The 115,343-nt window shown below is 64.2% G+C and carries 102 protein-coding genes, 1 tRNA gene and 5 pseudogenes (2 of these 108 running past the window's edge); 40 read left to right on the top strand and 68 right to left on the bottom strand.

What is annotated here, in order from left to right; all coding sequences use genetic code 11:
• On the bottom strand, positions 1-1,132 hold the 5' portion of the coding sequence (locus tag ACVIN2_RS01085; protein WP_456764153.1) for a glutamine--tRNA ligase/YqeY domain fusion protein. Its footprint begins 545 nt before the window's first position; the window shows 1,132 of its 1,677 coding nt (coding positions 1-1,132); it begins with the start codon at positions 1,130-1,132; its stop codon lies off the left edge, out of view.
• Positions 1,133-1,298: 166 nt separating this feature from the next.
• On the opposite strand from ACVIN2_RS01085, the gene gltX reads away from it, so the two are divergent.
• From gltX to ACVIN2_RS01045, 8 genes are all read left to right on the top strand, one after another.
• Positions 1,299-2,726 (top strand): glutamate--tRNA ligase, encoded by a 1,428-nt coding sequence (gene gltX, locus ACVIN2_RS01080; RefSeq protein ID WP_456764152.1) that lies wholly within the window; start codon positions 1,299-1,301, stop codon positions 2,724-2,726.
• Between the two features lie 194 nt (positions 2,727-2,920).
• Complete coding sequence (gene gltA, locus ACVIN2_RS01075) at positions 2,921-4,213, top strand: citrate synthase (RefSeq protein WP_456764151.1); 1,293 nt, start codon at positions 2,921-2,923, stop codon at positions 4,211-4,213.
• Between the two features lie 178 nt (positions 4,214-4,391).
• The gene (locus ACVIN2_RS01070; protein ID WP_456764150.1) at positions 4,392-5,570 is read left to right on the top strand and encodes an ROK family transcriptional regulator; all 1,179 of its coding nucleotides are present in this window, start codon (positions 4,392-4,394) and stop codon (positions 5,568-5,570) included.
• 57 nt (positions 5,571-5,627) lie between these two features.
• Entirely contained in the window at positions 5,628-6,914 is a 1,287-nt protein-coding gene (locus tag ACVIN2_RS01065; RefSeq protein WP_456764149.1) for an ABC transporter substrate-binding protein, read from the top strand.
• Positions 6,911-7,834, top strand: a complete 924-nt coding sequence (locus tag ACVIN2_RS01060; RefSeq protein WP_456764148.1) for a carbohydrate ABC transporter permease — start codon at positions 6,911-6,913, stop codon at positions 7,832-7,834. The genes ACVIN2_RS01065 and ACVIN2_RS01060 overlap by 4 nt, the downstream gene beginning before the upstream one ends.
• Positions 7,827-8,684 carry a carbohydrate ABC transporter permease gene (locus ACVIN2_RS01055; RefSeq protein ID WP_456764147.1) on the top strand — a complete coding sequence of 286 codons (858 nt, stop codon included), beginning with the start codon at positions 7,827-7,829 and terminating at the stop codon, positions 8,682-8,684. The genes ACVIN2_RS01060 and ACVIN2_RS01055 overlap by 8 nt, the downstream gene beginning before the upstream one ends.
• A gap of 10 nt (positions 8,685-8,694) precedes the next feature.
• Positions 8,695-9,804 (top strand): ABC transporter ATP-binding protein, encoded by a 1,110-nt coding sequence (locus ACVIN2_RS01050; RefSeq protein ID WP_456764146.1) that lies wholly within the window; start codon positions 8,695-8,697, stop codon positions 9,802-9,804.
• Positions 9,801-10,568 (top strand): SDR family NAD(P)-dependent oxidoreductase, encoded by a 768-nt coding sequence (locus ACVIN2_RS01045; protein ID WP_456764145.1) that lies wholly within the window; start codon positions 9,801-9,803, stop codon positions 10,566-10,568. The genes ACVIN2_RS01050 and ACVIN2_RS01045 overlap by 4 nt, the downstream gene beginning before the upstream one ends.
• 96 nt (positions 10,569-10,664) lie before the next feature.
• Here the strand turns inward: ACVIN2_RS01045 and ACVIN2_RS01040 are convergent, their stop codons facing one another.
• From ACVIN2_RS01040 to lpxA, 4 genes are all read right to left on the bottom strand, one after another.
• A complete protein-coding gene (locus ACVIN2_RS01040; protein ID WP_456764144.1) occupies positions 10,665-11,057 on the bottom strand; it encodes a hypothetical protein in 393 nt (130 codons plus the stop codon).
• A gap of 114 nt (positions 11,058-11,171) precedes the next feature.
• Complete coding sequence (gene lpxB, locus ACVIN2_RS01035) at positions 11,172-12,356, bottom strand: lipid-A-disaccharide synthase (protein ID WP_456764143.1); 1,185 nt, start codon at positions 12,354-12,356, stop codon at positions 11,172-11,174.
• The gene (locus tag ACVIN2_RS01030) at positions 12,353-13,210 is read right to left on the bottom strand and encodes an LpxI family protein (protein ID WP_456769622.1); all 858 of its coding nucleotides are present in this window, start codon (positions 13,208-13,210) and stop codon (positions 12,353-12,355) included. The genes lpxB and ACVIN2_RS01030 overlap by 4 nt, the downstream gene beginning before the upstream one ends.
• Before the next feature lie 19 nt (positions 13,211-13,229).
• Positions 13,230-14,021, bottom strand: a complete 792-nt coding sequence (lpxA, locus tag ACVIN2_RS01025) for an acyl-ACP--UDP-N-acetylglucosamine O-acyltransferase (protein ID WP_456764142.1) — start codon at positions 14,019-14,021, stop codon at positions 13,230-13,232.
• A gap of 175 nt (positions 14,022-14,196) precedes the next feature.
• Between lpxA and ACVIN2_RS01020 the strand changes: the two genes are divergently transcribed.
• Positions 14,197-14,541: a KTSC domain-containing protein gene (locus tag ACVIN2_RS01020; RefSeq protein ID WP_456764141.1), complete on the top strand. Its 345-nt coding sequence runs from the start codon at positions 14,197-14,199 to the stop codon at positions 14,539-14,541.
• Positions 14,542-14,547: 6 nt separating this feature from the next.
• Here the strand turns inward: ACVIN2_RS01020 and fabZ are convergent, their stop codons facing one another.
• From fabZ to ACVIN2_RS00940, 16 genes and pseudogenes are all read right to left on the bottom strand, one after another.
• A complete protein-coding gene (gene fabZ, locus ACVIN2_RS01015) occupies positions 14,548-14,964 on the bottom strand; it encodes a 3-hydroxyacyl-ACP dehydratase FabZ (protein WP_456769621.1) in 417 nt (138 codons plus the stop codon).
• A gap of 41 nt (positions 14,965-15,005) precedes the next feature.
• Complete coding sequence (lpxD, locus tag ACVIN2_RS01010) at positions 15,006-16,073, bottom strand: UDP-3-O-(3-hydroxymyristoyl)glucosamine N-acyltransferase (RefSeq protein WP_456764140.1); 1,068 nt, start codon at positions 16,071-16,073, stop codon at positions 15,006-15,008.
• Between the two features lie 124 nt (positions 16,074-16,197).
• Positions 16,198-18,732 (bottom strand): outer membrane protein assembly factor BamA, encoded by a 2,535-nt coding sequence (gene bamA / locus ACVIN2_RS01005; RefSeq protein WP_456764139.1) that lies wholly within the window; start codon positions 18,730-18,732, stop codon positions 16,198-16,200.
• Between the two features lie 187 nt (positions 18,733-18,919).
• Entirely contained in the window at positions 18,920-20,071 is a 1,152-nt protein-coding gene (rseP, locus tag ACVIN2_RS01000; RefSeq protein WP_456764138.1) for an RIP metalloprotease RseP, read from the bottom strand.
• 44 nt (positions 20,072-20,115) lie between these two features.
• The gene (dxr, locus tag ACVIN2_RS00995; RefSeq protein ID WP_456764137.1) at positions 20,116-21,339 is read right to left on the bottom strand and encodes a 1-deoxy-D-xylulose-5-phosphate reductoisomerase; all 1,224 of its coding nucleotides are present in this window, start codon (positions 21,337-21,339) and stop codon (positions 20,116-20,118) included.
• A 4-nt stretch (positions 21,340-21,343) separates the two neighbouring features.
• Positions 21,344-22,129, bottom strand: coding sequence for a phosphatidate cytidylyltransferase (locus ACVIN2_RS00990; protein WP_456764136.1), 786 nt, complete (start codon positions 22,127-22,129; stop codon positions 21,344-21,346).
• 53 nt (positions 22,130-22,182) lie between these two features.
• Positions 22,183-22,941, bottom strand: coding sequence for an isoprenyl transferase (locus tag ACVIN2_RS00985; RefSeq protein ID WP_027518195.1), 759 nt, complete (start codon positions 22,939-22,941; stop codon positions 22,183-22,185).
• 93 nt (positions 22,942-23,034) lie between these two features.
• Positions 23,035-23,599, bottom strand: a pseudogene (gene frr / locus ACVIN2_RS00980) (ribosome recycling factor).
• 67 nt (positions 23,600-23,666) lie between these two features.
• On the bottom strand, positions 23,667-24,383 hold the full coding sequence (gene pyrH / locus ACVIN2_RS00975) for a UMP kinase (RefSeq protein ID WP_018455040.1): 717 nt from the start codon (positions 24,381-24,383) through the stop codon (positions 23,667-23,669).
• 60 nt (positions 24,384-24,443) lie between these two features.
• Complete coding sequence (gene tsf / locus ACVIN2_RS00970; RefSeq protein ID WP_106944997.1) at positions 24,444-25,367, bottom strand: translation elongation factor Ts; 924 nt, start codon at positions 25,365-25,367, stop codon at positions 24,444-24,446.
• 131 nt (positions 25,368-25,498) lie between these two features.
• On the bottom strand, positions 25,499-26,491 hold the full coding sequence (locus ACVIN2_RS00965; RefSeq protein WP_007610895.1) for a 30S ribosomal protein S2: 993 nt from the start codon (positions 26,489-26,491) through the stop codon (positions 25,499-25,501).
• Positions 26,492-26,712: 221 nt separating this feature from the next.
• A complete protein-coding gene (locus tag ACVIN2_RS00960) occupies positions 26,713-29,223 on the bottom strand; it encodes a caspase family protein (RefSeq protein ID WP_456764135.1) in 2,511 nt (836 codons plus the stop codon).
• 191 nt (positions 29,224-29,414) lie between these two features.
• The gene (locus ACVIN2_RS00955) at positions 29,415-30,155 is read right to left on the bottom strand and encodes a carbonic anhydrase (RefSeq protein WP_456764134.1); all 741 of its coding nucleotides are present in this window, start codon (positions 30,153-30,155) and stop codon (positions 29,415-29,417) included.
• A gap of 109 nt (positions 30,156-30,264) precedes the next feature.
• Complete coding sequence (locus tag ACVIN2_RS00950) at positions 30,265-30,783, bottom strand: hypothetical protein (protein WP_456769620.1); 519 nt, start codon at positions 30,781-30,783, stop codon at positions 30,265-30,267.
• A gap of 114 nt (positions 30,784-30,897) precedes the next feature.
• On the bottom strand, positions 30,898-34,401 hold the full coding sequence (gene dnaE / locus ACVIN2_RS00945; protein ID WP_456769619.1) for a DNA polymerase III subunit alpha: 3,504 nt from the start codon (positions 34,399-34,401) through the stop codon (positions 30,898-30,900).
• 455 nt (positions 34,402-34,856) lie between these two features.
• A complete protein-coding gene (locus ACVIN2_RS00940) occupies positions 34,857-35,576 on the bottom strand; it encodes an outer membrane protein (protein WP_456764133.1) in 720 nt (239 codons plus the stop codon).
• A gap of 252 nt (positions 35,577-35,828) precedes the next feature.
• On the opposite strand from ACVIN2_RS00940, the gene ACVIN2_RS00935 reads away from it, so the two are divergent.
• The 3 genes from ACVIN2_RS00935 to ACVIN2_RS00925 all read left to right on the top strand — a co-directional run bounded on the left by ACVIN2_RS00935 (position 35,829) and on the right by ACVIN2_RS00925 (position 37,879).
• Positions 35,829-36,149 carry a DUF3551 domain-containing protein gene (locus tag ACVIN2_RS00935; RefSeq protein WP_456764132.1) on the top strand — a complete coding sequence of 107 codons (321 nt, stop codon included), beginning with the start codon at positions 35,829-35,831 and terminating at the stop codon, positions 36,147-36,149.
• A 1-nt stretch (position 36,150) separates the two neighbouring features.
• Positions 36,151-36,399: a DUF3551 domain-containing protein gene (locus ACVIN2_RS00930; RefSeq protein WP_456764131.1), complete on the top strand. Its 249-nt coding sequence runs from the start codon at positions 36,151-36,153 to the stop codon at positions 36,397-36,399.
• A gap of 145 nt (positions 36,400-36,544) precedes the next feature.
• Positions 36,545-37,879 carry an MFS transporter gene (locus ACVIN2_RS00925; protein ID WP_456764130.1) on the top strand — a complete coding sequence of 445 codons (1,335 nt, stop codon included), beginning with the start codon at positions 36,545-36,547 and terminating at the stop codon, positions 37,877-37,879.
• 10 nt (positions 37,880-37,889) lie between these two features.
• Here the strand turns inward: ACVIN2_RS00925 and map are convergent, their stop codons facing one another.
• Both map and ACVIN2_RS00915 read right to left on the bottom strand, forming a co-directional pair.
• Positions 37,890-38,639, bottom strand: a complete 750-nt coding sequence (map, locus tag ACVIN2_RS00920; RefSeq protein WP_456764129.1) for a type I methionyl aminopeptidase — start codon at positions 38,637-38,639, stop codon at positions 37,890-37,892.
• Between the two features lie 78 nt (positions 38,640-38,717).
• Positions 38,718-41,867 carry a GAF domain-containing protein gene (locus tag ACVIN2_RS00915; protein ID WP_456764128.1) on the bottom strand — a complete coding sequence of 1,050 codons (3,150 nt, stop codon included), beginning with the start codon at positions 41,865-41,867 and terminating at the stop codon, positions 38,718-38,720.
• 331 nt (positions 41,868-42,198) lie between these two features.
• On the opposite strand from ACVIN2_RS00915, the gene ACVIN2_RS00910 reads away from it, so the two are divergent.
• Entirely contained in the window at positions 42,199-43,458 is a 1,260-nt protein-coding gene (locus tag ACVIN2_RS00910) for a hypothetical protein (RefSeq protein ID WP_456764127.1), read from the top strand.
• Between the two features lie 39 nt (positions 43,459-43,497).
• On the opposite strand, the gene ACVIN2_RS00905 is transcribed toward ACVIN2_RS00910, so the two are convergent.
• Both ACVIN2_RS00905 and ACVIN2_RS00900 read right to left on the bottom strand, forming a co-directional pair.
• Positions 43,498-44,136: an HD domain-containing protein gene (locus ACVIN2_RS00905; RefSeq protein WP_456764126.1), complete on the bottom strand. Its 639-nt coding sequence runs from the start codon at positions 44,134-44,136 to the stop codon at positions 43,498-43,500.
• Between the two features lie 90 nt (positions 44,137-44,226).
• Positions 44,227-44,691, bottom strand: a complete 465-nt coding sequence (locus ACVIN2_RS00900; protein ID WP_354059670.1) for a carboxymuconolactone decarboxylase family protein — start codon at positions 44,689-44,691, stop codon at positions 44,227-44,229.
• 125 nt (positions 44,692-44,816) lie between these two features.
• On the opposite strand from ACVIN2_RS00900, the pseudogene pdxR reads away from it, so the two are divergent.
• Positions 44,817-46,222, top strand: a pseudogene (gene pdxR / locus ACVIN2_RS00895) (MocR-like pyridoxine biosynthesis transcription factor PdxR).
• A gap of 26 nt (positions 46,223-46,248) precedes the next feature.
• Here pdxR and ACVIN2_RS00890 read toward each other — a convergent pair.
• Positions 46,249-47,022: a helix-turn-helix transcriptional regulator gene (locus ACVIN2_RS00890; protein WP_456764125.1), complete on the bottom strand. Its 774-nt coding sequence runs from the start codon at positions 47,020-47,022 to the stop codon at positions 46,249-46,251.
• A gap of 111 nt (positions 47,023-47,133) precedes the next feature.
• On the opposite strand from ACVIN2_RS00890, the gene ACVIN2_RS00885 reads away from it, so the two are divergent.
• Positions 47,134-48,213: an alcohol dehydrogenase catalytic domain-containing protein gene (locus tag ACVIN2_RS00885; RefSeq protein ID WP_456764124.1), complete on the top strand. Its 1,080-nt coding sequence runs from the start codon at positions 47,134-47,136 to the stop codon at positions 48,211-48,213.
• 85 nt (positions 48,214-48,298) lie between these two features.
• On the opposite strand, the gene ACVIN2_RS00880 is transcribed toward ACVIN2_RS00885, so the two are convergent.
• The 8 genes from ACVIN2_RS00880 to ACVIN2_RS00845 all read right to left on the bottom strand — a co-directional run bounded on the left by ACVIN2_RS00880 (position 48,299) and on the right by ACVIN2_RS00845 (position 57,279).
• Positions 48,299-49,000 carry an ABC transporter ATP-binding protein gene (locus tag ACVIN2_RS00880; protein WP_007603608.1) on the bottom strand — a complete coding sequence of 234 codons (702 nt, stop codon included), beginning with the start codon at positions 48,998-49,000 and terminating at the stop codon, positions 48,299-48,301.
• 7 nt (positions 49,001-49,007) lie between these two features.
• Positions 49,008-50,288, bottom strand: a complete 1,281-nt coding sequence (locus ACVIN2_RS00875) for a lipoprotein-releasing ABC transporter permease subunit (RefSeq protein ID WP_456764123.1) — start codon at positions 50,286-50,288, stop codon at positions 49,008-49,010.
• A gap of 90 nt (positions 50,289-50,378) precedes the next feature.
• Positions 50,379-51,698, bottom strand: coding sequence for a proline--tRNA ligase (gene proS, locus ACVIN2_RS00870; protein WP_456764122.1), 1,320 nt, complete (start codon positions 51,696-51,698; stop codon positions 50,379-50,381).
• Between the two features lie 153 nt (positions 51,699-51,851).
• Positions 51,852-53,414: a copper resistance CopC/CopD family protein gene (locus ACVIN2_RS00865; protein WP_456764121.1), complete on the bottom strand. Its 1,563-nt coding sequence runs from the start codon at positions 53,412-53,414 to the stop codon at positions 51,852-51,854.
• Entirely contained in the window at positions 53,414-53,929 is a 516-nt protein-coding gene (locus tag ACVIN2_RS00860; RefSeq protein ID WP_456769618.1) for a YcnI family copper-binding membrane protein, read from the bottom strand. The genes ACVIN2_RS00865 and ACVIN2_RS00860 overlap by 1 nt, the downstream gene beginning before the upstream one ends.
• A gap of 26 nt (positions 53,930-53,955) precedes the next feature.
• Complete coding sequence (locus tag ACVIN2_RS00855) at positions 53,956-54,474, bottom strand: copper chaperone PCu(A)C (RefSeq protein WP_456764120.1); 519 nt, start codon at positions 54,472-54,474, stop codon at positions 53,956-53,958.
• Between the two features lie 141 nt (positions 54,475-54,615).
• Entirely contained in the window at positions 54,616-56,820 is a 2,205-nt protein-coding gene (locus ACVIN2_RS00850) for a TonB-dependent receptor family protein (RefSeq protein WP_456769617.1), read from the bottom strand.
• Positions 56,821-56,904: 84 nt separating this feature from the next.
• Positions 56,905-57,279 (bottom strand): DUF2946 family protein, encoded by a 375-nt coding sequence (locus ACVIN2_RS00845; protein ID WP_456764119.1) that lies wholly within the window; start codon positions 57,277-57,279, stop codon positions 56,905-56,907.
• A gap of 478 nt (positions 57,280-57,757) precedes the next feature.
• Between ACVIN2_RS00845 and ACVIN2_RS00840 the strand changes: the two genes are divergently transcribed.
• The 4 genes and pseudogenes from ACVIN2_RS00840 (at position 57,758) to ACVIN2_RS00825 (ending at position 61,892) form a co-directional block, all read left to right on the top strand.
• Positions 57,758-58,162, top strand: coding sequence for a globin (locus ACVIN2_RS00840; protein ID WP_456764118.1), 405 nt, complete (start codon positions 57,758-57,760; stop codon positions 58,160-58,162).
• Positions 58,163-58,304: 142 nt separating this feature from the next.
• Positions 58,305-59,327: pseudogene (locus tag ACVIN2_RS00835) on the top strand (sugar ABC transporter substrate-binding protein).
• 21 nt (positions 59,328-59,348) lie between these two features.
• Positions 59,349-60,851: a sugar ABC transporter ATP-binding protein gene (locus ACVIN2_RS00830; RefSeq protein WP_456764117.1), complete on the top strand. Its 1,503-nt coding sequence runs from the start codon at positions 59,349-59,351 to the stop codon at positions 60,849-60,851.
• Between the two features lie 12 nt (positions 60,852-60,863).
• Positions 60,864-61,892 (top strand): ABC transporter permease, encoded by a 1,029-nt coding sequence (locus tag ACVIN2_RS00825; RefSeq protein WP_456764116.1) that lies wholly within the window; start codon positions 60,864-60,866, stop codon positions 61,890-61,892.
• 327 nt (positions 61,893-62,219) lie between these two features.
• Here ACVIN2_RS00825 and ACVIN2_RS00820 read toward each other — a convergent pair whose 3' ends face one another.
• Positions 62,220-62,924 (bottom strand): L-2-amino-thiazoline-4-carboxylic acid hydrolase, encoded by a 705-nt coding sequence (locus tag ACVIN2_RS00820; RefSeq protein WP_456764115.1) that lies wholly within the window; start codon positions 62,922-62,924, stop codon positions 62,220-62,222.
• Between the two features lie 43 nt (positions 62,925-62,967).
• A complete protein-coding gene (locus ACVIN2_RS00815; RefSeq protein ID WP_456764114.1) occupies positions 62,968-63,360 on the bottom strand; it encodes a RidA family protein in 393 nt (130 codons plus the stop codon).
• 129 nt (positions 63,361-63,489) lie between these two features.
• Between ACVIN2_RS00815 and ACVIN2_RS00810 the strand changes: the two genes are divergently transcribed.
• From ACVIN2_RS00810 to ACVIN2_RS00785, 6 genes and pseudogenes are all read left to right on the top strand, one after another.
• Complete coding sequence (locus ACVIN2_RS00810) at positions 63,490-64,116, top strand: LysR family transcriptional regulator (RefSeq protein ID WP_456764113.1); 627 nt, start codon at positions 63,490-63,492, stop codon at positions 64,114-64,116.
• A gap of 195 nt (positions 64,117-64,311) precedes the next feature.
• A complete protein-coding gene (locus tag ACVIN2_RS00805) occupies positions 64,312-65,103 on the top strand; it encodes a helix-turn-helix domain-containing protein (RefSeq protein WP_456764112.1) in 792 nt (263 codons plus the stop codon).
• Entirely contained in the window at positions 65,078-66,613 is a 1,536-nt protein-coding gene (locus ACVIN2_RS00800; protein WP_456764111.1) for a GNAT family N-acetyltransferase, read from the top strand. The genes ACVIN2_RS00805 and ACVIN2_RS00800 overlap by 26 nt, the downstream gene beginning before the upstream one ends.
• Positions 66,610-67,173, top strand: coding sequence for an ATP-binding protein (locus ACVIN2_RS00795; RefSeq protein WP_456764110.1), 564 nt, complete (start codon positions 66,610-66,612; stop codon positions 67,171-67,173). Before ACVIN2_RS00800 ends, ACVIN2_RS00795 begins: the two co-directional genes overlap by 4 nt.
• Positions 67,174-67,185: 12 nt before the next feature.
• Positions 67,186-67,641: an HNH endonuclease gene (locus tag ACVIN2_RS00790; protein WP_456764109.1), complete on the top strand. Its 456-nt coding sequence runs from the start codon at positions 67,186-67,188 to the stop codon at positions 67,639-67,641.
• Positions 67,596-67,841, top strand: a pseudogene (locus ACVIN2_RS00785) (LysR family transcriptional regulator); the annotation flags it as partial. The gene ACVIN2_RS00790 and the pseudogene ACVIN2_RS00785, both read left to right, overlap by 46 nt.
• Before the next feature lie 118 nt (positions 67,842-67,959).
• Here the strand turns inward: ACVIN2_RS00785 and ACVIN2_RS00780 are convergent.
• Complete coding sequence (locus tag ACVIN2_RS00780) at positions 67,960-68,919, bottom strand: LysR family transcriptional regulator (RefSeq protein ID WP_456764108.1); 960 nt, start codon at positions 68,917-68,919, stop codon at positions 67,960-67,962.
• 105 nt (positions 68,920-69,024) lie between these two features.
• Here ACVIN2_RS00780 and ACVIN2_RS00775 point away from each other — a divergent pair.
• The 3 genes and pseudogenes from ACVIN2_RS00775 to ACVIN2_RS00765 form a co-directional block, all read left to right on the top strand.
• Positions 69,025-69,969: pseudogene (locus ACVIN2_RS00775) on the top strand (alpha/beta fold hydrolase); the annotation flags it as partial.
• A 466-nt stretch (positions 69,970-70,435) separates the two neighbouring features.
• The gene (locus tag ACVIN2_RS00770) at positions 70,436-71,047 is read left to right on the top strand and encodes a hydrolase (RefSeq protein ID WP_456764107.1); all 612 of its coding nucleotides are present in this window, start codon (positions 70,436-70,438) and stop codon (positions 71,045-71,047) included.
• Positions 71,048-71,049: 2 nt separating this feature from the next.
• Positions 71,050-71,676, top strand: a complete 627-nt coding sequence (locus ACVIN2_RS00765; protein WP_456764106.1) for an alpha/beta hydrolase — start codon at positions 71,050-71,052, stop codon at positions 71,674-71,676.
• 97 nt (positions 71,677-71,773) lie between these two features.
• Here the strand turns inward: ACVIN2_RS00765 and ACVIN2_RS00760 are convergent, their stop codons facing one another.
• The 29 genes from ACVIN2_RS00760 to ACVIN2_RS00620 all read right to left on the bottom strand — a co-directional run bounded on the left by ACVIN2_RS00760 (position 71,774) and on the right by ACVIN2_RS00620 (position 101,380).
• A complete protein-coding gene (locus tag ACVIN2_RS00760) occupies positions 71,774-72,826 on the bottom strand; it encodes an ABC transporter ATP-binding protein (RefSeq protein ID WP_456764105.1) in 1,053 nt (350 codons plus the stop codon).
• Positions 72,819-73,799 carry an ABC transporter ATP-binding protein gene (locus tag ACVIN2_RS00755; protein WP_456764104.1) on the bottom strand — a complete coding sequence of 327 codons (981 nt, stop codon included), beginning with the start codon at positions 73,797-73,799 and terminating at the stop codon, positions 72,819-72,821. Before ACVIN2_RS00755 ends, ACVIN2_RS00760 begins: the two co-directional genes overlap by 8 nt.
• Positions 73,796-74,617 (bottom strand): ABC transporter permease, encoded by an 822-nt coding sequence (locus tag ACVIN2_RS00750; protein WP_027518234.1) that lies wholly within the window; start codon positions 74,615-74,617, stop codon positions 73,796-73,798. The genes ACVIN2_RS00755 and ACVIN2_RS00750 overlap by 4 nt, the downstream gene beginning before the upstream one ends.
• A complete protein-coding gene (locus ACVIN2_RS00745; protein ID WP_085384783.1) occupies positions 74,614-75,537 on the bottom strand; it encodes an ABC transporter permease in 924 nt (307 codons plus the stop codon). Before ACVIN2_RS00745 ends, ACVIN2_RS00750 begins: the two co-directional genes overlap by 4 nt.
• A 60-nt stretch (positions 75,538-75,597) precedes the next feature.
• A complete protein-coding gene (locus ACVIN2_RS00740; protein WP_456764103.1) occupies positions 75,598-77,187 on the bottom strand; it encodes an ABC transporter substrate-binding protein in 1,590 nt (529 codons plus the stop codon).
• Between the two features lie 133 nt (positions 77,188-77,320).
• Positions 77,321-78,604, bottom strand: a complete 1,284-nt coding sequence (gene mtnK, locus ACVIN2_RS00735; protein WP_456764102.1) for an S-methyl-5-thioribose kinase — start codon at positions 78,602-78,604, stop codon at positions 77,321-77,323.
• A gap of 31 nt (positions 78,605-78,635) precedes the next feature.
• Entirely contained in the window at positions 78,636-78,983 is a 348-nt protein-coding gene (locus tag ACVIN2_RS00730) for a hypothetical protein (protein WP_007603574.1), read from the bottom strand.
• 29 nt (positions 78,984-79,012) lie between these two features.
• Positions 79,013-79,288 (bottom strand): DUF1467 family protein, encoded by a 276-nt coding sequence (locus ACVIN2_RS00725; RefSeq protein WP_027518239.1) that lies wholly within the window; start codon positions 79,286-79,288, stop codon positions 79,013-79,015.
• A 9-nt stretch (positions 79,289-79,297) separates the two neighbouring features.
• Positions 79,298-79,702: a methylmalonyl-CoA epimerase gene (gene mce / locus ACVIN2_RS00720; RefSeq protein WP_007603572.1), complete on the bottom strand. Its 405-nt coding sequence runs from the start codon at positions 79,700-79,702 to the stop codon at positions 79,298-79,300.
• Positions 79,703-79,715: 13 nt separating this feature from the next.
• Positions 79,716-81,386, bottom strand: coding sequence for a ribonuclease J (locus ACVIN2_RS00715; protein WP_456764101.1), 1,671 nt, complete (start codon positions 81,384-81,386; stop codon positions 79,716-79,718).
• Positions 81,386-82,192, bottom strand: a complete 807-nt coding sequence (locus ACVIN2_RS00710; protein WP_456764100.1) for a biotin--[acetyl-CoA-carboxylase] ligase — start codon at positions 82,190-82,192, stop codon at positions 81,386-81,388. Before ACVIN2_RS00710 ends, ACVIN2_RS00715 begins: the two co-directional genes overlap by 1 nt.
• A gap of 1 nt (position 82,193) precedes the next feature.
• Positions 82,194-83,630, bottom strand: coding sequence for an NADH-quinone oxidoreductase subunit NuoN (gene nuoN / locus ACVIN2_RS00705; protein ID WP_007603562.1), 1,437 nt, complete (start codon positions 83,628-83,630; stop codon positions 82,194-82,196).
• Positions 83,631-83,652: 22 nt separating this feature from the next.
• Positions 83,653-85,161 (bottom strand): NADH-quinone oxidoreductase subunit M, encoded by a 1,509-nt coding sequence (locus ACVIN2_RS00700; protein WP_456764099.1) that lies wholly within the window; start codon positions 85,159-85,161, stop codon positions 83,653-83,655.
• A 1-nt stretch (position 85,162) separates the two neighbouring features.
• Positions 85,163-87,262 carry an NADH-quinone oxidoreductase subunit L gene (gene nuoL / locus ACVIN2_RS00695; RefSeq protein ID WP_456764098.1) on the bottom strand — a complete coding sequence of 700 codons (2,100 nt, stop codon included), beginning with the start codon at positions 87,260-87,262 and terminating at the stop codon, positions 85,163-85,165.
• Positions 87,263-87,323: 61 nt separating this feature from the next.
• A complete protein-coding gene (nuoK, locus tag ACVIN2_RS00690) occupies positions 87,324-87,632 on the bottom strand; it encodes an NADH-quinone oxidoreductase subunit NuoK (RefSeq protein WP_007603558.1) in 309 nt (102 codons plus the stop codon).
• Complete coding sequence (locus tag ACVIN2_RS00685; protein WP_007610978.1) at positions 87,629-88,267, bottom strand: NADH-quinone oxidoreductase subunit J; 639 nt, start codon at positions 88,265-88,267, stop codon at positions 87,629-87,631. Before ACVIN2_RS00685 ends, nuoK begins: the two co-directional genes overlap by 4 nt.
• Before the next feature lie 9 nt (positions 88,268-88,276).
• On the bottom strand, positions 88,277-88,765 hold the full coding sequence (nuoI, locus tag ACVIN2_RS00680) for an NADH-quinone oxidoreductase subunit NuoI (protein ID WP_026232873.1): 489 nt from the start codon (positions 88,763-88,765) through the stop codon (positions 88,277-88,279).
• A 14-nt stretch (positions 88,766-88,779) separates the two neighbouring features.
• Positions 88,780-89,847: an NADH-quinone oxidoreductase subunit NuoH gene (nuoH, locus tag ACVIN2_RS00675; protein WP_007603555.1), complete on the bottom strand. Its 1,068-nt coding sequence runs from the start codon at positions 89,845-89,847 to the stop codon at positions 88,780-88,782.
• A gap of 4 nt (positions 89,848-89,851) precedes the next feature.
• Entirely contained in the window at positions 89,852-91,927 is a 2,076-nt protein-coding gene (nuoG, locus tag ACVIN2_RS00670) for an NADH-quinone oxidoreductase subunit NuoG (protein WP_456764097.1), read from the bottom strand.
• A gap of 5 nt (positions 91,928-91,932) precedes the next feature.
• On the bottom strand, positions 91,933-93,258 hold the full coding sequence (gene nuoF, locus ACVIN2_RS00665; RefSeq protein ID WP_456764096.1) for an NADH-quinone oxidoreductase subunit NuoF: 1,326 nt from the start codon (positions 93,256-93,258) through the stop codon (positions 91,933-91,935).
• A 15-nt stretch (positions 93,259-93,273) separates the two neighbouring features.
• Positions 93,274-93,477 carry a hypothetical protein gene (locus tag ACVIN2_RS00660; RefSeq protein WP_026232874.1) on the bottom strand — a complete coding sequence of 68 codons (204 nt, stop codon included), beginning with the start codon at positions 93,475-93,477 and terminating at the stop codon, positions 93,274-93,276.
• A complete protein-coding gene (gene nuoE, locus ACVIN2_RS00655; protein WP_456764095.1) occupies positions 93,477-94,088 on the bottom strand; it encodes an NADH-quinone oxidoreductase subunit NuoE in 612 nt (203 codons plus the stop codon). Before nuoE ends, ACVIN2_RS00660 begins: the two co-directional genes overlap by 1 nt.
• 12 nt (positions 94,089-94,100) lie before the next feature.
• Positions 94,101-95,063 (bottom strand): FkbM family methyltransferase, encoded by a 963-nt coding sequence (locus ACVIN2_RS00650; RefSeq protein WP_456764094.1) that lies wholly within the window; start codon positions 95,061-95,063, stop codon positions 94,101-94,103.
• Positions 95,063-96,259, bottom strand: coding sequence for an NADH-quinone oxidoreductase subunit D (locus ACVIN2_RS00645; RefSeq protein ID WP_247356280.1), 1,197 nt, complete (start codon positions 96,257-96,259; stop codon positions 95,063-95,065). The genes ACVIN2_RS00650 and ACVIN2_RS00645 overlap by 1 nt, the downstream gene beginning before the upstream one ends.
• A gap of 2 nt (positions 96,260-96,261) precedes the next feature.
• On the bottom strand, positions 96,262-96,876 hold the full coding sequence (locus ACVIN2_RS00640; RefSeq protein WP_085384778.1) for an NADH-quinone oxidoreductase subunit C: 615 nt from the start codon (positions 96,874-96,876) through the stop codon (positions 96,262-96,264).
• Between the two features lie 11 nt (positions 96,877-96,887).
• Positions 96,888-97,475, bottom strand: coding sequence for a NuoB/complex I 20 kDa subunit family protein (locus ACVIN2_RS00635; protein ID WP_007603537.1), 588 nt, complete (start codon positions 97,473-97,475; stop codon positions 96,888-96,890).
• Entirely contained in the window at positions 97,466-97,831 is a 366-nt protein-coding gene (locus tag ACVIN2_RS00630) for an NADH-quinone oxidoreductase subunit A (protein WP_007603535.1), read from the bottom strand. The genes ACVIN2_RS00635 and ACVIN2_RS00630 overlap by 10 nt, the downstream gene beginning before the upstream one ends.
• 573 nt (positions 97,832-98,404) lie before the next feature.
• Positions 98,405-100,663: a TonB-dependent siderophore receptor gene (locus ACVIN2_RS00625; protein WP_456769616.1), complete on the bottom strand. Its 2,259-nt coding sequence runs from the start codon at positions 100,661-100,663 to the stop codon at positions 98,405-98,407.
• 201 nt (positions 100,664-100,864) lie between these two features.
• Positions 100,865-101,380 (bottom strand): MarR family winged helix-turn-helix transcriptional regulator, encoded by a 516-nt coding sequence (locus ACVIN2_RS00620; protein ID WP_456764093.1) that lies wholly within the window; start codon positions 101,378-101,380, stop codon positions 100,865-100,867.
• A 181-nt stretch (positions 101,381-101,561) separates the two neighbouring features.
• Between ACVIN2_RS00620 and ACVIN2_RS00615 the strand changes: the two genes are divergently transcribed.
• The 6 genes from ACVIN2_RS00615 (at position 101,562) to pepT (ending at position 106,567) form a co-directional block, all read left to right on the top strand.
• Positions 101,562-102,752 (top strand): Rieske 2Fe-2S domain-containing protein, encoded by a 1,191-nt coding sequence (locus ACVIN2_RS00615; protein WP_456764092.1) that lies wholly within the window; start codon positions 101,562-101,564, stop codon positions 102,750-102,752.
• Between the two features lie 61 nt (positions 102,753-102,813).
• Positions 102,814-104,109, top strand: coding sequence for a spinster family MFS transporter (locus ACVIN2_RS00610; RefSeq protein ID WP_456764091.1), 1,296 nt, complete (start codon positions 102,814-102,816; stop codon positions 104,107-104,109).
• Positions 104,110-104,251: 142 nt separating this feature from the next.
• Positions 104,252-104,455, top strand: a complete 204-nt coding sequence (locus ACVIN2_RS00605) for a hypothetical protein (protein ID WP_456764090.1) — start codon at positions 104,252-104,254, stop codon at positions 104,453-104,455.
• Between the two features lie 157 nt (positions 104,456-104,612).
• A tRNA-Asp gene (locus ACVIN2_RS00600) sits at positions 104,613-104,689 on the top strand.
• Positions 104,690-104,884: 195 nt separating this feature from the next.
• Complete coding sequence (locus ACVIN2_RS00595; RefSeq protein ID WP_007603525.1) at positions 104,885-105,214, top strand: HU family DNA-binding protein; 330 nt, start codon at positions 104,885-104,887, stop codon at positions 105,212-105,214.
• 102 nt (positions 105,215-105,316) lie between these two features.
• A complete protein-coding gene (gene pepT / locus ACVIN2_RS00590; RefSeq protein ID WP_456764089.1) occupies positions 105,317-106,567 on the top strand; it encodes a peptidase T in 1,251 nt (416 codons plus the stop codon).
• 55 nt (positions 106,568-106,622) lie between these two features.
• Here pepT and ACVIN2_RS00585 read toward each other — a convergent pair whose 3' ends face one another.
• On the bottom strand, positions 106,623-107,516 hold the full coding sequence (locus ACVIN2_RS00585; RefSeq protein ID WP_456764088.1) for a hypothetical protein: 894 nt from the start codon (positions 107,514-107,516) through the stop codon (positions 106,623-106,625).
• Between the two features lie 351 nt (positions 107,517-107,867).
• Here ACVIN2_RS00585 and ACVIN2_RS00580 point away from each other — a divergent pair, with 351 nt between their 5' ends.
• From ACVIN2_RS00580 to ACVIN2_RS00555, 6 genes are all read left to right on the top strand, one after another.
• Positions 107,868-108,092, top strand: a complete 225-nt coding sequence (locus ACVIN2_RS00580) for a hypothetical protein (protein ID WP_456764087.1) — start codon at positions 107,868-107,870, stop codon at positions 108,090-108,092.
• 120 nt (positions 108,093-108,212) lie between these two features.
• Positions 108,213-108,575, top strand: coding sequence for a hypothetical protein (locus tag ACVIN2_RS00575; RefSeq protein ID WP_456764086.1), 363 nt, complete (start codon positions 108,213-108,215; stop codon positions 108,573-108,575).
• Between the two features lie 55 nt (positions 108,576-108,630).
• Entirely contained in the window at positions 108,631-109,905 is a 1,275-nt protein-coding gene (gene ihpA / locus ACVIN2_RS00570) for a divalent metal ion exporter subunit IhpA (RefSeq protein ID WP_456764085.1), read from the top strand.
• On the top strand, positions 109,902-110,879 hold the full coding sequence (gene ihpB, locus ACVIN2_RS00565) for a divalent metal ion exporter adaptor subunit IhpB (RefSeq protein ID WP_456764084.1): 978 nt from the start codon (positions 109,902-109,904) through the stop codon (positions 110,877-110,879). The genes ihpA and ihpB overlap by 4 nt, the downstream gene beginning before the upstream one ends.
• Positions 110,872-114,090: an efflux RND transporter permease subunit gene (locus ACVIN2_RS00560; protein ID WP_456764083.1), complete on the top strand. Its 3,219-nt coding sequence runs from the start codon at positions 110,872-110,874 to the stop codon at positions 114,088-114,090. Before ihpB ends, ACVIN2_RS00560 begins: the two co-directional genes overlap by 8 nt.
• Before the next feature lie 2 nt (positions 114,091-114,092).
• Positions 114,093-115,046 (top strand): cation diffusion facilitator family transporter, encoded by a 954-nt coding sequence (locus ACVIN2_RS00555; protein WP_456764082.1) that lies wholly within the window; start codon positions 114,093-114,095, stop codon positions 115,044-115,046.
• 202 nt (positions 115,047-115,248) lie between these two features.
• Here the strand turns inward: ACVIN2_RS00555 and ACVIN2_RS00550 are convergent, their stop codons facing one another.
• Positions 115,249-115,343 carry the 3' end of a class I SAM-dependent methyltransferase gene (locus tag ACVIN2_RS00550; RefSeq protein ID WP_456764081.1) on the bottom strand. Its footprint extends 766 nt past the window's final position, so 95 of the gene's 861 nt are visible here — the last part of the coding sequence; its start codon lies beyond the right edge, outside the window; the stop codon is at positions 115,249-115,251.

The raw sequence follows: 115,343 nt of genomic DNA, 5'->3' as shown, positions 1-115,343 counted from the left end.
CAGAGGGATCGTCCGGATGGTTGATCGCCTCGAGCTCCTCGGTCTGCCCTTCTGGATAGTTCTCGATCACGACCTTGAGCGGCTTCAGCACTGCCATCCGCCGCTGCGACGTGCGGTTGAGCTCCTCGCGGATGCAGAACTCGAGCATGCCGACGTCGACAACGCTGTTGGCCTTCGCCACGCCGATGCGCTTGACGAATTCGCGAAGGGCGGCCGGCGGCACGCCGCGGCGGCGCATCCCCGCCATGGTCGGCATGCGCGGATCGTCCCAGCCCGCGACATGGCCCTCGCGCACGAGCTGGGTCAGCACGCGTTTGGACAGCAGCGTGTAGGTCAGGTTCAGCCGCGCGAATTCGTACTGGTGCGGCTTCGACGGCACCGGCAGCTTCTCGATGAACCAGTCATAGAGCGGCCGGTGATCCTCGAACTCCAGCGTGCAGATCGAGTGCGTGATGCCTTCGATCGCGTCCGACTGGCCGTGGGCATAGTCGTAGCTCGGATAGATGCTCCACTTGGTCCCGGTGCGCGGATGGTGCGCATGCAGGATGCGATACAGCACGGGGTCGCGCAGATTGATGTTGCCCGCACCCATGTCGATCTTGGCCCGCAGCACGCGCGCGCCGTTCGGGAATTCGCCCGCCTTCATGCGACGGAACAGGTCGAGGTTTTCATCCACGGTGCGATCGCGGAACGGCGAGTTCTTGCCGGGCTCGGTCAGCGTGCCGCGCGCAAGACGGATCTCCTCCTGGGTCTGGTCGTCGACATAGGCGAGCCCGTCTCGGATCAGTTGCTCCGCCCATTCATAGAGGCGGTCGAAATAGTCCGAGGCGAAGAACAGGTTCTTGCCCCAGTCGAAACCCAGCCAGTGCACGTCGGCCTGGATGGAATCGATATATTCCTGCTCTTCCTTGACCGGATTGGTGTCGTCGAAGCGCAGATGGCAGCGGCCCGGAAACTCCTGGGCGATGCCGAAATTGAGCGCGATCGACTTGGCGTGGCCGATATGGAGATAGCCGTTCGGCTCCGGCGGGAACCGGGTCACGATCTCCCGGTATTTGGCCTGATCGAGGTCGGCCTGGATGATGTCACGAATGAAATCGCGCCCAACCTCGTTCGCCACCGGTTCTGTCATTACGAAAATCCTGTAGGGAAATCAGCGGCCCTTCTGCCAAATTCCCTTGGCTGAGCCAAGGGCTTAAGCAAGGTCTCAAGCAACCCTTGGCGGCCCGCTGCCGGGCTTTAGTTATGCACCGGTCCTGTTATATACCACCGCCTCCAATGCATAGGCCTTGCCAAGAATGACCTCTCCCGTCGTCACCCGCTTCGCTCCCTCGCCGACCGGCTTCCTCCATATCGGGGGCGCGCGCACGGCGCTGTTCAACTGGCTCTATGCGAAGAAGCACGGCGGCAAGATGCTGCTCCGGATTGAGGATACCGACCGGGAGCGCTCCACGGAGGCGGCGATCGGCGCCATCCTCGACGGCCTGAAATGGCTGGAGCTCGGCTGGGATGGCGACGTCATCTATCAGTTCAGCCGCGCCGCACGCCACCGCGAGGTCGCCGAGCAGCTGCTCGCCGAGGGCAAGGCCTATCGCTGCTACGCCACCGCCGAGGAGCTCACCGCGATGCGCGAGAAGGCGCGCGCGGAAGGCCGCACCCGCCTCTATGACGGCCTGTGGCGCGACCGCGATCCGGCGACGGCCCCAACCGACGTGAAACCCACCATCCGGCTCCGCGCGCCCCAGACCGGCGAAACCGTGATCGAAGATCAGGTCCAGGGTCGCGTGGTCTGGCAGAACGAGAATCTCGACGACCTCGTCCTGCTGCGCGGCGATGGCAACCCGACCTACATGCTCGCAGTGGTGGTCGACGACCACGACATGGGCGTCACCCATGTCATCCGCGGCGACGACCATCTGATCAACGCCGCCCGCCAAAAGCAGATCTACGACGCGATGGGTTGGACGCTGCCGAGCATGTCCCACATCCCGCTGATCCACGGCCCGGACGGCTCAAAACTCTCCAAGCGGCACGGCGCGCTTGGCGTCGATGCCTACCGCGCCATGGGATACCTCCCGGCCGCGCTCCGCAACTATCTCGTCCGGCTCGGTTGGAGCCATGGCGACCAGGAAATCTTCTCGACCGAGGAGATGATCGCAGCCTTTGACCTCGCCAGCGTCGGCCGCGCAGCAGCGCGCTTCGATTTCGCCAAGCTGGAAAACCTCAACGGCCACTACATCCGCAATGCCGACGATCAATCACTCGTGAAGATGTTCGAGGACGTGCTGGACCACGTCGTGCCCAGCCGCGACGAGCTTAAGGCGAAGTTAAACGACACCACGCGCGCGCAGCTGCTGAAGGCCATGCCGGCCCTGAAGGAGCGCGCCAAAACGCTGATCGAGCTGATCGACGGCGCCTATTTCATCTTCGCCGACCGGCCGCTGGAGCTCGATCCGAAGGCGGCAGCGCTGCTGACGCCTGAGAACCGCAAGCTGATCGGCCAGCTTCATTCCGCGCTGGAGAAAGTCGAGACGTGGAGCGCGGCCAATGCGGAAGCCGCGCTGCGCGCCTTTGCCGAGGAAAATAGTCTCAAGCTCGGCGCGGTCGCCCAGCCGCTGCGGGCGGCGCTGACGGGACGGACGACGTCGCCCGGCATATTCGAGGTTTTGGACGTCCTGGGACGCCAGGAAAGCCTGGGCCGGCTTAAAGACCAAACCACGGAATAGGCCGAGGACCGCGCTAAGGACCGGGGCCAAGGACCAGGCTACGACGTAAGTCGAAGATGCGCGGCGCCATCTTGCAGCGCACACAGCAATAATATACCCATCTCACCCGTACCTTCTGGAACATCCGGCCTGCCCCAACATCTGCTTAGGGGCCTCCGGGTCCGGCCCGTTTCACCATACATCGGGGACCTCTGATGGACGCAAAACCAAGCAATAAGACCGCCACACTGACGGTCGGAAATAAGAATTTCGATCTTCCGATCCACAGCGGCAGCATCGGGCCCGACGTCATCGATATCGGCAAGCTCTACGGCCAGTCCGGCCTGTTCACCTACGACCCGGGCTTCACCTCGACCGCGAGCTGCCAGTCCAAGATCACCTATATCGACGGTGACGCGGGCGTGCTGGAATACCGCGGCTATCCGATCGAGCAGCTCGCCGAGAACGGCGACTTCCTGGAGACCTGCTATCTGCTGCTGTTCGGGGAGCTTCCGACCGCCGCGCAGAAGAAGGATTTCGACGACCGCGTGATCCATCACACGATGGTGCACGAGCAGATGGCCCGCTTCTTCCAGGGCTTCCGCCGCGATGCCCATCCGATGGCGATCATGGTGGCGGCTGTCGGCGCGCTCGCCGCGTTCTATCACGACTCAACCGACATCAACGATCCGAAGCAGCGCATGATCGCCTCCATGCGCATGATCGCCAAGATCCCGACGCTGGCTGCGATGGCCTACAAGTACACGGTCGGCCAGCCCTTCGTGTATCCGAAGAACTCGCTGAAGTTCGCCGAGAACTTCCTGCATATGTGCTTCGCCGTGCCGTGCGAGGAGTACAAGATCAACCCGGTGCTTGCGGATGCACTGGACAAGATCTTCATCCTGCACGCCGACCACGAGCAGAATGCCTCGACCTCGACGGTGCGTATCGCCGGCTCCTCCGGCGCCAACCCGTTCGCCGGCATCGCCTGCCTGTGGGGCCCGGCGCATGGCGGCGCCAACGAAGCAGCGCTGGCGATGCTCGCCGAGATCGGCTCGGTCGACAAGATCCCCGAATTCATCGCCAAGGTGAAGGACAAGAACTCTGAAGTCCGCCTGATGGGCTTCGGTCACCGCGTCTACAAGAACTACGATCCGCGCGCCAAGATCATGCAGAAGATGTGTCACGCCGTGCTCAAGGAGACCGGCCATGGCGACGATCCGATGCTGAAGGTGGCGCTCGAGCTCGAGAAGATCGCGCTCAGCGACCAGTACTTCATCGACCGCAAGCTCTACCCGAACGTCGACTTCTATTCGGGCATCACGCTGAAGGCGATGGGCTTCCCGGTCTCGATGTTCACCGTGCTGTTCGCGGTCGCCCGCACCGTCGGCTGGATCAGCCAGTGGAGCGAGATGATCGAGGATCCGCAGCAGAAGATCGGCCGTCCCCGCCAGCTCTACACCGGCGTCACCAAGCGCGACTACGTCGCGATCAACAACCGCAAGTAAGGTCGAACCCATCACGGCTTTCGAAGCGGCGCCATCTCCGGATGGCGCCGTTTTTGTTTTGCGCCGACACAATCTTGCTGCCGCGCACAACAACAAGTCGGCGCGAAGGGTCGTCCGACGCTTGACGGCGAAACGCTTCGCGCGCAAATTCTTACTCTAAGTAAGAATGACGACAGGGATGGAAATGCCGGAGCAGCCGAGAAGTCGGCGGCAGACGCGTGCTGCCATTTTGACTCACCTGCTTCAGTCGGGCGGGTCGTTTCGGCCGCCGCTGGCCAAGGCCGTGCGCCTGTCGGAAGCGAGCCTGTCGCGCATCCTGTTCGACCTGAAGGCCGAAGGCCTGATCGAGGAAGTGCGGCGCCCTGCCCCTTACGTCGGTGGCCCGACGGGCCTCGTGTCGCTCGATGGCGAGGTTGCGCTCGCGGCCTTCGAGCTGACCACCCAGCGGCTCAGCGTCGGCGTCGGGGGCCTGTCGGGCGAACTGCACTACACCGGGCATGTGCCACTACCAAAGACGCCGACCGTCGCGACGGTGGGCCGGGCGTTTCGCGAGGCAATGACATTGCTGCGCGACTGGACGCGGCGCCGACGCATCCCCCTCGCGCAGATCGGCGTCTCCATTCCGGGCCTCGGCCGCTCGGGCGCGTCAAGCAATCCGATCATTCCCTGCGATGTCGGGCGGATCAGCGAGATGTTCGGCGGGACGTTTGCAGGCGTGCCGGTCGAGTTCACCAATTCGGTCGTCGCGCACGCCATTTTTCACCGCTGCCGCACGGAGAACTATCCGTTCAGCGGCGCGCATCTCTTCGTCTTCGTCGGCCAGGGCGTCGCGGGCACCTGGATGGATGATCCGGTCGAGGACGATGCCCTCCAGCCGGTCGAGCTCGGCCACATGGTGTTCGGAGCCGACGGACCAATTTGCCGCTGTGGTCATCATGGCTGCGTCGAGGCGTATACGTCGCTTCCCGCCCTGGCCGAGCTTCTTGGTGTCGCGGAAGCGGAGTTGCTTGAACTCGGCAGCGAATGGGTGACCGCGATACCGCTCTCGTCGCGCGTGCGGCAGGAATTGCGCCGCCGGCTATTCCGGCTTGGCCTTGCGATCGGCAACACGCTGAACGTGAAGCCCTGCAAGGGCGTCGCGATCAGCGGCTGGCCGTCGCTCCTCAAGGAGGACGATCGCAGCGCGCTCGTCGAGGGGATCGACGCCAGTCTGTTGGGCGGCCGCAAGCACGCGCAAGTGTCGCTCGCTTTCGTGCCGCCGTCGAATGGCAACGATCCGCGGGCCGCGCTGGCATTTGCGGCTTTCTGCCTCGCTTGCCGTGGCGGCATGCCGGCCGCATCGAGCGAGGCCGCCTGAGAGACCTGATGCCGCGCGGCGCTCGCGCGAAAGAGTTCACACCGGGAGGAACTTGCCATGCCGATCACGACAACAAGGCGCCAACTGCTCGCCGGATCTGCAGCCGCGCTCGCGCTGCCGGCATTTGCGCGCGCGCAAGGCGCGATCAAGCCGCGTCTGACTGCGATCTCGCAATGGTCCGCAGGCAGCGACGGGGCGGCCATCACGGCGCTCGGCAAGAAATTCGAGGAGAAAGGTGGGGTCTGGCAGCACTCGCCCGTCCCCGGCTTCACCACCGAGATGATGAACAAGCTGCGTGCCCAGATCATGGCCGGCGATCCACCGGCCTGCTCGCAGCTCAAAGGTCCCGAGATCGCGGCCTGGTCCAAGATTGCCCCAACCGTCGATCTCGACGCCGTCGTCGCTGGCGCCGGATACGAAAAGGTTGTCGCTCCAGACCTTGCAAAATTGCACAAGCCGGGGGGCAAGTGGATTGCACTGCCGTTGCAGATCTACAGCACCAACATGCTGTTTCTCTCCAAACGCGCGATGGACAAGGCCAAGGCCGACAAGATTCCCGTCACATGGGCTGAGTTCAACGACCTCGCCGAGAAGATGAAAGCAGGCGGCGTCCCCTATCCCATCGCCAACGGTGGCACCCGCGCGGACGACGGCCAAAAATTCGAGGCCGCTTTGGCAGGCATCAGTCCCACCGCATACCGCGCAGCCATTATGAACCTCGACAAGAAGGCCCTGGAAGGCCCCGAGATAAAGGCGTCCTTCGTCCAGGTGCGCAAGATTGCCGACTGGATGGACCCCAATGTCGGCGCCCAGCACTTTTCGACCAACCTGAAGCGCTTCGTCGACGGCGACATGGGCATGATGATCATGGGCGGGTGGGCGCAGGGCGTCTTGCGCAACGCCGGTTTCAAGTTCGAGGACTTCATCATCGCCCCGGGCCCGAGCGACAATAGCAAGCCGGTCTTCCTGTTGAATGCCGATGCCTTCATATTCTGGCAGCGCAAGGAGCCCGATTTGCAAGCCGGCCAGACGCTGATGGCCCAGCTCGTCATGGATCCGGCGATCCAGACCATGTATTCGCAGATCACGGGATCGATCCCCGTACGCACCGATGTCGATCTGTCGGGCGAAGGCTGGTCGGACGGTCAACGGCGGACCGCAGCAGCTCTTAAAGACGCGATCGCCAGCAATCAGGCCGTTCTCAGCCTTGCGCACAACATGGCACAGGAAAACGGCATGACCGCAGCGATCATCGACGTGATCACTGAGTACGTGAAGAACAAGACGATCAAGCCGGAGCAAGCGGCCGTACGCCTCGCCGACGCCGTCGAGAGCTCACGTTGACGATCGCCGTCTCGACAACACCGGGCCGGCCGGCGGCCCCTGACTGGGTACGCCGGCTGCCCGAATATTTGACGATCTGGGTGCCGCTGCTGTTGTCCGCCGCGCACCTCATTGCGTTTACGCTGTGGACGATCTGGATATCGTTCACGCCGTCCACTCTGGTCCCGGTCTCGGGCTGGGTCGGCTTGCGCAACTATTCTTCGGTCGCGGCATCGCGGAACTGGCAGATTGCCTTGGACAATCTGCTGCTGTTTGGCAGCGCCTTCGTGTTGCTGAGCCTGGCGACCGGCCTCATCCTTGCGATCCTGCTCGATCAGCGCATTCGCGGCGAGAACCTGCTGCGGTCCATCTTCCTCTATCCCTTGGCGGTGTCATTCGTGGTCACCGGCACGGTCTGGAGTTGGCTGCTCAATCCTGGCCTCGGGATCCAGAAGCTGGTCCGCGACCTCGGCTGGATCTCCTTCCGATTCGACTGGCTGATCGACCGCGACATGGCGATTTGGACCATTGTCATCGCTGCGATCTGGCAGTCCTCCGGTTTCGCCATGGCGCTGTTCCTGGCCGGCCTCCGCTCCGTCGACGCCGACCTGATCAAGGCCGCGCAGATCGACGGCGCCGGACCGATCCGAATGTACCGGCGGGTCATCCTGCCGACCCTCTGGCCGATCACGATCACCGTCATCGTCATCCAGCTGCAGTTCGCGATTTCGACCTTCGACCTCGTCCGCGCGCTCACCAATGGTGGGCCCGGGATCGCCACCCAGCTGCCGGCCCTCGTCGTCTACGACCTGATGTTCCAGCGCAGCCTGCTCGGACGGGGAGCGGCGGCGGCAGTGCTCATGTTGCTCATTCTTCTCGCGGTTCTCCTGCCCTATGCAGCGTGGCGTTATGTCCAGCGGCGGCGGGCGATCCATGCGTGAGCGAACATTCACGCCAAGCCGGATTCTGATCTATCTCCTCGTCTCGCTGATCGCTGCAGCGTGGCTCGCGCCATTGGCTGTTGTCGTGCTGAACTCGCTGCGCACCAACGAGGAGATCGCGCAGGCCTCAATGATCGGCTGGCCGAAGCAATGGGCGTGGAGCAACTACGCCGCGGCCTGGAGCGGCTTCTGCGTGGCCGAGACCTGCGCCGGCATCCGGCCGTACATGCTGAACTCCGCGCTCGTCACGATTCCCGCGACGATTTTCTCCACCCTGCTCGGTGCTGTCGCCGGCTACGCCGTGTCGCTCTGGCGTTTTCGCGGCGATAGCTGGATCTACGGCATCGTGACCCTTGGCCTCTTCCTTCCCCAGCAGATGCGCTTGCTTCCCTGGACCATCGTGTTGCGCGATACGGGCCTGATGAACACGCTCACGGGCCTGGTCGTGATCCACACGATCCAGGGGCTCTCCTTTACCGTCTTGTTCTGCCGAAACTACTACACTGCCATCCCGCAGGATTTGATAAGAGCTGCGCGCATCGATGGCGCAGGGTTCTTTCGTATTTTCTGGCGCATCATTCTGCCGCTCTCGCCACCAATTTTGGTCGTCACCGTGATCTGGCAGTTCACGCATATCTGGAACGAGTTTCTCTATGGCGTGACATTCACGACCGGTCAGCAACAGCCGGTCACCGCCGCGCTGATCGCGCTATCCGCCGCGGTCGCCGACATCCCGCAGCATGGCGTGCAAAGCGCGGCAGTGATGATCGCTGCCCTTCCAACCCTGCTGATCTATCTGATCGGCGGCAAGTATTTCGTGCGCGGCCTCACCGCCGGGGCCGTGAAATGATCGGATTGTCATGGCAGCCCTAAGCATTCGCTCCCTGTCCAAGCGTTACGCCAATCTGGAGGTGCTGAAGGGCATCGATCTCGACATCGAGAGCGGTGAATTCACCGTGCTCGTCGGCCCATCCGGCTGCGGCAAGTCCACGCTGCTCAATATCATCGCCGGGCTTGACCTTCCGAGCGCAGGCACCGTGGAAATCGGCGGACGTGTCGTCAACGACATTCCGCCGAAGGACCGCGACATCGCCATGGTGTTCCAGTCCTACGCGCTCTATCCGTCGATGACGGTGCGCCAGAACATCACCTTCGGCATGGAATGCCGCCACGTACCAAAGGCGGAGCAGGAGAAGGCGCTGGCGAATGTCGCCAAGCTGCTCCAGATCGAGCCGCTGCTCGGTCGCAAGCCGTCGCAGCTCTCCGGCGGCCAGCGCCAGCGCGTGGCGATGGGCCGGGCGCTGGTGCGCGATCCCCTGCTCTTCCTGTTCGACGAGCCGCTCTCCAATCTCGACGCCAAGCTGCGCGTCGAGATGCGGATGGAGATCAAGCGGCTGCACCAACGCATCGGCGCCACCATCGTCTATGTCACCCACGACCAGATCGAGGCGATGACGATGGCGACGCGCATCGCCGTGATGCATCGTGGCGTGGTGCAGCAGTTTGCCGATCCTGACACCGTGTATCGCTATCCCGCCAATCTGTTCGTGGCCCGTTTCATGGGCTCGCCGCCGATGAACACGATGCCGGCACGGCTCGAGGCCGATGCCGGCGGCCCGGTGGTCGTGATCGGCGCGGGACGGCCGGACGAGGTCCGCCTCCGACTTGGCCAATACGACGCGGCGGCACCCTTCGTCGGCCGTGACGTGGTGGTCGGGATCAGGCCGGAATGCATCGCCGAGGGCAGCCGCGTGTTCTCCGCCGATCCGCACGTCGTCGTCAATGCGCCGGTGGAGATGGTCGAGCCGACGGGAGCCGAAACGATCGTGCTGCTGCGGCTTGGCGGCGAGCCTGCGCTGGCGCGCATCACGCCGGACATCCGCCCCACACCGGGCGCCGCCGCCCCGTTCGCGCTCGACACGCGCCGCATCTGCCTGTTCGACCCCGAGACGGAGCGACTGATCGCATGACAAGAACGAGCTATGCCGGTCTTAGGGACCGCGTGGTGTTGATCACCGGTGGCGCCAGCGGCATCGGTGCCGCCTTCGTGCGGGCGTTCGCGGCCCAAGGGGCGCGCGTCGCGTTCCTGGATCTCGATGAAACAGCCGGCCGGGCGCTGGTCGCGGAGGTGAAGGCCGCGTCCGGAACCGTACCCTTGTTCGTGTCCTGCGACCTCCTCGACATCGATGCCTTGCGCGACGCCATGGCACAGGTGCACGGATCGCTTGGCGATGCCGCGGTCCTCGTCAACAACGCCGCCAATGATCAGCGCCAGGTGCTGGCCGAGGTAACCCCGGCCGAGTTCGACTGGATGATCGGCGTCAACCTCAAGCACGTCTTCTTTGCCGCGCAAGCGGTGGTGCCACAAATGCAGGCCCGCGGCGGCGGTTCGATCATCAACATGTCGTCGATTGCCTGGATGCGCGGCGCGCCGGGGCTGCCGGTCTACGCGGCGGCGAAGGCCGCGATCGTCGGCTTCACCAACTCCCTGGCCCGGTCGCTCGGGCCCGATCGAATCCGTGTCAATGCGATAGCGCCGGGGATGGTGATCACGGAACGTCAGCGCCGGCTGTGGTACCCGGATGACCAGGCGATCGCCGAGCTGCGCACGCGTCAGGCCATTCCCGACGCGGTGACGCCCGAGGACATCGCCAACATGGCGCTGTTCCTCGCTTCCGACGAGAGCCAGCGCATCACGCGCCAGTGTTTTCAGGTCGACGCTGGTCTCGGCTAGAGTCTGTACTCACAACCCGAGCTGCCTCGCAGAGGTCCGCTCCGTATCCGATAGCGGTCGCGTTGGCGTACCTCTCCCTGAGTCCGAGTTGGGCCATCAGCGGACTAAGTGATCCTTCGGTATCAGCACGAGACCGAGTAACGGATCGCTCTGAAGATTACCGAGAATGATGCCGTGCCCCCCGCTAGCGCGGGGGCAGCCTTCATACAAAAGTATCTTCACGGTGTCTGTCTTGATTGATCCCTTGATCACGCGATCAACACGTGCGTTCAACAGCTCGCCTTGCAGACCTCGCGCGTCGATGAAGTGCGTGCGATCATGGATTGTTGCCTCGATGATCTCGGACGCATCGACGTCCGCCGGGACCTGCTCGAACATGATGCTACGTGCTATCACGATGGTGCAGGCGGTCGCGCCCGTGAAAGTCATGCAATAGACCGCCAGTGAGAGCGACCATGTGCGCATATTGGCAAGCAGGTAGTTGAACATCGCACAACAATGCCAACTCTCGGCGAGGTCTGCAACGGGTCACAAGCCGCCGATCAGGCCCAAGTAGGAGGCTTCCGCTTTGCGCTGGCAAGCCGACGTTTATGAGTACACGTCCTAGCTAGCCCGCCTGCCCTTGCGCATCGTCGCCAGCACGATGTCGGCTGCGAGCACGCTCGGCGACTTGTTGCCGGTCGACATGATGGTGTCGAGCTGCGCGAACGCTTCCACCTGCTGTCGGCGCAGTGGTGAATCGGTCAGAAGGTCCGACAGCGCGGGCGCCAGCTTCTCCGGCGTGCAGTCTTCCTGCAGGAATTCGGGGATGACATCCTTGCCGATCACGAGATTGGCGAGGATCACCGAGGAGACGCGGATCGCGCGGCGCAGGATGAAGGCTTCGATCGCGCCGACGCGATAGGCGGTCACCATCGGAATGCCCGACAGCGCGAGTTCCAGCGTCACCGTGCCGGATTTTGCAAGTGCCGCGCGCGCGATGCGGAAGGCGGCGCGCTTCTCGTTCTCGCCGACCACGATCTGAGGCTTGACCGGCCAGTTCGCGATGCCTTCGCGAATGGTGGCCTCGAGATGCGGCATGGTCGGCAGCATCAGTTCGAACGCGCGGCCGTTCGTCTGCAGTCGGCCGAGCGTCGCGCCGAACACGTCGAGATGGTGCCTGATCTCGCTGCGGCGGCTGCCGGGCAGCACCAGCAAGACCGGCGGCTCGCCGTCACGGCGCGCCTGCTCCTCAGCGTTCGGCCGCAGCGAGGGCAATTGCTCGATCAGGGGATGGCCGACATAGCTGCATGGCGGACCGCCGAGCTTGCGATATTCCTCCGGCTCGAACGGCAACAGGCCGAGCACATGGTCGACATAGCCGAGCATGGTCCGCGCCCGCCCCGGCCGCCAGGCCCAGAGCTGCGGCGAGACGTAGTCGACGATCGGGATCGCCGGATTGCGCGCCCGCACGCGGCGAGCGACACGGTGGGTGAAGTCGGGGCTGTCGATGATAACGAGCGCATCCGGCGCGGCTTCGGTCACGGCCTCCGCGGTCTCGCGGATCAGCCGCAGGATCTTCGGCAATTGCTGCACGACCGCGGCGAAGCCGACGATCGAGAGCTGCTCGATCGGAAACAGCGTCTCGAGCCCCTGGCGCGCCATGGTGTGGCCGCCGACACCCACGAACTGGACGCCGTCGCCGAGCCGCTGGCGCAGCACCTTCATCAAGGCGCTGCCGAGCCGGTCGCCGGATTCCTCCGTCGCGATCAGGAAGATCTTGCGCGTGGGATCGCGGCCTTGCATCACGCCGGCAGGCCGATGACGAAGAGATATTTGGCGTCGGCGAGCGCGATCATCGCCTGCGGCTCGGCGGCGATGGTGTTGCCGGCAACGACGGCGATCCCGGCCAGCCCTGCCGCGGCGACGCCCTCGAGGGTGCGCGGGCCGATCGTCGGCAGGTCAAAGCGCAAATCCTGCCCGCTCTTTGGGACCTTCACCAGCACGCCCCGCCCGGACGCGGCGCGGATGCGGCCCTCTTCGCGCAGCCGTGCCACGCGCGCGAGCAGCGCATCGGTGCCCTCGATATCCTCGACCGCCACCACATGACCATCGATCACGACCGCGGCCTGGCCGATGTCGAACGGACCGAGCGCGGTCAGCACCGCGCGTCCGCGCTCGATGTCGGTCTTGCCGGTGTCGCTCGGCCAGGCGCGGCTGATGCAGCCCTCGGGCATCAAGAGGTCCGGCGCGACTTCTTTGATGCCGACCATCCGAAAGCCGCCCTGCTCGAGAATGCGCCCGACGCCGGACAACAAATGATCGTCGCCGCCGCGGAAGGCCCGGATGACATTGCCAAGCAGCCGGAGCGTCGTGAAGTCGACCCGGACCTCCGAGAGCGAAGGCCGCACCAGCGTGCCGATGAAGATCAGGTCGCGGCAGCCCTCCTCGCGAAACAGCCGCATGGCACGGCCGAGCTGGCCGACCGAGATCCAGCGGTGACGGAATTTTTCCACCCGAGCCGGATCGCAGGCCCCCCGAAGGGGAAACAGCACTGGTGTGATGCCGCGGGCAGCGAGCGAGTCGGCAACCGCGAACGGCATCGCGCCGCCGCCAGCGACCACGCCGACCGGCGATGAAATCTCCGAAGCCGCCGATGTCATGCCCGGGGCCATCGCATCATCACTTCGCGATGGCGGGAAGACAGAGCGGGCGCTTGCCCTTGCCGATGAAGTCGAGGATTTCGCCGATCGCCGGATCGTCACCGGCGAGCGGCCGCACCGCCTCCAGGCGTTCGGCAAAGGTCGCGGGGCCATGGAAGAGCTTCTGATAGAACGCGCGCACGATCGCAAGCCGCTGCTTGGTGAACTTGCGCCGCTTCATGCCGATCAGGTTGAGGCCTTCGAGCACGGCATACTGGCCGTTGACGAGGCCGAACGGAATGACATCGTCGCGCACGCCGCATACCCCGCCGACCATAACCTGCGGGCCGATGCGGGTGAACTGGTGCACCGCGGACAGACCGCCGATGAAGACGAAATCGCCGATCTCGCAGTGACCGCCGAGCGTGGCGGACGTCGCGAAGATCACGTCGTTGCCGACATGGCAGTCATGGCCGACATGGCTGCAATTCATGAAATAGTTGCGGTCGCCGACCTCTGTGATGCCGCCGCCTGCGACCGTACCGGCGTTCATGGTCACGGACTCGCGGATCGTGCAGCCCGAACCGATCTTGAGCTTCGTCAATTCGCCACGATAGCTGAGCGATTGCGGCGGCGTGCCGAGCGAGGCGAACGGATAGATGGTGCAATCGTCACCGATCGTGGTCTGCGCGGTGATATGCACATGTCCGATCAGCTTGCAGTTGCTGCCGATCACGACATGCGGGCCGATGATGCAGAAGGGGCCGATCTCGGTGCCCTCGCCGATCACGGCGCCGTCCGCGATCCGTGCGGTGGGATCAATCTTACTCATCAAGCAATCTGACTCATCAAGAAGGTCTGATTAGGTGTTGAAGTCGCTCGGTTTTCCGCTGGTTAGCGCGACTATGCCCGATCTGTCCAGTGACGTATGATCTCTCCGTGTTTCAAGTGCCGGGTGAAGCAGCCTTCCCGGCTCATCAACAAGTTCATGCGGAGCTTCAGGTATCGTGGTCAGGGCTTTGGCACTTCTCCTCGCACAGCTCGTGACCGCGCCGATCGTGTCCGAGACGATCGAGACCGGCGAACACCGCCTCGCCGATCTCAAGACATTCGAATGCCGCGACATTACCCGCAGCACGGTGCTCCAGCGGGTCTGTTACGATCGTGCGCAGCAGGCCCTCGTCGTGGCAGTGGACGGCGTTTACGACCGCTATTGCGGCGTGCCAATCGACACGGTCGAGCGCCTGCTGGGCGCACCGTCCATGGGACAGTTCTTCAACCAGAACATCAAGCGCGAGGTCAGCGGCAGCCGGTACGCGTGTCCTGCACGCGAGCGTATCCAGAGAAGTTGATCCCGCTCAGTCGGTCAGCATGGCGCCGACATCGGCCTCCGCGACCACCTGGCCGTTGACCTTGGCGTCGCCGTGAAACCACCACATGGCCTTGCGGCGGCCGATCGAGCGCATGTGGTATTCGATGGTATCGCCGGGCAGCACCGGCTTGCGGAACTTGCACTTGTCGATGGTCAGGAAATACACAGCCCGCGGCTTATCGGTGCCCTCGACCGACTTGATGCCGATCACACCCGCGGTCTGCGCCATCGCTTCGATCATCATGACGCCGGGATAGACCGGGCGATCGGGAAAGTGGCCCTGGAACGGCGGCTCGTTGAAGGTGACGTTCTTGATGCCGACGCCGCTGTAATCGGTGCGGATGTTGATCACGCGATCGATCAGCAGCATCGGAAAACGGTGCGGGAGCGTTTGCAGGATCATGTTGATGTCCACAAGCTCGAACCTGACCGGTGCTTCGTCCGTCACTCCCGTTCCTCCTGCTTCGGATCGGCCTTGCTGTCGCGCGCCAAGCGCTCCACCGCCAATATTTCCTTGAACCATTGCCTGGTCGGCTTGGCGAAAAAACCACCCCAACGTCCGTTGGGAGGGACGTCGTCCTTGACGCCGCTCATGGCAGTCACCTGAGCTCCATCCCCGATCTTGACGTGATTGTTGATGCCCACCTTCGCTCCCAGCGCCACGTTGTCGCCGAGGGTGAGGCTGCCGGCAAGACCGATCTGGGCTGCCAGCAGGCAGTGCCGGCCAATGGTCACATTGTGGCCGATCTGGACCTGATTGTCGATTTTGGTCCCCTCGCCGATCACGGTGTCGCGCAAGGACCCACGATCAATGGTGGTGCCGGCGCCGACCTCCACGTTGTTCTGGATCAGCACGCGGCCGGTCTGAGGCACCTTCAGGTGGCCCTCGGGGCCGAAGAAGATGAAGCCGTAGCCGTCCTGGCCGATCGAGCAGCCTGGGTGGATCAGCACGTCGTTGCCGATCAGCGCGCACTGGATGGCGGTGCGTGCCCCGACATTGCAGTCCCGGCCGATCTTGACGCCCGGGCCGATCACGGCCCCCACGCCGACCACCGTGCCGCTGCCGATCTCCACGTCAGGTCCGATCACGGCCAAGGCATCGACGATCACGCCGTCCTCCAGCCTGGCCGTGGGGTCGATGATCGCCGACGGCGCGATGCCGTCGTTGCCGGTCCAGGATTGCGGCCGGAGCGCGTCGCCATGCCACTCCCGCGCGATCCTGACGAAAGCGCGGAACGGCTGTGGCGCCCGCAGCACGGTGACATGCGCGGGCACCCGAGCCTCGAAGCGCGGGCTCACCAGGCAAGCACCGGCCTTGGTCGCCTTGAGCTCATCGGCATATTTGAGATTGTCGAAGAACGTCAGGTGCATCGGGCCGGCTTCGTCGAGCGAAGCAAGACCCCTGATGATTTGGCCGCCCCTGGCGGGATCGACCAGCTCCGCCTTGGTCAGCGTGGCTATATCAGCCAGCGCTGAGGCGGGCGGCTGTGTGAAGAAGGTCGGCTGCGCCATTCCACCCCGTCGCGGTCCGGCTTCGGCATGAAGCGGCCAAGCCGCATCATGCCTCATCTCCTGGATTGGCACGATCCCTTTCGGAAACCGGCTCCGTAGTCCGGATCGTGCCGTGCTGTTCGAATTAGAACGAGGTGCCGCCGCCGAACCGGAACTCCTGCGTACGGTCGTTCTTGCCCTTGGTCAGCGGCACGGCGTAGTCGAAGCGCAGCGGACCGAACGGCGAGGCCCAGATCAAGCCGACACCGACCGACGACCGGACCGCATTGCCGTTGTCATACACCAGGCCGGTGCAGGTTCCAGCCGAGGCTGGATTGACGGTCGACGGCGTGCAGCTCGAGTTCTTGGTCGTGGTCATTTCGTTGGTCACTGACCACGTCGTCGGGCCCTGATAGTCGAACAGTCCGCCGGCGTCGGCATAGACGGCGCCCTTCAGACCCACTTCCTTCGGCAGGAACCAGAACGGCATCTGCAATTCGAGCGAAGCACCCCAATATTTGGTGCCGCCAAGCGCGTCCTGCGTACCGAAGGGGTTCAAATCGCGCGGTCCGATGCCGTTCGGGGCAAAGCCGCGGACGAGGTTCGGGCCCATCTGGAAGTGGTCGAGCATGCGCAGATCGCTGCCCATCTTGTTCAGCATGCCGCCCTGCAACCGGACCAGGCCGACGATGTCCGAGACGAGCGGAGTGTAGTACTTCGCATCGACAACCGACTTCAGGTAGGAGACGTCGCCGCCGACACCGGCGAAGTCCTGCCGGAAATCGACCAGGAGACCGTCGGTGGGGTTCTTGTTGTTGTCGAGCGTGTTGTAGGTCAGCGTGTAGCCGAGCGCCGAGGTCAACGTCTTGCCGTTCGCAAGCTCCTTGCGGACCGGCAGCGAGGCCTCGCCGTCGCTGTAGCAGCCGAGGCCGTTGGTCGAGGGATCCAGAGGAATACCGCTCGCCGCCGAGAAAGCTGGGCTCGGATTGAAGGCCGCCGACCCAACTACGTTGTTACAGTTCGCCAGGTACGACGGCAGCGTGATTTCCTGCCTGTAGATCGAGTAGCGCACCTGCAGCGACAGATCTTCACGCAGGGAGAAGCCGAGGCGCGGCGAGAAGCCGAGCGTCTTGGTGCCGTAGGAGATGTAGCTGTTGGACCTCTGCTCGCGCTGATAGAGGTCGAGACCCAGCGCGACCCGGTAGTCGAGCAGATAGGGCTCGACGAATGACAGCGAGTAGCCGCGGGCATACTGGCCGTAGGTCACCGCCGCCTTGGCGAACAGGCCGCGGCCGAGCAAATTGCGTTCGGAGACCGAGACTTCGGCCAGCGCGCCGTCGGTGGTGGAATAACCACCCGAGACCGAGAAGTCGCCGGTCGATTTCTCTTCCATGTCCACGAGCAGGATCACGCGGTCGCTCGACGAGCCGGGCTCCGTCGTGATCTTCACGCTCTTGAAATAGTCGAGGTTCTTCAAGCGGCGCTCGGCACGGTCGACCAGCGCGCGGTTGTAGGCATCGCCCTCGGAGACGTCGAACTCGCGACGAATCACGTAGTCGCGCGTGCGGGTGTTGCCGCGCAGATTGATGCGCTCGATATAGGTGCGCGGACCCTCGTCGATGTTGAACACGACCGACACGGTGTGCGCCTCGAAGTTGCGGTCGCCGCCGGGACGGACCACGGCGAAGGCATAACCGCGCCGCGAGGCTTCGATCTGCATCTCCTCGACCGACTTCTCGACCGATTCGACGTTGTAGAGCGAACCGACATTGACGCGCGAATAGTTGCGCATCGAGGTGGCATCGAAGTTCGGAATGCTGGAGCGGAAGTCGATCGAGCCGACCCGGTATTGCGAGCCTTCCTCGATCTTGAAGGTGACGTTGAAGCCCTTCTTCTCCGGATCGTATTCGGTGAGCGCGGCGACGACCTGGACGTCGGCGAAACCGTTCTTGAGATAGAAGCGGCGGATCAGGTCGCGGTCGGCCTCGACCCGATCGGGATCGTAGATGTCGCTGCTGGCGAGGAAGCTCAGCAGGTTCGATTCGTGCGTCTTGATGACGTCGCGCAGGCGGTACGACGAGTACGCGTTGTTGCCGACGAACTCGATCGACTTGACGCCGGTCTTGGCGCCCTCCTCGACCGTGAAGATGAGATCGACGCGGTTGTTCGGCTGCTCGATGACTTCAGGCGTGACGCGGACGTCGTAGCGGCCCGAACGGCGATAGATTTCGGCGATTCGCAGCGTGTCGGACTGCACCATGGCGCGGGAGAAGGTGCCGCGCGCCTTGGACTGGACTTCTCCGGTGAGCTGCTCGTCCTTGATCTTCTTGTTGCCCTCGAAGGCAATGCGGCCGATCACCGGGTTTTCCACCACGGAGACGACGATCTGGCCACCGGCACCGCGGTTGATCCTGACGTCCTGGAACAGGCCGGTCTCGATCAGCGCCTTGAGGCCGTCGTCGATGGCACCCTGATCGAGGCGACCGCCGGGACCCGGCTTGAAGTAGGAGCGGATCGTCTCCACCTCGACCCGGCGATTTCCCTCGACGGAAATCGACTGCACGGTCTGAGCAAGCGCAGACGAAGACACAAAGGCAGCCCCAACCGGGGCAAGCACCGGCGCGCCGAACATGATCAGGGTTGCGAGCAAGCCCCCCCGGAGTCGCAGTCCAAACTTCATTGCGCAACGCGCCCTTATCATTCCGTACCAGACCCAACCCCAACGCCGGTCTGGAGATTCCCCAAGTTCAAGCCGCTTGTAGACAATTTCACCGACGCCGCAAACGGTCGAGCGCGCCGTAATTTCATTTTCATTCCAAGACGTTGCCCAAGAGCAACGCCCGGGCAACGCCACAAAAAAGCCCCTATCAGGATGCGGCCATCCGCAGGATGTCGTTATAGGTCGCAAACACCATCAACATCAGCACCAAGCCCAGCCCGATTCGGAACCCCATCTCCTGAGTCCGCTCGGACAGGGGCCGACCACGGGCAACCTCCGCCGCATAGAACATAAGGTGACCGCCATCGAGCAGCGGGATCGGGAACAGATTCAGCAGGCCGATCGACACCGATAGCACCGCGCAGAGGTTGATCACGAACTGGAACCCGGCGCTGGCCGCCTGCCCCGACATCTTGGCAATGCCAAGCACGCCGCTGACCTCGTTCGGATTGCCGTTCCCGACGAACAACGAGCCCAGGAACTTGAAGGTGCTGGTGATGATGAACCAGACCTGCTCAACCCCGATCTTGAGCGCTTCGCCGATGCCGACCGGCGACGTCGAGGCTTCACCCGCCTGGGACTTGTGCTCGACGCCGAGCACGCCGAGACGGTGGCTGTTGCCGAAGGGATCCTTGCGCTCGAGCAGCGCCGGCGTCGCGGTCAGCGACACGATGGCGCCGTCGCGCTTGACCTGGAAGGCAAGCGGCGAACCGGCATTCATCGCAACCATGCGCTGCATGTCGGCAAAGCTTTCGATCGGCTTGCCGTCAATCTGGACGACGACGTCGCCGATCTTGAAGCCGGCTGCCGCCGCAGCGCCGTCGGCGACGACACCGTCGACGCGCGCGATCGTGCTCGGCTTGCCGTAATACAGCGCCATGCCGGCGAAGATCAGCGCTCCCAGGATGAAATTGGCCATCGGTCCAGCGGCAACGATGGCGGCGCGCGGGCCGACCTTCTTGTGATGGAAGCTGCCGGCGCGCTCCTCGGCCGTCATGGCCGCAAGCTTCTCGGATGACGGGGTCGAAGCCTCGCTCTCGTCGCCGAAGAACTTGACGTAGCCGCCGAGCGGGATCGCCGAGATCTTCCAGCGGGTGCCATGGCGATCGTTGAAGCCGACCAGCTCAGGTCCGAAACCGAGCGAAAAAGTTAACACGCGAACGCCCGCCCAGCGCGCGACCAGGAAATGGCCGAGCTCATGGAAGAACACGACGATGGTCAAGACGAACAGGAAGGGAACCGCGTAGCCGAGGAGCCCATGGCTCAACGTATTGAAACTATGGACGAAAAAGTCGATCATCGAATTCCCTCATCCAGCGCCGCAAGGCCCTGGCCCCGAACCATCTAGGATGCCTTTAAGGCAATTTGAGGCAATAGGGCGGCAGCCCTATTTCGCGCAACATGGTCAACAGCGATTGCATCGTCCGCTGACGTCAGCGGGGCCTGGTTCCCGCCACGAACCCAGTCGTCCAGCGTCGCCTCCACCAGCCGGGCAATCGCGCCGAACCGGATCTTGCCCGCGATGAAGGCGGCGACCGCGACCTCGTTGGCGGCGTTGTAGACGGTGGTCGCCCCCTTCCCGGTCCGGAGCGAATCGAAGGCCAGGCGCAGCCCGGGGAAGCGCTCGAAATCCGGCGCCTCGAAGGTCAATTGGCCGATCTTGGCCAGATCGAGCTTGGCGGCCGGACCCTTGATGCGGTCGGGCCAGCCGAGGCAATGCGCGATCGGCGTACGCATGTCGGGGGAGCCGAGCTGGGCCATGACTGAACGGTCGGAGAACTCGACCATGCCGTGGATGATCGACTGCGGATGAACGAGGACGTCGATCTCGTCCGGGCTCAGCGCAAACAGATAGGAGGCCTCGATCACCTCGAGCCCCTTGTTCATCATCGAGGCGGAATCGATCGTGATTTTCTGGCCCATGCTCCAGTTCGGATGCTTCAGGGCTTGCGCGAGTGTCGCCTGCTCGATGTCGGCAGGCTTCCAGGTCCGGAACGGACCGCCGGAGGCCGTGATGATGACACGGACGAGCTCGTCGCGATTGCCCGAGGCGAGCGCCTGGAACAGCGCGTTGTGCTCGGAATCCGCAGGCAGGATACAGGCGCCCGCTTTCGCCGCGCGCTGCATGAAGAAATCACCGGCGCAGACGAGACATTCCTTGTTGGCGAGCGCGACATGCGCGCCGCGATCGACCGCCGCCAGTGCCGGCTTCAGCCCGGCCGCGCCACTCACGGCGGCCATCACCCAATCGGCCGGACGCGCGCCGGCCTCGATCACCGCGCTTTCGCCGGCGCCGCATTCGGTGCCGGTGCCCGCGAGCGCAGCCTTGAGCTCGGCAAATTTGGAAGTGTCGGCGATCGCGACGTAGCGCGCGGAAAACTCTTTCGCGAGTTTTGCCAGCGCTTCGACATTGCTGTTCGCCGTCAGCGCCTCGACACGGTAGCGCTCGGGAGAGGCGCGCAGCAGATCCATCGTGCTGTCGCCGATCGAGCCGGTGGCGCCGAGAACCGTGACGCTGCGGACGGTCGACGCCGCAGCCTTGTTGTTACGCAATGGAACCGCGCTCATATCTTCACCAAACCATAAGACCGCTTCCGGCGCTATGCACACCATGGCGGAGGAAGCCGATAATCCATGCCACCAGGATGGCAGCGACAAAACCGTCCAGACGGTCCAATAGCCCGCCGTGGCCGGGAATTAAGTGACTGGAATCCTTGACATCGAAGCGCCGCTTGACCGCGGATTCGAACAGATCGCCGCAGGCCGACACGACCGACAGGACCGCGCTGACGAGCAGCAATGGAACTATCTTTCCAAGCCCGCAAGCGGCAAAGCCGACCGCGACCAAAAGGCTCGCGGCAAAGCCGCCGAGCGCGCCCGACCAGGTCTTCTTCGGGCTGACGCGCGGCCACAGCTTCGGTCCGCCGATGCCGCGGCCGGCGAAATAGCCACCGATATCGGTCGCCCACACCACGAGCAGCACGAACATCAGCGCGGCGAAGCCGTTCACGAGATCCTTCCGCAGCAGGATCGAGGCCAGTAGCGCCGCCGACGCATAGGCGAATCCGGAGGCAGCCCACACGAACTTGCCCCGCGCGATCACCGTCACGATCGCGCCGCCAATCAGGCCGGTGATGATTGCGGTCTTCAGCGCGCCGAAGGCAACGCACAAGCCCATCGTGGCGATGACGATCGTCCCCGCGCCGGTCAGCGCGGTCGAGCCTGCGCCCACCACCATCAGCCATTCCGCGAACAGTCCGATCGACACCAGGGTGACGAGCAGCGCCCACATCCAGCCGCCGGCATAAGCGAGCGCAATGGCGAGCGGCGCCAGCACCAGCGCTGCGAGGATTCGCATCACAAGATTGCTCGGGGCAGGCTGAGAGCCGGCCGGCGCGGGATCGGGTTCGCTCACGAGGCGGTTTTCGCGACCAGGCCGCCGAAACGGCGCTCGCGCCTGGCGAATTCGGCGATTGCGCCTTCCAGCGCCGCCTTGTCGAAATCGGGCCAGTGAATCGGCACGAAGACAAGCTCGCTATAGGCGGCCTGCCACATCAGGAAGTTGGACAGCCGCTGCTCGCCGCTGGTGCGGATGATGAGATCGGGATCGGGAATGTCGGGTGCGTCGAGATGCGCCCCCAGGGTCTCGGCATCGATCGTATCAGGATTGCGCCGGCCCTCGGCGACTTCGCGCGCGAGCTTCTGCGCCGCCTTCGCGATCTCCTGGCGCGAGCCGTAATTGAAGGCGACGACGAGCGTGAGCCGCGTGTTGTCGCGCGTCAGTTCCTCCGCCTCGTTGAGGAGCGCGCAGATGTCGCCCTCCAGCCCGTCCCGCTCGCCGATGATGCGGACCTTCACGCCGTCGCGATGCAGGCTTGCCAGATCATTGCGGATGAAGCGGCGCAGCAGGCCGAACAGATCGCCGATTTCGCTCGCCGGACGCGACCAGTTTTCCGAGCTGAAGGAGAAGATGGTGAGATAGCGGATGCCAAGCTCATGCGACGCGCGAACCACGCGGCGCAGGGCCTCGACGCCGCGGCGATGGCCTTCCGCCCGTGGCAAGCCGCGCGCGGCCGCCCAACGTCCGTTGCCATCCATGATGATGGCGACATGCGCAGGCGCATCGGACCGATCGGGTCCTTCCGTTGCGGGCGCGGCGGCGTTGGACATGAGGCTGCCTTAAAGCATGATCCGGAGGAGTGCGAAGCGGCTTTCCGAAAAGATCATGCGCGAACAATAACCTAAAGCGCGATCCAGCGCGCTTTAAACGGTGAGGATTTCTTTTTCCTTGGCGGCCAGCAACTGGTCGATCTCGGAGATCGTGCCGTCGGTCGCCTTCTGCACGTCGTCGGCGTGGCGCTTCTGATCGTCCTCGGACATCTCGTGATTCTTCTCGAGCTTCTTGAGGACGTCGAGACCGTCGCGGGCGGACATGGCGCGCGGCGACCTTGGCGGCTTCCGCGTATTTGTGCGCGACCTTGACGAGCTCCTTGCGACGCTCCTCATTGAGCTCGGGGATGCGCAGGCGCAGCACCTGGCCTTCGGTCGCCGGCGACAGGCCGAGATTGGAATCGACGATCGCCTTCTCCACCGCCTTGACCATCGACTTGTCCCAGACCTGCACCGAGATCAGGCGCGGCTCCGGCACGCTGACGGTGGCGAGCTGGTTCAGCGGCATGTGGCTGCCATAGGCGTCGACCTGCACCGGATCGAGCATCGAGGCTGAGGCGCGACCGGTGCGCAGGCCGCCAAGCTCGTGCTTGAGCGACTGGATCGCGCCCTGCATGCGGCGTTTGACTTCGTTGAGATCGAAATTATCCGTGGCCATCACGTTTCTCCTTCAAAATCCCGGCGACCTCTCCGCGCCCTTCCCTCGAGGGCGCAACGACAAGCCGTCAGCCGGCGACAATGGTTCCGTGGCCGCCGCCACGCAGTACAGCGCCGATCGAACCCGGCTCCGCGATCGAGAACACAATGATAGGCAGCGACGTCTCGCGGGCAAGCGCGAAGGCGGTCGCATCCATCACCTTGTAGCCGCCCTCGATCGCCTGCGAATGGGTCAGACGGTCGAATCGCGTCGCCGTCGGGTCTTTCTTCGGGTCGGCTGAGTAGACACCGTCGACATTGGTCGCCTTCAGCACCGCCTGGGCGCCGATCTCGGCTGCGCGCAGCACCGCGGTCGTGTCGGTGGTGAAGAACGGATTACCGGTTCCGCCGCCGAGCAGCACGATCCGACCCTCGGCGAGGTATTTGTGTGCCGCGGTGCGGGTGAACAGCTCGGAAATCTCGGGCATGACGAAGGCCGACAGCGTGCGTGCAGGCGTGCCCTTGCGCTCGATCGTGGCTTCGAGCGCGAGGCAGTTCATCATCGTGGCGAGCATGCCCATGGTGTCGCCGGTCGGGCGCGACACCCCGCGCGAGGAGACCTCGACGCCGCGAAAGAGGTTGCCGCCGCCGATCACGACGGCGACTTCGGTGCCGAGATGGCGGGCTGCGATCAGATCGTCGGCGACCCGGTCGATGGTCGGCTGATCAATGCCAAAACCCTGCGGTCCCGCGAGATATTCGCCGGACAGCTTGATCACGACGCGACGATAGACCGGATCAGTCATGAGCACTTTCCTTGTCCGGGCGCCGCTTCCGGCGGCACGCCGGAGGGAACGTTCCGGCGCTTACTTCTTGCCGCTGGCCGCTGCGACCTCGGCCGCGAAGTCGCTTTCCTGCTTCTCGATTCCCTCACCGAGAGCATAGCGCACAAAGCCCGCGATCTTCACCGCGCCGCCGACCTTGCCTTCGGCTTCCTTCACCGCCTGCGCCACCGACTTGCCGGTGTCGTGGATGAAGGCCTGCTCGAGCAGGCAGACTTCCTTGTAATAGGTCTTCAGGCCGGACTCGACGATCTTCTCGATCACGTTCTCGGGCTTGCCCTGCTGGCGATATTTGTCGGCGAGCACGTCCTTCTCGCGCTTGACGACCGCCGGATCGAGACCGGACGGATCGAGCGCCAGCGGGTTGGCGGCCGCGACATGCATCGCGATCTGGCGGCCAAGCGTTGCGAGCTCGTCCGCTTTGCCCGGCGATTCCAGCGCCACGATCACGCCCATCTTGCCGGCGCCCTCGACGACGGCGCCGTGGACGTAGCTCGACACCACGCCCTGGCTGACTTCGAGCGACGCTGCGCGGCGCAGCGTCATGTTCTCGCCGATGGTGGCGATCGCGTCATTGATCGCAGTTTCGATCGTGACGTCGCCGACCTTGGCGGCCTTGATCTTCTCGACATCGGCGCCGACGTTGAATGCGACCTGGGCGATCATCTTGACGAGGCCCTGAAACTGGCCGTTGCGCGCGACGAAATCGGTCTCGGAATTGACCTCGACCACGACGCCCTTGTTGCCCTTGATGAGCGCACCGATCAGACCCTCGGCGGCGACGCGGCCCGACTTCTTGGCGGCCTTCGACAGGCCCTTCTTGCGCAGCCAATCCTGCGCCGCTTCCATGTTGCCGTCGTTTTCGGTCAGCGCGGCCTTGCAGTCCATCATGCCTGCGCCGGTCGACTCGCGCAGGTCCTTGACCATCGCAGCTGTGATCGTTGCCATCGTTCAAAATCCTTTTTGCCTGCCGGTTTGCCGCGGCGCGGCCAAATCGCCTCGCCGCGGTCCATCTCAGGAATTCGCGTCAACTGAAATGGTGGCCGGAGCTTGTCCGGCCAACCCATCGCTCTTTTTGACTATTCCGCTTCCGCGGTCAGCGCCTTGGCCTTGGCCACCCAGGCGTCCGCGCGGCTCGGCAGGCCGACTTCTTCGCCGATCTTGTGCGCAGTGTCGTGATCGAGCTCGGCCAACTGCCAGAAGTGGAAGATGCCGAGGTCGTTGAACTTCTTCTCGATCGCGCCCGACACGCCCGGGAGCTTCTTGAGGTCGTCGGAGGTGCCGCGCGGACCGGCGAGGCCCTGGAAGCCGCTCGTGGCGGCCGGCAGCTCTTCTGCGACCGGCCGAACCGAAGCGCCGACGTCGATGCCAGAATCGCCCTGGGCGCGCGAAATGCCGTCAATCGCAGCACGCGCGATCAGATCGCAATAGAGCGCAATAGCGCGGCCGGCGTCGTCATTTCCCGGCACCACATAGGTGATGCCCTTCGGATCCGAATTGGTGTCGACGATCGCCGCGACCGGGATGTTGAGCCGCTGGGCTTCCTGGATCGCGATGTCTTCCTTGTTGGTGTCGATCACGAAGATCAGGTCGGGCAGACCGCCCATGTCCTTGATGCCGCCGAGCGAGCGGTCGAGCTTGTCACGCTCGCGCTGAAGCGTCAGGCGCTCCTTCTTGGTGTAGGAGGAGGCATCGCCGCCGGCGAGCACGTCGTCGAGATGACGCAGGCGCTTGATCGAGCCCGAGATCGTCTTCCAGTTGGTCAGCGTGCCGCCGAGCCAGCGCGAATTGACGAAGTACTGAGCGCAGCGCTTGGCTGCGTCGGCAACGCCGTCCTGCGCCTGGCGCTTGGTGCCCACGAACAGGATGCGGCCGCCCTTGGCGACGGTGTCGCTGACCGCCTGCAAGGCGTTGTGCAGCAACGGCACGGTCTGCGCGAGGTCGACGATGTGGATGTTGTTGCGAGCGCCGAAAATGAACGGCGCCATTTTCGGATTCCAGCGGTGAGACTGGTGACCAAAGTGCACGCCGGCTTCGAGGAGCTGACGCATAGTGAAATCGGGTAGTGCCATCGTTCTAATTCTCCGGTTGGTTCCTCCGGAAGCGTGTGAGCAGGACAGAGCGTTGTCGCCCCGGCTGCCACCGGACGGCCTTGTGAGCCATGCTTCCGTGTGAGATGGCGCGGTGTATAGCGCGATTTCGACCAGAAGCAAGGAAATAAGGGCCTTTCGGGGCGGCTTTCGCCCGCGAGAGGCCTCCTTCCGTAAAGACCACGCTGCGGCCTAGCCCCTGCCTAGCATCTGGGCTGGTTCGGCGGGCACTTCTTTGCCGCCGGCGGCGGAGCCGGAGGACGCGGTGGGGGTGCTGCCGGGCGCGGCGGCGGCGGTGGCGCGACGGCCATCCGGGGCGGCGGAGGTGGCGCCGGCCGAGCGACCGGCGGCGGCGGCGCGGGTCGCGCCATTGGCGGCGGCGCCGGCCGAGCGACCGCGACGGGCGGAGCCGCCCGTGGCGGTGGCGGCGGCGCAATACGCGGCGGAGGCGGAGGCGCCGGCCGGGCCACGGCCTGAGGCCGCGGTGGTGGTGCCGACGGCCGGGCAGCCTGGGCGGGAGCAGCGGTCGGCTGATGCTGCGGCCGGATTGGCTCCCGCGCCGCCGAGGGCGGCGGCGTGACCGGTCGTCCAACTGGGCCAGGAGGCGGAGGCGTGCGGGCAGCCGGCGGCGAACCAGCCGGCTCGCGTGTCGCGGACTTGCCATGCTCCCCAGGCCCGGTCCCGGGCGGGCCCTGGGCCACCGGCGGCTTCGGCAGTTGGCCGGGGACAGCGGCCGGGTTTGTCGCCGTGGGCGCAGTCGCCGACGCGCCGGTCGGCGCACCGGGATGGGCTGGCGGCGTGGTGCCGGGAGCAGCAGTCGTCGGCGCTCCCGCAGGCCCTCCCGAATGGTTCGGCAGCGGCGCGCCGGGTGCAGTGGCCGTGGGCAACCCGGGTCTGCCGCCCGGCAGTGGCCCAACTCCCGCTTGCGGGACAGGTGGACCGCCATGGGTGCCGGGAACCGGCAGCGTGTTGGCTTGGGGCAGCTTGGCCGGTGGCGTTGCAGATGGAATGGCAGATGGAGTGGGAGATGGCGTACCGGTCGGCGCGACATTGGCGGGCGTCGCCGGAGGCGTTCCTGGCCTCGCCGTCGGCCGCATCGTCGCGCTCGGCGGCATCGGCGCCTTGCCCTGCTGAATCAGGGCGGCGCGCTGCACGACCGCCTGCGGCATGGCTGGACTAGCCGGATTGGTGCGCCCGGCAATGGTCGGCGTGAGATTGCCCGGTCCCGCTCCGGTACCCGCACCCGCCGCCGCCGGCGGTGCCGGCGGCTGGTTGATCACCGTGTTGATGACCGTCCTATTATGGATGTTCTGATAGATGATGTTGTTCGGCGGGGGTGCGACATAGAGCGGCGGCCTGACGAACACAGGAATCGGCACGAACATCGGCTGCGGCAGCACGAACAGGCCGATCACCGGCATCGGCGGCGACAGCACGACGAAATCCGGCGGCGGCGGCGGCAGATAGTAGACCGGCGGCGGCGGTGGCGGCGCGAAGCCAAAATCCGGATCGCTGAAATACAGCACAGGACGGTCGACATAGACCACCTCCTCCGGCGGCGGTGGCGGCACGTCGTAGTCGATCATCGCGAAGCTCGGCGGCGGCTCGGCCGGCGCGGTGAGAATCGCCAGGCGCCGGCGCGCATCTGCCGCATGCGGACCGCGCGAATAGCGACGCAGATACGACCAATAGGCTTCCGGCGTGTCGGTACGATAGGTTCGCCGCCAGGTGATGGCCTCACGGCGCGCCGCGACGATCGCCATCACGCGCTTCGACAGCGGGTCGCCGGGATAGGCGGTGAGAAACTCTTCATAGGCCGGCAGCGTGTCGCGCGTGAGCGCGGCGGCATAGGCATCCTGCACGCCGAGATCGCGGATCGGCTTGTTGCGGATCGCGGCGACCTGGTCGGGTGCGGCCTCAGGCGGCGGCGCGTCGGGCCCGCGCTCGAAGAACGAGAATTGGGCGGAAATCTTCTGCTCGTTCCAGGGCACTTGCGCGCCCTTGCTGGCCTCGTTGACGCGCAGGCGAACGCGGTCGAACACCTCGGGCAGCGGCAGGCCGCCGGTGCGGATCATCTCCGCCAGCGACTGTGCATAGATGCCGTAAGGTCCGGGCTCCTCGGGCGCCACCGTGCCGGGCGCGGCGTTGAACGCGATCAGCATGTTGGCCTCGGGCTCGACCAGCGCAAGTCCGCTCGCGATCTGCTGGCCGCCCTCCACGAAGGGCTGCGCCCGCGCGGCGTCGAGCACGACGATGTTGGCCTTGAGCGGAACGGAAGCCAGCTGGCGGAGATAGTCGCCGATGCGCAGGCCTTCGGTCGGAATGTCGGTGTCGCGGGTGATGTTGGAATCGACCGGGATGAAGTAGTTCTCACCCGCAAGCTGCACGCCATAGCCGGCGAGATAGACCATCGCGACGGTGCCCGGGCCTGAGGCCTGCGCCTTCTGGATGAAATCGCGAAAGCTCTTGCGCAGCGTGTCGCCGTCGAGGTCGCGGGCGCCGACGACGTCGAAGCCCGCCGCCTGCAGCGTCTGCGCGATCAGGCCGGCATCGTTTGCCGTCGTCGCCAGCGGCGACTTGGAATAGGCGCCGTTGCCGACCACGAGCGCGATACGCTTTTCCTGCTGCTGCGCACGCGCCGGATCCGGCGCGCCCGCGGCAAGGACCGCGATCGGCAGGAGAAGGCAAATGAAGGCTCTGAGCGTCCCACGCATGGCTTGCTTGCCCGTTTTTGTTGTTGAGGTGCCGCCACGCATCAGACGCGCGGCCAGCTGAATGGCACTTGAACGAAAGGCTTCCAAATAACGAAGGCTTGGATTGAGGCGGCGGCATGGCCACCCCGCTCCGGTGTCAGCTTCGCGTAAGTGACGCGGCGACGCACCGGCGCGAGGCGAAGTCAGCCGGTTCAGCCCTGCGCAATCAGGTCGACCGTTCCCGTCGTGAGCCGATAGATGCCGCCGACGACCTTCAGCTTGCCCTGCTCCACCGCCGCATTGAGGATCGGCGTTGCCGATTTCAGCTTCGCGACGTTGTCGATGACGTTCTGCCGGATCGCCTTGTCGAGGACGTCCCCACCCTGCTGCATCGCAGCCTTGGCGGCGGGCGCGATCGCATCGACCAGCGAGGGAATATGGCCCGGCGGCGGCTTGTTGTCCTTGATCGCCTTCAGCGTGGCATCGACCGCACCGCAAGCGTCATGGCCGAGCACGAGGATCAGCGGCGTATTCAGCACGGCCACCGCGTATTCCATGCTGGCGACGGTTTCGGTGCCGGCAAAATTTCCGGCGACGCGGCAAACGAACAGATCGCCGCGGCCGGTATCGAAGGCATATTCCGGCGCGATGCGCGAATCGGCACAGCTCAGCACGGCCGCGAACGGATTCTGTCCGCCGACCAGCGCCTCGCGCTCGTGCTTGAAATCGTGCCGCCGCGACACGCCGTCGACATAGCGCGCATTGCCTTCCGTCAGGCGCTTCAATGATGCGTCGGGCGACAGCACGTTCTGCGGCTTGGGCGGCGTTTTCGTCTCCTTGGCGAAGGTCCTGCCGGTCAGGGCGAGGCCGAGCGCGGAGGCGCCCAACAACATCGCGGACCGCCGCGACGGCGCGATCCTCTCATGTGGGGATTCATTGCACTTGTCGCACATGTCTCGTCCCTCCCCGGCGCGGTGTACCAACGGCCTCACGGCGATCATAGCCGCAACGCTGTGACGACACCACAAATGACGGTGCGGGCGGGACCGAATTCGCGCGGGGCTATTGCGCCAACCGAAGCTCTGCGATCGTCGTCCTGGCGGCCGGTTCATCCAAGGGCAGGAAATCCAGAGGTCCCTGATTCTTATAGCCGGACGTCATCGCAAGCGTGAGACCCCAGCCCAGCAGCCCGGTGCTCGCGTTCGCGATCATGGCGCTCTTGCGCTCACTGAAGCGCGCTACGAAGAACACGGTCTGGCCCGACTGAGCCGAGAAGTCCACGCGCGTGACGCCGAGCGCCGCTTCCTCTGCTACGAACTGGTGCTGGCCTGCCGGGCGATCGACATAGACATATGTCCCGGTCTTCAGGCCCTTGATCGGCGTACCGTCGAGGGAAAATTCCCAGTCCGGATCGCCGATGCCGCCGAATCCTTTCTCGCGAAACACGACGACGCGGGCCTGCCCGGCTTTCGGCGGACCCAGCTTTCGTACCGTCTCCGAATATCCGAGCCCGCTCCTCGCCGTCTCACAGCCGCACAGCAGTGCCGCAGCCACGAGCAATACCAGCCCACGCAATAGCATCACGCCCCCAGATTTTCCCCGAGCGCATGCTAATCAAAATCAGCGACAGGTTGCAACAGGGCCGCAGCATCACCCGCGCAAAAGATGCAGCCGCCTGCAACACGGTGCGTGTTGCTAGAGCTGCTGCACGTCGACGACGCCGGCGACCGCCTTGATGGCGCCGGCGATCTGCGGCGAGACCTTGAAGCGGCCGGGCAGCTTCATCTCGACCTCGGTCTCGAGGTCGAGCATCATGACCAGCGAGACCTCGCCGTCGCCGTTGGAGCGGGGCGCGGTGCCGGGACTGCCGACCTTCGGCACGGGCCCGTTCGAAGCGGCCATGTCGGGACCGGCGAGACGCTTGGCGATCGATTCCAGCGGCTTGGTGTCGCGCACGAAGATGCGCAGGCCCTTCTGGGTCTTGGCCGCGGCCTCGTCCAGCGGCTCGGCGTGGAGCACGCGCGCGCGGACGTCCTCGCCCTGGAGCTCGGCCCCGAGCTGGAGCAGCACCGCGGCGCCCGGCTCCAGCACGTCGCGATATTGCGCGAGGCCTTCGGAGAACAGCACCGCCTCGAAGTGACCCGTGGGATCAGAGAGCCCCATGATGCCCATCTTGTTGCCGGTCTTGGTGCGCCGCTCCATGCGCGACACCACGGTGGCCGCGACCTTGCCTGCCGTGGCGCCGGTCTTCACCGCGCGCGAGAACTCGGCCCAGGACTGTACGCGCAGCCGCTTCAGCACGGTGGCGTAATCGTCGAGCGGATGTCCCGACAGGAAGAAGCCGATCGCGTCATATTCACGGCGCAGCCGCTCGGCCGGCAACCAGGGCTCGATCTGCGGCAGCATGATGGTCGGCGCGTCGGCCGAGCTGCCGAACATGTCGTTCTGGCCAATGGTTGCAGCTTCGTTCGCCCGCTGGCACGCGGCGAGAATCGAGTCGGCGCCGGCGAAGACCCGCGCCCGGTTCGGCTCCAGCGTGTCGAAGGCGCCCGCGGCGGCGAGGCTTTCGATGATGCGCTTGTTGATCGCGCGCGGCGACACCCGCGCGGCAAAGTCGGCGAGCGAGGTGAACAAGCCGTTTTTGGTCCGCTCCGCGATGATCTGCTCGACGGCCGCAATGCCGACGCCCTTCAGCGCCGCGAGCGCGTAGTAGATGGTCTTGTCGCCGACCTCAAAAGTCGCGCCGGAGCGGTTGACGTTGGGCGGCTCGACCTTGATGCCGAGGCGCTGCGCCTCGGCGCGGAATTCGGAGAGCTTGTCGGTATTGTTGAGATCGAGCGTCATCGACGCCGCGATGAACTCCACCGGGTAATGCGCCTTCATGTAGGCGGTGTGGTAGGACACCAGCGCATAGGCGGCCGCGTGGCTCTTGTTGAAGCCGTAGTCGGCGAATTTCGCCAGCAGCTCGAAGATGGTATCGGCCTGCCCCTTCGGCACGCCGTTCTTCACTGCGCCGGCGACGAAGATCTCGCGCTGCTTCTCCATCTCGGCGCGGATCTTCTTGCCCATGGCGCGGCGCAGCAGGTCGGCGTCGCCGAGCGAATAGCCCGACATCACCTGCGCGATCTGCATCACCTGTTCCTGGTAGATGATGACGCCGAAGGTCTCCTTGAGAATCGGCTCCAGCACGGGGTGGAGATATTCCGGCTCCTCGTCGCCGTGCTTTCGCGCGCAATAGGTCGGGATGTTCGCCATCGGACCCGGTCGATAGAGCGCGACCAGCGCGATGATGTCCTCGAAACGGTCGGGGCGCATGTCGACCAGCGCGCGCCGCATGCCCTGGCTTTCAACCTGGAACACGCCGACCACCTCGCCGCGCGCCAGCATCTGGTAGCTTTCGGCATCGTCGATCGGCAGCGTCGCGAGGTCGACATGGATGTCGCGCGGCTTGAGCAGTTTGCACGCGACGTCGAGCACGGTCAGCGTCTTCAGGCCGAGGAAGTCGAATTTCACGAGGCCGGCCGGCTCGACCCATTTCATGTTGAACTGGGTCACCGGCATGTCGGATTTGGGATCGCGATACATCGGCACGAGTTCGCTCAGCGGCCGATCGCCGATCACGATGCCGGCGGCATGCGTCGAGGCGTGGCGGGTCAGGCCTTCGAGGCGCTGCGCGATGTCGAAGGCGCGCGCCACCACCGGGTCCTCGTCGCGGAATGCCTGGAGCTTCGGTTCGCTCTCGATCGCGGCGGCCAGTGTCACCGGCGCGGCCGGATTCTGCGGCACGAGTTTTGTGAGCTTGTCGACCTGGCCATAGGGCATCTGCAGCACGCGGCCGACGTCGCGCAGCACGCCGCGCGCCTGCAGCGTACCAAAGGTGATGATCTGCGCGACCTGGTCGCGGCCGTAGCGCTCCTGGACATACCTGATCACCTCGCCGCGGCGATCCTGGCAGAAGTCGATGTCGAAGTCCGGCATCGAGACGCGTTCCGGATTGAGGAAGCGCTCGAACAGCAGGCCGAACTTGATCGGGTCGAGGTCGGTGATGGTCAGCGCCCACGCAACCAGCGAGCCTGCGCCGGAGCCGCGGCCCGGCCCGACCGGGATGCCCTGCCCCTTCGCCCATTTGATGAAGTCGGAGACGATCAGGAAGTAGCCCGCGTATTTCATGCGCATGATGACGTCGAGCTCGAACGCAAGCCGCGCGTTGTAATCTTCTTCCGTCGTGCCTTGCGACAGCCCGTGCACGCGCAGGCGGTTGGCGAGCCCCTCCTCTGCCTGCCGCTTCAATTCGGCCGCCTCGACAGAGGCGGCATCGGAGCTTGCGGCAGCGCCGACCGTGAAGAACGGCAGGATCGGCTTGCGCGTCATCGGTCGGAACGAGCAGCGCTCGGCGATCTCCACCGTCGAGGCCAGCGCCTCCGGAGTGTCGGCGAACAGCACCGCCATCTCGGCGCGTGTCTTGAAGCGATGATCGGGCGTGAGCTGCTCGCGCTCGGTCTCCGCGATCAGCCGCCCGCCGGCGATGCAGAGCAGCGCGTCATGGGCTTCGTAATCGTCGCTCGCGGCGAAATACGGCTCGTTGGTCGCAACCAGCGGCAGGCCCTTGGTGTAGGCGATGTCGATCAGGCTGCTTTCGACCCGCCGCTCCTTCTCGGTGTTGTGGCGCTGCAATTCGATGTAGAGGCGGTCCCCGAACAGGCTGGCCAGACGCTCGCAGCGCGTCGCCGCGAGCTCGCTATAACCACCGGCAAGCGCCAGCGAGATCGGCCCGTCCGGACCGCCCGTCAGCGCGATCAGGCCTTCGGTCTCGCCTTCGAGCCAGTCGAACTTGATGTGGGGAGCATGAGTGTCGGGCGTCTCCATGAACGCGCGCGAGTTCAGCCGCATCAGGCTGCGATAGCCGCGCTCCTGCGCGGCCAGCAGCACCACGCGCGAGGGCAGCAGCACGTTGCGCGCAGTGGGATCCTGGTCGCCGAACTCGATCGCGATCTCGCAGCCCACGATCGGCTGGATACCGGAGCCCGCCATCTTGTCGGAGAACTCCAGCGCACCGAACATGTTGTCGGTGTCGGTCAGCGCCAGCGCCGGCTGATGGTCTTTCTTCGCTAGCTCGGCGAGCTTGGCGATCTTGATCGAGCCCTTGAGCAGCGAATAGGCCGAGTGAACGTGAAGGTGGACAAATCCGGCGCTCGGCATGGTCGCGTGACGGCCTCTTGCAGATGAGATGGAGCGGTCGCCGGCACCGGAGGCATCCTGCACTCGCCTGGCCGACTCGCCTCACAATGGTGGGGCGCCACGCTGCCAGAGTCCACGCCGGAGCGGCCGATCAGCCGCCTCGTCCTGCTTTTCCCCAACCTGGGCTCGCGCCTAGAGCTGCGGGAGCACCTGGGCCCAGATCGCGATCATCCCGACAAACAGCGCGATCGATGCTAGCGCGGCGGCTTCTTCGACGAAAATCCTGAACATGGCCTGCTCCATGGCGAGAACGTATGAAGAACATTGTTCTCATTTCGTTCTCAGGAGTCAAGCCATCTTCGCCGCCTCGAAACCGAATGGTTAACCCGCTGAACTTGAACAACAAAAAAGCCCCGGCCAATGGCCGGGGCTTTCGCCGACCGCTCGAAGTCGAGCGATCGATATCAGGCTTCTACTCAGTAGCGGCCGAGGCTCGGGCCGCCGAACTTGTAGTTCAGGCGGACGAGACCCATGTCGACGTCCTGACGGATGCGATCGGTCGAGGGCACCAGCGCGAACGTGACGTTCTTGTCCTGCAGGAAGATGTGGTTGTACTCGACGCCAACCGACCAGTTCGGGGCGAAACCGTACTCGAGGCCGGCACCGATCGTGCCACCCCAACGGGTCTGATCGTTCGAGGACAGCAGGGCGCCGCCCAAGGTCGAGACTTCATACTTGCTGCCGGCGACAGCCGCACCGCCCTTGGCGTAAACGAGGACGTTGTTCCAGGCGTAGCCGATCTGACCGGTGATCAGACCGAACGAGTCGATCTTGGAACGGTTGCGGGTCGCGAACAGCGCGCTGACGTTGTCGCCCGAGAAGTCAGCCCAGTTGCCCTGACCTTCGATGCCGAACACCCACTGGCCCGACTGCATGCGGTAGCCGATCTGACCGCCGACCGTGCCGCCGGTCGCATCGTGCGAACCCTCGCGGCCACCGCCGACGAGATCCCAGGTCGAGTGGGCGGAACCGCCGCCGCCGTTGACGCCGATGTAGAAGCCGCTCCAGTCGTAGATCGCGGCAACCATCGCCGGCGCCTTGGTGTAAGGCCGCGCAGCGAGGTCAGCAGCCACCGCCGGTGCAGCCGCGCCGAGCGCGACAAGGCTCACAGCAGCAAGCAACAGATTCTTGTTCATTTGATTCCCGTTCCAGTTTCGTCGTTAGGCCCCCGGGCCGTGGCGTCGTCATAACAGCGCTCGACGGAATTGCTGTAACCTCGACGCCACAGTCCGCGCCAAAGGATCGCGCTTCATTAATGAAGATTTACCAGCGCGCGCGGGAAGCCCTTTGGAACAAGGGTTTTCATGAGTTCCATCGTCGGCTACACGACATCTGCGACGCGTGCGCGTGACAACGTCGCGTGCACGTTCGCGTGATTGGAGAATTGAATGCGCAGACGAATTGCTCTCCCCATTGTCGCCACATTTTCGCTTGCCCTCGCCACATTTGGGTTCACCCTCAGTGCAAGCGTGCCTGCGCACGCGTTCGGGACCCACCATGCCTTCTGCCTGACCGGCGATGAATGGCCGGGGCTGAGCAATTGCACGTTCGATACTTACGCGCAGTGCCAGGCGAGTTCATCGGGCCGCGCCCTCACCTGCATCGCGAACCCGTATTTCGCAGGCCAGAGCGACGATCCCTATGCATATCAGAACAGGCCGCGCGCGCAGGTGCCCGGCTATTCACCCGGTTACTACGTGCCGCGTTGAGATGCGTCGCGCTCGTCTCGCGCTCCTCGCCATCGGCCTGCTCCTCGCGGGCGCGCCTGCGCACGCGCAGACCTACGATCCGAGCTATCCGGTCTGTATGCAGATCTACGGACCCGTCGGCTATTTCGATTGCCGCTACGCCTCGCTCGAGCAGTGCAGATTTTTGGCCGTCGGTCGGTCGGCGACGTGCGTGGCCAACCCGTATTTTGCGCAGAAGAAACCCCCTCGCCGCCCGCGGCGGGTCAACTAAATCGGGACGCTGATATGCGGCCTGCCCTGCGTTGAGATTGCAGTGTTGACGCCGACCGATCCGGGTTTAAGTACGACGGAGAAATCTTGCAGGGGTGGCGACGTTCGCTGGGCTGGTTCCCGTTGACGCCACCATTGCAGGACACATGACGACATCGCAGCCAGCGACATCACAGCAAGCGACCTCGCCGCGCGCGACCGCGGCATCCACGCCCCCTCATCTCGCCATCGTCCTGTTCTCGCTCGCGATGGGCGGCTTTGCGATCGGGACCACCGAATTCGCATCGATGAGCCTGTTGCCGTTTTTCGCCGCCGACCTCGGGGTCGACGAGCCGACCGCCGGACATGCGATCAGCGCCTACGCGCTCGGCGTCGTGCTGGGCGCGCCGCTGATCGCTGTGCTTGGCGCACGGTTGGCGCGGCGCGCGCAGCTGTTGATCCTGATGGCCGTGTTCGCGCTCGGCAATGCCCTCACCGCGCTGGCGCCCGGCTTTGGCTCAATGATCGCGGCGCGTTTTCTCTCGGGATTGCCGCATGGCGCCTATTTCGGCATCGCCGCGCTGGTCGCAGCCTCGCTGGTCCCTCAACATCGTCGCTCGCAGGCGATCGGCCAGGTGATGCTCGGCTTGACCGGCGCCACCATCATCGGTGTGCCGCTGGCCAATCTGATTGGGCAGGCGATCGGCTGGCGCGCGAGCTTCGGCCTCGTGTCGGTGCTGGCGTTGCTCACGGTGCTGCTGTGCGCCTTGTTCGCGCCGCGCGACAAGGCTGGCCGGTCCGATCCGCTGCGAGAGCTCGGCGCGCTGCGAAGCGGCCGCGTCTGGATCACGCTGGCAATCGGCGCCATCGGCTTCGGCGGCATGTTCGCCGTCTACACTTATCTCGCGACGACGCTGATCGAGGTGACCAAGGTCAGCCCCGCGCTCATACCAGTTTTTCTGGCCGTGTTTGGCATCGGCGCGACGCTCGGCAATCTGTTCGTGCCGCGCTTTGCCGACCGCGCGCTGATGCCGACGGCGGGAGGCATCCTGCTGTTCTCAGCGGTCGCCCTCTCAGTGTTTCCGCTCGCCGCCGGCAATCCCTGGGCGCTGGCGGCAGACGTCTTCGCCATCGGCGCCGGCGTCTCGCTCGGAGCCATCCTCCAGACGCGGCTGATGGACGTCGCCGGCGACGCGCAGGCGCTCGCCGCCGCACTCAACCATTCGGCGTTCAACACCGCCAATGCGCTCGGCCCGTTCCTCGGCGGCATCGCCATTCGCGAGGGGCTGGGCTGGACCTCCACGGGCCCCGTTGGCGCCGCGCTGGCGGTTCTGGGTTTCCTGATCTGGATCGTCGCCTATCGCGACGCCAGATCTGTTCCGGTCGATATCAGCTCAGGAAGCAAGACCGCCCCATCGGAGAATCCTCCGGCGAGACGTGCACCGCCGCTGGCGCCGGATGATCGAAGCCGTTCGGATGCTGCCCGAGATCCGGTGGCTTGAGGAGGCCTCCTTATCCAGCCATCGTCACGATCAACGGTCCGCTTCGCGTGGCGATCACCGTGTGCTCGTATTGAACGGTCGGCGCCTCGGGGCTGCTGTAGAGCGTCCACGGATCGTCGCCATCCTGTGCCCATTCGGCGCCAAGAGACAGGAACGGCTCGACGGTGAACACCAGGCCTTCGCTCATGACGCGGCGTTCGGAGCGGTCGGGCCACGTTGCGATCTCCGTCGGCTCCTCGTGGAGCGACAGGCCGACGCCGTGGCTGGCAAGGTTCCTGACCAGGCTGTAGCCGTTCTTCCGCGCAAAAGTCCCGATGGCTTGACCGATACCGGCAATCGGTTTGCCGGCTCCAACCTGCTGCAGGCCGGTCCACATCGCGCGCCGGCCATCTCTGCAAAGACGTTCGACCGCTCGGGTTGCGGGCGGAACGGCGAACGACGCTCCCGTATCCGCAAAGAAGCCGTTCTTCTCGGCTGACACGTCGATGTTCACGAGGTCCCCACGCGCGATCCGCCGATCGCCCGGGATGCCATGAGCGATCTCCTCGTTCACGCTGATGCAGGTCGCGCCCGGAAAGTCGTAGGCCAGCTCCGGAGCCGAACGTGCGCCGGCAGCCTCCAGCAGGGTTCGCCCGATCCGGTCGAGCTCGGAGGTGGTCATGCCCGGCTCGAGCGCCTTCCCCATTGCCTCCAGGATATTGGCGACGATGCGCCCGATCTCTTTCAGGCGCGCGAGGTCCTCGTCATCCGAGATTGTCATGTCATGCTCTTCCGAAAGCCGGGACATAGCTCTTGTTACGGCGGCTTGCAAACGGAAGAGATCGTTTCCAAGCCGCGTTCAGATCTCGTCGAGCAAGCTGCGGACCTTGGCGGCGAGGTCTTCGATAGCGAAGGGTTTCGGAAGCAGATGCCTGCCTGCATCGAGCACGCCATTGTGAACGATTGCGTTACGCGTGTAGCCGGTGGTGAACAGCACCTTCAGAGCCGGGTATCGTTTCGAGAGCTCGGCCGCAAGCTCGGCGCCGGTCATGTCGGGCATGACGACGTCCGTGAACAGCAGATCCGGAACGAAACCATTTTCGATTGTCCTGATCGCCTCTTTGGCACTGCCTGCCTCGATGACGGTGTAGCCGAGTTCGCGCAGGCTTTCGGACGACATGCTGCGGACTCGCTCGTCGTCTTCCACGACGAGAATGGTTTCGTTCTGATGGCTTGCACCGGCGGGTATCGCTTCCTGCGACAGATCTGAGCCCGCCTCCTCGCCGGCGAAGCGTGGAAGGTAGATCTTCACGGTCGTGCCAACGTCGACTTCCGAGTCAATTTTGACATGGCCGCCCGACTGCCGCACGAAACCATAGACTTGGCTAAGGCCGAGGCCGGTGCCCTTGCCCACGACCTTGGTCGTGAAAAACGGATCGAACACCTTGCCCAGCACATCGGCCGGAATTCCCGTGCCGTTGTCCGTCACGGCCACGAGAACGTACTGCCCGGGTGCGAGTGCGTACTCGCGAGCATATTTCCGGTCGATCGAGGCGTTGCTGGTTTCTATCGTCAGCCTGCCGCCCTTTGGCATGGCATCGCGCGCATTGACCGCGAGATTGATCATGGCGCTTTCAAGCTGGGCCGGGTCTGCCTTGACCCGCCAAAGGCCATCCGCCAGCACCGTTTCGAGGCGGATCAGCTCGCCAAGTGACCGCTCGAGCAGCTCGCTCATCCCGCCGACCATCTTGTTGATGTCCACGACCTCAGGCGCGAGCGGCTGTTGGCGCGAGAACGCGAGCAGCCTCTGCGTCAACGTGGCTGCGCGATTTGCACCGTCGATGGCGCCCTCGATGAAGCGGTCTATGCTGACCTCTCCCCTGCCGAGCCGCCGCTTGGCAAGATTCAGGCTGCCGAGAATCACGGCCAGCATATTGTTGAAGTCGTGGGCAATACCCCCGGTCAATTGCCCGACGGCTTCCATCTTCTGGGATTGCCGCAGTTGCTCTTCGGCTTTCATGCGCTCGGCAATTTCGTCGGCAACACGTTGCTCCAATCCGGCATTGAGCGCTTCGAGCCGGGTCAAGAGCTGGGCGTTGTCGATAGCGGTGGCAGCATGGCCGGCAATCCCAAGCAAGGCGGCCTCATGCTCTGCCTGGAATTTACCGGTCTCGGCGTGACCGAAGAAAAGTCCGCCGAGGACTTCGCCGGTTCGCGAGGTCACGGGGACCGCCAGGTAGGATCGGACCGGAAGATGACCCTCCGGCATGCCTTTCCGTGGCGCGTTTTTGCCGTAGCGCGGGTCCTGCAGGATGTCGTCGGACCTCATCGCACCCGTGCCCTTGAACGTCGGCTCGAACACGGCGGTGTTGCGTGGCATCGGGAAGTTCTCGAAAGCGGACCGCGGCACACCGGACAGCGAATACAGCATGTAGCTGCCGCCATCCGGCGCAACGACATTGTAGAAGAAGGCCCCGAACTGAGCGCCAGTCAGCTCGACGCCGGCATCCGTGACGATCTGGACGATCTTCTCGAGATCGCGCTCGCGAGACACCGAGGCCCCGGTATCATTCAGTAGTCTGAGATGACGCTCGGTTTTCTTTTGCGCGGTGATATCCAGAACCGTTCCGATGAACCGAACAGCCTGGCCGTTGACGAAGATGGCTTGACCGGTCGCGGCGATCCAGCGCTCGACCCCATCCTCGATGCCGATGGTTCGGTATTCCATATTGTAGCTTGTCGGCGCGTGCGGCGTCAGGGCTGCGGACACGGCCTCGTGGGCGCGCTGCCTGTCCTCGGGATGAAGGCCCTTCAGGAACGACCCTTCATAGCTGACTTCGGCATCGGCCGGTAAACCGAACACCTCCCTGCAGCGGCTATCCCATCGAAGGACGTTGTTGACCGGGTCGTAGTCCCAGGTGCCGATACCGGCCGCCTTGTTGGCAAGCGTCAGGCGTTCGGCGGACTCCCGCGCCGCCTGTTCCGATCGGACGCGCTCGATGTGGGCCCACGATCGCTCGGTCACTTCGGTGAGCAAGGCGAGTTCGCGCGGCGTCCACTGGTGCGGGCCGCGGTGATGAATCGCCATCAGGGCGGTCAGTCGCCCTTCTTTCACCAAGGGCATGCAGATCGTCGAACCGATCCCGATGTTCTGGAAAGTGGCGGCTTCGTCCGGCGCAATCTCCCTTAAATTGTCATTGATGATGAGCGGCCTGCCCGCGCCCAACTCTCGCACCGCCTTCTTGCCGAAGTCGGCCAGACTGTAGTGCCCGATGATATGCATTGCGCCGGGCGCGGCCCAATCGCCGCGTATCGTGAAGCCGTCCTGGTCCGGGTCCATGTCGGCATAGGCGCAGTTCGAGACGCCGAGATGCTCGCCGACCATTTTGGTCGTGACCGCCATCACGCCGTCCGCATCGCGAGTCCTGGCCGTCTCCTTGTTGAGTGCGTCCAGGAAAAGCAGACGGGCTTCGTTCTCCCGCACGGCCGTCTCCGCACGACGACGCTCGACGGCCGTGCGCGTCCGCTCGGCAACATCGCGGATGAGCTCCAGCTCTTCGGGGCTCCATTCGCGCGGCCCGGCATTGTTCAAATACAGCAGCGCCACGACCCCGTCGGGCTCCGAGATCGGCATGTTGACGAGCGCACGCGCAGAGATCGCCTCCAGCGCCTCGGCACGATCGCCGACACGAGGATCTTTTTCCGCATCGGCACAGATGACGGTCTCGCCCCGCTTGAGATCTTCGATGTAGCTGCCATAGTCGCGGAAGCGCAGCACGCCTGCGAGGCTCAGGATGCCCGGTGCGTTCCAGTCGCGGACAATGGTGATGGTCTCGGCTGAGGTGTCGACCGTGCCATAGCCCGCCCTGCTGACGTTCAGGCTGCGGCCAAGTAGCTCTGCCGCAGCATAGGCGAGATCGTCGGGATTGCTGATCTCCCGGATGTAGTCGCCGAGTGTGGCTAAGACGGAATTGCGATCGGCCGAGCGGACCCCGGTCGCTGTCGTCATTGGTCTTCCCCTGCCACTTTCCTGGCTCCACGATGGACCAGCTGTTTGATCGTCCCGCTGCTGTTAGCTTCGACCACAGGTAGCCCGCCTGAACTTCGAGTGATGCAGACGGTCGCGCAAATTGTCTGCGCGATAACCGCATGATGGCATTTAGGTTCCCGCCATCGCCGCCCCCTTGGAGATGCCGTTCTGCCTGCTCCCACCTGGCGGTCCGATTGCCAATCCAGACGTCGCGGACAGGCACGCGGACACGCCACCGCAAGTTGTGGCTGCGCGGATCGTCGTGTAGCATCAGTGTCTGCCTTTCACCGCGCGTGGTCCCCGTCGTTTCATGCTCGCCCGTCGTCTGCTTGTCCTGGCCTCGCTGTTGCTTCCCGGCGCATTGCATGCCGAAGGGACGCCGGCCGAGAAGACTGGATTTGCGTCCAGGCTGACGATCTATCTTGCCAAGGGACCACCCGACGCATGCGGACCGGGCTGCGACCGCTGGATCGCCATCGAGGGCGATATCGACCAGGACGCTGCGCCGCGCATTCGCCGCTTCCTCACCGGCGTCAAGGACACGCAGCGTCCGATCTACCTCTATTCACCCGGCGGAAACGTGGAGCAGTCCTATGTCATCGGGCGGTTGTTGCGCAGCCGCAAGGCGATCGCCCGGGTTGGCCGGAGCATCGCGACGGCGTGCGCCGCAGGCACGCAGGTGGACGCCGCGTGCCTGAAGATCAAGAACGCGGGCGGCGAGGTGGAAGCCGAACTCACCACCTACCATGCGATGTGCAACTCGGCCTGCGGTTACCTGTTGCTCGGGGCGACGTCGCGTGAGGTTGCCCCCGACGCCGCGCTGGCGGTCCATAATTCCAGGCTGGTCCTTGCCTTTCACGGGCATCCGCCTCCGGCGGCGGTCGCGGAATACAGACAGCGCCGGATGGCGAGGGCCGATCGCGATCGCGCTGCATTCATCGCGGCGATGGGGATCAGCCGCGAGCTTGATGATCTGATCCGGACGGTGAAGTTCGAAAACCTGCACGTGCTGACGCGCGCCGAGCTCTATCGATTCGACATCGACACGCGTTCGCTTGCCGAAACGGCGTGGAAGCTGGAAAAGGAAGCGCGCCCCTTCGTCCGCAAGTTCGCGATGCTGAAGAAGGAGAACGGCGCGTTGTTCCGGCCCATGGAATGGCGTCTGTCCTGCGAAAGCGGGAAACGCGTGCCGCTGACATTCGCGGGCGAGATCGACGAGACAGCCGTCGGCAAAAGCACCATCCTGGTGACGGCGGACGCCGACACGGACAAGACGGCCGGAGGGTCTGCGTTGCGGGCCGGAAAATATGAGGTCTGGCGCGGCAGCATCGATCCCGACATGGTCAAGGCGATACTGGCGTCCCGCTCCCTGCATGTCCGCGAAACCACGCTGTTACCCGACGACAAGGCGGACATCACGAGATTCGACATCGACTTGAGCGGCCTGACGTCAGTGTGGCCGCAGCTTGCGGCGTCATGCGCGGCGGCGACGCCGGCTCCGAAGAGCCCGTGGCCGGCCCTTCCGCGGCCGAACGCCGGCGTAACGCTCCCGGCAGCCCCGTCGCCGTAAGTTCAACGAGGCAAAACTCGAACACCGCGCCGAAGGGGCTCAGCTCTGCCAGGGCGTGTTGCGAATGCGCGTGCACGCGTTCGGCTTGTGAAATGTGGGATCGTGATCTTCGATGTAATCGAAATTGACCGTGCCGAATGTGGTCTGCGGCTTCTTCAAGGCCGAGCAGGTTTGTATCTGAAGGAACTCGTTCTTGAAATCACCGCGGGGAAATGCAGTGGTCACCTGGTCGCGCTGCTCTGGCGTGTACTCATCATAGCCAATCCCCACGACGTCGACCAAAACGCCCGCATTCGTGAGAGCGATTTCCGGGCGCATGTATTGTGGAATTCCAGGTGTCGTATGTAACGCGATCGCCTCCCAAACCAGATCGGCTTTTGGCTCGTCGATGCCGTGCCCCCTCAGAAATTCGCGGGCGGCATCGGCGCCATCAACTTCAAACCGCTTGGTCTGCGTGTGGTAATGGTCGACGAGTCCGAGATCGTGGAACAGCGCCGCGATGTAGAGCAGCTCGGAATCGAATTTTAGATTTTGCCGATGTCCCTTGATCGCGCCGAACACAAAGACGCGGACCGAGTGGTTGAACAGCATGTCGTTTTCGTACTGGCGCACCAGCTCGGCGGCCTCCCGTGCGATCTTGCTGTCGGGAATCTTCACGCCGGAAATTGCGATGGTCATATCAAGCTCCTGCCTTGCATCGCTGAGATCTCAAGACATGCCGTCGCAGTCGAAGGCATGTGTCCACCCTCTTGCCCTCCGGCACCGCGGTCAGGCTGCCATCTCCTCCTTCGCGGCCTGCGGCGTATTTCGGAAGCTGATTGCCATGCGATTGTAGGCGTTCATCAGGCCGATCGCGATGGTGAGATCGACGAGCTCGCGCTCCTCGAAGACGGCGCGGGCAGCCTCGTAAGCTTGATCCGGGATGCCGGTTTCGGCCACGCGGGTCACCGTTTCGGCCCATGCAAGGGCGGCACGCTCCCGCTCGTCGAACAGATGCCCGCCTTCCGCCCAGGCCTGCACCAGCGCGATCTTTTCGATCTTCTGTCCGCTCTTCAGCAGATCGCGCGTGTGCATGTCGAGGCAGTAGGCGCAATTGTTGATCTGCGAAATGCGCAGATAGACCAGAGTGACGAGCGTTGCAGGAAGATTGCTCTGCATGACATAGCCGTAAACGCCGCCGAGCGCTTTCATGCCTGCGGGTGCGATGCGGTCGTAATCGAGACGCTTAGCCATTTTCATACTCCATGATCGGTTCTGTTCGGCGGGTGTCGCCGGGTACTTTCCTTGTTCGATAAATGCCCCCGCGCTGGTCCACAAAAAAGCACCAAGAATGGACAAAACTCGTGTACCACGGAGGCATGGTCAGACCGCTGCGGCTGGAGCTCGATCGATCTGCGAAGACGCCATTGGCGGAACAGATTCGCAGAGGTATCGGAGCTGCCATCGAGAGCGGCGTGCTCGCGCCGGGAGCTCGTCTGCCGTCCTGGCAGGATTTGGCGGCTCAGCTGGGTGTCGCGCGCGGCACCGTGCGATCGGCTTACGAAAAACTCTCATCCGCGCAACTGATCGTCGCGTCGCGCGCGACCGGAACGCACGTCGCGGATCGACCCGCCTTTCCCCCTCGGCAGGAAGCAGCTCCCCACCCCGGCTCGTTCATGGAGATGTACCAGGAGCTCACTGCGGGACCGGCCGTTTTCCAGATGGGTGTGCCCGCTCACGAGACCTTTCCTGCCAAGCTGTTCGCGAGGATGCGCACACGGGCGGTGCGCGCGGAAACCAGCGCACCGGCCATCTACAGGGATCCGCGCGGCGAGCTGGAATTGAGGCGCGACATTGCGGCGTATCTCGCGCTGGCGCGGGGGATCGAATGTGCACCGTCGCAGATCATTATCACCGGCGGCTTCAGCAGCGGGCTCGGACTGGCACTCCGAGTTCTCGGCCTTGAGCTAAAGAAGGTCTGGATGGAGGACCCGGGCTTCCCCTTCACGAGACACGGCCTTGAGCTTGCAAGGTTGTCGATCACGCCGATCCCGGTCGACGCGGACGGCATTGACGTGGGGTACGGCCTGAAACACGCTCCTGATGCTGCATTGGTCGTCGTGACCCCGGGACAGCAGGCACCGCTTGGCTCCACCTTGTCGCTGGCACGACGTTCGCGTCTTCTCGACTGGGCAGCCCGGGAACGGGTGTGGGTGATCGAGGACGCTATCTGAGCGAGCTTCAGCTGAGGGGGCGGGCCACACCGGCGCTCGCCTCTCTCGATCGTTTCGGGCGCGTTATTCACATCGGGTCTTTCAGCAAGACCCTGACTCCTGCCTTGCGGCTGGGCTTCGTCGTTGCACCCGCCTCGCTGGCTTCCCATTTTGCCGAGGTTGCGGCATGCCTCGCTCCGGCGCCCGGGCCGTCCGTACAGATCGCAACCGCCGAATTCATCCGCGACGGCCACTATCTACGGCATCTTCGACGCACGAAGCGGGCCTATGCCGCGCAAGGCGATGCGCTGCTGAAATGCCTCAAGGCGCGCGCCAAGGACGTTGCGATCGCCGGATTGGCCGCGGTCCTGAGACTGCCGGACGGAACCTCCGACGTCGCGATCGCGCGGGAAGCGGCATCGTTTGGATTGGCGCCCACGCCCCTGTCGCTATGGCATGCATCCGCGGCTTCGGTGCGATCCGGCCTGTTGCTGGGCGTCGCCACATCTCCCCACAAGAGGATCGAGGCATCCTGCGACCGGCTGCTTCAGGTCATCGACCGTCATACGTGACGAGCTTGGGCCTTATGCTTCCGCAACTACACCGGCGTGTAGATCACGAGCTTCAGCGCCGGATCGTCGTTGGCCTGAAAGCTCGTGTGCTCGAACCGGAGCACGCCCTTGGTCGGATGGTTCATGACCTTGAGGCCCGCGGCAGTGCTGCGGATCTCGTGCGCTTCCCACCATTTGACGAATTCCGGACTGCCCTGGCGCAGCCGCGTCAGCAATTCCGTAAAGGCAGGATCGCCGGCCCAGACGTCGTGAGTGGCGCGAAACATCGCAACCATGCTCTTCGCGACAGCGCTCCAGCCGGCACCGTAGAACTTTCGCGTCTGCTTGTTCGTCAGCACCAGCAGCAGCGTGTTGCGGTCCTGTTCGGGCAATTGTCCGAACCCGAAGATCTCCTCGGCCGCCGCGTTCCAGGCCAGCACGTCCCAGCGCCGCCCCGTGATGTAGGCCGGCTGCTTCAGGCTTTCGATCATCCGCCGTATGGGCGGCGGCACGATCTCGCGCGTGAACGCGCGCCTGTCGCCGTCGCGGGCCAGTGCCTTGAGATGGGCGTGCTCGGTCTTGCTGAGGCGTAGCGCACGCGCCAGCGCGTCGATCGTGGTGACCGAGGGGCTGACGGTGCGGCCTTGCTCGAGGCGGATGTACCAATCGACGCCGATGCCGGCGAGCTGCGCCACCTCTTCGCGGCGCAGGCCCGCGGTGCGGCGCCGCCGGCCGGCAGGAAGCCCGACCGTCTTCGGCGACAGCTTTTCGCGGCGGGACCTGAGAAAGTCGCCGAATTCGACGCGGCGTGGGTCGGCCATGGTGACGTGCCTCGATGATGGAGGGCCTTGGGAATACTAGGATAATACCAGGCCTTCCTGGGCCTGGGAAGGCGGTGCATATGAGCATCACCCGAATATGAGGTGACCACCATGAAAGCCGCCGTACTCAAATCCCTGGGATCTCCGCTCGTGATCGAGAATACACCCGAACCAGTGCTCGGCACGGGCGAGGTCATCGTGGACGTCATCGCAACGCGGGTGCTGTCCTACATGAACGAGGTCTTCAGCGGCGAGCGGAACTATGCGCTCGAGCTGCCGATCATCCCGGGACCTGGCGGCATCGGCCGGGTCCGCGCCATCGGCCCGGACGCGACGAAGCTCAGCGTTGGCGATTGGGTGTTCTGCGACCCGACGGTGCGCTCGCGCGACGACGCCGCAGCGCCCGACATTGCCCTGCAAGGACTCACCGCCCCCGGTGCCGGCGCCATGCGCCTGCAACGGCATTTTCGCCACGGTTCGTTCGCCGAGCAGATGCGAGTGCCGACGGAGAACGTAAAGCCCCTAGGCCAAATCACGTCTGACGAAGCCACGCGATGGTGCGCGCTGGGGACGCTGCTGGTGCCCTATGGCGGTTTCCTCGCCGCCAACCTTCAGCCCGGCGAGACCGTGCTGGTGAGCGGGGCCACCGGCAATTTCGGCAGCGCAGCCGTCTCGGTCGCGCTCGCGATGGGCGCGGCCTGCGTGGTCGCGCCCGGCCGCAACGACAATATCCTGGCCGACCTCGTCCGCCGCTTCGGCGACCGCGTCAAGCCGGTCAGGCTCTCCGGCAACGAGGATGACGACCGCGAGCGCATGAAGCGCGCGGCGCGAGGGCCCATCGACTGCGTGCTCGACATCATGCCGCCATCGGTAAGCACGAATGTGGTGCGCGCGGCGATCATGACGGTGCGTCCTTACGGCCGTGTCGTGCTGATGGGCGGCGTCGGCATGGCCGGCGGCGCCGGCCTTGAGCTGCCCTACCCCTGGATCATGCGCAACTGCATCAGCATCCACGGCGTCTGGATGTACCCGCCGGATGCGGCAGGCCGCCTGATCGCGCTCGTGCGCGCGGGACTGCTCAGGCTGGAGGAGTACGAGGCCACCGCCTTCGATCTCGACCACGCCAACGAGGCCGTGGAACACGCCGCAGCCAATGGCGGACCGTTCAAATTGACGGTGATCCGGCCTTGAGCGCCCCGGGCGTGCTGTCGACCATTTTTTTCGTCAGTCCGGCCAAGCACTTGGCTACTGTGCATGGGGTTGTTTTCGAGGGTTTTTACTCGAGCTCGACCACCTGGCCGTTCGACAGCGACACGCGGCGGTCCATGCGACCGGCGAGCTCCATGTTGTGGGTCGCGATCAGCATGGAGACCTTGGTCGCCTTGACGAGCTGCATCAGAGCCTGGAAAACGTGGTCGGCGGTGTGCGGATCGAGATTGCCGGTCGGCTCGTCCGCAAACAGCACCCGCGGAGCATTGGCCACAGCGCGCGCGATCGCAACGCGCTGCTGCTCGCCGCCCGACAGCTCGGACGGACGGTGCGTGATGCGCTCGCCGAGGCCGAGATAGCCGAGGATCTCCTTGGCGCGCTTGACGCTCTCGGATTTCTTGAGGCCGCGGATCATCTGCGGCATCATTACGTTCTCCAGCGCCGAGAACTCCGGCAGCAGCCGGTGCGACTGGTAGACGAAGCCGATGTCGGTGCGGCGAAGCTGGGTGCGCTCGATGTCGGGCAGTTGCGAGGTCGGCGCGCCGTTGACGTAGACCTCGCCGGAATCGGGCGCTTCCAACAGCCCCGCAATGTGCAGCAGCGTCGACTTGCCCGAGCCGGACGGCGCCACCAGCGCTACGGACTGGCCCGCCCACAGTGCGAGCTTGGCGCCGTCGAGGATCGTCAGCGGCACCTCGCCCTGCAAGTACTGCCGCTTTATCTCGTGGAGATAAATGACCGGTACATCTTCCGCCCCCTGGCTCTCCATCAGCCCCTCACTCGTACCGCAGCGCTTCGACGGGATCGAGGCGCGCAGCGCGCCAGGATGGATACAGCGTCGCCAGGAACGACAGCGTCAGCGCCATGATGACGACGGCCGAGGTCTCGCCGACGTCGATCTCGGCGGGCAGCTTCGACAGGAAATAAAGCTCTGGCGAAAACAGCTCGGTGCTGGTCAGCCAGGACAGGAATTGCCGGATCGACTCGATGTTGAGGCAGATCACCAGCCCGACAATGAAGCCGACCATCGTGCCGACCACGCCGATCGAGGCGCCCGTGATCAGGAAGATGCGCATGATCGAGCCTTGCGAGGCCCCCATGGTCCGCAGGATCGCGATGTCACTGCCCTTGTCCTTCACCAGCATGATCAGGCCGGACACGATGTTGAGCGCGGCGACCAGCACGATCATGGTGAGGATCAGGAACATCACGTTGCGCTCGACCTGGAGCGCGTTGAAGAAGGTCGAGTTGCGCTGGCGCCAATCGACCAGGAACACCGGCCGCCCCGCCGCCTCCGTCACGGCCTGGCGGAACGCGACGATCTGATCCGGATTGGTGGTGAAGACCTCGATCGAGGTGACGTCGTTGCTGCGGTTGAAATAGGCCTGCGCCTCCGCGAGCGGCATGAACACGAAGCCGAGATCATACTCCGACATGCCGATCTCGAACACCGCGGCGATCTTGTACGGCTTGATGCGCGGTGTCGTGCCCATCGGGGTGACCGCGCCCTTCGGCGCCACCAGCGTGATACTGTCGCCGGCGTGCAGCGACAGCTGGTCAGCGAGGCGCCGGCCGATCGCGACCCCCTGCCCGTCGTCAAAGCCCTCGAGCGAGCCCTGCTTGATGTTCTTGGCGATCGAGGTGAGGTTGTTGAGGTCGTCGGAGCGGATGCCGCGCACCAGGACGCCGGAGGCGTTCCAGGGCGATGACGCCAGCGCCTGGCCATCCACCACGGGCGCTGCGAGCCGGATGCCCTGGACCTGGCTGAGGCGGTCGGCGACGTCCTTCCAGTCGGTCAGCGGCGATTCCAGCGGCTGGACCAGGATGTGGCCGTTGAGCCCGAGGATCTTGTCGAGCAGCTCCTTGCGGAAGCCGTTCATGACGGCCATGACGATAATCAGCGTCGCCACGCCCAGCATGATGCCGAGGAAGGAGAACCCGGCGATGACCGAGATGAATCCCTCCTTTCGGCGCGCCCGCAAGTAACGCGCCGACAGCATCCACTCGAATGGCGCAAAAGGCGCGGTTTGAACGGTTTCGGTCATGGTCTCATCCATCACTCGATAGTCCCATGATTCGGGGTCAAATGTGGCCGGATTGGCGGCCGCGATCTCGGGCGATGAACAATATTCAGCCGACCAGCCTTATCAGCCCACAAGTCTTGCGACCGCGTCCGCAGGCGACATGGTCTCGCGGGCGCCGTCACTTCGCCGCTTGAGCTCGACCTTGCCGTCGGCGAGCCCTTTCGGCCCGATCATGATCTGCCAGGGGATCCCGATCAGGTCGGCGGCGGCGAATTTGGCTCCGGCCCGCTGGTCGGTGTCGTCGTAGAGCACGTCGACGCCCTTGGCGGACAGCTCCGCATAGATCTTCTCGCAGGCCGCATCGACCGCGGCATCGCCCTGCTTGAGGTTGAGAATCGACACCCGGAACGGGGCAACGGCCTCCGGCCATTTGATGCCGGCATCGTCATGGCAGGCCTCAATGATGGCGCCGAGCAGGCGCGAGACGCCGACGCCGTAGGAGCCGCCGTGGATCGGCACGTCGACACCGTCGGGGCCCGCCACCAGCGCCTTCATCGCCTCGGAATACTTCGTGCCGAAATAGAAGATCTGCCCGACCTCGATACCGCGGGTGTTCACCCGCTTGTCCGCGGGCACTTCCTGCTCGAAGCGCGCGGCGTCGTGAACGTCTTCCGTCGCCGCATAGACCGAGGTCCATTGCTTGATGATCGGCGTCAAATCGCTCTCATAGTCGACGTCCTCGCCCGGCACCGGCAGGTCCAGCACGTCGCGATTGATGAACACGCCGGATTCGCCGGTCTCGGCGAGCACGATGAACTCGTGGCTGAGGTCGCCGCCGATCGGGCCGGTCTCGGCGCGCATCGGGATCGCCTTCAGCCCCATCCGCGCGAAGGTGCGCAAATACGCAACGAACATCTTGTTGTAGGCGACGCGCGCCGCCGCCTCGTTGAGGTCGAACGAATAGGCGTCCTTCATCAGGAACTCGCGGCCGCGCATCACGCCGAAGCGCGGACGCTGCTCGTCGCGGAATTTCCATTGAATATGATAGAGATTCAGCGGCAGGCTCTTGTAGGACTTCACATAGGCGCGGAAGATCTCGGTGATCATTTCCTCGTTGGTCGGCCCGTACAGCAGCTCACGCTTGTGGCGGTCCGCGATGCGCAGCATCTCGGGGCCATAGGCATCGTAGCGGCCACTCTCGCGCCAGAGATCGGCAAGCTGAAGCGTCGGCATCAACAGTTCCAGCGCGCCGGAGCGGTCCTGCTCCTCGCGCACGATCTGCTCGATCTTCTTCAAGACGCGGAAGCCGAGCGGCAGCCAGGCATAGATGCCGGCGGCCTCCTGCCGGATCATGCCGGCACGCAGCATCAGCCGATGCGAGACGATCTCCGCCTCTTTCGGATTTTCCTTCAGGATGGGCAGAAAGAACCGCGACAACCGCATGGCAATACTCGAGGAATCAGTGATGGCTTGCAGTGAAACCGGATTGGGAGCCAAAACACAAGACCGGGAATGAGGAAAACCCGCTAACACAGCGGAATTCCTGTCATTTTTCCGTCGACTTCACCTTCGACGCGAGGTGCCGAAGAGCCGGGTTCAGGGCGCCGCCACCTCGAACTCGTCCTCCAGCGTGATCTTCTCGAAATCGGTCACCAGCGCGTCGATCCGCACATGCCAACGGCCGGCAAAGGGCAGCTCGACCTTGCGCACGTGCCAGTAGCGGTCCGGCCCGAGCGAGGCGTTCCGCTCCATCGGCTCGATGCCGCGTTCGGGCAGGCTCAGCGTCAGCGTCACCTCCTTGGCCTCGAGCACCGCCCCCTCGCCGGTCATAAGCTGCAGGACGAAATCGTCGATACCCGCCTTGCCCGGCGAGACCAGGACCTGAAACATCGCCCTGTCGGTGTGGATGTGGATCGCCAGCGGCGTCTCCGGAGCGATCGTTCGCGGCGGCGGCGTGAAGCGCCAACCGGCCACGACGGCGAAGATGCCTAGCGCGATGGCGCATTCGAGCACGATCGAGCGCTTCAGGCTCTGCGCGGCCTTGTGATCCCCCGCCAGCGCCGGGGTCAGGCGGAAGCGGTTGAGTGCGGCAAGTGCCAGCAGCACGAGCACCAACGCCAGCTTGATCGAGAGGATCAATCCATAGCGGGTCTCGACCAATGCAGACGGCTTCTCAAGCTGGACGATGGCGAGCGCGAGGCCGGTCAATGCGAGAACGCCAACGGCCGGCGCGGCGATGCGAGCAAAGCGGTTCATGACCGGCAATGTCGCGGCGGGTCGCTTTGACAACAGGGCGCCCAGCGGCGCGAGGGCCCCAATCCAAAAGGCGACACCGAGGCCATGGAGAAAGATTGACGGCCGGGTCAATAGTTCAGGCGATGCCGTAGCGGCGTGCCCGGTCATGGCCAGCGACAAGCCGACGCCGACAAAGGCAATGATCGCCAGAGCGCGCGCGCACCACGCGTTGCCTAGCGCCAGCAACGCGAACACCATCGCGACGATGGCCACGAGCAAGGCTGGGCCCGCGCTGGTCCCGAATGCGACTTTCCAGGGAGCGATCGTCGCGAGAGCCGATAGCGGTAGCCCGAGGAGATCCACCCCCAACACACCAAGGGACACCACCGCGCTCGGGACGCCGATGGCGAGCGCCACGCACGGAATGGTTATGCCGGTCATCGACCACGCAACCCAGCGCGCAAAGAACACGCCGCCGACGCCGACGAACAGGCCAAGATAGAGACCGACCCGCGCCAGCCAGATCAGCACGTTCAATCCGGCATCGGCGGTTGCGGGAGGTTGCGTCCCCGTCGGCATGCCGATCGAGAAGATCACCGATCCCGCGACGGGATGGCCATCCTGCGAGATCACGCGGTAGCTGACGACCGCCGTGCCCTGCGGCATGTCCGCCGGCATCGCAACCGAGATGGTCTCGCCCGATGCGTTGACGCGCACATCGTCCCGCGCCCTGCCCGCGCCGTCGATCAATTGGATCGCGCCCGGCGTCACCGTCTCGTTGAAGCGCAACTCCACCGTCTTCGGCGCGCTCGCGAGCATGCTGCCGCTCGCCGGCTCGACCGCGACCAGCGCCGCGTGCGCCGAGGCGCCGGTCGCGAAGCCGACAAAGAGGAGCAGCGTCGCGAGCGTGGCGAGCAGGCGCATCAGGGTTTCGGCAGGAGTTTCAGGCCAGGCGCCGGTGACTTGTCCTCGTGCGAATGCCCGGTTCCATCCGCGGGAATCTCGATCCAGCGGCTGACGCCGGTCTCGCATTCCTGGACGACGGGGAAATACAGCGTCGTATTCGGCTTCAGGCTCGTGGTGAGGAAGCTGCTGATGACGAACTCATCGTAATTGTGGTCCGGCAGCTTGCCGCCGGACCAGGCCACCTCCTTGACGCCGGAGGAAAGCTTGTTGCCGTGGTAGTCGTACTCATTGGCGTATTTGCCCTCGACGATATCGACGGTCCAGCCCGCCTTCGGCATCGGCTTCACCGCGATCACGCCTTCCGGAATCTGCACCCGGATCTTCACCGTGGGCGAGCCCTTGCAGCCGTGCGGCACGGCGAAGACGGCCTTGTAGTAGGCGCCGACCGCCGCCTGTTTGGTCTCTAGCGTGATATGCGCCGCCGCGGGCGACGCTGCGAGCGCCGCGATCAGACTCGCAAGGATTCGATGCATTGTCATGGAAGGCTTGATCTGTTTCATCACATCTTCATTCCCGAATGATCAGGCATTTTCTTCATCATGTGCCCACTGTCGCCGGGCGCCTGCGCGCCGACGCCCTGGACGTCGAGGGAGACGGCGACCTTGCCGGCCTTCTCGAACTGAAGCGTCACCGGCACCTTGTCGCCCTGCTTGAAGGGGCCCTTCAGCTCCTGGAGCATCAGGTGGTAGCCGCCGGGGGCGAACTTCACCGTCTTGCCGGGATCGATCACGAGCCCCTTGTCGAGCAGGCGCATCTTCATCACGCCATTGTCCATCGCCATCTCGTGGACCTCGGCCTTCCCCGCGATATCGGCGGAAACGCCGACCAGCTTGTCGGCCACTGTGCCCTTGTTCTCGATGGTGAGATAGCCGCCGGCCACCTTGGCGCCGCCTGGTGTCGCCCGGCTCCACGCCTGCGAGATGACGAGATCGCCGGCCTTGACGTCCTCGGCCTGCGCGACGGCACAGGCGGTCAGCAACAGTGAAATTGCGAGGAGAGTTCGTCCGATAGTCTTCATGTTGATTGCCTCTTTCGCGATTGATCGGGCCGAGAATGGCCCTGCCTTCTTCCACGACGACCTTCCGCCACCGTCAGCATCGGCATTCGGAATGCCGGCCTGCCGCGGAGCCGAATATAGACCCAAGCGCCCATTTGCACGTCACCATCGATACCTCATTCCAGCGTACACTGCCCGTCCCGTGCCCGGCTCAAACAATGCCGACGTCGCCGTCGCTCGATCGATGATGCTCGCGCTGGCTATGTAGGTCTTGTTGGTGAGATTGCGCCCCTCGATGTAGGCAGACATCGGGCCACCATTGTCGAAGCCAGCTTTCAATCCCAACAGGGCGTAAGGCTCTGTCGTCAGCGTGTTCATGCTGTCGACGAAGTAGGCCTGTGGCACCCATTCGATGTTGGGTCCAACATAGAACCCGAAAGGGTGCTTGTAGAGAAGCTCTGCGCGCAGGTAGTGATTTGGAGCTCCCGGCAATCGATTGTTTCCGAAGGTCGGATCTTTGTCGAAGCGGAAGTCGTTGAAGGAATAAGCCACATTCAGCCAGATCTTGTCCGGAGCCGGGCCGTTGACGAAGATGTCACGAAAGATTGCTGCACCCGCGCCGGCCTCGATGCCTTGATGGATGGTGCGATCGGCATTGGTCACATTGCAATTGCCGAAAGCACTATAGAGGCATTGCAATTCGTCGCGAATGTTGGCCCGGTAGGCCGTCAGTTCCCAGGCGTAATCAGGTCGCTTCATGCGAGTCCCGATTTCGTACGTGGTCGCAATCTGCGGGCGGATGCTGGTGAACGGGATCGTCGGAATGCCGGGACCAATCGCGCTTTCGCCAAAGCTCGGCACCTCGGCACTCCGCGAGACATTGGCGAAGGCCTGCCAGCTCGGATCGATTTGCCACAACACGCCGCCTTTCGGCGACCAGAGATTAAAGCGCGTTGCCCCCGATTGATCCCCATCACTGAGGAAACGATCCTGCCGATTGCGGGTCGCGTACAGAAATTGCGTCCCGCCGACCACTGCAAGATTTGGAATGACGTAGAAGCTGTCTTCGACATAGGCGGAGGTATTCTCCGACCGATCGATCGAGGAAGAAAGCAGTGCACCCTTCTGCCCGCCAATGTTGGCGAACTGCTGGTTGTCGATGCTGCCGTTCAGCACATTTACGCCCGCGACCAACTTGTTGCGGAAGCCGCCAATGGTGCGGTCATCCGTGATCTTCGCGAATCCGCCGTAGTCCTTGTAACGGTAGTCCAGCCACTGGAAAATCGGATGCATCAAATGGCGATCGACGCCAAAGGCGCCGAATTCGACTTTGGTGTCATCGAATCGAACGGTGGTTTTGTTGGCGAGCCTGACAGTATCAATGTTGCGCTGCTGATCCATCGCAACATTCGCCGGTGCAGCAGCTTCCGGATCGGTCAAAGCGGACGTCTTGGTCACCGTACCCGGGATTCGCTGCCGCACTTCGTTGGCATTGAGGTAGAACCGGGTCTCGACATCCGGGGAGAACTGATAGCCCACATTACCGCTCAAGCGGTTGCTCGAGCCGAAGCTGTGATCGCGAAATCCGTCTGCGGCCTGCGTGGAAGCGGTCACGAAACCGTCCCACGGCCCGTTGACGCCTCCTGCGTTGGCCTGAAGGCGTTTGTAGCCGAATCCTCCGACATCGAAGGACACACCATTCGGAAGCGCGTCGCGGCCGGTCGGGGTCACGAAGTTGATTGCGCCTCCGAGCGAATTGGCGCCGAACTGAAGCGCGTTGCCGCCCTTGAAGACTTCGACATATTTGTAGGCGCTCGGATCGATCTCCTGGAAATCGCCATAGCCATCCGCAGTGTTGATCGGAATGCCGTCCATATAGAGCTGAACGCCGCGCAGATGAAAATTGCGCGACAGGCCGGACCCGCGGATCGAAAGACGAGTGTCGTCGCCCCATTTGGGCTGGGCGTACACGCCGGGCACGTAATCCAGAACATCCTTGATCGTGTTGGAAGGCGTCGAGTTCCTGTACGCCTCGGCCGAGACGAGCGCCACGCCGCCCGGAGTCTGGTTAATCTCCGCCAGCGCTTGCGCCGTCAGAACCGTCAGGGCACCCAGAGCCCCTGCACTCTGTTCGCTCGCGGTTTGCTGCGGGGATGGGGTCGTTCGCAGGCTTCGCGTGGCGTGCGCCGATCGCGCAGAATTGCGTGGCGGTCGAATCGCCGACACGCGCTTCTGCTGAGGCGCCTCAACCGTGATTGGGGGCAGCACTGCGCTGCCGCTTTGGGCAAACGCTCCGCTCGACGATGCAAGCAGCGCGGCCTGAATGGCAACGACGCTCACACCACGGCGGGCATGACAACATAACATGGGGCATTCCTGACGCCGGGCTTTCTCTCCGGCCATTCGACAGCATCAATCGCCTGCGGCGGACCGCGGCGATCACGAGAGTCGTCAGGAAAATTGAGGCGGCGCGCGCGCCTGCGCGTTTGTGCCTTTATGGGCCGCGCCGGCGGATACCTCGGCCGCGTGCCACACCACGCGCTCGGCGTGGCGGAAGGGAACGGAGAGCGCGGCGTGCGGCGGCGAATCGAGCGACGCGCCCATCTGCGCCAGGCAACAGAGGGCGCACGCACCGGCATGTGCGACCGGCGTACCCGCCGGATCGTTCAGGCCACCCTGCTCGCCTGCGCTGTGGCAGATGACGGCGGCAGACAGCGGATCGGCCACGGCCTGGCCGGCCGCCAGACAGGCGGCAATCGGCGCCAGCACCTGCATCACCAAGGCGAGCAGGACCAGAGGTAGGAATTTTTGCAGCCGTGCGCGCATCCGCCGAACCATTCGTTCGTCTACTAACTAAACACCGGCGGATGGCCGAGTCGAGCCCGGTTCCGCCGCCTCCTTAATCCAGCGCAAATTTCCTGGAGAACTGTGGTCCGGCCGCCCGCGGGAGGGAACCACCGGCATTTGAGGCAGTCGAGCACCCGGCCCCATCCACAGATTTCTTATATTTGTCATATGCTTACAGAGCCTAAAGCCCGATCGTTTCGTCAAATGCTCGAATTTTGAACATTCGTTGCCGAAAATGATGACAAGTGAGAAAAGTTGATCTAGCATCCTCTTGCTCAGGCTGGCCGCGAGGTCGAAGTCTGGTGGTCCAAGTCTCGGGAGGAGCCCCTGACGCGCAAAATGCAGCGTCGCCCCGCCAATCAAGATCAAATCTTAGAATCGGGGATAATAGGGTCGACACAATTTTCGAGCGGGGCTAGGGCCCCGCTCTTTTTTTGTCTGCGGGGCTAAAGCACCGATGAATGCTTCTCCCAATCCGATCGAACAGAGCTTTGAACTTGCAGCCTCGCGCTGCACCGATCTCACGCCACACGTCTATCAACGGCTGTTCGAACAGCATCCCGAAACGCGGGCGATGTTCCGCACCCAAGGCAGCGAACTCGTGATGGGTTCGATGCTCGCACTCACGATCGAGGCGATTCTCGACTTCGCCGGTGATCGCCGTGGGCATTTCCGGTTGATCGCGTGCGAGGTCGCGTCGCACGATGGCTACGGCACGCCGCGCGAGCTGTTCACCGCCTTCTTCGCCGTCATCAGGGATACGCTCCGCGATCTTCTCCGCGATGAATGGTCGCCGGACATCGCACAGGCCTGGGACCGACTGCTCATCGAGATCGACGCGTTCGCCGCCGTTCAGGCCTGACGCTTTGCGCTGCACCAACACGGGCTCGCGGCGATCCCACCGCTGATTGCGGATTGAGTGGCACCAACTCTTGTGAGACACTTTCGGACATCGGTCGCGCAATCAATGACGCGCCGAAGATAAAATTGTATGGGAGCGAGCGATGTCCGGGACGAAAGAATTCTCGACGACGAGGCGCGATCTTCTTCAGGCGGCAGCGACCGCCGGCGCCGCGACTGCCATCCTCGGCAACATGGGCATTAACCCCGCCCTTGCAGCCGAAGTCGGGCGCAGCGAGAAGCCGCTCAAGGCGGCTTTCTCCAACGCAGGCCTGCAGGCGACCTGGTGCGCGCAGGGCAAGCAGGCCGCGGAATTCTGGGGCAAGCTGTTCAACGTCGAGGTCACCTGGTTCGACGGCCAGCTCGATGCGGTGAAGCAGCGCGCGGCGATCGACAACATGGCGTCGCAGAAATGGGATTTCGTCGCGATCCAGGCCTTCGGCATCGGCACCCTCACCCAGCCGGTACAGAAGATGATCGACGCCGGCACGCCCGTGATCGACATGGACACGCTGATTGCGCCGCTGGACCAGATCAACGTCCACTCCTTCCTCGCCCCCGACAACGAGTTCATGGGCGCCTCGGTGACGCAGGCGCTGTGCAACGCCATGGGCGGCAAGGGCAAGATCATCATGACGCAAGGAGCGCTCGGCCACACCGGCGCGCAGGGCCGCGCCAAGGGCTTCAACAATGTCGTGAAGCAATTCCCCGGGATCGAGGTGCTCGACACCCAGCCGGCCGACTGAGACGTGTCGAAGACCGCACGTCTCTGGGAAACCTACCTGACGAAGTATCCGCAGATCGACGCGGCGTTCTTCCACAATGACGACATGGCGCTCGCCGCCGCCAACATCATCAAGGCGCGGGGCCGCACCAACATCCTGATCGGCGGTGTGGATGCGATGCCGCCGGCGATCCAGGCGGTCAGCGAAGGCCGCATGTTCGCGACCGTGCGCAATCCGTCCTGCCGGATTCATGGCGGCGCCGTCATCGCGGGCGTTTCCGCCGTGGTCGGCGGCGAAAAGAGCGGACAGGGCATCCCCAAGAACGTCGTCACCGACGGACCGGTCGTCACCAAGGCCAACGCCGCAGGCATGCAGTGGATGCAGGATCATTTCCTGATCTGAGCCTCCAAGATCTGAAATTCCATGCGAGAGGATCGTTCGCCCATCCTGGAACTGCAGGGCATCACGAAGAGCTTCGGCGGCGTCGAGGCGCTTCGTGGTGTCGACTTCGCGCTCTCACCCGGCGAGATCCATGGTCTCGTCGGCGAGAACGGCGCGGGAAAAAGCACGCTGATGAAGATCATCGCCGGCGTGCACACCGAATTCTCCGGCCGCTTCCTGATCGACGGACAGGAGACGCATTTCCGCTCGGCCCGCGATGCGCACAGTGCCGGCATCGCCATGGTGCACCAGGAGCTCTCGGTCGCGCCCGACCTCACGGTCGCGGAGAACGTGTTTTTGGGCAACCAGCCGACCAACCGGCTCGGCCTGGTGCAATGGCGGCGGATGGCGCGCGAGGCCGGCGAGCAGCTCGCCCGCTTCGGCATCGACGTCGATCCGATGAGCCGGCTCGGCGACCTCCCGATCGGGCTGCAGCAGCTGATCGAGATCGCGCGCGTGCTGTTCTCCGGCGCACGCATCGTCATCCTGGACGAGCCGACCTCCGCCCTCTCCCCACCCGAGGTCGAGCGACTATTCGCAACGCTGCGGCGGCTGCGCGAGGAAGGCACGGCGATCGTCTTCATCTCGCATTTCATCGAAGACATTCTTCGGGTGTCCGACACGGTGACCGTGTTCCGCAACGGACGGAAGGTCGCGGAGACGGCAAGTGCTGCGACCAGCAAGGGCGCGCTGATCGAGGCCATGATCGGCCGCGGCGGCGAAGCGCTCGAGCACAGCTATAGCGACGATCTGATGCTGCCGCGGCCGAGCGACAGCTCGGTGGTGCTGAAGGTCGACCAGCTTTCGCTGGCCCGCAGCCTGAAGGATATCTCCTTCGAGGCACGCGCCGGCGAAGTGCTGGGCATCTACGGCTTCATGGGCTGCGGCCAGCAGGAGCTGTCGCGCATCCTGTTCGGTAAGCTGAAGCCGGACGGCGGCACGCTCGCGGTCGAGGGCAAGCCAAAACACTTTGCCAGCACGGCTGCGGCGCGGCGCGCCGGCGTGGCGCTGGTGCCGGAGAGCCGGCGCGCGATGCTGTTTCACCAGGAGCCGGTCTACAAGAACATCTCGATCAGCATTCTCGATCGCATCTCGGCGCTGCTGCTCAAGCCGGCGCAGGAGCGCGATATCGCCCAGCGCCAGGTCGAGCAGCTCCAGATCAGGCCGCCCGTGGTCGGCCTCGATCTCGGCATGCTCTCCGGCGGCAATCAGCAGAAAGTCGCTCTGGCGAAATGGCTGACCTATCCGCCCAAACTCCTGGTGCTGTGCGAACCGACCCGCGGCATGGATGTCGGTGCCAAGAACGACGTCATCAACATCGTCCGCGATCTCCGCGCCAAGGGGCTCGCGATCATCGTGCTGTCGACCGAGCCGGAAACGGTGCTGTCGCTGGCCGACCGCATCCTCGTGCTCAAGCGCGGCGCATTGGTGCGTGAATTCACGAACGAGCCGGTCAGCAAGGACCGCCTGCTGGAAGCGGCGTGACGGAGAAGCACCATGGCGAGCAGTGAGACAGTTCCAGCGGCGAGTGTGCGGGCGCGGGGCCTTGCACCATTCCTGCGCTCGCAGATGCGCAACATCGCCCCGTTCCTGACGCTGATCTTCCTGTCCGGCTTCTTTGCGCTGGCCAGCCCCTCCTTCGCGACGCTGGACAATCTCGGCAACATCCTGACGCAGGTGTCGGTGACAGGGATCATCGCCGTCGGCCTCACCTTCGTGATCCTCTGCGCCGAGATCGACCTCTCGATTGCCAGCATCGCCAACGTCACCGGCATCGCGGTCGCCTACTTCACGCTCCAGGAATCCTACGTCAACATTCCCAACATTCCCCTGCCCGGCGCCGCGGCGATCCTGCTGGCCATTTTGCTGTGCGCGTTTCTCGGCCTCGTCAATGCGCTGGGGCTGACCGTGATCGGCATCCCCTCCTTCATCATGACCTTGGCGATGATGCAGATCGCGGCCGGAATCTCGGCGCTGCTGGTGCGCGGCCAGATCGCCTACAAGGTGCCCGGCGTGATCACCACGCTCGGCTCCGGATCGATCGGCGGCATCCCATGGATCGTCATCGTCGCCGCGATCATGCTGCTCGGCGGGCATCTGGTGCTGACCTACACGCGCTTCGGCCGCTACGTCTACATGGTCGGCGGCAACCGCGAGGCGGCCGAATATTCCGGCCTCAACGTCAAGCTCATCCTCGGCGCGGTGATGGTCATTTCGGCGGTGTGCTCCGGTATCGGCGGCATGCTCGGCGTCGCTCATTTCGGCAGCGCGCAGCAGAACGAGTTCGATACCTATCTGCTCGACTCCATTGCCGCCGTCGTGGTCGGCGGCACCAGCCTGTTCGGCGGTCGCGGCGGCATCGGCAACACCATCGTCGGGCTCTTCGTTCTCGGTGTTCTCAACAACGGCCTCGACCACGTCAACATCGACAGCTTCCTGAAGATCCTGATCCGCGGCCTGATCCTGCTGGCGGCGCTGGTGATCAACGTCTATGCGCAGCGGCTGAGGGAAAAGGCGGTGGAATAGCCGCCCCTCAAAACAAAAAGCGCGAAAACAACCCCATGCACAGTAGAGACTGTGAGGGAATTCAACGAGTTACAAAAACCCGAAATTGTGTAGCTGCGTCCGTGGCGGCGTTTGACTCGTCGGGCAAAACAGGAGCAGGATGTCATCGTGGCGATGTGCGCGGGTCGGCTCCGGACACCGCCCCGACCTCCGTCATTGTGAGCGCAGCGAAGCAATCCAGACTGCCACCGCGGAACGATTCTGGATTGCTTCGCTGCGCTCGCAATGACGACGTGACAGCAGGGGCAATCCAGCCTCACCCTCAATCGCAGAGCATGAGAACCCGGCCTAGCTCTCCGCCTTCTCATCCAACGCAAGCCGCGAGAACCGGAAATTGCAGTGGCTGGCACCGCCCGCGAGCGTCTGTGTCCTCTCCAGGCGGACGCCTCGCGCTGCGTAGGCGACGAAATCGAGCCCGCAGATGTTCGGCAGGATGTCTTTGTCGCCATGGCGCGCCGCGAGTTTGCAGAAGCCGCAAGCCTTGTAGTTGATGCCGAACTCAAAACTGTCACCCGTATCCGGCTCGACGAAATCGTAGACGAAATCTTCCGGAAACTCAGTCTGATGGCTTTCGGTCGTGCTTCTCGCCGCCTGCTCGCGTAGCACGGCCTGGTTCTCTGGCGACATGAATTGACGACCCGAGGCGAGACGTTCCGCTTCCGACACGGTGAGTAATTGGGCCTTGTAGGTTTCGCGCTCGATCTCGCCGATCACAGGCACCGGCACGCCGTGGCGCCGCAGCACGCGGCTGATGGCCATGAAGCCCATCAGGCGCATGAAGAAATCGCTCATGCGGCTCGCCGCGCCGCCGACATAGGGCATCTGGGTGAGCACGATTTCGAATTCGTCCATCACCTCCTGCCTGATCCCGTCGATCTCGGAAAGCTGCGCGCGATCGCGCAACATCGCTTCGGCCAAATCGAGCCGATCGCGCATGGCGGCCTCCATCGCACCGCGATGCGCTTCATAAAACGGGTGGATGATCTCAGCCATGGGACACCTGATATGATTGACGTCATTGAAAAGTCGGCCGATTTCACTCCGCGGCGATCGCCTCGATCTCCAGCAGCCATTGGCTGTCGACGGTCTCGACGATCACGACCGTCAGCGCGGGCTGGTGTTCGCCCAGAATCGCGCGACGAATGGAGCGGTTGGTCACGAGTTGATTGCGGTCGGTCAGGAACGTGGTGACCTTGACCAGATGTTCGACGCCGAGGCCGGCGGCGGCGAGCACCTCGATCAAATTGCGCCAGGCCTGCTCGCACTGCGTCTCGAAGCCGTCAGGAACGGTGCCGTCGGATCTCTGGGGCACCTGGCCGCTGATGAACAACAGGCGGCGATGCTGCGTCAGTTCAAGTCCCATGCAGTAGCCGCCGGCGGGAGCATGGACCGTTGCGGGATTGTGGCTGACGATGTGAGCTGGGGACATAGGGTTTCTCCGGATTGCAGGTTCGACCGTAGCCGGCGCCATCGCCGCTTCGCAAAGCATCATTGCTGCGGTTCAGCGCAAGAAAATCTATTGCAAGGCCACGGCCCGTCGGTGTCAAAGTGAAGTCCAATGACTTACGCCCTACCCCCACTCAACGCGCTCCGCGCTTTCGAGGCCGCCGCGCGGCATCTCAGCTTCAAACTGGCCGCACACGAGCTGCACGTGACGCCCGCCGCCGTGGGGCAGCAGGTGAAGGCACTGGAGGCGCGCCTCGGCGTGCAGCTGTTCGAGCGGCTGCACAAGCAGCTCATCCTCACCGTTGCCGGCCAGGCTTATCTGCCCGGCGTCTCCGAAGGCTTTCGCCACATTGCGGAGGCGACCTCGCAATTGAAGCCCGCAGGTGCGGTGCTGCTGCAATTGGGGGTCGATGGCAGCTTCGACCTCCGCCGCCTCGAACTGGCAGCGTTTCGCAGCACGCATGCGGAGATCGGCTTGCGGGTGCTACACCCGGCCGGCCTGCACGAATTGGTGGAGGGCAAGGTCGACCTGCTGATCGCCCGCAGTCTTGGCCACCATCCGGGCTATCGCTGCGACCGGATCGAAGAGGGATCGGGCTTGGGTGATTGGCTCGTTGCGCCTGAAGGCACCGCGGATTGCCCGGAGGTCGTCAGTTTTCGTGACTGGCTGCGCGCGCTGCCGGCCGAGAATTCGGTAGCTAATCGCCGCCCCCGTCTGGCGGGTGTCAGCAGAAGTTGAGGCGACCGTAACGGCAGCAAAACTTCGGTGCCCAAAGCTCCGGAAATAACAATCATCGAACAAGGCAATCTTCTACCTGCATCTGCATGACAACCTTCGCCCGAAGGTAGGCAGGTATCGCCCAGAGCGCAGAAGCAATATTCCTTGTAAGGAATATTCGACTCGCGTAAAAGTTGATCCCAACGAGGGAGTTTCATGCCAAAATTGAACAGAAAAGTCGTAAGTGCAGTTCGCATGAACGGGAGTGATCTTGGTCGAGTTGTTGGCAATTCGCTGCGAACATTGCGAACGTTTGCGGGACTGACGCAGAACGATCTGGCAGAACGATTGAAGGTCGGCCAAGCCGCGATATCAAAAATTGAGCATCGGGGTGATGTGCAGATTTCCTCGTTGCAGAAGTATGTTGAGGCTTTGGGCGCCACACTGCGGATTGAGGCAACCTTCGAAGCGGACGCGTGGCGAAGCCTGCGAACCGAGGGAGCATTTGACGTTGATCTCCACGATGAAGATCAGCTGGTTTTCCCCATATTCGGCGACGAGGTATTTCGTCCGACCCGAGATGTAGTGCTCAGCGTCCGGCCAGTTTATTCTGACAGGATTTTTGATGGCACGAAGACTATTGAGTTGCGGCGACGCTTCCCAACATCCGCACCGCGCGGGACGATTGCCTATATCTATTCGACATCCCCAGTACGAGCGATGGTGGGAAGCGCGGAAATTGATAACGTTGTGAAGGCGCCGGTCGGCGAAATCTGGAAGAAGTTTGGCAAGATGGCACAGATCAAACGGGCCGACTTTGACGGATACTTTGAAGGTGTCCAGGAAGGCTTCGCACTCAAGATTGCCAATGCACGGCCGTTTTCACGCCCGTTGAATCTCGCCGAGCTACGAGACCGGTTCGGCTTCGAACCGCCCCAGTCCTATTTGTACGCAACCCCCGTCCTGCGCACGGCGCTCCAAAATGAGTATTCAGACGTATCTGATTGATACTAACGTCATCATTGGCCTCGAAGATCATCACACCGTCCAGCCAGCCTTCGCCGCGCTCCTTAGCATTGCGTCAAAGCATAAGGTAGGTGTGCTCGGTCATGAGGCCTCGCGCGACGACATTCAGCGCGATAAGAACACCGATCGTCGCAAAATCTCGCTGAGCAAATTGGAAAAGTTCCAGCTGCTCAAGAAGGTGCGTGGCCTCGAAGTCGCAGAGTTGGAGCGGAAGTACGGACCGTTCCCGCGGCCAAATGATATTATCGACGCGACGCTCTTAGATGCGATTGAACGCGGCGCAGCCGATTTTCTCGTTACAGAGGACCGCGGCCTTCACGAGCGAGCCCGGCGCGCTGCACCGGAGCTGGGTCGGCGCGTTCTATTCGTCGCAGACGCCGTGGCGCTTTTGCGGACCACCTACGAACCGGTCGAAACGCCCGTACGTTACGTGGAGGAGGTCGCTGCAAACGAGATCAAGCTGACAGACGAGATTTTCGACAGCCTTCGCGAAGATTATCCGCCGTTCGATACGTGGTGGCGTGAAAAATGCGTGCGCGAACGGCGCCCATGTTGGGCCGTGTTCGATGATGGGCTTGCCGGCCTGATCGTTCGAAAGGAAGAATCGGCGTTAGACACGGACGCGACTATTAAGGCCGGCAAGATATTAAAGATTTGCACGTTCAAGGTTCGGCCGGAAAAGCGGGGCGTGAAGTTAGGCGAACTTCTGCTGAAAAAGGTGTTCTGGTTCGCTCAAGCTAACAACTACGATTTGGCCTATGTGACCACCTACTCCCAACAGGTCGCCCTGATAGATCTCCTAGAATACTACGGCTTCGTCAACACCAAAGCGAAAGACGATGGCGAGCTTGTGTACGAAAAGGAGTTCTCGCGCGCCCCGCTGTTGGCTACCCCGGGGGTGTCAGATTTCGAACGCGATAGGCTCAATTACCCACGTTTCATCGCCAGACCGGATACACGCGCCTTCGTGGTCCCGATCAAGGAAGGCTACCATGACACCCTCTATCCCGATTTGAAGAATCCCGCGCAGCCGGACTTGTTCGAATTGGTGGGTGTCACGGGCAGTCCTAAGCGGCCCGGTAATACAATTCGCAAGGTGTATCTCTGTCGAGCCCAGTCGAATCTCGGGCCGGCCGGCTCGCTTCTATTCTTCTACAAGGGCAAGTCAGTCAGCCCGCCATCCCAGGCGTTGACAGCCGTTGGCGTCTTCGAGGAAGTCTCAACGGCAGCGTCAACCAAGGAACTTATGCAATTGACGGGTGGGCGTTCTGTCTACAGCGAAATCGAGCTGAACGAGTGGCGCGCAACGGTAGAACGTCAAGTTAAGGTCATCAACTATCTGCTCGCGGGGTACATAGACCCGCCGATCGAGCTGACCGAGCTCCAGGATTTCGGAATAATCAAGGACCATCCGCCGCAGTCGATCTTCGAGTTGAGCCGAGCGCATCGCGATGCCCTACTGCCAAGGCTCAATCTGGGATTTACGCCATGATGCCTCCAGTGGTCGCCGTTGCGGGGCTTTCCGGCGTGGGTAAGTCGACGGTTCTGACGCGTTTGAAAGGCGTCGTTCCCATGCAAATTTTGCAGGCGAGCGCGCTGATCAAGCAAGCGCGAACGTCTACGGACGGCGCAAGTCTAACCCTCGATGCCCTACGAGCGGTCGATCTCGACGAAAACCAACAACTGTTGGTCCAAGGGTTTGCGCGGCAGGTCGATCAAACGGCGCCTCTTGTTGTGTTGGATTGTCATACGGTTATCGAGAGGCCGGGCGCACTGGTCTGCATCGATCCGCGCGTTTTCGGTCTAATGAACGTGAAGGCAATCGTGTTCCTCGAAGACAAGCCGGAAGAAATCGAGCGCCGCCGGAAGAGTGACATCACGCGGCAGCGGCCACTGACCGAGCATCTTGGGTTGGTGCAAATCGAAGCGATCCGACAAGCGTGCGCCATTGCGGCGACCCTGAGTATCCCATTGTTCGTTCATCGCCCGGCTGGGGATGACGGTCCGATCACGGAGCGCCTTCGTTCCTACCTAGCGCCGGGCAGCGCGTAGAGAGGCGCGACCATGCGCTGCTTGTTCTGCAAGAGGGACTCTAGCGCTTCCCGAAGCGTTGAGCACATCATTCCGGAATCGCTTGGAAATTTCACGCACGTACTCTCGCGCGGCGTGGTCTGTGATGCGTGCAACAACTACTTCGCGCGCGAGGTCGAAAAGCCGTTCCTGGATGTGTCTGGCATCGAGATCCTTCGCTTTCATCAAGGACTAGCGAGTAAGAAGGGACGTGTGCCACTTATCTCTGGAGCAGTGTTTCCGAACATCCCGGTTCAAGTGACTCGGATTTTTGATCCGAACTCGATGGTTATCAACGTACCTACCGAAGCTGTTTCAAGGTTCGCCGCGGTCCAGTCGGGAACGCTCATTCTGCCGTTGACGGGACCTTTGCCCGTGGGGCGTTTGGTTTCACGGTTTCTCGCGAAGGTGGCCTGCACGAATTGGTCGAGGGCAAGGTCGATCTGCTGATCGCCCGCAGTCTTGGCCACCATCCGGGCTATCGCTGCGACCGGGTCGATGAGGGATCAGGTCTGGGTGATTGGCTGATTGCGCCTGAGGGTACCGCGGATTGTCCCGAGATCGTCAGCTTCCGCGAATGGCTGCGTGCCCTGCCCGTCGGGAAGGCGCTCGCAAATCCCCGTCCTCGTCTGGTCGGCGTCAGACGATAGGCTCGACCGACAATCGATAGCCTCGCCGCGACGCCATTTCACACGTCGTTGGCGGATATCGATAGCACCAGACATCATAGGTTCTGGAGAGCCGAAACCGTCGACCGCCTCCGTCGCGTCAGGTGGAAACCGATTCCGTTCCACGCCTCGCGTGCCAACCAGATTTTCCATCAACACGACTGCCGCCCATGCACTCCACAAGATAGTCCACGAATACTCGGACGCGAGCAGGCATGTTCGGCCCGCCGACGAAGACGGCGTGGAAGATCTCCTTGTCACCAGGATTGAATGGTTCGAGAAGCGGGACCAGGCGCCCCTCCGCGATCGCGTCCCCGAGACTGAAATTGCCGACACGGGCGATGCCGACGCCGTCGAGCGCCAGCTGGCCCAGTGTCTCGCCACTGTTCGCCTCGATGGCGCCTCGCACCTTCAGGGCGAAGTCGACTCCGTCCCGGCGGAACGGCCAAACCGGCTCGGCCCGGCGAAAACTGAAATTCAGGCAATTGTGGTTGTAGAGGTCTTCCGGCGTTTCGGGCACGCCCCAGCGCGCCAGGTAGTCCGGCGAGGCGACGATGGTTCGGCCGTTCTCGCTGAGGCGCCGCGCCGTGAGCGCGCTGTCAGTCAGCGGACCGCCGCGAACCGCCACATCCGCCTGCCCCGCAGCGACGTCAACGATCCCGTCGCCAAGATTGATGTCGACCACGATGTTCGGATAGCGGCGCACGAACTCGCCAAGCAGAGGCACGATGCAAAGACGCCCGTGGGAGACCGCAGCGCTGACCCGGATGCGGCCGCGCGGCGAACCCTGGTCGGAGATCGCCTGCTCGGCTTCGTCGAGATCGGCGAGAATGCGGCGGGCCGCGCTGAGATAGGCGCGGCCTTCCGCGGTCGGCGTCAACGCGCGCGTCGTCCGCAACAGCAAGCGTACGCCGAGCCGCTGCTCGACCCGGTCCAGAGTGCGGCTCACGGCCGACGGCGTCAGTCCAAACGCGCGGCCCGCAGCCGAGAAGCTGCCGCCGTCGATGACCGCGCAGAACACTTCCAGTTCCCGGGCACGGTCCGCGGTATCTACTGCCACCTTTGCGCTCCAGTCAAAAATGCTTGGCCTAGGTAGTAGCTAATCCCAACGATCTTCCTCGTCTAGCTTTGCGTCTACGAAAAAGGCCAACACAGGAGATCGCCCATGAACGTCCCCGACCAGCTTCGCCGGTTTGCCCTCACCGGAGCCGCGCTCGCCATCCTGGCCGGCACCGCCGCCGCGTCAGCGGCCGACGGGCCCACGGATTTCCCGAATACCTTCCACACCGAAGAGGTCGCGACCAATGGCACGACCCTCCACGTCCGGGTCGGCGGGTCTGGACCGACGGTCGTGCTGCTGCATGGCTATGGCGAGACCGGAGACATGTGGGCGCCGCTCGCGACGAACCTTGCTCGCAATCACACGGTGATCGTGCCCGATCTGCGGGGCATGGGCCTTTCCGCCCGCGCCGAGGCCGGTTTCGAGAAGGTCAATCAGGCGGAAGACATCGTCGGCGTGATGAACACGCTGCAAGCGCCGCGCGCTGACATCGTGGCGCACGACATCGGCAACATGGTCGCGTTCGCTCTGGCCTCACGGCACGCCGGGCGGGTGACGAAGCTGGTGCTGATGGATGCGCCGGTGCCGGGCGTCGGGCCGTGGGAAGAAATCCTGAAGAACCCGTTGCTGTGGCACTTCCGGTTCGGCGGGCCGGATATGGAGCGCCTGGTGGCCGGCCGCGAGCGGATCTATCTCGACCGGTTCTGGAACGAGTTCTCGGCGAATCCGGCCAATTTCCCGGAGGCGTCCCGAGCCCACTACGCGCAGCTTTACGCCGCGCCGGGGCGCATGCACGCCGGCTTCCGCCAGTTCGCCGCCTTCGATCAGGACGCGATCGACAACCGCGCCTGGCTCTCGGCGCACGGCAAGCTGCTCATGCCGGTTCTCGCGATCGGGGGCGGTGCATCCTTCGGCCCGGCAATGGCGGCGGTGATGCAGGCCGGCGCGGTCGACGTGCAGGAGCGGGTCATCGGAGGCTCCGGGCACTGGCTGATGGAGGAGCAACCCGCGGCTACGTCGGCCGCGATCGAGGCCTTCCTCAACGGACGGGCCGTCGCCGCGGAGAACGGGCACCTGGGTCAGACCGCTCTGACGCTGGAGCAGACGCAGGCAATGCCGCAGTCCGGCGCAGGCGCCGGCACCTCCGGAGTTGCTGCTATCCGTACCGTGCTGCTCTCGGGCGACCCCGCCAAGGCCGGCCCGTATGTGCTCGAAGTTCACGTGCCGCCGAACACCGCGATCGCACCGCACACCCACCGCGACGACCGCTTCGCCACGGTGATCTCCGGCACCTGGTACTTCGGTTACGGCAGCAAGGTTTCCGACGCGCCGGTCAAGCCATTGACGGCAGGCGGCCTCTACACCGAGCCCGGCGGCGTTGCGCACTTCGCCTTCACACGGGCCGAGGGTGCGGTCGTCCGTCTGACCGGGATCGGCCCCAGCGACACGGCTTTCGTCCCTCCGCCCGCATCCCACTGACCTGCTCCAGAGCACTTCAAATCCAAAGGAAATTCCGATGACGTCGTTGCCCACCATCCGCGATCCCAAGACCGACCAGCTTTTGACCCCGCATAATGCGGCTTTGGTGATCATCGACTACCAACCAGTTCAGGTCAGCTCGATCCAATCGATGCCCAAGCGGACCCTCGTCGCCAACATTACCGCGGTGGCCAGGACCGCGAAGCTATTCGCCCTGCCGACGGTGATCGCTACCGTGAATGTCGCCACCGGTCGCAACCAACCCACCATCCACCAGATATCGGATGTTTTTCCGGATGTCGTGCCAATCGACCGGACCTCGATCAACGCGTGGGAGGACGCGGACTTCGTCGCCGCAGTCCGCAACACCGGCCGCAAGAAGCTGATCATGACGGCGCTCTGGACCGAGGTGTGCCTCGTGCACCCGGCGCTGGACGCGCTACAGGAGGGTTTCGAAGTCTATCCGGTGGTCGACGCGGTGGGTGGCACCTCCCGCGAGGCGCACGACGCCGGCCTGCTGCGCCTGGTCCAAGCCGGTGCCCAGCCCACCAGCTGGGTGCAGCTGATCTGCGAACTGCAGCGGGACTGGAACCGCGCGGCAACAGTGACCGGCTTTTCGGAGATCCTGTTCGCGGTCGAAGGCCACTGATCATGACCATGGAGATCGTCGACGCTGCGATGATCGAACGGACCAACGCATCGCAGAAGCCGCCGGTCATCTTCATCCATGGCCTGTGGTCGAAGCCCAGCTCGTGGGACCGATGGGCCGAAATGTTCGAGGCCGCCGGCTATGCTCCGTTGGCGCCCGGATGGCCGGCGGAGCTGGGCGGCGCCGCGGCACCGGAAACCATCGGCGAGGTCGCGGCGCATTTCGCCCGCATCGCCGGGGCGCTGGACCGCCGCCCGGCGCTGATCGGCCATTCGTTTGGCGGGCTGATCGCGCAGACCCTGGCCGGGCGCGGGCTTTCGGCTGCGACGGTGGCGATCGAACCGGCTCCGTTTCGCGGGGTGCTGGAGCTGCCCGTCTGGACCGAGGCTGCCGTCGACGTCGAGGCCGCCGGGCGTGGACCGCTGCTGACGATCTCCGGCGAGCGCGACCACACCGTGCCGCCATCGGTCACCCGCGCCGCCTACGAACGGCAGAAGCACAATAAGCACCCTGTTACTGAGTTCGTCCAACTTCCGCGACGCGACCGCTCGCTGCCCATAAACAGCGGCTGGCGGGAGGTGGCGCAGACGGCGCTGACATTCGTGAGACGCTTTCTATGCCTTCTATAGCGTTCAGTCGCTCGTGTTTGAGGGCAGCTCAACTGCCGCTTCTGGCCACGCAGCGGATGGCTCACCAACTTTTCCGCTTCGGTCGCCGCACGCCTTCCTAAAAATGTTCGCCCTCGGTCGACACCAACGCCGCCTGCCCCGCAATCTCATCCGCTCGCCAGCATCGCACCGCATGTCCGTCAGCACGTGTCTCCAGCCCCGGCCCGGGCTCGCGGCGACACACCGCCTCCGCATAACGGCAGCGCGGGCTGAACGCGCATCCGTTCGGCGGATTGAGCGGATTGGGAAGATCGCCGCCTGTCGTCGCCAGCGGTGCATGGCGCAAGGGATCGGGGATGGCAGCGATCAGGGCTTGGGTGTAGGGGTGCGCCGGCCGTTCGAAAATCTCGCGCCAGTGGCCGTTCTCGACGATGCGGCCAAGATACATCACGGCGACCTTGTCGCTCATGTGCTCGACGACGCCGAGATCGTGGCTGATCATGATGTAGGAGAGACCGAGGGTTTCCTTCAATTCCAGCAGCAGATTGATGATCTGAGCGCGGATCGAGACATCGAGCGCCGAGACCGGCTCGTCGCAGATGACGATTTTGGGATTGAGGATCAGGGCGCGGGCGATGCCGATGCGCTGGCGCTGGCCGCCGGAGAATTCATGCGGGTAGCGGTCTGCCTGCTCAGGCCGCAGGCCCACATGCCGCAGCATCTTCGCGACGCGGTCCTCGATCTCGCTCCTGGCCGTGACGCCATGCACCCGCAGGGGATCTTCCAGCGTGCGGCGAACGGTCTGGCGCGGATTGAGCGAGGCGTAGGGATCCTGAAACACGATCTGCACGATGCGGGCCAGCGCCTTCCGATCGCCGGATGGCCTGTTCGTCACGTCCTGTCCGTCCAGCACGATGCGGCCGCGCGTCGGCGTCACGAGTCCAAGGATCGACAATGCGACCGTCGACTTGCCGGAGCCGGACTCGCCGACGAGGCCGAGGCATTCGCCGCGCTTCAGGGTGAGATCGACGCCGTCGACGGCACGGAGCAGCCGACGGCCGCGCCCCAGCAGGCCGCCTCCGAGCGGAAAATGGACCGCGAGATCCCTGACGCTGAGAATGACATCGTCGTCCGGCCGCGTCTCACCCAACCTGTCTTGCGGCTCATGCATGGTGGTGACACCTGACCAGGCCGCCCGCCTCCAGCAAATCCGCTCCCGGCGCGGTGGTCCGGCAAATATCGGTCGCCTGCGCGCAACGTGGATTGAACCGGCAGCCGTCGGGGAAATTCGTGATGGCCGGGACCACACCCGCGATCTCCATCAGCCGGGTGCGGCCGAGCGCAGCGCGACTGCCGAGCCGCGGCAACGAGGCGACCAGGCCTCGCGTATAGGGGTGCGAGGGTGCCCGGAAAATATCGGCCGAGCCGCGCTCCTCGACGATGCGGCCGGCATACATCACGGCCACGCGGCGACAGACATTGGCGACCAGCCCGAGATCGTGGCTGATCATCAGGATTGCGGTTCCTCGCTCGGCGCACAGATTCCGCATCAGCTCGATGATTTCGGCTTGCACGGTCACGTCGAGTGCCGTGGTCGGCTCGTCGGCGATCAGGAGATCCGGACCGCAGGCGAGCGCGATGGCGATCATCACGCGCTGACGCATGCCGCCCGACAACTGGTGCGGGTAGTCCTTCACCCGCCGCTCCGGTGCGGGAACGCGGACGCTCGCCAGCGCCTCGACCGCCAGCCTGTCGGCCTCCCGCCAGCTCTTGCCCTTGTGCAGCACGAACATCTCGGCGATCTGCCGGCCCACCGGCGAGACCGGGTTCAGCGCCGTCATCGGCTCCTGGAAGATCATGGCGATGCGATTGCCGCGCAGCTCCCGTTGCCTGGCGGCTGAAAGGTGCTGGATCTCCCGCCCCTCAAACCGGATGACGCCGCCGCCGATCGACAAAGGCGGCCGCAACAGGCCGATCAAGGCGAGCGCCGTGATGCTCTTGCCGCAACCGGATTCGCCGACGAGGCCGAAGGTCTCGCCGCGATCGATGCGGAATGAAATGCCCTCGGCCGCCGCAACGCGCCGCGATCCATCGTCGAGATCGATGCGCAAATCCTCGACTTCGATCAGCGGCGCGCCGGTCATGTCCGCCGGCTCCGCGATTGCGGATCGAGAATGTCGCGCAGGCCGTCGCCGAGCAGATTGAGGCCGAGCACCGTCAGGAAGATCGCAAGCCCCGGAAACACCGAGAGCCACGGCGCCGTCGTGATCTGGTCGCGGGCGTCCGACAACATGCTGCCCCAGCTCGGAAACGGCGGGCGGACGCCGAGGCCGAGGAACGACAACGCAGCTTCCGACAGCACCGCGCTGCCCATGCCTAGCGTGCCGATGACGACGATCGGCCCCAGCATGTTCGGCAGCAGCTGGGTGATCATGATGCGCAGATCGCCGTAGCCGAGCACGGTCGCAGCCTGCACATAGCCCTGGCTCCTCAGCGACAGCGCCGAGGCCCGCGCGATCCGGCACGTGAAGGACCAGTTGGTCAAGCCGAGTGCGATCAGAAGGCTGGTCAGGCCGGGACCGAGTACCGCCATGATGGCCAGCGCGAAGATCAGCGAGGGAATCGCGAGCATGAGATTGGTCAGGCCGTTGACGACATCGTCCCACCAGCCGCCCCAATAGCCGGCGCTCAGGCCGAGCGCGACGCCGATGACGCTGTTGATGAGCTGCGAGACGATGCCGACCGTCAGCGAGACCCGCGCGCCATAGACGACGCGGGAATAGATGTCGCGGCCCTGGTCGTCGGTGCCGAACCACCAGGTCCAGCTCGGAGGCTCTTCCGCGTTGAGCAGATTGGCGTCCAGGACGGGATCGGTATGCGCCAGCCAGGGCGCGAGCAGGCCGACCAGGATCGCAAGCGCGAACAGTGCGCCACCGATGACGAGATTGGCGCGGAGCTTCATGCGTATCTGATCCTGGGATCGATCACGCCGTAGAGCACGTCGATCAGCAGATTGATGGCGAGGAAGGACAGCACCACGACGAGAATGGAGCCCTGGACGGCCGGAATGTCGCGCTGCAGGACACTGTCGACCAGCAGCGAGCCGATGCCCGGCCAGGAATACAGTTTCTCGACCACGACCGCCTGCCCCATCAGCGCGCCGAACTGCAGGCCGACGGTGGTGAGAATGATGACGAGCGCGTTGCGCATCACATGCCACTTCACGACCCGGGTCTCGCTCATGCCCTTGGAGCGCGCGGTGCGGACGAAATCGGCGGTCATGATCTCGAGCACGGCAGCGCGTGTCGTCCGCGCGAACAGCGCCATGGGCGAGACGCCGAGCGTCACGGCAGGCAGGATCAGATATTTCAGACCGCCATCGCCATAGCCGAAACTCGGCAGCCAGCCGAGCTTCAACGCAAACAGATACATCAGCACCAGTCCGAGCCAGAATTTGGCGATTGAAAGCCCTGACACCGCCACGACCATGGCCAGGGTGTCGACGATGCCCCCCGGCTTGAGCGCGGCGATGAAACCCAGGGGAACGCCGATCACGACGGAAAACGCCATGGCCGTGAAGATGAGCTGGAGCGTCGGCCATATCCGTTTGGCGATCATGAACGTCACAGGCTCGCGGGTCCGGAACGAGGTTCCGAAATCACCGGTTGCAAGCTTGGCGATGTAGGCGCCGAAACGGACATAGACGGGATCGTCGAGGCCGAGCTGCTTCTTCATGCGCAGCTCGACCTGCGGATCGGCATCATCGCTCATCGACGAGACGATGCTGCCGGGAACGACGCTGAACAGCACGAACACCAGAGCCACCACGGCGAGCACGGTCGGAATGGTCTGCAGCAGGCGGCGGAACAGGAACGAGAGCATCGGCACTTTTCCTCTCTCCCTCCGTCGTTCATGGCGACGGAGGGAGCGCGAGAGCGCGTATCACTTCGCGGGCGAGGTCTCATCGACCCAGAGGTCTTCGACGTTCTGATGGGTCAGCTCGGTCGCGTTCAGCTGTATCCCCTTGAGCCACGGCTGCACGGCCATCACCGCCTTGTTGTAGTTGAAGAACCAGACCGGCGCCTCTTCGTAAAGCAGCGCATTGGCCTTCTGCAGCAGCTGGGTACGCTTTGCAGCGTCATCTGACTGCCCGGCCTCGTCGATCAGCTTGTCGAACTCGGCATTCTTGAAGTTCATGTAATTGCAGGCTGATTGCGGCGTCGCCGAGTGGAAGCATTTGAGGGCGGCCTGCGGATCGGGTCCGGTCGCCTGCGAATAGACAAAGGCCTGGTAGTCGCCGCTGCGAACCACTTCCGCCAGCACCGCAGTCTCGACCTGCTTGACCTTTGCCTTGATGCCCACCCTGTCCAGCATGGGGATCACGGCCGAGACGATCGGCAGACCCCAGCTCTCGTTCTGGCTGGTGGTCCATTCGAATTCGAAGCCCGTGGGATAGCCGGCGTCAGCGAGCAGCTGCTTGGCCTTGGCGGGATCGAAGGCGTAGGGCTTCATCGCCTTGTCGTAGGCGGGAGAGGTCAGCGGCAGCCAGCTGGTCGCGCGATAGGCCTTGCCCTTGACCAGCTTGTTGATGATCAGGTCGGTATCGATCGCGTAGTTGATCGCCTGCCGGACCCGCTTGTCGGCGAACGGCTTGAACGCGGGATTCATCCCCATGTAGCGGGTGAAGACCTCGGCGACTTCGACGACGGTGCCCTTGAGGTCGGCGTCGTTCTGATAGGCGACATATTGCGCCGGTCCCAGCACGGAGGTGTCGATCTCCTTGTTGCGGAAGGCGACATCGCGTGCCGCGGCCTCGCCCATCACCGACACGATGATCTTGTCGGCGTAGGGCTTGCCGGGCTTGTAGAACCGGTCCCACCGCTCCAGGACGATGCGCGATCCCGGTACGTGCTCGACGAATTTGAAGGGCCCAAGACCGATCGGCTTCTGGAGGAAGCTCTCCTTGGCGGCTTCGTCGGCGGGATAGATCGACGTGATCGCGTTCCAGAAGTAGAAGCCAGGATCGACTTTCTCGGTCAGCTTCATCTCGATCGTGAAGTCGTCGATTTTTTTCAGGCCGGAGATCTCCTTGGCATGGCCCTTCTCGACCGCCGCCGCGCCCTCGATCACGCGGACATAGCGCGCGCCGGGATAAGCCTTGGTGCCGTCCATGATGCGGTTGTAGGTCCAGATGATATCGTCGGCCGTCATCTTGCGGCCGTTGTGGAAATAGGCGTCGTCGCGCAGCTTGAAGGTGTGGACGAGACCTCCGCCCGAGATCACATCTTCCTTGGCGAGTTCCAGAACCGGTTTGCCTTCGGCGGAATTCCAAATGTAGAGCGACCGGTGCAGGGCCTTGGCGTAGATCTCGTCCTGGGCGCGCTGCGTGGTAAGAATGTCCAGGCTGGTGAAACTCGAGCCATAAGGCGCGGTCATGCGGATGGTTCCGCCCTTGCGCGGTGTCTGGGCCTCGGCCGTGGCGGCCAGTGCCAGCCCCAGACCCGCGACGATCGCCACTATCCTGAACATCATGGTCCCTCCGACAACGCAAGCCGTGCTCTGGTCCGAGAGTTGATCATCCACGGCAGGTCGAACGCAAGCGCCTTGAAGGGGTTGACGTATGCGGGCGCCGCGCGCGGGTCCCGCCGATTTGCGAGGACGCCCGCTAGAACTCCGGCTGCCAGTCGCGTAATTTTCGCGCTGCAGAAGTAACGTCCGCAATGGTCGGAAACGCCCCCGTCTCCAGCATCATCGCGCGCGCCAGCCGCACCGCGCGTGCTTCGCTGATCGCGCGCCGGCGCGGATCCTCGATCAGCTCGAAGTCGATATTGTGGGCGAGACCGAAGATGCGGCGGATGGTTTTTGCCGCGGCGAAGCCGACCGTGTCTGCGAACAGCCCCTGCACGTAGGCCTGCCGCTCGGCCTCCAGCCGTGCCGCGCCTGTCTCGCCGGCGAAGAGTGAGGCGGGATAGGCATCGCCTGCGGCGCCAGCGCGCCAGAGCTCGAGGAACTTGCGGGCGAACGCGTTCCAGACCTGCTCGACCGTCTCCAGCACCCAGACTTCGAACGCACGCCGTTCGCCCGGCACGCGCTCATGGCCGGCGGAGGCAAAATAGGCCATCAGCAGGTTGGCCAGCACGGCGCCGACATCGAAACCCATTGGGCCGTAGAATGCGAATTCGGGGTCGATCACCCGCGTCTCGCTGTCCGTCACCATGATCGAGCCGGTGTGCAGGTCGCCGTGGAGCAGCGCCTCGGGGCTCGCCATGAACTTCAGCTTCAGCCGGGAGATCGCGACATGCAGATCCATGTCCTCGCGCAGCTCTGCGGCGAGCGCATCGAGATACGGCGCGGTCCAGCGGTTCTGCTCGGCGATGCGGTAGGGATCGGTGAAGATCAGATCCTCGGTGATCTTGCACAGCGCATGGTTGCCGGCGAAGGCGGCGATGCCTTGCTTCTTCTCCGCCGCCGACAGCGCGAGGTCGGAGGTGAAGAACAAGGTCCGCGCCATGAAGGTGGTGATGTCATCGACAAAGCGCGGATATTGCGAACCGGCAACCATCCCCTTGCGCATGATGATGTGGGGCTCGAGCAGCTCCATCACCGTCAGCGCCAGGGCCTCGTTGTGATGCAGCAGCGCCGGCACGAGGCCGGGCGCGAGCTCGGCCTGCCGCGACAAAGCGAGATATTCGAAATGAGCCCGGGACAGCGGCAGCGGCCAGCCCTCGCCGACCAGGCGGACATAGGGCAGCGCCTGCTTCACGGCGACGCCGCCACGGCCGCCCTTCACGATGAAAACGAGATTGAGATTGCCGTCGCCGACTTCGGTGATCGACCAGGAGGCCGGCTCGCCACCGAGGGTGGCAGCGATATCCGCAACGCCTGCGAGATAATCCCGCAAGTCAGCCTCATGCAGAATCCGATAATCCCCTGCCCGGTCTCCGCTCATAACGATCCCATCACATATAGGGGCCGGATCGTTACTCCCGCTCCAGGAAGCTCGAGCCGATCTCGGCCTTTCTTTTGATCGGATCGTAATCACAATAGACGCTGTCCGCCACCAGCGTGTAGCTGGCGCTGACGGTGTATTTGTCTGTTTTGACCGAGTTCAGGCCGATCACCGCGGTGCTCTTGCCCCCGTTCCACTTAAACGGCGTCGAGCTCTTGGCCTGCTCGCAGGCGATCACGGCCTCGTTGAAGACGTAGCCCTCGACGAACGCCTTCAGGGTGCGCACCTGCACGGCCATCTTCCACTCGAAATAGCCGATGGCACCGAGACCGGCGACGATCAGCACCAGAAGCGCGACGACGATCCTCTGAAAAGTCATTGGTCCCCCAACAAAGCCAACCAGGAATTCTAGAACGGCATGCCCATCAATTTCGACAGGCGTTCGATCGAGAGATAGCCGGCGTGATAGGCGACCATGGCGATCCCGTAGATGATCGCCGAGATGATCGTGGTCCAGATCAGCTTGCTCCTCATGCGCGTCAGGATCGGCGCGCCGGGGTCGCTGCCCGGCACTCCGACGCCGTCCTCGTGCTGGCTGCGCACGCCGAACGGCAGCGTCAGGAACAGCGCGACCCACCAGATGACGAAGTAGATCGCGATTGCGGTTGAGATCTGGATGGCCATGGCTTCGGCCTATGCCTGCTCGATTTCGACCAGCGCGCCGGAAAAATCCTTCGGGTGCAGGAACAGCACCGGCTTGCCGTGGGCGCCGATCTTGGGCACGCCGTCGCCGAGCACCCGCGCGCCCTCCTTCACCAGCGTGTCGCGCGAGGCGATGATGTCGACCACCTCGTAGCAGACGTGGTGGATGCCGCCGTCGGCGTTGCGGTCGAGGAACTTTGCGATCGGCGAGGCCTCGCCGAGCGGCTCGATGAACTCGATCTTGGTGTTGGGCAGCGTCGCGAACACGGTGGTGACGCCATGCTCGGGCAGCGCGACGGCCTCCGAGATCTGGGCCCCGAACGCGGCGCCATAGATTTTGGCGGCCTTGACGGCGTCCTTGGTCGCGATCGCGACATGGTTGAGCCGGCCCAGCATTGTGCTTCTCCCGTTACACTGTCAGGACGTGTACCAGACAGGGGGGCTTTTTGCCCCAATGTTCGTTGATCACGGAGCGGACAGCGCGTCGCACCGACTCCGCCAGCGCATCCGCGTCGCGACGGCGCGCCTTCGGCAGACCTTCGACGGTGGAGACCACGGCGTCGAACACGATATCGTCGAAGGGCTCGCCCGCTTTGTTCTTCTCGGGGATGCCGACCAGCTCGACCGCGGGATCGTCGGCAAGCTCGCCCTGCTCCGTCATGACTATGGCGACAAAGGCGCAGCCGGAGAACGCCATGCGGCGCCGCTCGACCACCGCGCGGGACTTGGAGTCCTCCAGAATCGTGCCGTCCTTGTAGAGACGGCCCGCTGGCACTTGCCCAATGATGCCGGGATCGCCGGGGCCGAGCTTGACGAGATCGCCGTTGCGGCAGACCAGCACGCGCGGCACGCCCGCGGCACGCGCGAGCTTGGCGTGCTCGTTCAGGTGCAGGGCTTCGCCATGGACGGGGATCAGGAGCTGCGGCCTGGTCCAGGCGATCATGTCGCGCAATTCGTCGCGGCGGGGATGACCGGAGACATGGACCAGCTGGTCGCGGTCGGTGATGACCTCCACGCCCTGTAACACCAGGCCATTGATGATCGCGCCGACCGCCTTCTCGTTGCCGGGAATGGTGCGCGAGGAGAAGATGACGCTGTCGCCGCGGTTGAGCGTGATCTCGGGATGGTCGTCATTGGCGATGCGCGCCAGCGCGGCACGCGGCTCGCCCTGGCTGCCGGTGCAGAGCGCCAGCACCTTGTCCTGCGGCAGATGACCGTAGACGTCGGGGGAGCGGAAGCTCTGCACGCCGTCGAGATAGCCGGTCTCGCGTGCGACCTGCACCACACGCTCCATGGCGCGGCCGACCACCACGACCTCACGGTCGGCGGCCTTCGCGGCGATGGCGACGGCCTTGAGGCGCGCGACGTTGGAGGCAAAGGTCGTGACCGCGACGCGGCCCTTGGCGGCCTTGACGAGCTCGGTGATGGATTTTGCAACCTCGGCTTCCGAGGGTGAGCGGCCGTCGCGCACGGCGTTGGTGGAATCGCCGATCAAGGCGAGCAGGCCCGCATCGCCGAGCTCGCGCAGCCGCTTTTCGTCGGTCGGGCGGCCGATGATCGGGGTCGGATCGATCTTCCAGTCGCCGGTGTGCAGCACCGTGCCGACCTCGGTATGAATCGCCAGCGCATGCGACTCCGGAATCGAATGCGCGACCGGGATGAACTCGACATTGAACGGACCGATATCGACGCGTCCGCCTGACGGCACCACCGTCACCGGGATCTTGGGCGCATTGCGCTCGGCGGCGCATTTGGCCTCGAACAGCGCGGCGCTGAACTGCGTCGCGTAGATCGGGCATTTCAGCTTCGGCCACAGGTCGATGATGGCGCCGAAATGGTCCTCATGGGCGTGGGTCAGCACCAGCCCCATCAGGTTTTTGCGTTCCTTCTCCAGGAAGCTGACGTCGGGCATGATCAGGTCGATGCCCGGCAGATGCTCCTCGTCGCCGAAGGAGACGCCGAGATCGATCGCGAGCCAGGCGCGCTGCTGGCGGTTGCCGAGGCCGTAGATCGACAAATTCATGCCGATCTCGCCGACGCCGCCGAGCGGTGCAAATACCAGTTCTTCAGGCTTCGCCATCACGCAGCTCCCACGGAGGCGGCCGTGCCGAAGAACACCTCGCCCGCGGCCACCGGCACGCGCCGGCCCTCCGCGGTGCGGACGATCAGGCAGCCGGTGTCGTCGATCGTGTCAAAAATGCCTTCCAGCGTCATCACTCCCGTGTGGATCGCGACCCGCTCTCCGAGGCCGGCGGCGCGCTCCAGCCACAATTTGCGAATTTCGGCAAAGCCGCGGCCATTGTCCCAGATACCGCGGAATTCCACCCAGGCGTCCGAGAGCGCCGAGAACAACTCCTCCGCGCTGATCTGGACGCCGAGCGCGGCCAATGACACCGCCGGTGTGGGCGTGCCCTCGGGCGCGGCGACGACATTGGTGCCGATGCCGACAACGATGGCAAGACGCTCGCCGATGGCTTCGGCCTCCAGGCCGATGCCGACCAGCTTCTTGCCGCCGGCCAGCACGTCGTTCGGCCATTTCAGGGCGTAGCGGGGACGGCCCTCGCCAAGGCGCAGTGCCGCCTCCAGGCTGACCTTCTCCAGGGCGGCCTCCTCGGCCAGCCCGGCCGCAAAGCCGATCGTCGCGGCGACGGAAGGGGCGACGTCGAGGACTTCGAGGACGCTGGCTGCAAGGTTACCCTTCGGTGCGATCCAGGCGCGCTGGCGGCGGCCACGGCCGGCGGTCTGCTCCGACGTCACGAACCACATCGGGCCGCGTTCGCCGCCCCTTGCGCGCTCGATCGCCTCGGTATTGGTCGAGCCGGTCCGTTCAAAAGCTGCGAGCTTGTAGCCCGCCGATGCCGCACGAGGACCGAGCGCGAATGCCATCCTAGAACAGCGACTTTGCCGCGGCGGAAGCGACGCTCACCACCGGGCCCGCGAACAACGCGAAGAGAATGTTGAACAGGCCCGCGACCGCCAGCACCGTCTTGACTTCGACGCGCACCGGATCGACCTGTCCGGCCGGCTCGTCGAAATACATCGTCTTGACGATGCTGAGATAATAGTAGGCGCCGACCACGCTGGTCAGCACGCCGATCACGGCGAGCGTGAACAAATTCGCCTTGATGGCGGCGACGAAGACGTACCATTTGGCGAAGAAGCCGGCGAGCGGCGGGATGCCGGCGAGCGAGAACAGCAGCATCGCGAACATGAAGGCGAGCAGCGGATTGGTCCGCGAGAGACCTGCGAAATCGCTGATCTGCTCGACCGGCTGACCGTTGCGCTTCATGGCCAGGATGATGGCGAACGAGCCCAGCGTCATCGCGACATAGATCACGATGTACATCAGCACGCCCTGCGCGCCCTCGACCGTACCCGCCGCGAGCCCGACCAGGGCAAAGCCCATATGGCCGATCGAGGAATAGGCCATCAGGCGCTTGATGTTGCTCTGCCCGATCGCGGCGAACGAACCCAGCGCCATCGAGGCGATCGACACGAACACCAGGATCTGCTGCCACTGCGAGACGATGCCCGGGAATGCGGTGAGCGTAACGCGGGTGAAGACCGCGAGCGCGGCCACCTTCGGGGCCGAGGCGAAGAAGGCTGTCACGGGCGTCGGTGCGCCCTCGTAGACGTCGGGCGTCCACATGTGGAACGGCACGGCCGAGACCTTGAAGCAGAGGCCGGCGAGCAGGAAAACGAGGCCAAACACCAGGCCGACATTCGAGATCGTCGCGGCCGCCGCGATGCCGGTGAAAGCGACCGTGCCGGTGAAGCCGTAGATCAGCGAGGAGCCGTAGAGCAGCATGCCCGAGGACAGCGCGCCGAGCACGAAGTACTTCAGGCCGGCTTCGGTCGACTTGGCGTTGTCGCGGTTGGAGGCCGCGACGACGTAGAGCGCCAGCGACATCAATTCGAGGCCGAGATAGAGCGAGATCAGGTCGCCGGCCGAGATCAGCACCATCATGCCGAGCGTCGAGAGCAGCACCAGGATCGCGTATTCAAAGATGCGGCGCGATGGATCCGACAGGAACTCGGTCGACAGCACCAGCGTCACCGCCGAGCCGATCAGGGCCAGGATCTTCATGAAGCGGGCAAAATCATCGACGATGAAGCTGCCGCCGAAGGTCACGTGCTTGCCCGCGGGCAGCATGTATTCGAGCACGCCGACCACGATCAGGAGCAGCACCGCAAGCGTCGTGACCGTCTTGGTGGTCTCCTGCCCGCGATAGGCGCCGAGCATCAGGAGTGCCATGGCCCCGACCGCGAGCACGAGCTCGGGCAGCACCGGCGCCAGTTGATAACCTGCAGTCTCAAAGCTCATGGCGATATCCTGACCTGCCCGCTCACTGGAGCAGTGCGGCGGCCTTCACGGCCGTCACAGCGGTGTTGTAATTGTTGACGAGTTGCTGGACCGAGGCCGCCGACATGTCGAGTACCGGCTTCGGATAGATGCCGAACAGGATCGTCAGCGCGATCAGCGGGAACAGCGTCAGGCCCTCCCGGAAGGTGAGATCCTTCATGCTCATCAGCGACGGCTTGACCAACGCCCCGAACACCACCTTGCGGTAGAGCCACAGCGCATAGCAAGCCGACAGGATCACGCCGAAGGTGGCGAAGAACGCGGTCGGGATCGAGACCTTGAAGGTACCGAGCAGCGTCATGAACTCGCCGACGAAGCCGGAGGTGCCGGGCAGACCGACATTGGCCATGGTGAACACCATGAAGGTCAGCGCGTAGAGCGGCATCCGGTTGACGAGGCCGCCATAGGCCGCGATCTCGCGAGTGTGCATGCGGTCGTAGACGATGCCGACGCAGAGGAACAGCGCGCCGGAGACGATCCCGTGCGAGATCATCTGGAACACGCCGCCGGCGACGCCCTGCATGGTACCGGCAAAGATGCCCATGGTGACGAAGCCCATATGCGCCACCGAGGAGTACGCGATCAGCTTCTTCATGTCCTCCTGCATCAGCGCCACCAGCGAGGTGTAGATGATGGCGATGGCCGAGAGCGTGAACATCAGCGGCGCGAAGTCATGCGAGGCGAGCGGGAACATCGGCAGCGAGAAACGCAGGAAGCCGTAGCCGCCCATCTTCAGCATGATCGCAGCCAGGACCACCGAGCCCGCCGTCGGCGCCTCGACATGGGCGTCGGGGAGCCAGGTGTGCACCGGCCACATCGGCATCTTCACCGCGAACGAGGCGAAGAAGGCGAGCCACGCCCAGGTCTGCAGCGAGCGCGGCACGGCGGTGTGCATCAGGGTCGGGATGTCGGTGGTGCCGCCGTTCCAGTACAGCGCCATGATGGCGAGCAGCATCAGGACCGAGCCGAGCAGCGTGTAGAGGAAGAACTTGAAGGACGCATAGACCCGGCGCGGACCGCCCCAGACGCCGATGATCAGGAACATCGGGATCAGGCCGCCTTCGAAGAACAGGTAGAACAGCACGAGATCGAGCGCCGAGAAGGTGCCGATCATCAGCGTTTCCAGGATCAGGAACGCCATCATATATTCGCGGACGCGGTTGGTGATCGCCTTCCAGCTCGCGATGATGCAGAACGGCATGATGGCGGTGGTCAGGATCACCAGCGGCAGCGAAATGCCGTCCACACCCATGTGATAGGTGATGCCGGTGGCGAGCCAGTTCGCCTTCTCGACGAACTGGAAGTCGGCGCTCGACGCATCGAACCGCATGACCAGGATCACCGACACCGCGAAGGTGATCAGCGTGGTCCACAGCGCGATCCAGCGCGAGTTGCGCCTGCTAGCCTCGTCATCGCCGCGGCTGAGATAGACGATCAGCGCGCCGACCAGCGGCAGGAACGTCGTGACGGATAGAATTGGCCAGGTCGTCATTTTACTGGCCCCCAAAGCCGAACATGAACCAGGTGATCAGGCCGGCGGCACCGATCAGCATGGCGAACGCGTAATGGTAGAGATAGCCGGTCTGGATCTTCACGACGTTGCGGGTGACGTCCAGCACCCGGGCCGAGACGCCGTCGGGGCCGAGGCCGTCGATGATGAAGCCATCGCCCTTCTTCCAGAGCTGGTAGCCGATCCACTTCGCCGGACGGACGAAGATGATGTCGTAGAGCTCGTCGAAGTACCATTTGTTGAGCAGGAACTTGTACAGCATCGGCTGCGTGTTCGCGAGCTCGACCGGCAGATAGGGCCGGCGGATGTAGAACAGGTACGACACCAGGAAGCCCAGCACCATCATCACCGTCGGCAGGAAGGCGATGGTCTCGGGGATGTGGTGCATCTCCTCGATGATGTGCGGGTTCATCTTCACGGACTCGCGGAAGAACTCCTCGATGCCGTGACCGGCGAACAGCTCCTTGAACGGGAAGCCGGCCAGGATGGAGCCGACCGCGAGCACACCGATCGGGATCAGCATCCAGATCGGCGCTTCATGCGCGGCCTCGTAGTGGTGATCGTCATGCGGCTCGCCGTGGAAGGTCTTGAAGATCAGGCGCCACGAGTAGAACGAGGTCAGGCCGGCCGCGACGACCGTCATCAGGAAGCCGTACATCGCGAACGGATTGTGCGAGGCGTAAGCCGACTCGATGATCGCGTCCTTGGAGAAATAGCCGGCGGTCAGCGGGAAGCCGGTGAGCGCGAGCGTGCCGACCACCATCACCGCGTAGGTGTAGGGGATCTTGCGCCAGAGGCCGCCCATGTTGCGGATGTCCTGCTCGTGATGCATCGCGTAGATCACCGAGCCGGAGCCCAAGAACAACAGCGCCTTGAAGAAGGCGTGCGTGAACAAATGGAACATGCCGACCGAATAGGCCCCTGCCCCCATCGCCACGAACATGTAGCCGAGCTGCGAACAGGTCGAGTAAGCGACGATGCGCTTGATATCGTTCTGGACGAGGCCAATGGTCGCCGCGAAGAACGCCGTGGTGGCGCCGAAGAACATCACGACGGCCTGCGCGTTCGGCGCGAGCTCGAACAGCGGCGACAGACGCGCCACCATGAACACGCCGGCGGTGACCATGGTCGCGGCGTGGATCAGCGCCGACACCGGGGTCGGACCTTCCATCGCGTCCGGCAACCAGGTGTGCAGCAGGAACTGCGCCGATTTGCCCATCGCGCCCATGAACAGCAGCAGGCAGGTCAGGGTCAGTGCGTCGGCATGCCAGCCGAGGAAGTCGATGGTCTTGCCGGTGAGACCCGGTGCAGCGTGGAAGATGGTCTCGAAATCGGTCGAGCCGGCCAGCAGGAAGATCGCGAAGATGCCGAGCGCGAAGCCGAAATCGCCGACGCGGTTGACCACGAAGGCCTTGATGGCGGCGGCGTTCGCCGACGGCTTCTGGTACCAGAAGCCGATCAGGAGGTAGCTCGCCAGACCCACGCCTTCCCAGCCGAAGAACAGCTGCACCAGGTTGTCCGCGGTCACCAGCATCAGCATGGCGAAGGTGAACAGCGAGAGATAGCCGAAAAAGCGCGGCCGGTTCGGGTCCTCGTCCATGTAGCCGATGGAATAGAGGTGCACGAGCGATGACACGGTGGTCACCACCACCAGCATCACGGCGGTGAGCGTGTCGACCCGCAGCGTCCAGTAGACCTGGAGATCGCCGGAGAGGATCCACGGCAGCAGCGGAATGCGCATGTCGTGGTGCATGAAGCCGACATCGACCAGCGTCATCCAGGACAGCGCCGCCGACACGAACAGCAACGCCGTGGTGATCAGCTCGGCGCCGCGCGAGCCCGCCGCGGGCGGCTCGGAGACGTGGTGGTCGTCGTGACCGTCGCCGGGCTCGTGATGGGTCTCGTGGATGACCGACGCATCCTCGTTGATGGTGTCGGACGCATGGGCATGCGCGCCATGGCCGTGATCATCGTGATGCTCGACAGTGTCGCCTGAGGGGTTGCGGGCATGCGCGCCGAAAAGCGCGATCAAGCCGGCCAGAATAGCGCCCAGCAGAGGCAGAAAGACGATTGCCTGGACCATGATTTAATCTTTCCGCATGATCTGGTCGGAAAACCGGTATCCACTTTTCCGGATCATGCGATCAGCCCTTCATCAGATTGACGTCCTCAACCGCGATCGAGCCGCGGTTGCGGAAATAGACCACCAGGATGGCGAGACCGATCGCGGCTTCAGCGGCCGCGACGGTGAGCACCAGGAGCGCGAAAACCTGCCCGACGATGTCGCCGAGGAAGGTCGAGAACGCCACGAGGTTGACGTTGACCGCGAGCAGGATCAGCTCGATCGACATCAGGATGACGATGATGTTCTTGCGATTCAGGAAGATGCCGAGGATCCCGAGCGTGAACAGGATCGCGCCGACCGCAAGATAGTGTCCGAGCCCGATCGTCATTTCACCCACTCCGCCGCGTCAGAATCCTGGAGCCCCTGCCCCGGCGCCACCTTGCGGATCGCCATCGCTATTTCGGGCGTGCGCGCGTTCTGAACGTTGATGTCCTGCCGCTTCACGCTCGCCTTGTGACGCAGCGTCAGCACGATGGCGCCGATCATCGCGACCAGCAGCACCATGCCCGAGAGCTGGAAGTAGTGGATGTACTTGGTATAGAGCACCAGGCCCAGCGCCTCCGTATTGGAGACGTTGGTCGGGATCGCCGCCGTGATCGTCTTGGCGACGCCGGGGTTGATGACCCAGAAGCCGACCGTGAGCAGCAGCTCGAACAGGAAGATGCCGCCGATCACGAGGCCGACCGGCAGGTACTCGATGAAGCCCTCGCGCAGCTCGAGGAAGTCGACGTCGAGCATCATGATCACGAACAGGAACAGCACCGCGACGGCGCCGACATAGACCACGATCAGGATCATCGCCAGGAACTCGGCGCCCATCAGCACGAACAGGCCGGAGGCGTTGACGAAGGCCAGGATCAGGTACAGCACGGAGTGCACGGGATTGCGCGAGACAATCACCATCACCGCCGAGGCGACACAGACGCCGGCGAACAGATAGAAGAACAGCGCGGGAAGGATCATGCTCTCATCTCACCGGTACGGCGCGTCGAGTTCGATCGCTTTCGCGATCTCGCGTTCCCAGCGGTCGCCGTTGGCGAGCAGCTTGGCCTTGTCATAGAACAGTTCCTCGCGGGTCTCGGTCGCGAACTCGAAGTTCGGACCTTCGACGATGGCATCGACCGGACAGGCTTCCTGGCAGAGGCCGCAATAGATGCACTTCACCATGTCGATGTCGTAGCGCACGGTGCGGCGGGTGCCGTCGTTGCGGCGCGGGCCGGCCTCGATGGTGATGGCCTGGGCCGGACAGACCGCTTCGCACAGCTTGCAGGCGATGCAGCGTTCCTCGCCGTTCGGATAGCGGCGCAGCGCATGCTCGCCGCGGAAGCGCGGCGAGATCGGGCCCTTCTCGAAGGGATAGTTCAGCGTCGGCTTCGGCTGGAAGAAATAGCGCATGGCGAGGAAGAACGCCGAGACGAATTCCGACAACAGGAGCGAACGTGCAGTGGCGTTGATGTTGATACCCATGACGGCCCTCACTTCGGCGCGATGCCGGCAAAGTGCAGCACACCTGCCACCACGATCACCATCGCCAGCGACAACGGCAGGAAGACTTTCCAGCCGAGGCGCATCAGTTGATCGTAGCGGTAGCGCGGCACGATCGCCTTGGCCATCGCGAACAGGAAGAACATGAAGAACAGCTTTAGCGAGAACCAGATGATCCCCGGCACCCAGTTGAAGGGCGGCAGGTCCACGGGCGGCAGCCAGCCTCCGAGGAACAGGATCGTCGCCATCGCGCACATCGTGGCAATCGCGACATACTCGCCGAGCATAAACAGCAGATATGGCGTCGAGCCGTACTCGACCATGAAGCCGGCGACGAGCTCGGATTCCGCTTCGACGAGGTCGAACGGCGGACGGTTGGTTTCAGCCAGCGCCGAGACGTAGAAGATCACGAACATCGGGAACAGCGGCCAGACGTACCAGTTCAGGATCGTGAGCTGCGGCAACCCGATCAGGCTGGCGAGGCCCCGGACATGCTGCGCCTCGACCACGGCCGAGAGGTTCAGCGTGCCGGCGCAGAGCAGCACCGTAATGATGACGAAGCCGATCGAGACCTCGTAGGACACCATCTGCGCCGCCGAGCGCAGCGCAGCCAGGAACGGATATTTCGAGTTCGACGACCAGCCGGCCATGATGATGCCGTAGATCGACAGCGACGAGATCGCGAAGATGAAGAGAACGCCGACATTGATGTCGGAGATCACCCAGCCGAGATTGGTCGGGATCACCGCCCAGGCGGCGAGCGCGAGCACGCACGAGACCAAGGGCGCCAGGAGAAACACGCCCTTGTTGGCGCCGGACGGGATGATCGGCTCCTTCAGCACGAACTTCAGGAGGTCGGCGAAGGATTGCAGCAGGCCCCAGGGACCGACCACGTTCGGGCCGCGGCGGATCTGCACCGCCGCCCAGATCTTGCGGTCGGCGAGCAGGATGTAGGCGATCGCCACCAGCAGGACGACCAGCACCAGGACGCTCTCCGCGATCATGATGATCAGCGGCCAGAGGAACCCGGTCCAGAAGGCGCTTTCGAAGAATTCCATCAGCTCACTCCGCTGCGGTCAGCATCTGCCCGGAGGCAAGCCGCGAACACTCCGCCATCACGGCGGACGCACGCGCGATTGGGTTGGTCAAATAGAAGTCCTCGACAAGCGGCTTGAACGGAGCCTTCTCCGTCGTGCCGCCCTTCCCCGCGAGCTTCTTGATCTGGTCGGCCCCGCCGGCCTCGATCTGGTCGAGGCGGATCAGATGCGGCACGGCCTTGAAGATCGCCTGGCGCAGGGCCGACAACGAGTCATAGCCGAGCCTCTTGCCGAGCGCCTCCGAAAGCGCGCGGACAATCGCCCAGTCCTCGCGGGCCTCGCCCGGCGGGAATGCGGCGCGTCCGGTCATCTGCACGCGGCCTTCGGTGTTGACGTAGATCGCCGACTTCTCGGTATAGGCGGCTGCCGGCAGGATCACGTCGGCGCGATGGGCGCCGCGGTCGCCGTGGGTACCGATATAGACGACGAAGGTGCCGTCCGACGGCTTGATCTCGTCGGCGCCGAGCAGGAACAGCAGGTCGAGGGTCCCGAACGTCGTCATCTGCGCTGCGTTCAGCCCGCCCTGACCGGCGACAAAGCCGATGTCGAGCGCACCGACCCGCGAGGCGCTCTCATGCAGCACGCCAAAGCCGTTCCAGCCGTCCTTGAGCGCGCCGACGTCGAGCGCGAGCTTGGCCGCGGCTGCGAGAATGGCGGCGCCGTCGTGGCGCGAGGCGGCGCCAGCACCGACCAGGATGATCGGGTTCTTGGCGTTCTTCAGCACGTCCATGAAGGAGTGCTTGCCGGCCGCGAGCTCACCGAGCGTGTCGGTGCCCGCGCCGAGGTGATCATAGTCGTACGTGAGGTCGGGCTTGGCGCCGATCACGCCGACCTTGAAGCCGCCGGCGCGCCAGCGCTTGCGGATGCGGGCGTTGAACACGGCCGCCTCTTTCCGCGGATTGGCGCCGATGATGAGCAGCGCATCGGCCTGCTCGACGCCGGCGAGCGTCGGATTGAAGATGTAGGAGCCGCGGCCGAGCGCGGGGTCGAAGGCATCGCCGCCCTGCACTGCGAGATTGGCCGAACCGTATTTGGCCAGCAGATCCTTCAGCGCGAACATCTCTTCGACGGCGGCGAGGTCGCCCGCGATCGCGCCGATCCGCTTGCCGTCGGTGCGCGCCGCCTTCGAGGCGATCGCGGCAAAGGCCTCGGGCCAGCTCGCCGCGCGCAGCTTGCCGGCTTCGCGGATATAGGGCCGGTCGAGGCGCTGGGTGCGCAGGCCGTCGACGACGTGGCGGGTCTTGTCGGAAATCCACTCCTCGTTCACGGCCTCGTTGATGCGCGGCAGGATACGCATCACTTCGCGGCCGCGGGTGTCGACGCGGATCGCAGAGCCCACGCCGTCCATCACGTCGATCGACTGGGTCTTGCCGAGCTCCCACGGGCGCGCGGCGAAGGCATAAGGCTTCGAGGTCAGCGCGCCGACCGGGCAGATATCGACGAGATTGCCCTGAAGCTCAGACGTCAGCGCGTGCTCGAGATAGGTCGTGATCTCCATGTCCTCGCCGCGGCCGGTCGCGCCCATTTCGGGGGCGCCGGCGACTTCCGCCGAGAAGCGGACGCAGCGGGTGCACTGGATGCAGCGGTTCATCGAGGTCTTGACCAGCGCGCCGAGATATTTGTCCTCGACCGCGCGCTTGTTCTCGGCGAAGCGGCTGGTGTCGACACCGTAGCCCATCGCCTGGTCCTGCAGGTCGCACTCGCCGCCCTGATCGCAAATCGGGCAATCCAGCGGATGGTTGATGAGAAGGAACTCCATGACGCCTTCGCGCGCCTTCTTCACCATCGGCGAACGGGTGGAGATTTCCGGCGGCTCGCCCTTGGGACCCGGACGGCAATCGCGCACGCCCCAGGCGCAGCTCGCGACCGGCTTCGGGCCGCCCTTCACCTCGACGAGGCACATCCGGCAATTGCCGGCGATCGACAGCCGCTCGTGATAGCAGAAGCGCGGAATCTCTGCGCCGGCCGCCTCGCACGCTTGGAGCAGCGTGTATTCGGCGGGGACATCGATCTCTTTACCGTCGATGATGAGCTTGGTCATTGTCTCTACTCCGCCGCGACCATGTTCACGGGATCGCGGACGCCGGCATCGTCGATGTCGGCCTTGTGCGAATATTCGTCGATGCGCGCTTCGATCTCATGACGGAAATGCGCGATCAGGCCCTGGATCGGCCACGCCGCCGCGTCGCCGAGCGCGCAGATGGTGTGGCCTTCGACCTGTTTGGTGACTTCCAGCAGCATGTCGATTTCGCGCTTGTGGGCGCGACCGTCGGCCATGCGGGTCAAGACGCGCCACATCCAGCCGGTGCCCTCGCGGCACGGCGTGCACTGGCCGCAGCTCTCGTGCTTGTAGAAATAGGAGATGCGGGCGATGGCGCGGATCAAGTCGGTGGACTTGTCCATCACGATCACGGCCGCGGTGCCGAGGCCCGAGCGCAGCTTGCTCAAGCTGTCGAAATCCATCGGCGTGTCGATGATCTGCTCGGCCGGCACCATGCGCACCGAGGAGCCGCCGGGGATCACGGCCTTGAGGTTGTCCCAGCCGCCGCGGACGCCGCCGCAATGCTTCTCGATCAGCTCACGGAACGGAATGCCCATGGCCTCTTCGACGTTGCAGGGCCGCTCGACATGGCCGGAGATGCAGAACAGCTTGGTGCCGACATTGTTCGGACGGCCGATGCCGGCGAACCACGCCGCGCCACGGCGCAGAATGTCCGGCGCAACCGCGATCGACTCGACATTGTTGACGGTGGTCGGGCAGCCGTACAGGCCGACATTGGCCGGGAACGGCGGCTTCAGGCGCGGCTGGCCCTTCTTGCCTTCGAGGCTCTCGAGCAGCGCGGTTTCCTCGCCGCAGATGTAAGCGCCGGCGCCGTGGGCGACGTAGATGTCGAACGGCCAGCCGTTGACATTGTCCTTGCCGACCAGCTTGGCCTCATAGGCCTGGTCGATCGCCGCCTGGAGATGCTCGCGCTCGCGGATGAACTCGCCGCGGACATAGATGTAGCAGGCATGCGCGTTCATCGCGCAGCTCGCGATCAGGCAGCCCTCGATCAGGAGATGCGGATCGTGCCGCATGATCTCGCGATCCTTGCAAGTCCCGGGCTCGGATTCGTCGGCGTTGACGACGAGATAGCTCGGCCGGCCGTCGGTCGATTCCTTCGGCATGAACGACCATTTCAGGCCGGTCGGGAAGCCGGCGCCACCGCGGCCGCGCAGCCCCGACGCCTTCATCTCGTTGATGATCCAGTCACGGCCCTTGTCGATGATGTTCTTCGTACCATCCCAGGCGCCGCGGCGCCGCGCGCCCTCGAGTCCCCAATCGTGGAGGCCGTAGAGGTTCTTGAAGATGCGGTCCTTGTCCTCGAGCATGTCAGTGCTTTCCGATCAACGGTTGGCTTGCTTGTAGGCAAGCCCGGCGGCGCAGACGGCAAAGGTCAGCGCCCAGAGCAGACTGGATTCCAGCGACGCGTTCAGAGCGAAGCGCTGAAGCAGGAAAATGAACGTGGCCGCCACGGCGGAATGCATTGCGACGAAGCCCCACTTCTTCACAACACTGCTCCCTTCAACTGGCGGCGAGAGATCACGCATCAGGTGATCTCCTTCAGCGTGGTCGGCCCACCGGTCGGCGCCGAGAACTGGCGGCCGTTCTGCGGACCGGGCTTGGGCGGATTGCCAGAGGCAAAGCCGTCGAGCACCTTGCCGAAGCTTTCCTTGGTCAGATCCTCATAGGTGTCCTTGCCGATCAGCACCATCGGCGCGTTCACACAGGCACCGAGGCACTCCACCTCTTCCCAGCTGAAATTGCCGTCCTTGGAGAGCTGGAAGGGCTCGTGATGGATGCGGTGCTCGCAGACGTGGATTAGATCCTCGGCGCCACGCAGGCGGCACGGCGTGGTGCCGCAGACCTGGACGTGGGCCTTCTTGCCGACCGGGGCCAGCTGGAACATCGTGTAGAAGGTCGCGACCTCGAGCACGCGGATATAGGGCATGTCGAGCATGTCGGCGACGGCGCGGATCGCGGCCTCCGAGACCCAGCCGTCGTGCTGTTCCTGTACGCGCCAGAGAATGGCGATGACCGCGGAGGCTTGCCGGCCGGCCGGATATTTCGCGATCTGCTGCTTGGCGAACGCGAGGTTCTCCTCCGTGAACGCAAAGCTCGCGGGCTGGACTTCCTTCGGTGCTAATCGGCGAACGGACATCTCTTCAATCTCTCACTGCACGCGGCGCGCGGTTTTCGCATTCAGGGCATTGATCCTGTCCTGCCAGAATGCGCTTGCGGTGCCGAAAACATTGTAGCCGACGTGGGTCGAGACCTTGATGCGGTCGAGGATCGACAGCTCGGTCACCGTCTCCATACGCCTTGTGCTGGGATCGTAGACGATCAGCTTCAGCGGGGTGTGTTCGAGGATGTAGCGCGAGACCGCATGCGAGCGGTCGCTGCCGTGCTCCTCGCACATGACGACGCTGTCGGCCTGGAGCAGCCGGGCGCCGCCCTTGATCGCCTCGATCTCGACGCCCTCGACGTCAAGCTTGATCAGGTACTTGCCGGTCGCGGCGATCTTGCCGTCGTCGATCAGATTATCGAGCGCGATGACCGGCACGTCCTCGCCACCCGCCGACGCATCGCCGGCGATGCTGAAGGCCTCGTGCTTAGTACCCGACAAACGCGCGGTGCCACGGGCCGCGCCGATCGCGCATTTCATGGTCTCGAAGCGGCTGCCGTTGATGCGGGCGTTGTTGGCGAGCTTCGGATGGTTCTGCCCGGACGGCTCGATCGCGATCGCCTTGTGCGAACCGAACGGCCTGCTCGATACCAGCACCGACCAATAGCCGTAATTCGCGCCGCAATCGAGCAGCGTATAGTCCACGTCGATGGAGTCGGCGAACAACAGCTCCAGCTCGTCCTCGTAATTGTAGGAGCGGTTGAGCAGCTTGCTCCAATAGCCGTCGCCGTAGGGAAATTCGAACACGGCGTCGGGGTTGAGCTTGATCGCGATGTTGCGCTCGGGCAGCGTCTTCCGCAGCAGGTTCGCGCAGGCGATGTAGCCCATATGCGAGAAGTGCGAGGAGATCTTCGATCCCGTCACCAGCGCCAAGGCAGCCGTCCGCTCCCACAGGTTGGCCCCTTCAAGGGCCCCCGAGGCGCGGTCAAACTGGATCGGCGCCTGCGCCATCACCGATCGACCTCTCCGAACACGATGTCCAGCGAGCCGAGGATCGCCGAGACGTCGGCGAGCAGATGACCGCGGCAGATGTGGTCCATGGCCTGCAGATGCGCAAAGCCGGGCGCGCGGATCTTGCACTTGTAGGGCTTGTTGGTGCCGTCCGAGATCAGAAAGACGCCGAACTCGCCCTTCGGCGCCTCGACCGCGGCGTAGACCTCGCCGGCCGGCACGTGGACGCCTTCGGTGTAGAGCTTGAAATGATGGATCAGCGCTTCCATCGAGCGCTTCATCTCGCCACGGCGCGGCGGCGCGACCTTGTTGTCTTCGACGACGACGGGGCCCTTTCCATCGGCTGCGTTCAGCTTCTGGATGCACTGCTTCATGATGCGCACGGACTGGCGCATCTCTTCCATGCGGATCAGATAGCGGTCGTAGCAGTCGCCGTTCTTGCCGATCGGGATGTCGAAATCCAGTTCGGCGTAGCATTCATAGGGCTGTGATTTGCGCAGATCCCAGGCCGCGCCCGAACCGCGCACCATCACGCCGGAGAAGCCCCACTCCCAGGCTTCCTTCAGCGACACCACGCCGATGTCGACGTTGCGCTGCTTGAAGATGCGGTTGGCGGTGAGCAGCCGGTCGAGATCCTCGACCACCTTCAGGAACGGATCGCACCAGGCGTCGATGTCGTCGACCAGCTTCTGCGGCAGGTCCTGATGCACGCCGCCGACGCGGAAGTAGGCCGCGTGCATGCGGCTGCCGGAGGCGCGCTCGTAGAACACCATCAGCTTTTCGCGCTCTTCGAAACCCCACAACGGCGGGGTCAGCGCGCCGACGTCCATCGCCTGCGTGGTGACGTTGAGCAAATGCGACAGGATGCGGCCGATCTCGCAATAGAGCACGCGGATCAGCTGCGCGCGGCGCGGCACCTCGATGCCGAGCAGCTTTTCCGCAGCCATGCAGAAGGCGTGCTCCTGGTTCATCGGCGCGACGTAGTCGAGACGGTCGAAATAAGGGATCGCCTGCAGATAGGTCTTCTGCTCGATCAGCTTTTCGGTGCCGCGGTGGAGCAGGCCGATATGGGGATCGACGCGGGCGACGACCTCACCATCCAATTCAAGCACAAGACGAAGAACACCGTGCGCAGCCGGATGCTGCGGTCCGAAGTTGATCGTGAAGTTGCGAAGCTGTTCGGGTTGCTCGTTCATGATCAGACCTTCGGCCCCGCTTTTTCATCGCCCGGAAGGACCGGATAGTCGGCGCCCTCCCACGGGGACAAAAAGTCGAACTTGCGGAATTCCTGGTTGAGCCTGACCGGCTCGTACACCACCCGCTTCTCCTGGTCGTCGTAGCGGACCTCGAGGAAGCCAGTGGTCGGGAAATCCTTGCGCAGCGGATGACCCTCGAAGCCGTAATCGGTCAGGAGGCGGCGCATGTCGGGATGACCGACGAAGATCACGCCGTAGAGGTCGTAGGCTTCGCGCTCGAACCAGTCGGCGCCAGGAAACACCTCGATCAGCGACGGCACCTGCGTGGTCTCGTCGGCCTGGGCCTTGAGCCGGATCCGGGCGTTCAGGGTCGGTGACAGGAAGTGATAGATCACGTCGAAGCGCTTCTCGCGCGAGGGATAGTCCGCGGCCGTGATGTCGGTGAAATTGATGAAGCGGCAGCTCGGGTCGTCGCGGAGGTACTTGACCACCTCGACGATTTTGCTGACCTCGACATCGACCGTGAGCTGGTTGAAGGCCACCGAATGACCGATGGCGGCGCCCGGAAGCGCGCTAACGATCGTCTGCCCCAGGGCGTCGAGCTTGGCGTCGTCCATGACGTAAAACCTTAGCGTTCGATGGTGCCGGTGCGGCGGATCTTCTTCTGCAGCAGCAGCACGCCGTAGAGCAGCGCTTCCGCCGTGGGCGGGCAGCCCGGCACGTAGATGTCGATCGGCACGATGCGGTCGCAACCGCGCACGACCGAGTAGGAATAGTGATAATAGCCGCCGCCATTGGCGCAGGAGCCCATCGAGATGACGTAACGCGGCTCGGGCATCTGGTCGTAGACCTTGCGCAGCGCAGGCGCCATCTTGTTGGTCAGGGTCCCCGCGACGATCATCACGTCCGACTGACGCGGCGAAGCGCGCGGCGCGAAGCCGAAGCGCTCGACGTCGTAGCGCGGCATCGAGACCTGCATCATCTCGACCGCGCAGCAGGCAAGACCGAAGGTCATCCACATCAGCGAGCCGGTGCGCGCCCAGGTGATGAGGTCGTCGGTCGCGGCCACGAAGAAGCCCTTGTCGGACAGTTCCGAATTGACCTCGAGGAAGAACGGATCATTGGCCCCGACCGGCTTGCCGGTCGACGGGTCCAGGATGCCCTTGGGGGCCGGCGCGAGAACCGGACCGGCGGATGACACAGGGTTCAATCCCATTCCAGTGCGCCTTTCTTCCATTCATAGGCGAACCCGACCGTCAGCACGCCAAGGAACACCACCATGGACCAGAAACCGGTCGCGCCAAGCTTGCCGAACGCCACCGCCCAGGGAAACAGGAACGCCACCTCGAGGTCGAAGATGATGAAGAGGATGGCGACCAGATAGAAGCGGACGTCGAACTTCATGCGGGCGTCGTCGAAGGCGTTGAAACCGCACTCATACGCCGACAGCTTTTCCGGGTCCGGCTGCTGGAACGCCACGATGAACGGCGCGATCAGCAGCACCAGGCCAATGAGGCCCGCTACCCCTATGAAGACGACGAGTGGAAGATAGTTCTGCAGAATGCCGCTCATTGGCGAGCCCTTTTTCCCGCAGCCTCGGGACAGCCACGGATTCGTCCAGTTTGGAATTGTTCTGAGCCTTAGCGCAGTGCACCAATGGGCGCAAGACACGCTCTTTTTAGGCCCTTTGTCGCCCTCAGAACGGTGGAAATCCCGGAATCACCCCGCGGCTGGTATGGAGCAGATCGACAGCCCCAGCAAGGGCGCCTCGATCAGTCCACACCCGCTGGGCCGTGACGTCCGTTGTTGGGAAGGCTCGCTTTATCTAGGCCGCGGCGCAGCAAAGTCCAGATGACGACGAGGACAGGCGCGCCCATTATTGGGAGAGCGATCCGGGAGCCATGCATCGCGGTCGGACCCGGGCCCGTCTGGCGAATGCGTCGGGCGGGCGGCGCCCGCGTCCGCCGCGGCGGAAATCGGTGGCGAGCGCGGCGGCGACGTGGCTGGATTGTCGCGCGCCGCGCTCGCATGAGCTTCGGGCCGGGGGGCATTGCCCGCGAGCTCATCGATCTCGTGGTGGAAGCCGGGTGACGAGCCGGTCAGGCTCTCACGATGGCCTTCCCTCGCCTGTTCTCGTCATCTGCCTCACCATTTGTAGGAGACGCTGGCGGTGACGCGCCGGCGGTCGCCGTAGAAGCAGGAGGACGCCGCCGCGCAGCTCGCGACGTAGATCTTGTCGGTCAGATTGACCACGTTCAGTGCGGTGCGCCAGTTCTGCCATTCGTAGTGGAGCGCGAGATCGCCGAGCACGACCGCGGGAACTTCGAGGGTATTGGCGGTATCCGCCCACGACGAACCGACATAGCGGACACCGCCGCCGAAGCCGAACCCCGCGAGCGGCCCGTCCTTGAAGGTGTAGTCCGCCCAGCCGGACACCAGGAGCTCAGGCGTGTTGGTCGGGGTCTTGCCGACCAGCGCCGGATCCAGATCCCTGCTGTTGAACAAATGGTAGGCCGTGAACGAGCCGATCAGCTTCAGCTCACGCGTGGCGTTCGCCACCGCTTCGAGCTCGATGCCGCGCGAGGTCACCTCGCCGGTCTGGTTCTGCAAGGTCGTGACGACGGGATCGGTGGTTGCCACGTTCTGGCGCTTCAGGTCGAACACCGAGGCGGTGAAGTAGCCGTCAAATCCCCGCGGCGCGACCTTCACGCCGATTTCCGTCTGCTGGCCGGTCTCCGGCAGGAACAGCTGGTTTTGCGCGTTGAGGCCGATGATCGGATTGTAGCTCGTGGCGTAAGACACATAGGGCGCGATGCCGTTGTCGAAATTGTAGATCAGCCCGGCGCGCCCGCTGAACCTGCTGTCGTCGCGGCTGGCAAGCGTGGCGCCGGTATCGCGGGCAGCCTGCGTCGTCTCGACCCAATCGTTGCGGCCGCTCAGCACCAGCGTGAAGTTGCCGAGCTTCATCTGGTCCTGAAGATAGGTGCCGGCCTGCTTCTGCGTGATCTGGAAGTTGCGGAACGGTGCGCCCGTCAACGGAATGTCAAATCCATAGGCGGGATTGAAGACGTTGATCGAAGGGACGGTGCCGAAGTTGAAAGCCTGATAGTCGTCGATCTGGTAGCCCTTCAAATCGACCCCGAACAGCATCGTATGCCGCACCGCGCCGGTGTTGAAGCGGTACTCCAGCTGATTGTCGAGATTGGCCTGGTTTGCGGTGTTCTTCGCATACCAATTATAGCGACCGAGACTGGCCGTGTTGATGTCGGCCCAGTTGTTGCCGACGTAGCCGCGATAGGTCACGTCGACATGGGCAAAGCGCGCATTCTGCCGGAACGTCAAATCGTCGGTGAGATTGCGCTCGAACTGGTAGCCCAGCATCTCCTGCTCGCGCGTGAACTTGTCGACGCTGGGATCGCCGGCGAAAAAGCTGGTCGGGATCTTGCCGAACCGAGCGTTGGTCACCGTGCCCTCATAGGGCAGGAAGTTGATGCCACGGGTTTCCTGCCGGGAAGCTGAAGCCAGTACCGTGAACGTCGTGTCGGCGTCCGGCTTCCAGGTCACCGACGGCGCGATGAAGTAATTGTTGTCCGGGGTGAAATTGACCTGCGTGGGGCCGTTCTGGACCTGGCCGACGACGCGGTAGAACAGCTTGCCGTTCTCAGAGCTCGTCGCGACCGGACCGCCGACATCGAAGCCGACATAGGCGTTGCCGAAATTGTTGACGCCGGTCTCGATGAAACGGACGGGCTCCGCGGGCGGCATCTTGCTGATGACGTTGACGATGCCGCTCGGACTCGATCCGCCATAGAGCACAGCCGACGGACCGCGCAGCACCTCGACGCGCTCCATGTTGGGCGTCTGAAGCTTCCAGGTCGCATAGGACGTGGAGAACAGCTGCATGCCGTCGAGGAACAGTCCGACTTCGTCGGACTTGAAACCGCGGATCAGCCACCAGTCGTTGCGCGTGTCCGCGCCGAAGGTCCCGGCGCGGACACCGGCGGTATAGCGCAGGACCTCGTCGAGCTTGTTCGGCTTCTGGTCGCGGATCTGCTCCGCGCCAATCACCGACACCGCCTGCGGCGTCTCCATGATCGGCGTGTTGGTCTTGGTGCCGGACGAGCTGCGGCCGGCGACGTAGCCGTGCACCGGGCCGCGCGGGGTTTCCACGAAACCGACATTGCGCTGCGGCTGCGGCTGCGGCTTGCTTCGGTCAGCGGTCTGCTGGGATGATCGCGGCGCGCGGCGCTGGACGGAGGGCGCCGCCCGGCGTCGCGCTTCCGGCGCGGTGACGGTGACCGACGGAATGTTCTGCGCGCCACTCTGCGCAGGAGATTGTGCAAGCGATGCCTGCGGCAGCAAAACCCAAGCGGATGCGGTCGCCAATACGGCCGACCGCAGCATTCCAAGACTGTTCAACGCGCAACCCCAAAACTGCGTGTTTTGATTTGCCCATGCCGTCAGTCCCATGACGGCAGGCGCTTGCGGTGACGCTTAGGGGAGCGCGCGCGAATTCCCTAATTGAAAGCCTCTTAGAAAGAGTCTTAGAAAGAGTCTTGGAAGGGTTCTTGAAGCGATCCAACATGTTCCGGGATTGCCGGAACGTCAGCGCGAAATCTTCTCGCTCTCGAGCAGCTCGGCGGCGATCTTCGTCAATTGATCGACCTGCTGCAGCAGCGCCTCGAACTCGGCTTCGCTCAGATGTTCGCGCAAACGCCGATTGCGCTCCTGCGCACCGGCGACGATCGCATCATGCGCCGCAAGACCGGTTGCGGTCAGCGAGACCAGAACCTCGCGGCTGTCCTTCGGGTTCGCTGATTTCGCGATCAGCTTGCGCGAGACGAGTTCCGCAAGCGCGCGGCTGATCTGCCCCTTGTCCTGGCCGACAGCTTCCGCAAGCCGCGCCACGCTCATCGGCGGCCGCCGGCCGAGCGAGGCGACCAGGCCAAACTCGACCGAGGACAATCCGGCGAGACGCTTGTAGCGCAAGATGGCGCCGCGCTTGAGCAAATTGGCCAGCACCATCAGCCGCGACGACAGCATGACAGTGATCGGCGCCGGCGACTGAGTTTCGTCCGCATCGGACGATGCGCGCCCGGCCCTGCTTGATGTCTGACTCATGATCCACCTCTGCCAAGAAAGCCGCGGCGTGCCAAGTCTTGGTAGCGCAACCTCCCCAGCCTGATCCGAATGCGACTAAGAGGTATTTGGAAGTCGTTGACATTGTCATCGATCTAATCTTCACTTAGCACAAGGCATCAAAAAAGGCCCGGCCGGTACGGCCGACTGCGGGAGGACCAGCATGAGCATCACCCAGCGGGATCGCGATCTCGGCACGGCCTATGCGATGAAGCCGCCGCACACGCGCACCGAGCTCACCTCGGTCGTGCGCGGCACGCCCATGGGCGAACTGCTGCGACGTTACTGGCATCCGGTCGGGCTTATCAGCGATGCCAGCGACACCCCGAAAAAGGTTCGCGCGCTCGGCGAGGATCTGGTGCTGTTCCGCGACAAGTATGGCCGCGCCGGCCTGCTGCACGCCCGCTGCTGTCACCGCGGCACCACGCTCTATTATGGCAAGGTCGAGGAGGACGGCATCCGCTGCTGCTATCACGGCTGGAAGTTCGACACCGAGGGTCGTTGCCTGGAGCAGCCCTGCGAGCCCGAGGGCGGCCAGTTCAAGGACAAGGTGCGCCAGCCCTGGTATCCGGTCGAGGAACGCTACGGGCTGATCTTCGCCTATATGGGCCCGGCCGAGAAACGCCCGGTGCTGCCGGCCTATCAATGCCTGGAGACCATGGACGACGGCGAGTTCGTGGAAGCCGACGATTCCTCGATCGGCGGCGGTGGTCCCGCGATCATCCCCTGCAACTGGCTCCAGCATTTCGAGAACGTGGTCGATCCCTACCACGTGCCGGTGCTGCACGGCTCCTTCTCGGGTCCGCAATTCACCAACATGATGGCGTCGATGCCGGAGGTGACGTTCGACAAGACGCCGCGCGGGATCGCCGTGCGCTCGATCCGCAAGCAGGATGACGGCCGCGTGTTTTACCGCGTCACCGAGGCGGCACTCCCCACCTTGCGCGTCGTTCCAAACCCGCGCGTGGCGCAGTTCGCCCGCGTCGAGTCGATCGGCTGGACGCTGCCGATCGACGACACCTCGTTCCGCATCTACGTCGCCGGCCGCGTCAAGAACCCCGGCGACATCGGCCGCATGCGCTCGAAATTCAACGGCAAATTCTGGTGGGACATGACCGAGGAAGAGCACCAGCAATTTCCGGGCGATTACGAAGCCCAGGTCGGCCAGGGACCGCAGACCATCCATTCCGAGGAGCATTTCGGCCAGAGCGACCGCGGCATCCTCTTGATCCGGCGCATGCTGAGCGAGCAGCTCGAGGCGATGGAAGCAGGCCGCGATCCGATCGGAATCTCGTTCGATGCAAGCGCGCCTCCGGTCGAATTCGAAGCGGGGAATTACATCCGCGACGCGTGAAGCAACCAGCTCCAATCAAAGCTGGACCGACAACGATAACAAAGACTAATTGGGGGAAGCGATGGTCGATGTGACGTCACAAATGTCGGTGCAAACGGCCGCGACGGCAAAACCCCCGGCGCGGCGCTATTACGTGCTGGGCCTGCTCACGATCATCTACGCGCTGAATTTCCTCGACCGCACGATCTTCAACGTGCTGATCGAGCCGATCAAGAAGGAGTTCCAGCTCAGCGACACCATGATGGGCCTGCTCGCGGGCTTCGGCTTCGCCCTGTTCTATTCCCTGCTCGGCATTCCCATCGCGCGCGTCGCCGACCGGCTCAACCGGCGCAACATCGTCGCCGTCGCCTTTGCGTTCTGGAGCGCGATGACGGCGTTGTGCGGCGCTGCTTCGAGCGTCACCTCGCTGGCGCTGGCGAGGATCGGCGTCGGCATCGGCGAATCCGCAGGCTCGCCCGCCTCGCAATCGATCGTCGCTGATCTTTTCGCCAAGAACGAGCGTCCGCGCGCGCTCGGCATCTACGCCGTCGGCACCTATCTCGGCGTCTTCCTTGGTTATTTCGTCGGCGGCTACGTCAACCAGCACTATGGCTGGCGGATGGCGTTCTACGTCGCGGGCCTGCCCGGCATCCTGCTCGCTATTGTCCTCTGGCTGACGATCTCCGAGCCGAAGCGCGGCGCCATGCAGGAGAATTTCGTGCCCGAACCGCTCGGGCCGACACTGCGCTTCCTGGGTTCGCAGCAGAGCTTCATCATCGTGTTGATCGGCTTCTGTCTGACCACGTACACGAACTACGCGACCGCAGCCTGGATCCCGCCGTTCCTGGCCCGGGTGCACCATCTGTCGAGCGCCGAGATCGGCACCTATGCCGGCACCTTCAAGGGGCTCGCCGGCATGGCCGGCACCCTGCTCGGCGGCTTCGTGGTGGCGCAGATCAGCCGCCGCGACGACCGCTGGAAGCTGTGGGCACCGGCCATCACCTCGGGCCTTGCCGGGCCGGTGTTCGCGCTCTGCATGCTGACGCAGGACTTCAAGATGATGGTCGCCATGCTGGCGCTGACCTCGTTCCTGGTCGGCTTCCATCTCGGGCCGATCTTCGCGATCGCGCAGACGGTCGCCAAGCCGAGCATGCGGGCGCTGGCCTCCGCCCTCATCGCGCTCACCGCCACCTGCTTCGGCCAGGGCGTCGGCCCGCTCGCCGTGGGCATGGTCAATGACGCCCTGAAGGGCGCTTACGGCGCCGACGCCGTGCGCTATTCGCTGCTCTCGGCGGCGGTCACGACCATTCTGGGGGCGCTCCTGTTCGTTTGGGCGGCGCGCTCGATCCGGGACGATATCGGCCGGGCGGCCGCCTGAGGCCGGTGCAGGCCTGCAAGCCCGGCGAAACCAACCGGGCGTATTCATGAAACCATTTTGCGGAACCCGCGAAACCATCCGGAAACAGACGGTCCTTACAACAAGAGCCATAGACGGCGGCAAAGCCCGTCGGGAGGCTCAGATGAACCACTCCATTCATTCCGCTGATCGTGCGACCCACCTGAAGATCGTGGTGGTGGCGCTTGTGGCCGGCATCACGGTGGCCGGCTTCGGGATCGCAGCCCGCACCAATACCGATTACAGCCAGACCGCCCAGTCCGCCCACGTGATCAAGGCCGGCAAGCCGGTCGTGGTGACCAGCGCCGGGACGTCGGAGATCCGCTGACAACCCTGTTCCGGGATGACCAATGGCTGCCTGCGGGCGGCCTTTTCGTTTTCCAAACAATACTTAGCCGGCGAGGCCTGGCAAAGTGCAACATCCTTGACTTCACCCAGCCCCGCCTTTAAGTCCCCCCTCGTTCCGCGCGCTTTCAGCGAACCACGCGGGAGTAGCTCAGTTGGTTAGAGCGCCGGCCTGTCACGCCGGAGGTCGCGGGTTCGAGCCCCGTCTCTCGCGCCATTTTGGCAATTCCTTCATAGCCTTAGAACAAACTTCTACACGCCTTTCGCGGCTGTGACGGCGATTGCCGGCATCCGTCGAGAATTCGCGCCATAGTCAGCCCAAGCCCGAATCGTCTAGGCCTTCCAGGACTTGGAGGGATCCCCACGCTTTTAGCGGTTTTTTCCGGGGCCCCTGTGATTGAGGAGGCCAGACATGGCTAAGAAAGACTCGGCCAAGAAGGATTCGGCGAAGAAGGCTGCCGCTCCCGCCACCATCACGCTCAAGCATCTCGCTGCCGACATTGCGGAGAGCCAGGACCTGTCGAAGAAGCGCGCTGAGGCCGTTCTGACCGACATGGTCGACCTGATCACCAAGCACCTGAAGAAGGGCGACCGTGTCCGGATCGTCGGGCTTGGAATCCTCCAGGTCCGCAAGCGCGCCGCCCGCACCGGCCGTAATCCCGCCACCGGCGAGCCCATTCACATCAAGGCCAGCAAGAAGGTCGCTTTTCGCCCGGTGAAGGAACTGAAAGAGGCGATCTGACCCCTCACGTTTCGTTAAGCCTGATCAGCGTCCTCCGGCCTCACCGCGCCCTGCTTTTCTGGTATACCGCCCCTCTCCCCTGACCCGGCGGTTTGACCAGAAATGTCCTCCCTCACCTTTTCGCATACCGTGACCGAGCGCTTCCTGCGCTACGTCACCATCGACACCCAGTCCGATCCGGAATCCCCGAGCTCGCCCTCGACGGAGAAACAGAAGGACCTCGGCCGTGTGCTCGCCGCCGAACTGAAGGCCATGGGTGTCGAGGACGCGCATCTCGACGACTTCGGCTACGTCTACGGAACGATCCCGGCGAACACGACCAAGAAGGTGCCGGTGATCTGCTTCTGCTCGCACATGGACACTTCGCCCGACGTCACCGGCAAGAACGTCAAGCCGCAGGTCGTGAAGAACTATCGCGGCGGCGACATCACGCTGCCCGGCGACACCAGCCAGGTGATCCGCTTCGCCGAGCATCCGGCGCTGAAGAACCAGATCGGCAACGACATCATCACCACCGACGGCACCACCCTGCTCGGCGCCGACAACAAGGCCGGCGTGGCGGAGATCATGGATGCCGCGCATTTCTTTATCAACAATCCCGACGTGAAGCACGGCACCATCAAGATCCTGTTCACGCCCGACGAGGAGATCGGCCGCGGCGTCGACAATGTCGACATCAAGAAGCTCGGCGCCGAGTTCGGCTACACCATGGACGGCGAGAGCGCGGGCTGCGTCGAGGACGAGACCTTCTCGGCGGACGGCGCCACCATCACCATCAACGGCGTCAGCGCCCATCCCGGCTATGCCAAGGGCAAGATGGAGCACGCGATCAAGATCGCCGCCGCCATCGTCGAGCGCCTGCCCCGCGAAGGCTGCTCGCCCGAGACGACATCAGGCAAGCAGGGCTTTCTGCATCCGATCGGCATCGAGGGCGCGCTGGAGCAGGCGACGGTCTCCTTCATCGTGCGCGACTTCACCGAGGACGGGCTGAAGGAAAAGGAGATCCTGCTCGAGAACATCGTCAAGGACGTGATGAAGGATTTTCCGCGCTCGACCTACACATTCGAGGTGCGGGAGCAGTACCGCAACATGAAGCAGGTGATCGATCGCCACCCGCACATTCTCGAATACGCCATCGAAGCGATCCGCCGCGTCGGCCTGCGCCCGATGCGCACCGCGATCCGCGGCGGCACCGATGGCTCGCGCCTGTCCTTCATGGGCCTGCCCTGCCCCAACATCTTCGCCGGCGAGCACGCGTTTCACTCCCGGCTCGAATGGGTCAGCCGGCAGGACATGGAGAAGGCGGTGCAAACGATCGTCCACCTCGCCATGATCTGGGAGGAGAAGGCCTAGCGCCTCTCGTTAAAGGCAAGATGGCCGGGATCGCTCCCGGCCATCGTCCTGCAGGTTACGGCACCGGCATCGCGCGCGGATTGCGATGGAAGCGGTTCGAGCTTGCCATCCAGTTCGGTAGCGGCTCTCCGTCGCGGTGCCGCCCGCCGGCCACCGCCGCAGCCCAGGCCACCGCAGCGCCGATCAGGGTTGCTGCGGCAACGGAGAAGGCGACGATGATGGAATTGCGCCGCGCCCGATTGATCGCCGTCCTTGAATCGGCGATCAGCGTGTCGACCCGTCGTTCCGAGTCGGGTGCCGCGAGTCCCGTCAGCGCGGCCACCTGCTGCACCAGATAGATCCGATCATCGCTGCTGACGCCGCTGTGGCTCGATGACGTCATCAAGATGCGTCCTGCTTCTGCGCGGGCTTCCCTGAGGTCCGTGTTAGGGGGCCGCCGCGGCGCGCGAAACAGCTTGTCCAGCTCGTAGCTCAACAGAGGCTCGGCGGCGGAGGTATTGCTCGCCGAACTGCGCATCGGCGAACGATCAATCGCAGCTGCGCCGAGTATCGCGAGCAGAGCTGCACCAAGCAGCACGGCAAGCGCCCAGGACATCAGGCCATGCAGCCCGTCCCGCCGTTCGCCGTCGTCTTCGATCGTTGTGATCGCCGGGGCTGGTCGCGTTGTCCGGCCGGCGACATAGCCGCCGAAGCCGAAGCTGATAATCGCCTGGATGATCAGATACAGTCCCGACAGCAAAGCCAGCGCCGCCGATGCATCGCGCCATGTCGGCGAGGCTGAACTGACGCCCAGGCCGACGGCGACTCCAAAGCCGACCAGGATGAACGACATTGCGCCGGCAGCCAAAGCGCCTGCGATGACCGAGCTCCACTGGATGGTGCGCCGGTCGTCGGCAGCGACGCCGCCGCCTTCCATGATCTCTTCCCGTATGAGAGTTTCCATCGTCATCGCCGCTCTCTCAGCGCAGGCCGAAGAACGACAAGATCGCCATGACCACCACGATCAAGCCGATGAGATAAATCAATCCGTCCATGGTCCGTCCTCCTCAATGTCTCCTCGTCGCTAATCACAACGAAGAAAGAACGTTCCAAACTGGCCGAGGCGCGGGAACGAACCGGCGCGATGCGGATTATCTGTCCAAGTCCCAAGGATGAAGTTTGTGAGCACGAAAGCCCCAGCCGGTCGGTCCCGGCTGGGGCTTTCTTTTTGGGCGGCGGTTCCTGTCCTATGTTAGCGACGCCGGCTCTCCGATCATCAAGGATGCGATCCGGGGCGGAACCTCCGGATCGGGAGAGCGGCGTGGATCGCAGAACCGCGTGCCTTCATCAGGCAGATGCATTCCGGGAAAAGGCGATCGCCGATCCCGAGCACCACGACCAGTGGATCGATGAAGCCATCAAATGGCTGGAACGCGCCATGGAAGCCGGCTGTCGCGCCGTCGTGACGGTCGAAGCCGGCGATGTGCCGAACGCAGCAAGCGCAGCGTCAGCCGATGCCCAGTTGAGCCTGATCACGCGCCAATAAGAAGCGCTGTCGTCCTCGCCATCGCTGCGGCAATTGTTCCAGGGACGTAACAATGTTGCGGGTCGACACTGTTCCCGCCCTCATGCTAGGCCGGACACCGACCACAACCAGAGTGAAATCGTGCTCGCGAACCGCCAGCCCTCAGGATCATGTCGGCCGCGCAACTGGCGCGGGCTGCTGTCTGTGCTGATCGCGGTTGTCTACCTGCTCGCAGGAGCGCTGCATGGCCTGCACGACATCGACGTCACCACGCCCGGTGGCGGCTCGGAGATCAGCGCCGTTGTTGACGGCTCCGCAGATCACAACGACCACAAGGCCATCGGCGGGCATCATTGCCATGGCTGCTTCTCGGTGACGGTGGCGCAGCCGGCGCCACCGGCCGCATCGATCGGGCTCGTGTCTGCATCGCGCCCGCAACGCGCATCCCGGCTCGCCGGCATTATTCCCGATACCGACTCCCCGCCTCCCAAACAGATGGCCTGAACGGATTGGTCGGGCGCTCCGCGCCCATGAGGTTCATCCTTCACAGGTCGGTTTCATGTTTTGCAGGGGAATGGCCGCGCGCCTGGCGTGCGCGGCAGCGTGTCTGATTGCCGGATTGGCGCTTGCGCCGTCTCACGCCCAGACTCTGACGATGCGGAGCGCGCTCTCGCGCGCGCTGGCCACGAGCCCGCGGCTGACCGCGGCGGAGCGCGATGTCGGCATCGCCACGGGCCAGCGCATCCAGGCAGGTGCGCTTCTCAATCCGGAGCTGACCTACGAACAGGACAATTCGTTCGGGTCCGGCATCTATCGCGGCACGCGATCGGCCGAGACCACGCTCCAGATCAGCCAGGCCTTCGAGCTGTTCGGCAAGCGCGACGCGCGGATCGCCGCGGGTGTCGCCGGCATCGAGGTCGCCGCGATCCAGCGCAAGGCCGTCAGGCTGGAGGTGCTGTCGGAGACCGCGATCGCTTTCCTCAGCGTGCTCGGCGCGCAGCGGCGCATCCAGATCCTCGACGAGCAGATCACCGCCATTGACCGGCTGACGCCGCTTTTGCGCCGCCGCGTCGAGGCCGGCGCCTCCTCGCCGGCCGAGACCGGCCGTGCGGAAGTGGCATCCGCCCTGGTGAAGGCCGACCGCGAGCGCTTCAAGGCGACGCTGGCCAGCGCCCGGCGCGAGCTTGCGGTCCTGATGGGCGACGCGGCAGCGAAAGTCGGCGAGGTCTCCGGACGGCTCGACACCATGGGACGGCCCCCGACATTCCAGTCGGTCGTCGCCGCAATCGATGCCAATCCGCAGCTGGTGCGCTGGACCGCGATTTATGCCCAGCGCAATGCCGAGCTGTTGCTGGCGCGGCTGCGGCCCTATCCCGACGTGCGGATCGCCGCCGGCTGGCGCCATTTCAACGAGACCAATGACGACGCGGCGCGCCTCACCGTCTCGGTGCCGATCCCCGTGTTCGACCAGAACCAGGGCAATATCCTCTCGGCGCAGGAAAGCCTTGCCAAGACTAAGGCCGAGCGCGAGGCCAACCGCAACACGCTGATCGTGGTCGCCGGCCGCGCCTACGACTCGCTGCAGGGCTCGCTGCGCGAGCTCGCGGTGCTGCGCGAGAGCGCCATTCCAAAGGCCACCGAAGCCTCGGACGCCATCGCTCAAGGCTACGGCCAGGGCCGCTTCAGCCTGCTCGAAGTGCTCGACGCCCAGGCCAGCGTCACCCAGGCGCGGCTGCGCGAGCAGGAGGCGCTGCAGAATTTCCACGCTGGGGTGGCGACCATCGAAGGCCTCGTTGGCAATCCCTTCACGCTGGCGCGGGAGAGCGCACGATGAAGACGTCCTCCACTATCCTCGTCGCATTCGTTGCCGCCATACTCGGCGCTTACGGCTATTCCCTGCTCGGCCCGCCCCGGGTCGAGCACGCCCAACACGCCGCGGACAAGAAGCCGGAGAAGCCGAACCACCATGTCGAGCAGGACGAGCACGGCGCCGACCGGATCCGCATCTCCGACGTCAAACTCGCCGCCGCGGGCGTGACGCTGGCGGAAGCCGGGAGCGTCACGCTGACCGACACGCTCGCCTTCAACGGCATCCTGCGCGCCAACCAGGAAGCCGTGGTGCAGGTGACGCCGCGCTTTCCCGGCGTCGCCAAATCGATCCAGAAGCGCATCGGCGACAAGGTCGGCAAGGACGATCTGCTCGCCGCGATCGAGAGCAACCAGAGCCTCACCGTCTACGAGCTCAAGGCGCCGCTTGCCGGTACCGTCATCGAGCGGCAGATCTCGCTCGGCGAATACGCCTCCGAGCAGAAGCCCGCCTTCGTCGTCGCCGACCTCTCCACCATCTGGGTCGACCTGTCGATCTATCGCCAGGACCTGCGGCGTGTCCGCCTCAACGACGAGGTGCTGATCGATCCCGACGACGGCCGCGGCGAGATCAAGGGCACGATCTCCTACATGGCCCCGATCGGCTCGAGCGAGACCCAGACCGCGCTGGCGCGCGTGGTGCTGCCAAATCCGGACGGGCGTTTGCGTCCCGGCCTGTTCGTCACGGCACGGCTGATCCTCGCCGCTCGCAACGTCGCGGTCGCGGTGCGCCGAAGCGCGATCCAGACCCTGGAGAACCGGACCATCGTGTTCGTCCGCGAGGATGGCGACAAGATCGAGGCGCGCCCGGTGGAGCTTGGCGATTCCGATCCCCGCCATGTCGAGATCAGGGCCGGTCTATCGGCCGGCGAGCATTACGTCGCGGAAAACAGCTTCGTCGTGAAGGCGGAGATGGGCAAGGGCGAGGCCGAGCATGATTGAGCGCCTCATCGCGGTTTCGCTGCAGCAGCGCTGGCTGGTCCTGCTGCTCGCGCTCGGCGCCGTCGCCTTCGGCGCCTGGAATTTCCAGCGCCTGCCAATCGACGCCGTCCCTGACATCACCAACGTCCAGGTCCAGATCAATACCCGTGCCCCCGGCTATTCGCCGCTGGAAACCGAGCAGCGCATCACCTTCCCGGTCGAGACCGCGATGGGCGGGCTGCCGAAACTCGACTACACCCGCTCGCTGTCGCGCTACGGCCTGAGCCAGGTGACGGTCGTGTTCAAGGACGGCACCGACATCTATTTCGCCCGCCAGCTCGTCGGCGAGCGCATCCAGCAGGCAAAGGACCAGCTTCCGGCCGGCGTCGAGGTCGCGATGGGACCAGTCTCGACCGGGCTCGGCGAAATCTTCATGTACACCGTCGAGGCCAAGGCGGGCGCGAAGACGCAAGGCGGCCACGACTATTCGCTGACCGATTTGCGCACCGTGCAGGACTGGATCATCAAGCCGCAGCTTCGCAACGTGCCGGGGGTGATCGAGGTCAACACCATCGGCGGCTTCGAGCGGCAATTCCATGTGCTGCCCGATCCCGGCAAGCTGATGGCCTACCGGCTCGGCTTTCGCGACGTCATGACGGCGCTCGCCGCCAACAACGCCAATGTCGGCGCCGGCTATATCGAGCGCAACGGCGAGCAATATCTGGTTCGCTCGCCGGGCCAGGTCGGCAATGTCGGCGAGATCAGGGACATCGTCATCGGCTCGCGCGGCGGCAATCCCGTCAGGATCAGGGATATCGCGACCGTCACCGAAGGCCGCGACCTGCGCACCGGAGCCGCGACGCGCGATGGCGAGGAAACCGTGCTCGGCACCGCCATGCTGCTGATTGGCGAGAACAGCCGCACCGTGGCGCGCCGTGTCGCGGCCCGGCTCGAGGAGATCGCCAAATCGCTGCCCGACGGCGTCGTGACGCGGACCGTCTACGACCGCACTGATCTGGTCGAGGCCACCATTCGCACCGTCGAGAACAATTTGGTGGAGGGCGCGGCCCTGGTCGTGGCCGTGCTGTTCCTGATCCTCGGCAATATCCGGGCCGCGCTCGTGGTGGCCTGCGTCATTCCGCTGTCCATGGCCATGACGGTCACCGGCATGGTCGAGACCAGGGTCAGCGCGAACCTGATGAGCCTGGGCGCGATCGATTTCGGCATTATCGTCGACGGCGCGGTGATCATTGTCGAGAACTGCCTGCGCATGCTGGCCGAGGCCCAGCGCGAGAAAGGTGGCCTGCTCACGATCTCCGAACGGCTGCGCGCGATCCGGCGCGGGTCGAGCGAGGTGATCAAGCCGAGCCTGTTCGGAACATTGATCATCGCGGTGGTCTACCTGCCAGTGCTGACGCTGACCGGCGTCGAAGGCAAGATGTTCACACCGATGGCGCTGACGGTGCTGATGGCGCTGGGCGCCGCGGTGCTGTTCTCCATCACCTTCGTGCCGGCCGCGGTCGCCATCTTCGTCACCGGCAAGGTGTCCGAACACGAAAACCTGTTCATGCGGCTGGCCAAGCGCGCCTATCTCCCCCTGCTCCGGCTGGCGATCGACCATCGCCTCGGCGTCGCAATCATGGCAGCCATCATCGTGGTCGCAAGCTGCGTTGCCGCCGCGCGCATGGGCGGTGAGTTCATTCCGAGCCTGGACGAAGGCGACGTCGCGCTGGCCTCGATCCGGATTCCCGGCACCAGCCTGACCCAGTCGCTGGACCTGCAAAAGGCGCTGGAAAAGCGCATCAAGCAGATTCCGGAGGTGAAGGAGTTCTTCACCCGCATCGGCACCGCGGAGATCGCAACCGATCCGATGTCGCCGGCACAGACCGACGGCTACATCATGCTGAAGCCGCGCGCCGAATGGCCCGACCCGGGCAGGCCCAAGTCTGACGTGATCGAGGCCATCGACCGTGCCGCCGACGACATCCCCGGCAGCGCCTATGAAATCTCCCAGCCGATCCAGTTCCGTGTCAACGAGCTGATCTCCGGCGTCCGCAGCGACGTCGGCGTCAAGATCTTCGGCGACGACCTCGACATCCTGCAAGGCGCGGCAAAACAGGTGGAGGCCGCGATCCGCGGCATCCGCGGCGCCAGCGACGTCAAGATCGAGCAGGTCTCGGGCCTGCCGATCCTCACCGTCCGCCTCGACCGCCAGGCGCTCGCCCGATACGGGCTCAGCATCAGCGAGGTGCAGGGCATTGTCGAGATCGCGGTGGGCGGCAAGTCGGCCGGCAAGCTGTTCGAGGGCGACCGCCGCTTCGATATCGTCGTGCGCCTGCCGGAACATCTGCGCGGCAATCTCGAGGCTATCCGGGCGATCCCGATCCCGCTGCCGCCGGGTGAGGAAGCAACAATCGGTGCGCCGATCCGGACCGCACTGCCCGGCTCCCCCCTGGCCCAGATGCGCTATGTGCCGCTGTCGTCGGTTGCCACCGTCGATGCGACGCCCGGCCCGAACCAGATCAGCCGCGAGAACGGCAAGCGGCGCATCGTCGTCACCGCCAATGTCCGCGCGCGCGATCTCGGCTCCTTCGTCACCGAGGCCGAGGCAGCCGTCGCGGAGAAGGTCAAGTTGCCGCCGGGCTACTGGATCGGCTGGGGCGGACAGTTCGAACAGCTGGTCTCCGCCACCAAGCGGCTGACGCTTGTGGTGCCCGTGGCGCTGCTGCTGGTGTTCCTGCTGCTGTTCATGGGCATGGGATCGGCGGCGGATGCGGCGCTCGTGTTCTCCGGCGTGCCGCTGGCGCTGACCGGCGGCGTCGCGGCGCTGCTGCTGCGCGGCATTCCCTTATCCATCAGCGCCGGCGTCGGCTTCATCGCGCTGTCGGGCGTCGCCGTCCTCAACGGGCTCGTGATCATCGCCTTCATCGAGCGGCTGCGCAGCGAGGGGCACCCCGTTGCCGACGCCGTGCGCGAGGGCGCGCTGACACGCCTGCGTCCGGTGCTGATGACGGCCCTCGTCGCGTCCCTCGGCTTCGTGCCGATGGCCCTTGCCACCGGGGCCGGTGCCGAGGTGCAACGGCCGCTCGCGACCGTGGTGATCGGCGGCATCATCTCCTCGACCGTGCTGACATTGCTGGTGCTGCCGGCGCTCTACGTGCTGTTCCGCCGTGACGGGGCTGCCGAAACGCCTACAATGGCGCCTGATTTGGCAGCTTCCGGGGAGCGCTAGAGGTGGGCAGCCACGACCATCACGGCCATCATCACCATGATCATGGTCACGATCATGGCCCTGGCCACGCGCATGTCCATGCGCCCGCCAGTTTCGGCAAGGCGTTCGCGATCGGCATCTCGCTCAACACCGCGCTGGTCGTGGCCGAGGCGATCTATGGCTATATCGGCAACTCCACCGCCCTGCTTGCGGACGCCGGCCATAATCTGTCCGACGTGCTCGGCCTGGTCGTGGCCTGGTGCGCATCCATCGCGGCGCGGCGCGCGCCCAGCGGCCGCTTCACCTATGGTCTGCGCGCCTCCACCATCCTGGCGGCGCTGGCGAACGCGGTGTTCCTGCTGGTCGCGACCGGCGCAATCGGCTGGGAAGCGTTTTTGCGTCTGCGTGAGCCGGAGCCGGTCGCCGGCATCACCGTTATGGTGGTCGCCGGCATCGGCATCCTCATCAACGGTTTTACCGCCATGCTGTTCGCGCGCGGACGCAAGGACGACATCAACATCGAAGGGGCCTATCTGCACATGGCGGCCGACGCCGCGGTCTCGCTCGGCGTCGTGGTTTCGGCGGCGCTGATCATCTGGACCGGCTGGCTCTGGCTCGATCCCGTCACCAGCCTCGCCATCTGCGCCACCATTCTCTGGAGCACCACCAGCCTGCTCCGCGGCTCCATCGACATGTCGATGGCGGCAGCGCCCAGGGGCACCGACATTGCCGCGATCAGGGTGTTCCTGCTGGCACGTCCCGGTGTGTCCGCGATCCACGATCTCCACGTCTGGCCGATCAGTACAACGGAAACGGCGCTGACCTGCCACCTCGTCATGCCCACCGGCGCCGGCGATGCGTTCCTGATGGAGACCGCGCAGATGCTGAAGCGCTCCCACCGTATCGGTCACACCACCCTTCAGGTCGAGACCCATCCGGACAATGGCTGCGCGCTGGCGCCGGATGATGTGGTGTGAGGAGTTTCCGTGTCGGCTAAACCTGAGATGTCGTCCCGGCGAAGGCCGGGACCCATAACCACAGGAAGTCGTTTGGGCAAGACTCGTGGTTGTCAGCTTCGCGCCACAACCACTCCTAGGCGTATGGGTCCCGGCCTTCGCCGGGACGACACCGAGTATGTTGCACACAGCTTGCGTTACAGCGACTTTTGAACAGCGGCGCCTACGCCGCCTTCGCCGTCACGATCCAGATCGCGCCCTGGAGCGCCACGCTCGACCCCTTCAGGAATGGCGCGAGCATCTCGCGGATCGAGGCTT

This window comes from Bradyrhizobium sp. USDA 3650 (assembly GCF_054057395.1).
Note: the sequence above shows the minus strand (reverse complement) of the source record. Positions and strands in the feature narration are given on the sequence as shown.

Coding starts and splice junctions, on each gene's coding strand:
- gltX (WP_456764152.1), top strand. CDS start 1,299: ATGACCTCTCCCGTCGTCACCCGCTTCGCTCCCTCGCCGACCGGCTTC.
- gltA (WP_456764151.1), top strand. CDS start 2,921: ATGGACGCAAAACCAAGCAATAAGACCGCCACACTGACGGTCGGAAAT.
- ACVIN2_RS01070 (WP_456764150.1), top strand. CDS start 4,392: ATGGAAATGCCGGAGCAGCCGAGAAGTCGGCGGCAGACGCGTGCTGCC.
- ACVIN2_RS01065 (WP_456764149.1), top strand. CDS start 5,628: ATGCCGATCACGACAACAAGGCGCCAACTGCTCGCCGGATCTGCAGCC.
- ACVIN2_RS01055 (WP_456764147.1), top strand. CDS start 7,827: ATGCGTGAGCGAACATTCACGCCAAGCCGGATTCTGATCTATCTCCTC.
- ACVIN2_RS01050 (WP_456764146.1), top strand. CDS start 8,695: ATGGCAGCCCTAAGCATTCGCTCCCTGTCCAAGCGTTACGCCAATCTG.
- ACVIN2_RS01045 (WP_456764145.1), top strand. CDS start 9,801: ATGACAAGAACGAGCTATGCCGGTCTTAGGGACCGCGTGGTGTTGATC.
- ACVIN2_RS01040 (WP_456764144.1), bottom strand. CDS start 11,057: ATGTTCAACTACCTGCTTGCCAATATGCGCACATGGTCGCTCTCACTG.
- ACVIN2_RS01030 (WP_456769622.1), bottom strand. CDS start 13,210: ATGACATCGGCGGCTTCGGAGATTTCATCGCCGGTCGGCGTGGTCGCT.
- lpxA (WP_456764142.1), bottom strand. CDS start 14,021: ATGAGTAAGATTGATCCCACCGCACGGATCGCGGACGGCGCCGTGATC.
- fabZ (WP_456769621.1), bottom strand. CDS start 14,964: ATGATCCTGCAAACGCTCCCGCACCGTTTTCCGATGCTGCTGATCGAT.
- lpxD (WP_456764140.1), bottom strand. CDS start 16,073: ATGGCGCAGCCGACCTTCTTCACACAGCCGCCCGCCTCAGCGCTGGCT.
- bamA (WP_456764139.1), bottom strand. CDS start 18,732: ATGAAGTTTGGACTGCGACTCCGGGGGGGCTTGCTCGCAACCCTGATC.
- rseP (WP_456764138.1), bottom strand. CDS start 20,071: ATGATCGACTTTTTCGTCCATAGTTTCAATACGTTGAGCCATGGGCTC.
- dxr (WP_456764137.1), bottom strand. CDS start 21,339: ATGAGCGCGGTTCCATTGCGTAACAACAAGGCTGCGGCGTCGACCGTC.
- ACVIN2_RS00990 (WP_456764136.1), bottom strand. CDS start 22,129: ATGCGAATCCTCGCAGCGCTGGTGCTGGCGCCGCTCGCCATTGCGCTC.
- ACVIN2_RS00985 (WP_027518195.1), bottom strand. CDS start 22,941: ATGTCCAACGCCGCCGCGCCCGCAACGGAAGGACCCGATCGGTCCGAT.
- pyrH (WP_018455040.1), bottom strand. CDS start 24,383: ATGACTGATCCGGTCTATCGTCGCGTCGTGATCAAGCTGTCCGGCGAA.
- tsf (WP_106944997.1), bottom strand. CDS start 25,367: ATGGCAACGATCACAGCTGCGATGGTCAAGGACCTGCGCGAGTCGACC.
- ACVIN2_RS00965 (WP_007610895.1), bottom strand. CDS start 26,491: ATGGCACTACCCGATTTCACTATGCGTCAGCTCCTCGAAGCCGGCGTG.
- ACVIN2_RS00960 (WP_456764135.1), bottom strand. CDS start 29,223: ATGCGTGGGACGCTCAGAGCCTTCATTTGCCTTCTCCTGCCGATCGCG.
- ACVIN2_RS00955 (WP_456764134.1), bottom strand. CDS start 30,155: ATGTGCGACAAGTGCAATGAATCCCCACATGAGAGGATCGCGCCGTCG.
- ACVIN2_RS00950 (WP_456769620.1), bottom strand. CDS start 30,783: ATGCTATTGCGTGGGCTGGTATTGCTCGTGGCTGCGGCACTGCTGTGC.
- dnaE (WP_456769619.1), bottom strand. CDS start 34,401: ATGCCGAGCGCCGGATTTGTCCACCTTCACGTTCACTCGGCCTATTCG.
- ACVIN2_RS00940 (WP_456764133.1), bottom strand. CDS start 35,576: ATGAACAAGAATCTGTTGCTTGCTGCTGTGAGCCTTGTCGCGCTCGGC.
- ACVIN2_RS00935 (WP_456764132.1), top strand. CDS start 35,829: ATGCGCAGACGAATTGCTCTCCCCATTGTCGCCACATTTTCGCTTGCC.
- ACVIN2_RS00930 (WP_456764131.1), top strand. CDS start 36,151: ATGCGTCGCGCTCGTCTCGCGCTCCTCGCCATCGGCCTGCTCCTCGCG.
- ACVIN2_RS00925 (WP_456764130.1), top strand. CDS start 36,545: ATGACGACATCGCAGCCAGCGACATCACAGCAAGCGACCTCGCCGCGC.
- map (WP_456764129.1), bottom strand. CDS start 38,639: ATGACAATCTCGGATGACGAGGACCTCGCGCGCCTGAAAGAGATCGGG.
- ACVIN2_RS00915 (WP_456764128.1), bottom strand. CDS start 41,867: ATGACGACAGCGACCGGGGTCCGCTCGGCCGATCGCAATTCCGTCTTA.
- ACVIN2_RS00910 (WP_456764127.1), top strand. CDS start 42,199: ATGCTCGCCCGTCGTCTGCTTGTCCTGGCCTCGCTGTTGCTTCCCGGC.
- ACVIN2_RS00905 (WP_456764126.1), bottom strand. CDS start 44,136: ATGACCATCGCAATTTCCGGCGTGAAGATTCCCGACAGCAAGATCGCA.
- ACVIN2_RS00900 (WP_354059670.1), bottom strand. CDS start 44,691: ATGGCTAAGCGTCTCGATTACGACCGCATCGCACCCGCAGGCATGAAA.
- ACVIN2_RS00890 (WP_456764125.1), bottom strand. CDS start 47,022: ATGGCCGACCCACGCCGCGTCGAATTCGGCGACTTTCTCAGGTCCCGC.
- ACVIN2_RS00885 (WP_456764124.1), top strand. CDS start 47,134: ATGAAAGCCGCCGTACTCAAATCCCTGGGATCTCCGCTCGTGATCGAG.
- ACVIN2_RS00880 (WP_007603608.1), bottom strand. CDS start 49,000: ATGGAGAGCCAGGGGGCGGAAGATGTACCGGTCATTTATCTCCACGAG.
- ACVIN2_RS00875 (WP_456764123.1), bottom strand. CDS start 50,288: ATGGATGAGACCATGACCGAAACCGTTCAAACCGCGCCTTTTGCGCCA.
- proS (WP_456764122.1), bottom strand. CDS start 51,698: ATGCGGTTGTCGCGGTTCTTTCTGCCCATCCTGAAGGAAAATCCGAAA.
- ACVIN2_RS00865 (WP_456764121.1), bottom strand. CDS start 53,414: ATGCGCCTGCTCGCCACGCTCGCGACGCTGCTCCTCTTTGTCGGCTTC.
- ACVIN2_RS00860 (WP_456769618.1), bottom strand. CDS start 53,929: ATGCATCGAATCCTTGCGAGTCTGATCGCGGCGCTCGCAGCGTCGCCC.
- ACVIN2_RS00855 (WP_456764120.1), bottom strand. CDS start 54,474: ATGAAGACTATCGGACGAACTCTCCTCGCAATTTCACTGTTGCTGACC.
- ACVIN2_RS00850 (WP_456769617.1), bottom strand. CDS start 56,820: ATGTTATGTTGTCATGCCCGCCGTGGTGTGAGCGTCGTTGCCATTCAG.
- ACVIN2_RS00845 (WP_456764119.1), bottom strand. CDS start 57,279: ATGCGCGCACGGCTGCAAAAATTCCTACCTCTGGTCCTGCTCGCCTTG.
- ACVIN2_RS00840 (WP_456764118.1), top strand. CDS start 57,758: ATGAATGCTTCTCCCAATCCGATCGAACAGAGCTTTGAACTTGCAGCC.
- ACVIN2_RS00830 (WP_456764117.1), top strand. CDS start 59,349: ATGCGAGAGGATCGTTCGCCCATCCTGGAACTGCAGGGCATCACGAAG.
- ACVIN2_RS00825 (WP_456764116.1), top strand. CDS start 60,864: ATGGCGAGCAGTGAGACAGTTCCAGCGGCGAGTGTGCGGGCGCGGGGC.
- ACVIN2_RS00820 (WP_456764115.1), bottom strand. CDS start 62,924: ATGGCTGAGATCATCCACCCGTTTTATGAAGCGCATCGCGGTGCGATG.
- ACVIN2_RS00815 (WP_456764114.1), bottom strand. CDS start 63,360: ATGTCCCCAGCTCACATCGTCAGCCACAATCCCGCAACGGTCCATGCT.
- ACVIN2_RS00810 (WP_456764113.1), top strand. CDS start 63,490: ATGACTTACGCCCTACCCCCACTCAACGCGCTCCGCGCTTTCGAGGCC.
- ACVIN2_RS00805 (WP_456764112.1), top strand. CDS start 64,312: ATGCCAAAATTGAACAGAAAAGTCGTAAGTGCAGTTCGCATGAACGGG.
- ACVIN2_RS00800 (WP_456764111.1), top strand. CDS start 65,078: ATGAGTATTCAGACGTATCTGATTGATACTAACGTCATCATTGGCCTC.
- ACVIN2_RS00795 (WP_456764110.1), top strand. CDS start 66,610: ATGATGCCTCCAGTGGTCGCCGTTGCGGGGCTTTCCGGCGTGGGTAAG.
- ACVIN2_RS00790 (WP_456764109.1), top strand. CDS start 67,186: ATGCGCTGCTTGTTCTGCAAGAGGGACTCTAGCGCTTCCCGAAGCGTT.
- ACVIN2_RS00770 (WP_456764107.1), top strand. CDS start 70,436: ATGACGTCGTTGCCCACCATCCGCGATCCCAAGACCGACCAGCTTTTG.
- ACVIN2_RS00765 (WP_456764106.1), top strand. CDS start 71,050: ATGACCATGGAGATCGTCGACGCTGCGATGATCGAACGGACCAACGCA.
- ACVIN2_RS00760 (WP_456764105.1), bottom strand. CDS start 72,826: ATGCATGAGCCGCAAGACAGGTTGGGTGAGACGCGGCCGGACGACGAT.
- ACVIN2_RS00755 (WP_456764104.1), bottom strand. CDS start 73,799: ATGACCGGCGCGCCGCTGATCGAAGTCGAGGATTTGCGCATCGATCTC.
- ACVIN2_RS00750 (WP_027518234.1), bottom strand. CDS start 74,617: ATGAAGCTCCGCGCCAATCTCGTCATCGGTGGCGCACTGTTCGCGCTT.
- ACVIN2_RS00745 (WP_085384783.1), bottom strand. CDS start 75,537: ATGCTCTCGTTCCTGTTCCGCCGCCTGCTGCAGACCATTCCGACCGTG.
- ACVIN2_RS00740 (WP_456764103.1), bottom strand. CDS start 77,187: ATGATGTTCAGGATAGTGGCGATCGTCGCGGGTCTGGGGCTGGCACTG.
- mtnK (WP_456764102.1), bottom strand. CDS start 78,604: ATGAGCGGAGACCGGGCAGGGGATTATCGGATTCTGCATGAGGCTGAC.
- ACVIN2_RS00730 (WP_007603574.1), bottom strand. CDS start 78,983: ATGACTTTTCAGAGGATCGTCGTCGCGCTTCTGGTGCTGATCGTCGCC.
- ACVIN2_RS00725 (WP_027518239.1), bottom strand. CDS start 79,288: ATGGCCATCCAGATCTCAACCGCAATCGCGATCTACTTCGTCATCTGG.
- mce (WP_007603572.1), bottom strand. CDS start 79,702: ATGCTGGGCCGGCTCAACCATGTCGCGATCGCGACCAAGGACGCCGTC.
- ACVIN2_RS00715 (WP_456764101.1), bottom strand. CDS start 81,386: ATGGCGAAGCCTGAAGAACTGGTATTTGCACCGCTCGGCGGCGTCGGC.
- ACVIN2_RS00710 (WP_456764100.1), bottom strand. CDS start 82,192: ATGGCATTCGCGCTCGGTCCTCGTGCGGCATCGGCGGGCTACAAGCTC.
- nuoN (WP_007603562.1), bottom strand. CDS start 83,630: ATGAGCTTTGAGACTGCAGGTTATCAACTGGCGCCGGTGCTGCCCGAG.
- ACVIN2_RS00700 (WP_456764099.1), bottom strand. CDS start 85,161: ATGACGACCTGGCCAATTCTATCCGTCACGACGTTCCTGCCGCTGGTC.
- nuoL (WP_456764098.1), bottom strand. CDS start 87,262: ATGGTCCAGGCAATCGTCTTTCTGCCTCTGCTGGGCGCTATTCTGGCC.
- nuoK (WP_007603558.1), bottom strand. CDS start 87,632: ATGACGATCGGGCTCGGACACTATCTTGCGGTCGGCGCGATCCTGTTC.
- ACVIN2_RS00685 (WP_007610978.1), bottom strand. CDS start 88,267: ATGATCCTTCCCGCGCTGTTCTTCTATCTGTTCGCCGGCGTCTGTGTC.
- nuoH (WP_007603555.1), bottom strand. CDS start 89,847: ATGGAATTCTTCGAAAGCGCCTTCTGGACCGGGTTCCTCTGGCCGCTG.
- nuoG (WP_456764097.1), bottom strand. CDS start 91,927: ATGACCAAGCTCATCATCGACGGTAAAGAGATCGATGTCCCCGCCGAA.
- nuoF (WP_456764096.1), bottom strand. CDS start 93,258: ATGCTCGAGGACAAGGACCGCATCTTCAAGAACCTCTACGGCCTCCAC.
- ACVIN2_RS00660 (WP_026232874.1), bottom strand. CDS start 93,477: ATGCGTGATCTCTCGCCGCCAGTTGAAGGGAGCAGTGTTGTGAAGAAG.
- nuoE (WP_456764095.1), bottom strand. CDS start 94,088: ATGTCCGTTCGCCGATTAGCACCGAAGGAAGTCCAGCCCGCGAGCTTT.
- ACVIN2_RS00650 (WP_456764094.1), bottom strand. CDS start 95,063: ATGGCGCAGGCGCCGATCCAGTTTGACCGCGCCTCGGGGGCCCTTGAA.
- ACVIN2_RS00645 (WP_247356280.1), bottom strand. CDS start 96,259: ATGAACGAGCAACCCGAACAGCTTCGCAACTTCACGATCAACTTCGGA.
- ACVIN2_RS00640 (WP_085384778.1), bottom strand. CDS start 96,876: ATGGACGACGCCAAGCTCGACGCCCTGGGGCAGACGATCGTTAGCGCG.
- ACVIN2_RS00635 (WP_007603537.1), bottom strand. CDS start 97,475: ATGGGATTGAACCCTGTGTCATCCGCCGGTCCGGTTCTCGCGCCGGCC.
- ACVIN2_RS00630 (WP_007603535.1), bottom strand. CDS start 97,831: ATGAGCGGCATTCTGCAGAACTATCTTCCACTCGTCGTCTTCATAGGG.
- ACVIN2_RS00625 (WP_456769616.1), bottom strand. CDS start 100,663: ATGCTGCGGTCGGCCGTATTGGCGACCGCATCCGCTTGGGTTTTGCTG.
- ACVIN2_RS00620 (WP_456764093.1), bottom strand. CDS start 101,380: ATGAGTCAGACATCAAGCAGGGCCGGGCGCGCATCGTCCGATGCGGAC.
- ACVIN2_RS00615 (WP_456764092.1), top strand. CDS start 101,562: ATGAGCATCACCCAGCGGGATCGCGATCTCGGCACGGCCTATGCGATG.
- ACVIN2_RS00610 (WP_456764091.1), top strand. CDS start 102,814: ATGGTCGATGTGACGTCACAAATGTCGGTGCAAACGGCCGCGACGGCA.
- ACVIN2_RS00605 (WP_456764090.1), top strand. CDS start 104,252: ATGAACCACTCCATTCATTCCGCTGATCGTGCGACCCACCTGAAGATC.
- ACVIN2_RS00595 (WP_007603525.1), top strand. CDS start 104,885: ATGGCTAAGAAAGACTCGGCCAAGAAGGATTCGGCGAAGAAGGCTGCC.
- pepT (WP_456764089.1), top strand. CDS start 105,317: ATGTCCTCCCTCACCTTTTCGCATACCGTGACCGAGCGCTTCCTGCGC.
- ACVIN2_RS00585 (WP_456764088.1), bottom strand. CDS start 107,516: ATGACGATGGAAACTCTCATACGGGAAGAGATCATGGAAGGCGGCGGC.
- ihpA (WP_456764085.1), top strand. CDS start 108,631: ATGTTTTGCAGGGGAATGGCCGCGCGCCTGGCGTGCGCGGCAGCGTGT.
- ihpB (WP_456764084.1), top strand. CDS start 109,902: ATGAAGACGTCCTCCACTATCCTCGTCGCATTCGTTGCCGCCATACTC.
- ACVIN2_RS00560 (WP_456764083.1), top strand. CDS start 110,872: ATGATTGAGCGCCTCATCGCGGTTTCGCTGCAGCAGCGCTGGCTGGTC.